This window comes from Nonlabens sp. SY33080 (assembly GCF_011784885.1).
Taxonomy (GTDB): domain Bacteria; phylum Bacteroidota; class Bacteroidia; order Flavobacteriales; family Flavobacteriaceae; genus Nonlabens; species Nonlabens tegetincola.
Genome location: NZ_CP050461.1, coordinates 1,672,472 through 1,787,814, shown reverse-complemented (window position 1 = coordinate 1,787,814; position 115,343 = coordinate 1,672,472). Strand labels below are relative to the sequence as shown.

Annotated in this window: 88 protein-coding genes and 1 tRNA gene (2 of these 89 running past the window's edge); 60 read left to right on the top strand and 29 right to left on the bottom strand. The window is 35.8% G+C overall.

Annotated elements, in window-relative coordinates; genetic code table 11:
• From HCN53_RS08005 to HCN53_RS07985, 5 genes are all read left to right on the top strand, one after another.
• On the top strand, nt 1-184 hold the 3' end of the coding sequence (locus HCN53_RS08005; protein ID WP_105018014.1) for a quinol:cytochrome C oxidoreductase. It extends 1,178 nt beyond the left edge of the window; the window shows 184 of its 1,362 coding nt (coding positions 1,179-1,362); the start codon falls outside the window, past its left edge; its stop codon occupies nt 182-184.
• Between the two features lie 27 nt (nt 185-211).
• Complete coding sequence (locus tag HCN53_RS08000; RefSeq protein ID WP_042279518.1) at nt 212-1,291, top strand: cytochrome c oxidase subunit II; 1,080 nt, start codon at nt 212-214, stop codon at nt 1,289-1,291.
• A 4-nt stretch (nt 1,292-1,295) separates the two neighbouring features.
• The gene (locus HCN53_RS07995) at nt 1,296-3,119 is read left to right on the top strand and encodes a cbb3-type cytochrome c oxidase subunit I (RefSeq protein WP_060523684.1); all 1,824 of its coding nucleotides are present in this window, start codon (nt 1,296-1,298) and stop codon (nt 3,117-3,119) included.
• A gap of 168 nt (nt 3,120-3,287) precedes the next feature.
• On the top strand, nt 3,288-4,316 hold the full coding sequence (gene ruvB / locus HCN53_RS07990) for a Holliday junction branch migration DNA helicase RuvB (RefSeq protein ID WP_167342634.1): 1,029 nt from the start codon (nt 3,288-3,290) through the stop codon (nt 4,314-4,316).
• 3 nt (nt 4,317-4,319) lie between these two features.
• The gene (locus HCN53_RS07985) at nt 4,320-5,654 is read left to right on the top strand and encodes a cytochrome P450 (protein ID WP_167342633.1); all 1,335 of its coding nucleotides are present in this window, start codon (nt 4,320-4,322) and stop codon (nt 5,652-5,654) included.
• 306 nt (nt 5,655-5,960) lie between these two features.
• On the opposite strand, the gene HCN53_RS07980 is transcribed toward HCN53_RS07985, so the two are convergent.
• Nucleotides 5,961-6,989, bottom strand: a complete 1,029-nt coding sequence (locus HCN53_RS07980) for a LacI family DNA-binding transcriptional regulator (RefSeq protein ID WP_042279529.1) — start codon at nt 6,987-6,989, stop codon at nt 5,961-5,963.
• A 172-nt stretch (nt 6,990-7,161) separates the two neighbouring features.
• Between HCN53_RS07980 and HCN53_RS07975 the strand changes: the two genes are divergently transcribed.
• The 14 genes from HCN53_RS07975 to HCN53_RS07910 all read left to right on the top strand — a co-directional run bounded on the left by HCN53_RS07975 (nt 7,162) and on the right by HCN53_RS07910 (nt 31,529).
• Nucleotides 7,162-9,777: a TonB-dependent receptor gene (locus tag HCN53_RS07975; RefSeq protein WP_167342632.1), complete on the top strand. Its 2,616-nt coding sequence runs from the start codon at nt 7,162-7,164 to the stop codon at nt 9,775-9,777.
• Between the two features lie 221 nt (nt 9,778-9,998).
• Entirely contained in the window at nt 9,999-11,303 is a 1,305-nt protein-coding gene (locus tag HCN53_RS07970; protein ID WP_167342631.1) for an MFS transporter, read from the top strand.
• On the top strand, nt 11,296-12,474 hold the full coding sequence (locus HCN53_RS07965) for a glycoside hydrolase 100 family protein (RefSeq protein WP_167342630.1): 1,179 nt from the start codon (nt 11,296-11,298) through the stop codon (nt 12,472-12,474). Before HCN53_RS07970 ends, HCN53_RS07965 begins: the two co-directional genes overlap by 8 nt.
• Entirely contained in the window at nt 12,474-13,409 is a 936-nt protein-coding gene (locus HCN53_RS07960) for a carbohydrate kinase family protein (protein ID WP_105018021.1), read from the top strand. The genes HCN53_RS07965 and HCN53_RS07960 overlap by 1 nt, the downstream gene beginning before the upstream one ends.
• A 243-nt stretch (nt 13,410-13,652) precedes the next feature.
• Nucleotides 13,653-15,965 (top strand): NADP-dependent malic enzyme, encoded by a 2,313-nt coding sequence (locus HCN53_RS07955; protein WP_167342629.1) that lies wholly within the window; start codon nt 13,653-13,655, stop codon nt 15,963-15,965.
• Nucleotides 15,966-16,001: 36 nt separating this feature from the next.
• On the top strand, nt 16,002-16,583 hold the full coding sequence (gene ruvA / locus HCN53_RS07950) for a Holliday junction branch migration protein RuvA (RefSeq protein ID WP_042279540.1): 582 nt from the start codon (nt 16,002-16,004) through the stop codon (nt 16,581-16,583).
• A gap of 24 nt (nt 16,584-16,607) precedes the next feature.
• Complete coding sequence (gene sprA, locus HCN53_RS07945) at nt 16,608-23,819, top strand: cell surface protein SprA (protein WP_105018023.1); 7,212 nt, start codon at nt 16,608-16,610, stop codon at nt 23,817-23,819.
• Nucleotides 23,820-23,902: 83 nt separating this feature from the next.
• Complete coding sequence (gene gcvH / locus HCN53_RS07940; RefSeq protein ID WP_167342628.1) at nt 23,903-24,280, top strand: glycine cleavage system protein GcvH; 378 nt, start codon at nt 23,903-23,905, stop codon at nt 24,278-24,280.
• Nucleotides 24,280-24,702 (top strand): VanZ family protein, encoded by a 423-nt coding sequence (locus HCN53_RS07935; protein ID WP_157539256.1) that lies wholly within the window; start codon nt 24,280-24,282, stop codon nt 24,700-24,702. Before gcvH ends, HCN53_RS07935 begins: the two co-directional genes overlap by 1 nt.
• Nucleotides 24,703-24,762: 60 nt before the next feature.
• Complete coding sequence (locus tag HCN53_RS07930) at nt 24,763-25,491, top strand: energy transducer TonB (RefSeq protein ID WP_060523704.1); 729 nt, start codon at nt 24,763-24,765, stop codon at nt 25,489-25,491.
• A 164-nt stretch (nt 25,492-25,655) separates the two neighbouring features.
• On the top strand, nt 25,656-26,480 hold the full coding sequence (locus tag HCN53_RS07925) for an energy transducer TonB (protein ID WP_167342627.1): 825 nt from the start codon (nt 25,656-25,658) through the stop codon (nt 26,478-26,480).
• Between the two features lie 103 nt (nt 26,481-26,583).
• A complete protein-coding gene (locus tag HCN53_RS07920; protein WP_206063920.1) occupies nt 26,584-28,686 on the top strand; it encodes a hypothetical protein in 2,103 nt (700 codons plus the stop codon).
• 137 nt (nt 28,687-28,823) lie between these two features.
• Nucleotides 28,824-29,093 (top strand): 30S ribosomal protein S15, encoded by a 270-nt coding sequence (rpsO, locus tag HCN53_RS07915; protein ID WP_042279545.1) that lies wholly within the window; start codon nt 28,824-28,826, stop codon nt 29,091-29,093.
• Nucleotides 29,094-29,261: 168 nt separating this feature from the next.
• Nucleotides 29,262-31,529 carry a polyribonucleotide nucleotidyltransferase gene (locus HCN53_RS07910; RefSeq protein WP_105018027.1) on the top strand — a complete coding sequence of 756 codons (2,268 nt, stop codon included), beginning with the start codon at nt 29,262-29,264 and terminating at the stop codon, nt 31,527-31,529.
• Between the two features lie 183 nt (nt 31,530-31,712).
• On the opposite strand, the gene HCN53_RS07905 is transcribed toward HCN53_RS07910, so the two are convergent.
• On the bottom strand, nt 31,713-32,282 hold the full coding sequence (locus HCN53_RS07905) for a hypothetical protein (RefSeq protein ID WP_167342626.1): 570 nt from the start codon (nt 32,280-32,282) through the stop codon (nt 31,713-31,715).
• Nucleotides 32,283-32,622: 340 nt separating this feature from the next.
• Here HCN53_RS07905 and rpe point away from each other — a divergent pair, with 340 nt between their 5' ends.
• From rpe to HCN53_RS07885, 4 genes are all read left to right on the top strand, one after another.
• On the top strand, nt 32,623-33,282 hold the full coding sequence (rpe, locus tag HCN53_RS07900; protein ID WP_167342625.1) for a ribulose-phosphate 3-epimerase: 660 nt from the start codon (nt 32,623-32,625) through the stop codon (nt 33,280-33,282).
• Nucleotides 33,283-33,337: 55 nt separating this feature from the next.
• Entirely contained in the window at nt 33,338-34,303 is a 966-nt protein-coding gene (locus HCN53_RS07895; RefSeq protein ID WP_167342624.1) for a YpdA family putative bacillithiol disulfide reductase, read from the top strand.
• A 132-nt stretch (nt 34,304-34,435) separates the two neighbouring features.
• Entirely contained in the window at nt 34,436-35,023 is a 588-nt protein-coding gene (locus HCN53_RS07890) for a MarC family protein (RefSeq protein WP_042279549.1), read from the top strand.
• Between the two features lie 6 nt (nt 35,024-35,029).
• Nucleotides 35,030-35,227 carry a hypothetical protein gene (locus HCN53_RS07885; protein WP_060523720.1) on the top strand — a complete coding sequence of 66 codons (198 nt, stop codon included), beginning with the start codon at nt 35,030-35,032 and terminating at the stop codon, nt 35,225-35,227.
• On the opposite strand, the gene HCN53_RS07880 is transcribed toward HCN53_RS07885, so the two are convergent.
• From HCN53_RS07880 to HCN53_RS07870, 3 genes are all read right to left on the bottom strand, one after another.
• Nucleotides 35,224-36,804: a S41 family peptidase gene (locus HCN53_RS07880; RefSeq protein WP_167342623.1), complete on the bottom strand. Its 1,581-nt coding sequence runs from the start codon at nt 36,802-36,804 to the stop codon at nt 35,224-35,226. The two genes, HCN53_RS07885 and HCN53_RS07880, sit on opposite strands and share 4 nt — an antisense overlap.
• Nucleotides 36,804-37,235 carry a deoxycytidylate deaminase gene (locus HCN53_RS07875; RefSeq protein WP_042279552.1) on the bottom strand — a complete coding sequence of 144 codons (432 nt, stop codon included), beginning with the start codon at nt 37,233-37,235 and terminating at the stop codon, nt 36,804-36,806. Before HCN53_RS07875 ends, HCN53_RS07880 begins: the two co-directional genes overlap by 1 nt.
• 90 nt (nt 37,236-37,325) lie before the next feature.
• Nucleotides 37,326-37,910: a HupE/UreJ family protein gene (locus HCN53_RS07870; protein WP_167342622.1), complete on the bottom strand. Its 585-nt coding sequence runs from the start codon at nt 37,908-37,910 to the stop codon at nt 37,326-37,328.
• Nucleotides 37,911-38,024: 114 nt separating this feature from the next.
• Here HCN53_RS07870 and HCN53_RS07865 point away from each other — a divergent pair, with 114 nt between their 5' ends.
• The 8 genes from HCN53_RS07865 to HCN53_RS07830 all read left to right on the top strand — a co-directional run bounded on the left by HCN53_RS07865 (nt 38,025) and on the right by HCN53_RS07830 (nt 46,146).
• Entirely contained in the window at nt 38,025-40,292 is a 2,268-nt protein-coding gene (locus HCN53_RS07865; protein WP_167342621.1) for a response regulator, read from the top strand.
• A gap of 41 nt (nt 40,293-40,333) precedes the next feature.
• Entirely contained in the window at nt 40,334-41,182 is an 849-nt protein-coding gene (rsmA, locus tag HCN53_RS07860; RefSeq protein ID WP_105018033.1) for a 16S rRNA (adenine(1518)-N(6)/adenine(1519)-N(6))-dimethyltransferase RsmA, read from the top strand.
• A gap of 58 nt (nt 41,183-41,240) precedes the next feature.
• On the top strand, nt 41,241-42,590 hold the full coding sequence (gene mgtE / locus HCN53_RS07855; protein WP_060523728.1) for a magnesium transporter: 1,350 nt from the start codon (nt 41,241-41,243) through the stop codon (nt 42,588-42,590).
• On the top strand, nt 42,565-43,125 hold the full coding sequence (locus HCN53_RS07850; RefSeq protein ID WP_317043036.1) for a hypothetical protein: 561 nt from the start codon (nt 42,565-42,567) through the stop codon (nt 43,123-43,125). Before mgtE ends, HCN53_RS07850 begins: the two co-directional genes overlap by 26 nt.
• Before the next feature lie 52 nt (nt 43,126-43,177).
• Entirely contained in the window at nt 43,178-43,801 is a 624-nt protein-coding gene (locus HCN53_RS07845; protein ID WP_167342620.1) for a TIGR04282 family arsenosugar biosynthesis glycosyltransferase, read from the top strand.
• A complete protein-coding gene (locus HCN53_RS07840) occupies nt 43,791-44,609 on the top strand; it encodes a purine-nucleoside phosphorylase (RefSeq protein ID WP_167342619.1) in 819 nt (272 codons plus the stop codon). The genes HCN53_RS07845 and HCN53_RS07840 overlap by 11 nt, the downstream gene beginning before the upstream one ends.
• 67 nt (nt 44,610-44,676) lie before the next feature.
• Nucleotides 44,677-45,432, top strand: a complete 756-nt coding sequence (locus HCN53_RS07835; RefSeq protein ID WP_167342618.1) for a DUF547 domain-containing protein — start codon at nt 44,677-44,679, stop codon at nt 45,430-45,432.
• Nucleotides 45,433-45,438: 6 nt separating this feature from the next.
• Nucleotides 45,439-46,146 (top strand): TIGR04283 family arsenosugar biosynthesis glycosyltransferase, encoded by a 708-nt coding sequence (locus tag HCN53_RS07830; protein ID WP_167342617.1) that lies wholly within the window; start codon nt 45,439-45,441, stop codon nt 46,144-46,146.
• Here HCN53_RS07830 and gldA read toward each other — a convergent pair.
• The gene (gene gldA / locus HCN53_RS07825; protein WP_167342616.1) at nt 46,143-47,045 is read right to left on the bottom strand and encodes a gliding motility-associated ABC transporter ATP-binding subunit GldA; all 903 of its coding nucleotides are present in this window, start codon (nt 47,043-47,045) and stop codon (nt 46,143-46,145) included. The two genes, HCN53_RS07830 and gldA, sit on opposite strands and share 4 nt — an antisense overlap.
• Nucleotides 47,046-47,378: 333 nt before the next feature.
• Here gldA and HCN53_RS07820 point away from each other — a divergent pair, with 333 nt between their 5' ends.
• From HCN53_RS07820 to rlmN, 10 genes are all read left to right on the top strand, one after another.
• On the top strand, nt 47,379-48,536 hold the full coding sequence (locus HCN53_RS07820) for a pyridoxal phosphate-dependent aminotransferase (RefSeq protein ID WP_167342615.1): 1,158 nt from the start codon (nt 47,379-47,381) through the stop codon (nt 48,534-48,536).
• Nucleotides 48,533-49,396, top strand: coding sequence for a prephenate dehydrogenase (locus tag HCN53_RS07815; protein ID WP_206063919.1), 864 nt, complete (start codon nt 48,533-48,535; stop codon nt 49,394-49,396). Before HCN53_RS07820 ends, HCN53_RS07815 begins: the two co-directional genes overlap by 4 nt.
• Nucleotides 49,386-50,471 carry a bifunctional 3-deoxy-7-phosphoheptulonate synthase/chorismate mutase type II gene (locus tag HCN53_RS07810; RefSeq protein ID WP_085775297.1) on the top strand — a complete coding sequence of 362 codons (1,086 nt, stop codon included), beginning with the start codon at nt 49,386-49,388 and terminating at the stop codon, nt 50,469-50,471. The genes HCN53_RS07815 and HCN53_RS07810 overlap by 11 nt, the downstream gene beginning before the upstream one ends.
• A gap of 66 nt (nt 50,472-50,537) precedes the next feature.
• Complete coding sequence (gene rsgA, locus HCN53_RS07805) at nt 50,538-51,545, top strand: ribosome small subunit-dependent GTPase A (RefSeq protein WP_167342614.1); 1,008 nt, start codon at nt 50,538-50,540, stop codon at nt 51,543-51,545.
• Between the two features lie 14 nt (nt 51,546-51,559).
• On the top strand, nt 51,560-52,054 hold the full coding sequence (dtd, locus tag HCN53_RS07800; RefSeq protein WP_167342613.1) for a D-aminoacyl-tRNA deacylase: 495 nt from the start codon (nt 51,560-51,562) through the stop codon (nt 52,052-52,054).
• Between the two features lie 2 nt (nt 52,055-52,056).
• On the top strand, nt 52,057-52,383 hold the full coding sequence (locus HCN53_RS07795) for a nucleotide pyrophosphohydrolase (protein ID WP_167342612.1): 327 nt from the start codon (nt 52,057-52,059) through the stop codon (nt 52,381-52,383).
• On the top strand, nt 52,380-53,639 hold the full coding sequence (locus HCN53_RS07790; RefSeq protein ID WP_167342611.1) for a 3-phosphoshikimate 1-carboxyvinyltransferase: 1,260 nt from the start codon (nt 52,380-52,382) through the stop codon (nt 53,637-53,639). Before HCN53_RS07795 ends, HCN53_RS07790 begins: the two co-directional genes overlap by 4 nt.
• Nucleotides 53,640-53,705: 66 nt before the next feature.
• Nucleotides 53,706-54,758: a tRNA preQ1(34) S-adenosylmethionine ribosyltransferase-isomerase QueA gene (queA, locus tag HCN53_RS07785; RefSeq protein WP_042279579.1), complete on the top strand. Its 1,053-nt coding sequence runs from the start codon at nt 53,706-53,708 to the stop codon at nt 54,756-54,758.
• A 114-nt stretch (nt 54,759-54,872) separates the two neighbouring features.
• Nucleotides 54,873-57,185, top strand: coding sequence for a T9SS type A sorting domain-containing protein (locus HCN53_RS07780; RefSeq protein WP_167342610.1), 2,313 nt, complete (start codon nt 54,873-54,875; stop codon nt 57,183-57,185).
• A 65-nt stretch (nt 57,186-57,250) separates the two neighbouring features.
• Entirely contained in the window at nt 57,251-58,288 is a 1,038-nt protein-coding gene (gene rlmN / locus HCN53_RS07775) for a 23S rRNA (adenine(2503)-C(2))-methyltransferase RlmN (RefSeq protein WP_167342609.1), read from the top strand.
• Between the two features lie 85 nt (nt 58,289-58,373).
• On the opposite strand, the gene HCN53_RS07770 is transcribed toward rlmN, so the two are convergent.
• Nucleotides 58,374-59,819, bottom strand: coding sequence for a T9SS-dependent choice-of-anchor J family protein (locus HCN53_RS07770; RefSeq protein ID WP_167342608.1), 1,446 nt, complete (start codon nt 59,817-59,819; stop codon nt 58,374-58,376).
• Nucleotides 59,820-60,022: 203 nt separating this feature from the next.
• On the opposite strand from HCN53_RS07770, the gene HCN53_RS07765 reads away from it, so the two are divergent.
• The 7 genes from HCN53_RS07765 to HCN53_RS07735 all read left to right on the top strand — a co-directional run bounded on the left by HCN53_RS07765 (nt 60,023) and on the right by HCN53_RS07735 (nt 69,663).
• Nucleotides 60,023-61,000: a polyprenyl synthetase family protein gene (locus HCN53_RS07765; RefSeq protein WP_042279586.1), complete on the top strand. Its 978-nt coding sequence runs from the start codon at nt 60,023-60,025 to the stop codon at nt 60,998-61,000.
• 150 nt (nt 61,001-61,150) lie between these two features.
• Nucleotides 61,151-62,452 carry a ribosome biogenesis GTPase Der gene (der, locus tag HCN53_RS07760; RefSeq protein WP_105018048.1) on the top strand — a complete coding sequence of 434 codons (1,302 nt, stop codon included), beginning with the start codon at nt 61,151-61,153 and terminating at the stop codon, nt 62,450-62,452.
• Nucleotides 62,453-62,514: 62 nt separating this feature from the next.
• Nucleotides 62,515-65,277 (top strand): outer membrane beta-barrel protein, encoded by a 2,763-nt coding sequence (locus HCN53_RS07755; RefSeq protein ID WP_167342607.1) that lies wholly within the window; start codon nt 62,515-62,517, stop codon nt 65,275-65,277.
• A gap of 89 nt (nt 65,278-65,366) precedes the next feature.
• A complete protein-coding gene (locus tag HCN53_RS07750) occupies nt 65,367-66,068 on the top strand; it encodes a glycosyltransferase family 2 protein (protein WP_105018050.1) in 702 nt (233 codons plus the stop codon).
• Complete coding sequence (locus HCN53_RS07745) at nt 66,065-67,558, top strand: cellulose synthase family protein (protein WP_105018051.1); 1,494 nt, start codon at nt 66,065-66,067, stop codon at nt 67,556-67,558. Before HCN53_RS07750 ends, HCN53_RS07745 begins: the two co-directional genes overlap by 4 nt.
• Nucleotides 67,558-68,976 (top strand): glycosyltransferase 87 family protein, encoded by a 1,419-nt coding sequence (locus HCN53_RS07740; RefSeq protein ID WP_167342606.1) that lies wholly within the window; start codon nt 67,558-67,560, stop codon nt 68,974-68,976. The genes HCN53_RS07745 and HCN53_RS07740 overlap by 1 nt, the downstream gene beginning before the upstream one ends.
• A gap of 12 nt (nt 68,977-68,988) precedes the next feature.
• Entirely contained in the window at nt 68,989-69,663 is a 675-nt protein-coding gene (locus HCN53_RS07735; protein ID WP_167342605.1) for a peptidoglycan-binding domain-containing protein, read from the top strand.
• Here HCN53_RS07735 and HCN53_RS07730 read toward each other — a convergent pair.
• The 10 genes from HCN53_RS07730 to HCN53_RS07685 all read right to left on the bottom strand — a co-directional run bounded on the left by HCN53_RS07730 (nt 69,641) and on the right by HCN53_RS07685 (nt 81,925).
• On the bottom strand, nt 69,641-70,534 hold the full coding sequence (locus tag HCN53_RS07730; protein WP_042279603.1) for a pseudouridine synthase: 894 nt from the start codon (nt 70,532-70,534) through the stop codon (nt 69,641-69,643). The two genes, HCN53_RS07735 and HCN53_RS07730, sit on opposite strands and share 23 nt — an antisense overlap.
• Nucleotides 70,535-70,593: 59 nt before the next feature.
• Nucleotides 70,594-71,544, bottom strand: coding sequence for a carbon-nitrogen hydrolase family protein (locus HCN53_RS07725; protein WP_167342604.1), 951 nt, complete (start codon nt 71,542-71,544; stop codon nt 70,594-70,596).
• Nucleotides 71,544-72,485, bottom strand: a complete 942-nt coding sequence (locus HCN53_RS07720; protein WP_105018055.1) for a geranylgeranylglycerol-phosphate geranylgeranyltransferase — start codon at nt 72,483-72,485, stop codon at nt 71,544-71,546. Before HCN53_RS07720 ends, HCN53_RS07725 begins: the two co-directional genes overlap by 1 nt.
• A 55-nt stretch (nt 72,486-72,540) precedes the next feature.
• On the bottom strand, nt 72,541-73,818 hold the full coding sequence (rodA, locus tag HCN53_RS07715; protein ID WP_105018056.1) for a rod shape-determining protein RodA: 1,278 nt from the start codon (nt 73,816-73,818) through the stop codon (nt 72,541-72,543).
• Complete coding sequence (mrdA, locus tag HCN53_RS07710) at nt 73,818-75,746, bottom strand: penicillin-binding protein 2 (protein ID WP_167342603.1); 1,929 nt, start codon at nt 75,744-75,746, stop codon at nt 73,818-73,820. The genes rodA and mrdA overlap by 1 nt, the downstream gene beginning before the upstream one ends.
• A 498-nt stretch (nt 75,747-76,244) precedes the next feature.
• On the bottom strand, nt 76,245-77,069 hold the full coding sequence (gene mreC, locus HCN53_RS07705) for a rod shape-determining protein MreC (RefSeq protein ID WP_167342602.1): 825 nt from the start codon (nt 77,067-77,069) through the stop codon (nt 76,245-76,247).
• A 14-nt stretch (nt 77,070-77,083) separates the two neighbouring features.
• Nucleotides 77,084-78,112 (bottom strand): rod shape-determining protein, encoded by a 1,029-nt coding sequence (locus HCN53_RS07700; RefSeq protein ID WP_042279614.1) that lies wholly within the window; start codon nt 78,110-78,112, stop codon nt 77,084-77,086.
• A gap of 54 nt (nt 78,113-78,166) precedes the next feature.
• The gene (gene purH / locus HCN53_RS07695; RefSeq protein ID WP_167342601.1) at nt 78,167-79,714 is read right to left on the bottom strand and encodes a bifunctional phosphoribosylaminoimidazolecarboxamide formyltransferase/IMP cyclohydrolase; all 1,548 of its coding nucleotides are present in this window, start codon (nt 79,712-79,714) and stop codon (nt 78,167-78,169) included.
• Between the two features lie 108 nt (nt 79,715-79,822).
• Nucleotides 79,823-81,178, bottom strand: coding sequence for a UDP-N-acetylmuramate--L-alanine ligase (locus HCN53_RS07690; protein WP_167342600.1), 1,356 nt, complete (start codon nt 81,176-81,178; stop codon nt 79,823-79,825).
• Nucleotides 81,179-81,181: 3 nt separating this feature from the next.
• Entirely contained in the window at nt 81,182-81,925 is a 744-nt protein-coding gene (locus tag HCN53_RS07685) for a tetratricopeptide repeat protein (protein WP_105018061.1), read from the bottom strand.
• Between the two features lie 118 nt (nt 81,926-82,043).
• Here HCN53_RS07685 and HCN53_RS07680 point away from each other — a divergent pair, with 118 nt between their 5' ends.
• The 5 genes from HCN53_RS07680 to HCN53_RS07660 all read left to right on the top strand — a co-directional run bounded on the left by HCN53_RS07680 (nt 82,044) and on the right by HCN53_RS07660 (nt 91,381).
• Nucleotides 82,044-88,679 (top strand): MG2 domain-containing protein, encoded by a 6,636-nt coding sequence (locus tag HCN53_RS07680; protein WP_167342599.1) that lies wholly within the window; start codon nt 82,044-82,046, stop codon nt 88,677-88,679.
• Between the two features lie 140 nt (nt 88,680-88,819).
• Nucleotides 88,820-89,278, top strand: coding sequence for a GNAT family N-acetyltransferase (locus tag HCN53_RS07675; protein ID WP_167342598.1), 459 nt, complete (start codon nt 88,820-88,822; stop codon nt 89,276-89,278).
• A 3-nt stretch (nt 89,279-89,281) separates the two neighbouring features.
• Nucleotides 89,282-89,959, top strand: coding sequence for a M15 family metallopeptidase (locus HCN53_RS07670; RefSeq protein WP_167342597.1), 678 nt, complete (start codon nt 89,282-89,284; stop codon nt 89,957-89,959).
• 25 nt (nt 89,960-89,984) lie between these two features.
• Nucleotides 89,985-90,752 (top strand): M48 family metalloprotease, encoded by a 768-nt coding sequence (locus HCN53_RS07665; RefSeq protein WP_042279630.1) that lies wholly within the window; start codon nt 89,985-89,987, stop codon nt 90,750-90,752.
• A complete protein-coding gene (locus tag HCN53_RS07660) occupies nt 90,752-91,381 on the top strand; it encodes a hypothetical protein (protein ID WP_167342596.1) in 630 nt (209 codons plus the stop codon). The genes HCN53_RS07665 and HCN53_RS07660 overlap by 1 nt, the downstream gene beginning before the upstream one ends.
• 69 nt (nt 91,382-91,450) lie before the next feature.
• Here HCN53_RS07660 and HCN53_RS07655 read toward each other — a convergent pair whose 3' ends face one another.
• Together HCN53_RS07655 and HCN53_RS07650 are read right to left on the bottom strand one after the other, a co-directional pair.
• Nucleotides 91,451-92,386: a mevalonate kinase gene (locus tag HCN53_RS07655; RefSeq protein ID WP_085775276.1), complete on the bottom strand. Its 936-nt coding sequence runs from the start codon at nt 92,384-92,386 to the stop codon at nt 91,451-91,453.
• 5 nt (nt 92,387-92,391) lie between these two features.
• Nucleotides 92,392-93,459 carry a diphosphomevalonate/mevalonate 3,5-bisphosphate decarboxylase family protein gene (locus tag HCN53_RS07650; RefSeq protein WP_373420729.1) on the bottom strand — a complete coding sequence of 356 codons (1,068 nt, stop codon included), beginning with the start codon at nt 93,457-93,459 and terminating at the stop codon, nt 92,392-92,394.
• Nucleotides 93,460-93,690: 231 nt separating this feature from the next.
• On the opposite strand from HCN53_RS07650, the gene HCN53_RS07645 reads away from it, so the two are divergent.
• Both HCN53_RS07645 and HCN53_RS07640 read left to right on the top strand, forming a co-directional pair.
• Nucleotides 93,691-94,944, top strand: coding sequence for an ABC transporter permease (locus tag HCN53_RS07645; protein ID WP_042279638.1), 1,254 nt, complete (start codon nt 93,691-93,693; stop codon nt 94,942-94,944).
• 32 nt (nt 94,945-94,976) lie between these two features.
• Nucleotides 94,977-95,894, top strand: a complete 918-nt coding sequence (locus HCN53_RS07640; protein ID WP_167342595.1) for a GYDIA family GHMP kinase — start codon at nt 94,977-94,979, stop codon at nt 95,892-95,894.
• Between the two features lie 70 nt (nt 95,895-95,964).
• Here HCN53_RS07640 and HCN53_RS07635 read toward each other — a convergent pair whose 3' ends face one another.
• From HCN53_RS07635 to gldJ, 10 genes are all read right to left on the bottom strand, one after another.
• The gene (locus HCN53_RS07635; protein ID WP_167342594.1) at nt 95,965-98,076 is read right to left on the bottom strand and encodes a peptidylprolyl isomerase; all 2,112 of its coding nucleotides are present in this window, start codon (nt 98,074-98,076) and stop codon (nt 95,965-95,967) included.
• Between the two features lie 207 nt (nt 98,077-98,283).
• The gene (locus HCN53_RS07630; protein ID WP_042279643.1) at nt 98,284-99,555 is read right to left on the bottom strand and encodes a hemolysin family protein; all 1,272 of its coding nucleotides are present in this window, start codon (nt 99,553-99,555) and stop codon (nt 98,284-98,286) included.
• Nucleotides 99,556-99,557: 2 nt separating this feature from the next.
• The gene (locus HCN53_RS07625) at nt 99,558-99,749 is read right to left on the bottom strand and encodes a hypothetical protein (protein WP_082586934.1); all 192 of its coding nucleotides are present in this window, start codon (nt 99,747-99,749) and stop codon (nt 99,558-99,560) included.
• A 2-nt stretch (nt 99,750-99,751) separates the two neighbouring features.
• Nucleotides 99,752-100,336: an LPS export ABC transporter periplasmic protein LptC gene (lptC, locus tag HCN53_RS07620; protein WP_167342593.1), complete on the bottom strand. Its 585-nt coding sequence runs from the start codon at nt 100,334-100,336 to the stop codon at nt 99,752-99,754.
• Complete coding sequence (locus tag HCN53_RS07615; protein WP_042279647.1) at nt 100,336-101,691, bottom strand: hypothetical protein; 1,356 nt, start codon at nt 101,689-101,691, stop codon at nt 100,336-100,338. The genes lptC and HCN53_RS07615 overlap by 1 nt, the downstream gene beginning before the upstream one ends.
• Nucleotides 101,692-101,710: 19 nt before the next feature.
• A complete protein-coding gene (locus tag HCN53_RS07610; RefSeq protein ID WP_240919332.1) occupies nt 101,711-102,967 on the bottom strand; it encodes a hypothetical protein in 1,257 nt (418 codons plus the stop codon).
• Nucleotides 102,960-103,691 carry a type III pantothenate kinase gene (locus tag HCN53_RS07605; protein WP_167342592.1) on the bottom strand — a complete coding sequence of 244 codons (732 nt, stop codon included), beginning with the start codon at nt 103,689-103,691 and terminating at the stop codon, nt 102,960-102,962. The genes HCN53_RS07610 and HCN53_RS07605 overlap by 8 nt, the downstream gene beginning before the upstream one ends.
• A 182-nt stretch (nt 103,692-103,873) precedes the next feature.
• A tRNA-Phe gene (locus HCN53_RS07600) sits at nt 103,874-103,946 on the bottom strand.
• Nucleotides 103,947-104,000: 54 nt separating this feature from the next.
• Entirely contained in the window at nt 104,001-105,263 is a 1,263-nt protein-coding gene (locus tag HCN53_RS07595; RefSeq protein WP_317168752.1) for a UDP-N-acetylmuramoyl-tripeptide--D-alanyl-D-alanine ligase, read from the bottom strand.
• Nucleotides 105,264-105,331: 68 nt separating this feature from the next.
• A complete protein-coding gene (gene gldJ / locus HCN53_RS07590; protein ID WP_167342591.1) occupies nt 105,332-107,026 on the bottom strand; it encodes a gliding motility lipoprotein GldJ in 1,695 nt (564 codons plus the stop codon).
• 240 nt (nt 107,027-107,266) lie between these two features.
• Here gldJ and porU point away from each other — a divergent pair, with 240 nt between their 5' ends.
• The 5 genes from porU to HCN53_RS07565 form a co-directional block, all read left to right on the top strand.
• A complete protein-coding gene (gene porU, locus HCN53_RS07585; RefSeq protein ID WP_206063918.1) occupies nt 107,267-111,073 on the top strand; it encodes a type IX secretion system sortase PorU in 3,807 nt (1,268 codons plus the stop codon).
• 43 nt (nt 111,074-111,116) lie between these two features.
• Entirely contained in the window at nt 111,117-112,292 is a 1,176-nt protein-coding gene (porV, locus tag HCN53_RS07580; RefSeq protein ID WP_060523806.1) for a type IX secretion system outer membrane channel protein PorV, read from the top strand.
• The gene (cdd, locus tag HCN53_RS07575) at nt 112,293-112,778 is read left to right on the top strand and encodes a cytidine deaminase (protein WP_060523808.1); all 486 of its coding nucleotides are present in this window, start codon (nt 112,293-112,295) and stop codon (nt 112,776-112,778) included.
• A 149-nt stretch (nt 112,779-112,927) separates the two neighbouring features.
• Nucleotides 112,928-113,926, top strand: coding sequence for a pyruvate dehydrogenase (acetyl-transferring) E1 component subunit alpha (gene pdhA / locus HCN53_RS07570; RefSeq protein WP_105018075.1), 999 nt, complete (start codon nt 112,928-112,930; stop codon nt 113,924-113,926).
• A gap of 2 nt (nt 113,927-113,928) precedes the next feature.
• Nucleotides 113,929-115,343 carry the 5' portion of a pyruvate dehydrogenase complex dihydrolipoamide acetyltransferase gene (locus HCN53_RS07565; RefSeq protein WP_167342589.1) on the top strand. It continues 244 nt past the right edge of the window, so the window shows 1,415 of its 1,659 coding nt (coding positions 1-1,415); its start codon is at nt 113,929-113,931; its stop codon lies off the right edge, out of view.

Below are 115,343 nucleotides of genomic sequence, written 5' to 3'. Positions count from 1 at the left end.
TATTTACGTTATGGTTATGCCTGCTACAGTAGGTGCATCATGGTTCATAGGTTTACCAGAAATAGGATCATTCCTAATGTTTGGTGGAATCTTCTTATTCTATGTGTTTAACACCATTTCTAAAGCACCATTATTGGCCAAAGGAGATCCTTATTTAAAAGAGAGTAAGCATTTCCATTATTAATCTACTTAACAAAAGAAAACTATTGAAATGACAGCATTTCTTATCATATTAATCGCAGCTTTAATTGCCGTTTCAGCATGGCAAATTTCAAAGATTGTTAGTTTAGGTAAAGCTTCATCTGGTTCCAATGGTGCCGAGGCTCAAATAGCTAACGATGAAGATAACAAACGTAATGGCCAGTTCATGCTATACTTTGGTATCGGTATTTACATCATGATGATCGCATGTTTTATTGCGTATGATGATTTTTTCTTACCTGATGCAGCATCTGAACATGGTACTGAGTATGACAGCCTTTTATTTACTTCTACAATTATTATCATGATTGTACAGGTGCTTACCCAAGGTTTATTACACTATTTTTCTTATAAATACCACGGTAAAAAAGGTCAAAAAGCCTTGTTTTATGCCGATAACGATCGTTTAGAGTTTATTTGGACAGCAATTCCGGTAGTAGTTCTTGCTGGACTAATTTTATGGGGTTTATTCTCATGGAATGACATTATGGACGCTAACATGGATGATGATCCAATCGTTGTAGAGGTTTATGCTTACCAGTTTGGTTGGAAAGCTAGATACAGCGGTGCTGACAATACGTTAGGTGATGCAAATGTTAGATTTATTGAAGGTGCTAATCAATTAGGAGTTGATCCTACCGATGCCGACGGTCAAGATGACGTAGTAACTACAGAATTACACTTACCTGTTGATCGTCCAGTGCTTTTCAAGTTTAGAAGTCAGGATGTTCTACACTCAGCATACTTTCCACATTTTAGAGCACAGATGAATGTGGTTCCTGGAATGGTTACTCAATTTAAGTTTACTCCTACTGTAACTTCTGAAGAATATAAGAGTACAGAGTTTATGACGGAAAAAGTTAGTAAGATTAATGAAATTCGTCGACAAAGAAGTAAGGAATTAGAAGCTAACGGCGACGTAGCTTTAGATCCATACGAGTTTGAGTATTATTTACTTTGTAACAAGATTTGTGGTGCCTCACACTACAACATGCAAATGAAAATAGTAGTTGAAGAGAAGGAAGACTTCGATGCATGGATTGCAGAACAAAAAACAATAGGAACAACTTTAGCAAACGCTGAAAATTAAAATTATGGGACAGGCTATTTCAGTTTCAACAGAAAATGCACATGATGATGGACACCACCATCATAAAGAAACATTTGTAACTAAATATATCTTCTCTCAAGACCATAAGATGATTGCAAAGCAATATCTTATTACGGGTTTGATTATGGGAGCAATAGGTATAGCAATGTCTATACTATTCAGAATACAATTGGCATATCCAGAGCAGCCTAATGCTTTGTTTTCACTTTTCTTAGGTGAAAGATGGGCAGAAGGTGGTGTAATGAATCCTAATATGTATCTAGCACTTGTAACGCTGCATGGTACAATTATGGTATTCTTTGTACTTACAGCAGGTTTGAGTGGTACTTTCTCGAATTTCTTAATACCGCTACAGATTGGTGCTCGTGACATGGCATCTGGATTCCTAAACATGGTTTCTTATTGGTTGTTCTTCTTGTCTTCAGTAATAATGATTGCTTCATTATTTGTTGAAACAGGACCAGCTGCTGCTGGATGGACTATATATCCACCTCTTAGTGCATTAGAAGAAGCTATGCCAGGTTCAGGTGCTGGTATGACACTTTGGTTAGTTTCCATGGCAATTTTCATTGCTTCATCACTTTTAGGGTCTTTGAATTATGTTGTTACTGTAATTAACATGAGAACTAAAGGTATGTCGATGACTAGATTACCTCTTACTATATGGGCGTTCTTCGTGACAGCAATTATTGGTGTAGTATCATTCCCAGTTCTTTTATCAGCTGCTTTGTTATTAATCATGGATAGAAGTTTTGGTACTTCATTTTTCTTATCAGACATTTATATCAAAGGAGAGGTTTTAGCACATCAAGGTGGTTCACCAGTGCTTTTCGAACACTTATTTTGGTTCTTAGGTCACCCAGAAGTATATATCGTATTATTGCCTGCATTAGGTATCACCTCTGAGGTGATTGCAACTAATTCACGTAAACCAATTTTTGGATATCGTGCCATGGTTGCGTCTATACTTGCAATTGCTTTCCTATCAACTATTGTATGGGGTCACCACATGTTCGTATCAGGTATGAATCCATTCTTAGGTTCGGTATTTACCTTTACTACCTTATTAATCGCGATTCCATCAGCTGTAAAAGCCTTTAATTACATCACTACGTTATGGAAAGGTAACTTACAGATGAATCCAGCGATGCTGTTCTCCATCGGTCTTGTTTCTACATTCATTACAGGTGGATTAACAGGTATTATTTTAGGTGATAGTACGTTGGACATTAATGTACATGATACTTATTTTGTTGTTGCTCACTTCCACTTGGTAATGGGTATATCAGCGTTGTACGGTCTTTTTGCTGGGGTTTACCACTGGTTCCCTAAAATGTTCAACCGCATGATGGATAAAAATCTTGGATATGCACATTTTTGGTTAACTGCAATTGGTGCTTATGGCGTATTCTTCCCAATGCACTTTATTGGAATGGCTGGTTTACCAAGACGTTATTATACAAATACAAACTTTCCATATTTCGATGATTTAGCCGATACTAATAAGTTAATAACATGGTTCGCTATTTTCACAGCATTAGCACAGTTATTCTTCGTGTACAATTTTGTTAAGTCTATTTTTTACGGAAAGAAAGCTCCTGCAAACCCATGGAAGTCTAACACTTTAGAGTGGACAACAGGTGATAAGCACATTCATGGTAATTGGGATGGTCCTATACCGCATGTTTATAGATGGGCTTACGATTACAGTAAAGTGAATGAAAACGGTGAGTATGTAATTCCTGGACAAGATTATGCTCCTCAACACATACCTCTTCAAGATGGTGAAGAGGAAATGAATCACTAGGATTTATTTTAAAAATATTAAGCGCCTCTTATAGGCGCTTTTTTTATGTCCTATATTTTACTTCCGTTTTCTTAGAGTGAATAATTATGTTCGCTTTCGCGAAAGCGTATTTATCACAAACATTTCTTTTGTTATTATTTCTATTATCGTAGGACTTATCTTTGAGATATGAATGAATATTTGGACGCGTCTAGTGAAAATTTAAGCAATGAGGAACACGATATTGAACGTGCGTTAAGACCGTTATCCTTTGATGATTTTGCTGGTCAGGATCAAGTGCTCGAGAATTTGAAGGTATTTGTTCAAGCCGCAAATCTTCGAGGTGAGGCATTAGATCATACCTTATTTCATGGTCCGCCTGGATTAGGAAAAACAACCTTGGCACATATTCTAGCCAATGAATTAGGCGTAGGTATCAAGGTTACTAGTGGTCCTGTATTAGATAAGCCAGGTGATCTAGCTGGTTTACTAACTAATCTGGATGAGCGTGACGTGTTATTTATTGATGAAATTCATAGATTAAGTCCGATTGTAGAGGAGTACTTATACAGTGCAATGGAGGATTATAAAATCGATATAATGATTGAAACAGGTCCTAATGCTCGTACTGTTCAAATCAATCTTGCTCCCTTTACATTAATTGGTGCTACTACTAGATCAGGATTACTTACAGCTCCTATGAGAGCTCGCTTTGGTATTCAATCTAGGTTACAGTATTATACTACAGAGTTACTGTCTACGATTGTAACGCGTAGCGCTCATATTTTAAATGTACCTATTGAGATAGATGCCGCTATTGAAATCGCTGGTCGCAGTCGTGGGACACCTAGAATTGCTAATGCATTGTTACGTAGAGTAAGGGATTTTGCACAAATAAAAGGCAATGGTTCTATTGATTTGAATATTTCACAATTCTCCTTGAAGGCACTGAATGTTGATGCGCATGGACTGGATGAAATGGACAATAAGATTTTAACAACATTAATTGAAAAATTTAAAGGTGGTCCTGTAGGAATAACTACCTTAGCTACAGCGGTATCTGAAAATGCCGAAACGATTGAGGAAGTATACGAGCCTTTTCTCATTCAACAAGGTTTCATAATAAGAACACCAAGAGGTCGAGAGGTTACCGAATTAGCCTATAAGCATTTGGGTAAAACCCGACATAATAATCTAGGAGGCTTATTTGATACCTAAAACATGGAAATACCACAAGTACCTTTTATAGAGTTTTTTAGCAAATCCAGACAAATTTATAAGGATCCGTTGCCGTTTCACCGTTATAACTTTAAAAAGTACGGTAAAACGTTTAAGATAAAACCGAAGTCCGGATTGGTCATCCATTTTACTTGCGACGAGGACCTTGCGCAGTACATGCTTCAAAAAAACCAAAAAAATTTTCGTAAGTCTACTTTACAAACAAAAGATCTAGGGAAGTATATAGGTCACGGATTGCTAACGGCAAACGGTGAGCAATGGAAAGCCAATCGTAAATTAATTCAACCAGCTTTCTACAAAAAATCAATCGCTACTCTTATGAACAAGATGGAAGAAGTGGTTGATAAAGAGTTGGGTAATATCAAACCAAATGAGACCCAAGACGTTTTTGAAATTTTCAATAATCTTGCGTTTAAAGTAGTTGCCAAAACTCTTTTTTATATTGAAGATATTGATGATAAGATCAATAGGCTTCAGGAAATTACTGAAAAGGCTCAAAAAATGTTGATTAAGGAATTAAGATTGCCTTTTTTACTTTGGTACTATAAACGAGAATGGTTGTCTGGATCTGGAAGTATTCCCTATCATCTTGAGCTTATTAATGAAGCTAGACAATTGCTTTCAGATATAATTGATGATCGTAAAACTAGTCAAAAGCATTTCGGTGATCTATTAGACATGCTGTTACACAGCACGTATGAGGATGGTTCCTATATGAGTAAGGAGCAACTCATAGACGAAATACTAGTTTTGTTTATTGCTGGTCACGAGACAACGGCAAATGCATTAAGCTTTGCTACTGAACTATTAGCCCAACATCAAAATGCACAAGATTTAGTTTTACAGTCGTTGCAAGATGTTGATAAAGAATCAGACTTGATGACGCAGATAATGCGATCTCAATTTACCAAACAATGTGTTGAAGAAACATTAAGATTGTATCCACCTGCTTATGTAACTGATCGCGTAGCTCTTAAAGATGATGAGTGCGGTTCTATAAAAATTGATAAAAATACCAATTGGTTGATTTCGTTTTATGAGTTACACCGTAGAGAAGACTTATGGGAATCTCCTGATGATTTTAAACCAGAACGCTTCAATCCAGATAGAGTAAAAGAATACAGGAATTTCTATTTTCCATTTGGAGCAGGACCACGTATGTGTGTAGGAAACAACTTTGCGATGTTTGAAATGATAATGGTTTTGAACAAACTAGTAAGTAAGTATCATTTAGTCCCTACCAGAGAAAGGATAGAATACAATCCACTAATTACCCTAAAACCTAAAAAGGCGATGGTTATGTTTAAAGAGCGATAGTCATACGCTAAGTCTGATTTTAATTCTAAGTCTTGCTTCTACCTTCCATCATATCCTAGTCCAGGTCAAAACCAACAGTGACTAGACTAATTCAATTAGTAATAGGTTTCAATAAAAGCCCTAGGTAGAATCAGGAATACTACTTGATTACGCTATGAAGTTTAAAGAACTTACAGTTTTTCTTGCATTCGACGAGCGATAGCGAGAGAAACGCAGGCTGTCTGATAGTGTGCACAACGACACAAACGTTTTGGGAGACATTTACAAAATTTTCAATTATGCTTTCGCGAAAGCATGACGTCAAATCTAAAGTTTTGTAGAATCCCGCTGAATCAATTTAGTTTTTAATACGATTTGTTGATACTCCACAGGTTTATTTCTTTTTTTCAATTTTATTTCTTTGTAAAGTTGTTTAAAAGCGGCTTTTCCCATTTTTACACCAGGTTGATCGATTGTGCTTAAAGTTGGAGAAATAATCGATGACATGAACCAATTACTGAATCCTACAATCGCAATATCTTCAGGAATTTTAATTCCTGCATCGTTGAATTCAGATATAGCTCCTATGGCTACTAAATCCGTGTTTATAAATATACCATCCACATCGTTGTGCTCCTGCATGAGAAGTCTTGCATTTTCTTTACCTTCTTCAAAACTATTATCATCACATTCACATATATAAACTAATGAGGGATCATATTTGATTCCATTGTCGTCTAGAGCTTTTCGGTATCCTAGAAATCTATCTATAGAATTTTGAGGAAGTAATGATCCTCGAAAATGTGCAATTCGCCTACAGCCTATATCTATAAGATGTTGAGTTGCATCATACGCTGCTTTTCTATCATCAATAATTACTTTTGAGCAATTGACTATTTTAGCAATTTTATCAAACATTACTAGCGGTGTATTTGCCTTTATGACATCAGTCAAATGCTTGTATTCAATAGTACCATTTGCAAGAGAAATGATAATACCATCTACTCTTTGATTCATTAAAAGGTCAATTTGTTTTTTCTCTAATTCATAAGATTCATTGGATTGCAGTATAATTACCAAATAACCTTTTTTTTCAGCTTGAGCAACTATTCCTTTAATTACATTAGAGAAAAAGTGATGTACAATTACGGGTATAATAAGACCTATAGTTTTTGATTCCCTAGTTCTTAAATTAACAGCAAACGCATTTGGTTTGTAATTCAGAGTGCTTGCAAGTTCTTTTACTAAAGATTTGGTTTTAGGACTTACATCTGGATAGTCTTTAAGAGCTTTTGAAACAGTGGTAATGGAGATGTTTAATTTATTAGCGATTTCTCTTAATGTGACTTGTTTCATGATGGATTTATCAAAAATATAGCAGCTAAAATACAATAAAAGTAAATATCGAAAACGTTTTCGAAAAAACCGAAAACGTTTTCGGTTAAAATTTTTATTAATAATTCTGTTCTTGTTCTAATTTCGAAAAAGTATTAACTCAACTTTTACTGATAATTAAATTTTACTCAAAATGAATATTAAGAAAACTACATGGGGTATTATAGTGACATTGTTGTTTGCAGCTGTTACTGTTACCGCACAATCGACAATTTCTGGAACTGCAAAGGATATCCAAGGCGAAACACTTCTTGGTGTGAATCTAGTGCTTCAAGGGACTAATAAAGGTGCTGTGACTGATTTTGATGGTAAATACAGCATTGCAAACGTCCCAAATGGAGATTACACTATTGTAGCTACGAGTTTAGGATATGATAAAGTTATTAAAACTGTAAGTGTTAGCGGATCCAATGTTGTTGTTGATTTTGTAATGAAGGAAAATGCGGAGTCTCTAGAGGCAGTAGTAGTTACTGGTGTGACAAATCCTAAAGCAAAAATTGAGTCAAGTGTTTCTGTTACAACATTGAAAACGGAAACAGTTGCTCAAAGCGCGCCTAGAACTACTGCAGAGATTTTTAGAACAATACCAGGAATAAGATCAGAGTCTTCAGGTGGTGAAGGAAACTCAAATATATCTGTAAGAGGTGTTCCTATTTCTTCAGGTGGTTCCAAATACGTTCAACTTCAGGAAGACGGTCTTCCAGTATTATTATATGGAGACATGTCTTTCGCTACTGCAGATATTTTTACAAGATTTGATGCTAACGTTGCTCGTATTGAAGCTATTCGTGGTGGATCTGCATCTACACAAACTTCAAATGCTCCTGGTGGAATTATAAATATTATAAGTAAAACAGGAAAATCAGAAGGTGGTATCATAGGAACTACATTCGGAGCTAATTATGATTCTTTTAGAACTGATTTTTCATACGGAACTGAGGTTGCGGATAATTTATATATTCATGCTGGTGGGTTTTATAGAGTAGGAGAAGGAATAAGAGATGCTGGGTTTACTGCAAATAATGGAGGTCAATTTAAATTGAGCTTGATGAAAGAATTTGAAAATGGATCTGTAAGGGTTTATGGTAAGTATTTAAATGATAGAGCGATAGCTTATTTACCAGCTCCTATTCAAGTTTCAGGAACCAATGCAAACCCTACTTGGGAAGATGCTCCTAATTTTGATGCTACTACCGGATCACTACATACACCTAATTTAACGCAAACCCTACGATTAGGGCCTGATGGTGAGCCTTCACGAGGTGATGTTACAGATGGTATGCATCCCGTGTCTACATCCTTAGGAATTGCAGCGAAGTTTGATCTAGGAAATGGCTATAAAGTTTCTAATAACGGTAGATTCTCTGCAAACAGTGGAGCTTTCGTATCTCCTTTCCCATCGCAAGTAGGTACAAGTGCGTTAATTGCTGACTCTTTTGGTGCTGGATCTACGTTACAATTCACGGATGGTTCGCCAGTAGGAGCAAATAGTCTTGTGGCGCGTATTCATATGTTTGATGTTGAGTTAGAAAACTTTAATAACTTCATGAATGATATTAAATTATCAAAATCATACAACAACCTAGACATAACATTAGGTTACTTTAAATCCATTCAAAATGTTTCAATGAACTGGAGTTGGAATTCTTACCTACAAGAAGTAAAAGGGGAGAATGCTAGATTGATCAACGTTTTTGATCCTGCAGGCGCTCCTTTAAGTGAAAATGGATTATATGCTTATGGAACACCTTTTTGGGGTAACCTTGCAAGAAATTATGATACACAATACAACGTCTCTGCTCCATATTTAAATATTGCATTAGAGGCAAGTGAAAGTTTAAATTTTGATGCTAGTGTCAGATTCGATTATGGTAAAGTAGATGGAGCATTTTCAGGAGGTGTAGAATCTACTATAGATATAAATAATGATGGTGTTATTTCAGCACCAGAACAAGTGGTTTTTAGTGTAGATAACGCGGCTCCTACAAATGTAAATTACAATTATGATTACTTCTCTTATTCATTAGGTGTCAATTATAAACTACAAGAAAGACAAGCTGTTTTTGCACGTTATAGTAGAGGAGCATCTGCAAAGGCAGATCGTATTTTGTTCTCGGGATTAGACTACCAAAATTCTGATAGAATCAACGCTCTAGATTTCCTTAATCAGGCAGAAGTGGGGTACAAGCAAGGATTTGATAATGGTGCTATTTATGTTACGGGATTTTATTCTTCAACTACAGAACAAGCAGGGTTCGAGGCTACAAATCCGGATCTAATTATTGATAATGATTACAAATCCTTCGGTGTAGAGGTAGAAGGTTCATATAGGTTGAAGGATTTAACTGTTAGAGGTGCGATTACATATACAAATGCAACTCTTGAGTCAGGAGATAACGAGGGAAATAAACCTAGGAGACAACCAGATTTCATTTATAATTTGATACCTTCTTATAACTTTGGCGTTGAAAAGCAAAATTCCATAGGATTAAGCTTTATAGGACAAACAAAAGCATATGCGCAAGACACTAATGAATTAATTATGCCTGGATTTGTAATAGTAAACGGATTTGTAAACATGGGTATAACTAAAAACTTAAATGTAAATATGTCTGCAAATAATATTTTTGACACATTAGGTATCACTGAGTCTGAAGAAGGCTCCATCGTAGAAGGGCAAACTAATTATTTAAGAGCGAGAGCTCTTCCTGGAAGGTCTGTTTCGTTAGGATTGCAATATAGATTTTAATATATTATTTGGTAGTGGTTGTTTTGTTATGGCATAAGAAGGATATTCCACTGTGCTTAATGAAATAAAGATCCACAAACAATTTTGGATTAGGTCATAGAGAAATCTGTAGTAGAATTGGCATTATTTATTTAATGCCAATTTTATTTCCAAAATCCATTTGTCATTGAATTAATATAAACCCTTAAGCACAGAATATTGATCTTGATAAAATTTAAAAAATGATAGGGAAGGTAAAGCTGAATTTTTGGCAAATTTTGCATATGAACGTCGGTTTTTTCGGTATTCAATATAGTTTTGGACTGCAACAAAGTGCGGTGACGCCTATCTATGATTTTCTTGGTGCAACACCAGATCAAATACCTATTTTGCATCTAGCAGGTCCTGTGACGGGATTACTTGTACAGCCTATTATAGGCGCTATGAGTGATAAAACATGGTCACCTAAATTTGGACGTCGAAAACCTTATTTTCTAATAGGTGCATTGTTATGTAGTGTCAGCTTATTACTTTTTCCTTTTAGCAGTTCTTTATGGATGGCAGCTGGGTTGTTATGGATTCTTGATGCTGGAAATAATACAGCCATGGAACCCTATAGAGCTTTAATCGCTGATAAATTGATACCAGAACAGCAGCCTACAGGTTTTCAAATGCAAAGTTTCTTTACAGGTCTAGGACAGGTGCTTGCAAACCTATCGATCGTTGTTTTTCCTATATTTATAATTGGTAAAACAGGTTCATTACCTACATGGGTTTATGCTTCGTTTTTTTTGGGTGCAGCGTTTTCAATAGGATCTGTTTTATGGAGTAATAGCAAAACTGAAGAAATACCTCCTACGGACAAAGAACTTGCTTTAATGCGCGCAGAAAGACGCTCATTTCTAGGGCCGCTTATTGAAATTGTATCTGCTATTAAGGATATGCCTAAGGTGATGTGGCAACTTGCACTAGTATACTTTTTTCAATGGTATGCGCTGTTTTGTTACTGGCAAAACGCTTCAAAGAGCGTCGCGCTTTCTGTATGGAATGTAACACCAGCCAATGAGGAAGTTTATAATGAGGCAGTAAGTTGGACAGGTTTAGTAAATGGTTGGTATAATGTAGTAACGTTTTTAGTAGCATTTGCATTGGTAGGTTTTGCAAAAAAATACAGCCCTAAATTAGTTCATGCGGTTTGTTTATTGCTTGCTGCTGCTGGATTTCTAGCATTTCCTCATATATCTGATAAAAGTTTCTTACTCTTTGCTATAACCGGTTTCGGTATAGGATGGGCGAGTATGATGGGAATTCCTTATTTAATGGTAATTTCTAATATTCCTAAAGAACGTTATGGAGTTTATATGGGTATTATAAATATGATGATAGTAATACCTATGATATTTCAAACGTTGACATTTGGATTTGTACTTAAGAATTTTTTAGGTAACGATCCACGTAATGCTATCACTTTTGCAGGGGCATTATTAATTCTTGCTACTATAGTGACACTGTTTATTCAATCAAGAAAACCTTCTCTACATGAATAGTGTTAAATATAATAAATCAATTGAGTTGCTTCATAAAGCCTCATCTGTGCATGGTTTTGTTGCAAGCGCCTTAGATATATCGAATTATAAAAGGGTGTGGTCTAGAGATGGAGTCATATGTGGTCTAGCAGCACTTGCCTCTGAAGATGAAGAACTAGTCAAGACTTTTGAGAAAACCATCCATACGCTTGCAGCGTACCAACATGATATAGGAACCATTCCGTCTAATGTTGCTTTTAAGGGTAAAAAAGTAGAAGTTAGTTATGGTGGTCTAGCAGGTAGAGTCGATGCGGTAACTTGGTTTATAATAGGAGTTTGCCAGCTAGCACATTATAAGCAAGATCCTCAAATAGTAGAATTATATAAACCTAACATCAATAAATGTCTAAAACTCTTAAATGCTTGGGAATTTAACAACAAGCATTTGCTGTACATACCTTTATCTGGTAACTGGGCAGATGAGTACATTACTGATGGTTATGTATTATATGATCAATTATTGAGATTATGGGCCTTAAAGTGTTACAATCATTTTGAAAATAAGGTACAAATCGATCATAAAATTGATTCTATTATAGAGCAGCTGCAAATTAACTTCTTAGGAGATTCTAAAGCAGAGAAATTTCATCCTAGAGCTTACGAAGCTATGGCTCAAAAGAGTTATTTGCCAGCGTCATTTTCACCATCTGGATATAAAACGCAATTTGATGCATTTGCAAACAGTTTATTCTTGATACTGAACCTAGGTACTTCAGATCTTAAAGAAAGTATAATTGAATACAGTCAAAATTTATTATCTCAAAGCAAACTCCAAGTATTACCGGCATTTTGGCCACCAGTGATGCAAGAAGATGAGCATTGGAACTTATTAAAAGATAATTGTAAGTATGAATTCAGGAACTATCCTTATGAATTTCATAATGGTGGTAGCTGGCCTATGGTAAACGGATTTTATGGATTAGCCTTATGCAGTATGGGATATGAACAAGCAGCTCAAGATTTATTGAGGAATATAAATCAATTAAATGCACTTGAGGAATTTGCCTTTTATGAAAATTTCCATTCTATCACGGGTGAGCCTTTAGGTGTGCCTAAATGTGCTTGGAGTGCGGCAGGAGCAGTAATCCTGCATAAATCATTAAATAATAATTTTAAAATATTAATTGACTAGTGAAGACCATTGATATATTGTGTGTAGGGGAAATATTGATTGATTTTATAGGTCATGAAAAAAATGTAAGTATTTCAGAAACTAAAAATTACCATCGTTTTTTAGGTGGTTCTCCTACTAATGTGGCGGTTAACGCCGTAAGATTAGGGTTGAAATCTGCTATTATCGGCTCTTGCGGAAAAGATGGATTAGGGGATTTTATAGTTGATAAATTAAAAAGTGAACAGGTAAATACCTCACACATAAATAGAGCATCTGGATTACCTACTTCTATTATTTTAATTTCTAGATCTGTAGACACACCAGATTTTACTGCCTATAGAGAGGCAGACTCTGTTATAACAGAAGATTTAATTACAGATGAACTGTTGGATTTGTCTAAGATTTATCACACCACATGTTTTGCTTTGAGTAAAAACCCAGCAAGAGCTACAATTTTAAAAGGAGCACAACGAGCTAGAGAACTTGGTCTGCAACTAAGTATAGACCTAAATTACTCCGAGAAAATTTGGTCTGATCGTAAAGAAGCAAAAAAAGTGATTGCGCAGTATCTGGCTAATAATCCATTACTAAAATTAAGTGTAGACGATTGTTATAGGTACTTTGATAATCACAAATCTGATGAAGAAATTTTTAGTTACTTCCATTCTAAAGGAGTTTCTACGATATGTCTTACCAAAGGTAAAGACGGTGTTGCTGTTTCAGATCTTAAAGAAGGTGTATTGAATCAGGCTGCATTACAAGTAAAAGATGTTAAGGACGTCACAGGTGCAGGTGATGCTTTCTGGGCGGGATTTTTATTTTCCAGGCTCAGTAACAAGTCTCTACTAGACTCTACTACGATTGCTCAAAAACTAGCGACTATCAAACTACAGAATGTTGGGCGATTGCCTGATATAAAAGTTCTTAAAAACGTAATCAACGAATTGGTTTAGTGGATTTGTAAATTTGTAGTAATTGTTCCTGTAGTTATATTGGTTTGTTTTATATGGTATAGATTGGATTATTTTTTACTTTTATCATCCTTATATACTAATTGTTGTTGAAACAATAAAAGATAAAATTTATTTCGCTTTCGCGAAAGCGAGTTCCATATTTACCTTAACCTTAGTACCTATCTTAACAATATCTAGTACATTTGTTTTTCATTTTTTTTTGAGCAATTAAACTCAAACCCCATGAGTGAAGAAAGTAAACGTAGAGAAGCATTAGTATATCACGCAAAACCACAACCTGGTAAAATAAAAATTGTACCTACTAAAAAGTACAGTAGTCAACGAGATTTATCTCTTGCCTACAGTCCAGGTGTTGCACAGCCTTGTCTTGAAATAGCTAAGGATAAGGCAAATGTTTATAAATATACTACCAAGGGTAACCTTATGGCTGTAATTTCTAATGGAACAGCTGTTTTAGGTCTTGGTGATATTGGCCCAGAAGCATCTAAACCTGTAATGGAAGGAAAAGGGCTGCTTTTCAAAATATTTGCTGACCTAGACTGTTTTGATATTGAGGTTGATACCACAAATGTTGAAGAGTTCATTCAAACTGTGAAAAATATTGCCCCAACTTTTGGTGGGATAAATTTAGAAGATATCAAGGCTCCAGAGGCTTTTGAAATAGAACGCCGTTTAAAAGAGGAGTTAGATATCCCAGTAATGCATGACGATCAACATGGTACAGCCATAATTTCAAGTGCTGCGTTACTCAACGCGCTTGAACTTGCTGATAAAAAAATAGAAGACGTAAAAATAGTTGTGTCAGGAGCTGGTAGCGCTGCCATTTCTTGTACCAGCCTTTATGTAAAACTAGGAGCAAAGAAGGAAAACATCATGATGTATGATGTGGACGGTTTAATTACAACATCTAGGACAGATCTTGGTGATATGCAAATGCAATTTGCAAGAGAGATGGATACCGTATCCATGCGCGAGGCATTTAAGAATGCCGATGTGTTTTTAGGTCTTTCAGTAGGGAACATTGTTGATGAGGACATGCTATTGAGCATGAATGAAAACCCGATTGTATTTGCCATGGCAAATCCAGTGCCCGAGGTTGATTACAACCTAGCTATAGCAACCCGTGATGATATCATTATGGCAACAGGGCGAAGCGATCACCCTAATCAAGTAAATAACGTATTAGGTTTTCCTTTTATTTTTCGTGGAGCGCTAGATGTAAGAGCAACTACAATTAATGAAGAAATGAAACTAGCAGCTACTCATGCTATTGCTAGTCTTGCTAAAGAACCAGTTCCTGAACAAGTTAATATCGCCTATGGCGAGCTCAAACTTACCTTTGGTAGGGATTATATAATTCCAAAACCCTTTGATCCTAGATTAATTTCAACCATTCCGCCAGCTGTTGCAAAAGCAGCCATGGAAACAGGAGTTGCCAAAGAACCAATTCAAGATTGGGAGAAATACGAGGAGCAATTGCTCACACGTATGGGCTCAGATAATAAGCTTGTCAGGCTTATTTTAAATAGAGCAAGGACAAATCCTAAAAGAATTGTTTTTGCCGAGGCCGATCAACTAGATGTACTAAAAGCAGCGCAAATTGTTTTAGAAGAAGGAATAGGAACACCTATACTTTTGGGACGCAGGGAAACAATTGAAGAACTTAAAGAGGAACTTGAGTTTGATCAACCTTGTTTAATTATTGATCCCAAAAGCGATGAAGAAAAAGCTCGCAGAGATAGATATGCTGAAGAGTTTTGGAAAATAAGAAAGCGTAAAGGGGTTACTTTATTTGATGCCGGTAAATTTTTAAGACAGCGCAATTATTTTGCGGCGATGATGGTAGAAATGGGTGATGCCGATGGTTTAATCACTGGATTTGCTCAGTCCTATCCTCGTGCCATCACACCTATGTTAGAGATTATAGGTCGCGCACCAGGAGTTGACAAAGTAGCCAGTACCAATTTAATGATCACACAACGAGGTCCTATGTTTATTTCAGACACCTCTATAAACATAGATCCAGATGCTATTGAACTTGCAAAAATCGCACAAATGACAGGCCGTACAGCCCAGTTGTTTGGTATCACGCCTAATATCGCAATGATAAGCTACGGGAACTTTGGGTCTTCAGAACATCCTAATGCTGTTAAAGTACGCAATGCGGTAAAATATTTACATCAATATTATCCCGATCTAGTAGTAGATGGAGAACTACAAGCCGATTTTGCTTTAAATTCTGAATTACTTCAGGACAAGTTTCCTTTTTCAAAACTTGCAGGTAAAAAAGTGAATACATTAGTGTTTCCTAACCTTGAAAGTGCAAATAGTACTTATAAAATGATGAAGGAACTTAACGGTATTGATAGTATAGGTCCAATCCTTTTAGGTTTGCAAAAACCCGTACACGTAGTTCAATTAGGAGCTAGTGTGGACGAGATAGTGAACATGGCTGCCGTGGCAGTTATAGATGCACAACAAAAGGAGTCCTATAACCGTTCATTGCAGTTAAAAAGGTCGCAACAACCGCAATAGATTATTTTATTACATTTGAAACACAATTAACCAATTATGATTGCACAACTTCAGGGCAGGCTAGTAGAAAAAAACCTGACCGATGTAGTAATTGATTGCCATGGAGTAGGATATCTAGTAGAAATATCACTGCATACATATTCACAACTGCCAGACAACGAGCAGTGCAAGTTGTATACTTATATGCAAGTACGTGAGGATGCACACAGGTTGTTCGGTTTTGCCGAAAAAAGTGAACGAGAAATCTTCAAACTATTACTGTCCGTATCTGGAGTTGGTGCAAATACAGCTCGTACCATGTTATCCAGTGTTGCGCCCACACAAATTGCACAAGCCATTGCTAGTGAAGATGTGCGCACGATACAAAGTGTAAAAGGTATAGGTGCAAAAACAGCGCAACGTGTTATACTCGATCTTAAGGATAAAATATTACAAGTATTAGATAATCCAGAAATTTCTATTGTTGCAAGCAATACTGGCCGTGATGAAGCGTTATCTGCACTAGAAACTTTAGGCTATGCTCGCAAGCAGGCTCAAAAAGTCGTGGATAAAATTTTGAGCAATCAACCAGATGCCACAGTAGAAGATTTGATTAAACAAGCATTAAAACAATTATAGGATTTGGGATATAGGTATTTTAAAATGAAGCTTTTACCTGTTTTAATAGCTCTTTTTTGTTTCGCTTTCGCGAAAGCGCAACAACCCACAACACAAGAGAACGATTCTATACCTAATGGAGTCGAATTAGGTAAATTAGAATTACCAGATCCACCTTCCATAACCAAAATGTATGAATATGATCCAGTAATGGATAGGTATATTTTGAGGACTACATTTGCTGGCTATCAATTGGATTATCCCTTTGTACTTACCAGAGAGCAGTATTTACAGCGTGCTATGAAAGAACAAATGAAAAGTTATTTCATTGAAAAAGCACAGGCAATTGCAGGAAAAACGGATGAGGATAAGGAGAAGCAAAAGAATCTTTTACCCAATTTCTATGTAAACTCGGCTTTGTTTGAAAGTATCTTTGGTGGTACAGAGATATCGGTGGTTCCACAAGGATCTGTAGAGGTAGATCTAGGGCTGCTTTTTAACCGTAGTGATAACCCTAGTTTTTCCCCAAGAAATAGACAGAATACCACTTTTGATTTTAACCAGCGTATTAATTTATCACTTGTAGGTAAGGTAGGTACTAGGCTACAGGTTAATGCTAACTACGATACTCAAAGTACCTTTAATTTTCAAAATCAAATTAAACTTGATTACACACCTACTGAAGATGATATTTTACAAAGTATTGAAGTAGGTAACGTGAATATGCCACTTAATTCTCAACTTATTCGTGGTGCGCAAAGTCTTTTTGGTATTAAAACAGAATTGCAATTTGGAAAAACGAGAATTACTGCTGTTTTTTCAGAACAACAAAGTGAGGCTCGTACAGTACAGGCTCAAGGTGGAGCATCAATTAATGAATTTGATTTCTTCTCGCTGGATTATGATGAGAACAGGCACTTTTTCCTAGCTCATTATTTTAGGGATAATTACGATCGAACCCTAGAAAATTATCCATTTATAAATACAAATGTACAAATCACAAGAGCCGAGGTTTGGATTACCAATCGTGGTAATCGTACTCAAGATGTACGTAATTTAGTAGCTATTCAAGATTTAGGTGAGTCAGATGGTGAAAATATTGGTCTAGACGTTGTTCCTCCTGGTTTTGTTAACGTTACAGAAGGTGCTTATCCTGACAATTCAAATAACCAATTCAACCCTAGAGGAATAAATGGTTCTACTAGTTCATTACTCAATGAGCAAATTAGAGACATAGGAACAGTCCAGCAAGGTTTTGGTGGTGCACAAGTAAATGAGGGTTTTGATTATGTTTCCTTAGAAAATGCAAGGAAATTAGCACCAAATGAATATACCTTAAACACGCAATTAGGTTATATATCTTTAAGACAAAGATTGAATAACGATGAAGTACTTGCAGTTGCTTTCCAGTTTACTGCTGGTGGTAAGGTATATCAAGTAGGAGAATTTGCTAATGATGGTGTAGTTGCAACCAATGTAGACGCAAACACGAATCCTGGGCAAGTAGCTGTTAACAACCAAAATCTAGTAGTAAAGCTACTTAAGAGCAACTTGGTAACCGTTACGGAGCCATCTTGGGACCTTATGATGAAAAATATTTATAATCTAGGTGGATTTCAATTATCACCAGAGGATTTTAGATTAAATATCTTTTACCAGTATCCACCAGAGTTAAATTATATAACAGCTGCTCCTGGAACACTAACTAATCCACCAGTTGCTTTACCTAGTGACGTTGAAGAAACCACATTAATTAGAGTATTTGATTTAGATAGATTAAATCAACAAGGAGATCCGCAACCTGATGGTGATGGTTTCTTTGATTACGTACCTGGTTTGACAATCGATCCAGAAAATGGGCGTATTATTTTCACGAGTGTAGAACCTTTTGGTGAATTTTTATTCAATAAGTTAGATCTTACTCCTGGCGCTGGTCCAGAAGATTATAACAACCCATCTACTTATAATGCAAATCAAGAGCAGTATGTATACCGCAATATGTATCGCACGACCAAGGCTCAAGCTCTAGAAAACGCTGATAAGAATAAGTATTTAATTAAAGGTCAATACAAATCAACCGGTCAAGAAGGTATTCCTATAGGTGCTTTCAATGTTCCTAGAGGTTCGGTTACTGTTACCGCTGGTGGACGAACCCTACAAGAAGGTATAGATTATACGGTAGACTATCTAGCTGGTCGAGTTATTATTCTGGATCAAGCGTTACTTAATTCAAACACGCCAATTCAAGTTTCTACAGAGAATAATTCGGTATTCAGACAGCAAACAAAGAGATTTACAGGAATAAATGTAGAACATAAATTTAGTGAGGATCTTATAGTAGGTGGTACTTTTTTGAATCTAAAAGAACGTCCCATTACACAAAAATCTACCTACGGTTTTGAGCCTATTAACAATACTATTTTAGGTGCAAACTTTCTGTACAATACAGAAGTGCCTGTGTTAACCCGACTGGTTAATAAATTACCAAATATTGATACTGATGTTGCTTCAAATCTATCATTAAGAGGTGAAATTGCGTATTTATTTCCTGGCTCGCCAGCTGGTGATAATTTCGGTAATAGAGCAGCTGCTTATGTAGATGATTTTGAGGGTTCTCAAACTACTATTGACATATTAAGTCCGTTTGCCTGGTCGTTAGCGAGTACACCAGTTGATTTTGAAGGTAATGGAAGTTCTTCAAATCCATTAGAGTATAATTATAGCAGGGCCAAAATGTCCTGGTATTCCATTGATCCAATATTCTATGGAACGCAAAGACCAGCAGGTATTACAGATGATGATGTTTCAGATTGGAGAACCCGTAGAGTGTTTATAGACGAGTTGTTTCCTAATGTGGATTTACAACAAGGTCAACAACAAGTAGTAAATACACTAGACCTTGCCTATTATCCAAGCGAGCGTGGTCCTTATAATTACAATCCATCTGCAGCTGGTTCAAACATTCTTCCTAATCCACAGGATAATTGGGCAGGTATCATGAGACAGTTCTCAAGTACCAATTTTGAGCAAAATAATGTGGAGTACATTCAATTTTGGATGATGGACACATTTGCATTTGACCCTACTAATACAGGAGGAACAATTTCTATCAACTTAGGAAGTATATCTGAAGATGTGCTAAAGGACAACCGTAAGCAATTTGAAAATGGATTACCGGATGATGGAGGTACGATATTAACTACATCAACGGCTTATGGAAAAGTCCCTAATAGTCAATCTCTTGTTTACGCATTTGACACACAAGGACAAGAGAGAGCAAATCAAGATATAGGTTTAGATGGTTTTAGTGATGCCGAAGAGATTAATTCCTTTCCTGCTTTTGGTCCAGTAGATCCAGCTAATGATAATTATGAGTTTTATCTTGCTGCTAACGGTGATATAGTTAATCGTTATAGAAATTATAATGGGACAGAAGGAAACTCACCTTCTGAAGTATCTCAAACAAATAGAGGATCAACCACTTTGCCAGATGTTGAGGATATTAATAGAGATAACACCATGAATACCATCGATAGTTATTTCGAATATAATATTCCAGTATTTCCAGGAATGGACGTTAATAACAACGATTACATCTACGATACTAAAACAGTACAAACCGAATTGCCTAACGGAACTCGTATAGATACAAGATGGGTGCAGTTTAGAGTGCCGCTTAATGATCCTAATCGTGAAGTGATTAATGAAATAGCAGATTTTAGAGCTATTCGATTCATGAGAATGTACCTGACAGATTTTAACGTAGATACGCACTTAAGATTTGGTTCTTTGGATCTAGTGCGCGGTGATTATCGTCGTTACACTGCTTCATTAGATGAAACAGATCCTAATGCCGCAGACGACCCTACTGTTTTTGAAGTTGAAGGTGTTAATATTGAAAATAACGAATCTAGAACTCCAATTAGGTATGTATTACCACCAGGAGTTGAAAGAGAAGAATTAAGAACTCAAAATCAAAACATCAGACAGAATGAACAATCGCTAGCTTTAAGAGTTTGTGATTTAGAATCGGGTGATTCGAGAGCTGTGTTTAAGAATATTCGAATTGACATGCGTCAATATGAAGATTTAGAAATGTTTGTCCATGCTGAATCTCTAGTAAATGAACTCGCACTTGCTGATGGTGAGATTGAAGTCTTTGTGAGAATGGGTGTAGATTTCACCCAAAATTATTATGAGGTAAGGTTGCCACTTTCTATTACAGCATTTGGAGCTACTGATCGCAATGAAGTTTGGCCTAATAGTAACAATTTTAAGATTAACCTCGAGTTACTGCAGGAATTGAAAGCTAGAGTACTAGGAAATCCAGCATTAAATGTAAACGAAGCTAATTTCTTTGATCAAGTTAACCTTGGCGGAGATCCTAACGAGGCAGCACAGCACAGTTATGGTATCCGTGGAAATCCAAATTTTGGAGATATACGAGCACTTATGATAGGTGTACGCAATCCAACATCGAACCAAATATGTGGTGAAGTTTGGGTAAATGAAATGAGACTTGCTGGTCTTAAAAACGAAGGTGGTTATGCGGCAACTATGAATCTTGATGCAAATGTTGCCGATTTTGCATCGGTTACTGCGACAGGTAGACGCAGTACAATAGGTTTTGGAGCTATTGAGCAAGGGCCTAACGAGCGAGATCGTGAAAATGTCACACAATATGATATCACAACAAATGTAAGTCTAGGTCAATTGTTACCTAAAAAATGGGGTGTACAATTACCGTTTACTTATAGTATAGGTGAAGAAACAATAACACCGCAATTTGATCCACAGTTTGAGGATATTGAACTGGATACTAGATTAGATAATGCAGACAATGACGCCGAAAGAGACGCTATAAGAGAACAAGCCGAAAATTATACGCGCAGGCAAAGCGTCAATCTTATAGGAGTGCGCAAGGAGCGAACTGGTGATTCAAAACCTATGCCGTATGATATTGAAAACTTTACTTTCTCTGGTAGTTACAATCAAGTAGATCAACGCAACTTTGAAATTGAGCAATATAAAGAACAGTCGGTTAATGCAGGAGCAACTTATAATTATGCGTTTCCTAAAGCCGAGGTTGAGCCTTTCAAAAACATCAGCTTTTTAGAAGGTAAGTACGGTAAATTCTTAAGTGATTTTAATCTTAATTTATTACCTAATAATTTTTCTGCGAGTGGGAATATTGTTAGACAATACAACTTTCAAAAATTTAGAGATCTTCAATTAGATACTAATCCAGTTGATATTGATGGTGATGGTATTCCAGATGCACAAAACATCAGTATCGCTCCATTAACAAATCGCAATTTTACACTCAATCATCAATATGCTATTAATTGGGATTTGACAAAATCGTTACAGTTCAACTTAAGTGCCAATCAGAATAGACTGGTGCGTAGTTACATTGATTCAGAGTCCAATGAAGTAGATCAAGACTATACTTTATGGACCGACTTTTTTGATGAAGGTATTCCTAATCAACACAATCAACAATTACAACTTACTTATAAATTGCCGTTTGATAAGTTTCCTTTTCTCGCTTTCGCGAAAGCGAACTACACTTACACAGCAGATTTTAACTGGCAGAGATCATCGCAACAATTTTCACAATTAGATGATATACCGGATATAGGTAACACTGTTTCAAATGCCAATACGCATCGTATCAACGGTACATTGGATCTAGATAATCTTTATAAATACGTAGGTCTAGAGAAGATTAAATTTGGAAACGAAGCACGTAATGCCCGTAAGAGATCACGCAGCCGCAGTAGAACGCGCACACCAGCTGGAACACCAAATCCCGATCAGGCTAAGGAAGAAAAGGAAAAGAAGATCCCTAAGAAGAACTTTGCAAATCAAGCTCTGAATACTTTAATAGGTGTGGTAACTTCAGTAAAAAGAGCACAAATTAATTATGAGGAAACCAATGGTATGTTCCTTCCAGGTTACACAAATGATATTGGGTTTATAGGAACTTTAAAACCAACTACAGGTTTTGTGTTTGGGTCACAGGCAGAAGTTAGAGAACTAGCCGCAAGAAAAGGTTGGTTAACCTTGTTCCAGGATTTTAATCAACAGTATAGTGAGGTAGCTTCACGCAAGTTTGATTATAACATTAAAGTAGATCTAGTAAAGGACCTAACTCTGGACCTTGTAGGGAACCGTAATTATCAAGAAACCTATCAAGAAAATTATCGAGTAAATCCAACATCCCTACAATATCAATCGTTGACGCCTAATGAATTTGGGAACTTTGATATTTCTACCATTATGATTGGAACTGCTTTTCAAAAAAGCGATATCAATGGCTCAAAAACTTTTGAGACATTTAGAAATAATAGACTAGCTGTAGCCAATAAACTGGCAACGGAATTTTATGGAACCACAACATTTAACCGTGATTCAGATGGGTTTCCTGTAGGTTTTTCACGTAATAGTCAGGAAGTTTTATTGCCTTCCTTTATTGCTGCTTATGAAGGGCGCGATGTTGAAGATCAAGATCGCAGTGCTTTTAGAGATATTCCATTACCTAATTGGACTTTAAAGTACACAGGATTAATGAATCTTAAATGGTTCAAAAAACGTTTTAGAAGATTTTCATTGAATCATGGGTATAGGTCTAGTTATACGATTAATCAATTTCAACGTAATCTAGATTTTGTTGCTGGTAATAGAAATTTTGATTATGATGAAAATGCCACGCTTAATCCAGGATCACTAAATCAAAATGGAGATTTCAAGTCACCACAACTATATTTCAACATCAATTTAACTGAGAGTTTTTCACCATTATTCAAGATTGATTTTGAGATGAAAAATTCAATGTCTATTGCCGTAGAACACCGTAGGGATAGAGCTGTGTCCCTAAGTTTTGATAATAACCTACTTACTGAAATAAACAGTAAAGAATGGATCGTAGGAGTTGGTTATAGATTAAAGGATCTCAAATTTAGGACGAATTGGGGTGGACGCAGTCGTGTGATAAAAAGCGACTTGAACATGAGATTAGATGGTTCAATCAGAGATAATATTACTATAGTAAGATATTTAGATTTTGATAATAGTCAAGCTACTGCTGGACAAACAATTTATGGTTTAAAATTCAGCGCAGAATATGCCTTTAGCCAGGCCTTTACTGGAATTTTCTATTACGACCATACTTTCAGCGAGTTTGCGATTTCGACGGCGTTTCCGCAAACTACTATTCGTAGTGGAATTACATTAAGATATACGTTTGGAAATTAGTAAGTGATTTTACGTAATTATAATGGTAAACTTGTGGCTTAAAAAGCTTAATGTTTTAACTTTACCCCTTTAAAAATTAAATAATGAATATTCCAGCAGAACTTAAGTACACCAAAGACCACGAATGGGTAAAAATAGAAGGTGATGTTGCAACAGTAGGTATCACTGATTTTGCTCAAAGCGAATTAGGTGATATTGTATACGTTGAGGTTGAAACCGTAGATGAAACACTTGATCAAGAGGAAGTTTTCGGTACGGTAGAAGCGGTAAAAACCGTTTCTGACTTGTTTTTACCATTGTCAGGTGAAATTGTTGAATTTAATGATCAATTAGAAGATGAGCCAGAGTTAGTAAACTCTGACCCTTATGGTGATGGATGGATGATCAAAATAAAAATAAGCGACGCTTCACAAGTAGATGGTCTTATGACTGCTGATGCTTATAAAGATCTTGTAGGATAGTGAAGCATTTGCTTAAAGGGGTTGCGCCGGTTTACACTCTAGTGATTGCTTATCTTTCACTAACAAGTTTACCCTTTCCGATTCCTTTTGAGCTCAGTTTTCAAGATAAAGTGTATCATGCAATTGCCTATTCTATTATGGCGATAGTATGGTACTTCTTTTTTTATGTCGGTTATGTTTCAAAGTTTCCTGACTATTCATGGAATATAAAAAACATATTAGAAGATTTTTCTAGAACAGTTGTTATAGGAGCTACGGTATTATCTTTTATAATAGGTGTTCTTATAGAATTAGGTCAAGGATATTTTTCACAAAATAGATCTATGGATATCTTTGACGTTTTTGCAAATGTATTTGGCATCATTATTGGTGCTTTATTACTTTATGTTATCAGTAAAATGTTACAGATAAAAAAATCTTAGCATTAAAAGCTTTTAAGAAAAAATTGAATTATTTATTTTTAGCCACTAAACACCACCGCAATGGAAGTTAAAAAATCAGAAAAGGCAGATTTACGTAAGAATATTACGTTGTATGCTCTTGCAGGACTGGCATTTATGCTTTTGCTAGCATGGCAAGGTTTGGAGTATGAGACAAAAACAGTCGAAATCGAGGAGCCGCCAGTTGAAATCGAAGAATTCGTAATTGAAGAAGAAATTCCAATTACACAAATGCTTGATACGCCACCACCGCCACCACCACCGCCACCAGCTCCAGAAATTCTGGAAGTTGTTGAGGATGATGTAGAAATTGAAGAGGTGGAAATTCAGGATACTGAAACCGATGAAGAAGAAGAAATTGTTGAGGTAGAAGAGGTTTCTGAAGAAGTAGGTGTAGAAGAAGTGATTGCCGATGTACCTTTTGCAATTATTGAAAACGTGCCTATTTATCCTGGTTGTGAGGATAAGAAAAATAATGCCGACCGTAAGAAATGTATGAGTGAGAAAATCACCAAGTTCGTTAACCGTAACTTTAATACAGGTCTTGCAAACGACTTAGGTCTTGAAGGTCGTCAAAAAATATCGGTACAGTTTAAAATCGATAGTAAAGGAAATATTGTAGGAGTTCAATCTCGTGCTAAGCATCCAGATTTACAGAAAGAAGCTGCTCGCGTAATTAATAAATTACCTAAAATGACTCCAGGTATGCAGCGTGGTAGAGCGGTAGGTGTTATTTATGCATTACCAATTATCTTCCAAGTTCAAGACTAGATAATTAAATAAATTTTTAAAAAAGCCCGACTTTCTACAAGTCGGGCTTTTTTATTATCAATAAAACAATGTTTTCATTAAAAGCTTATGGGTTTTATTTTGAATTAACGGTTTTTGGTACGACTCTTGATTTCTGTTCCTAATAACATTTTAAACCATTAATTATGAGTCTCTTTAAAAAAGATACCGATGCTGCAACATCGGTACTTTCTCGTATCGAGAGAAAGAAATCTATTAACACAAAAGTCAATCCCATTATTAATTTTCAAATAGGGCTGGTAGCAGCGCTATTGCTAGTTTGGATGGTTATTGAAACCACTACCGAAGAAACTAAGCCTGTTCCTGCAATCGTTGGTACTACGATCATAGATGTGTGGGAAGAAGATCATGATGTTTATCGAGTAATTCCAGATAATCCTGTCATTAAACAGCCTATTGCAAAACCTGTAAGAATCGAAACTCCTAACATTATAGAACCGAATAAATTAAAGGTGGTTGATAATAACGAACTTGTTCCTGAAAATGATGACAAAAAAAGGGAAGAAACGCCTGTTACAGAGCCTGCGGTTACGCCAGTTACATCTAGTAAGACAGAAGTAAAAAGCAAACCGACCACATCTACTACCAGCAGTCCTATAATAGCTGTTCAAGAAATGCCGCTTTTTCCTGGTTGTGATGAAGATATGTCAAGAGAGGAAAAGTATAACTGCATGAATGAAAAGATGAAACGATTCATTCAAAGAAATTTTGATACTAGTCTAGCCGAAGATTTATCAGGTCAAGGAGATAAATTTAAGATAGCAACTATGTTCACAATTGATGAAAACGGTAATCCAATTGATATCAAAGTACGTGCTCCTAATGATCGATTAGTAAAGGAAGCTAATAGAGTGATGGCCAAATTACCGCAAATGCAGCCTGGCAAAATCAATAATAAACCAGTTAGGGTGATTTATTCAATACCAATAACATTTTCAATTCAGCAATAAACATCAACCATTTATTGTGATCCCAGACCTGTTTTTTAATATGAGTCTGGGATTTTTTATTCGGTATTATTAAAGTGTATCTTTGAGCCTATAACTTGAATTTATGAGATCAATTCTCTCTTTAATTTTTATACTGTCTTCTATAACAGGTGTAGCTCAAACAAGTATAGAGAAATTCCCTATTTTTAGTAATTGTGAATCAGTTTTATCCAGTGAACTGTCAGGCTGTTTTTATGAGGAATTATACGTGCAGCTTCAAAATAATTATGATCACCCAAAAGATGTTAGCTCTAGTAGTGCGACTATTAGGTTTGAAGTAAATAAAGACGGTGAGTTTATTGTTATCACCTTAGACTCAAAAGAGCAAGATGTAAAAAATGAATTGAGAAAAGCTTTTAATTCATTGCCCAAAATTACGCCACCTAGCTACAACGGAAATTCCACGTTTATGCAATTTGTTATAAACACACCGGTTCCATTGGTGTCAGGTGGTTCCTTTGTTACGTTTGATGAAAAGCAAAATACTGCATCGCCAGCAAAGAATGATGTGGTCAATGACTTAGACAGTATCGCTTTCGCGAAAGCGAACAATGATTACCAAGTTATCAAATCAAATAAATACACCAATCAAGAATTACTCTCAAACGCAATAATTCCTTTTTCGTATCAGCGTTATGCACCATATGAGGCTGCTATGAACAAAATTGGTACTAATGCTCATAGTAGTATTAAACCTTATACTTTTAATCAAGTAGGAGCTTATTTTGATTTAGAAGCACAGCGCTCTAGTTTAACAGAAGAACGCACAACATGGTTAGGTCGCAAATGGTGGAATGAGCACTTTTTTAGAGTTGCAGGAGATGATTACTGGTTTGTAATAGATCCAGGAGTAGACCTACAGTTGGGTAAAGATTTTGACGCCGATATTAATACTTTTAATAATACAAGGCTTGCGATGGTAAACGGTGGTATCGGTAAGCAAATAACATTTGGAGCTACGATTCAAGAATCTCAAGGTCGATTTGCAGATTATTTCAATCGAGAAATCACGCTGCGAGCACCCGATGGCGGTAATCCAGGTATTGTGCCTGGTCGTGGTATTGCTGAAGATGGCGGTGAGAATATTTACGATTACCCAGTAGCAACAGGTTATATTAATTACAAACCTAGCAAGTATTTTGATTTACAATTAGGTCATGGGCAGCATTTTATAGGAGATGGATACAGATCTTTAATTTTAAGTGATAATTCAATGCCATTCCCTTACTTTAAAGTAAATGCAAATTTTTGGAAGCTCAACTACACTGTTCTTTACACCTCGCTAAGAGATGTGCGCAGTGAAGTAACTGCCGATGATAGTTTTCGTACTAAGTTTATGACTTTTCACTATTTAAGTTGGAATGCTACAAAGAGACTTAATATCGGATTGTTTGAAAGTGTGCTTTGGCAGGATGATAACCAAAGAGGATTTGATTTTAATTATATTAATCCTATCATTTTTTATCAAGCCATTGAATTACAAACAGGTTCACGAGGTGGAAATGCTCTAATAGGCGCAACTGCAAAATATAAATTCACCAATAGGGTTACGGGATATGGACAGCTTGTTTTTGATGAGTTTTCTAGTGATGCCGTGGCTGGTGGTGGTAGTTTTAAGAATAAAAGTGCCTTTCAATTAGGTGTAAAATGGCAAAATGCTTTTATTAACGGTTTAATGCTTCAAGCCGAGTATAATCGGGTAAGGCCTTTTACTTATAGTCATAATTCTATCGTTCTTAATTATGGTAATAGTAACCAAGCGCTTGCTCATCCATGGGGTGCAAACTTCTATGAGATGATTTTTATAGGCCGATATGACTATCAACGATGGTATGGGATCGGTAAAGCTATTTTAGGGGAACGTGGTTATGATATATTATCAAATAGCGACAATCTTGCTTATGGAGGAAATATATACACCAGTGAAGATAATCGCGCATTTGAAAACGGGAATGAAGTAGCTCAGGGTAATACCGCAAGCTATTTTTATGGGCAACTTGAAGCTGGATATTTAATCAATCCAGCCTCAAACTTAAAAGTATATGCACAGCTTATTTATCGTGATATTTCTCCTCAAGTAGATAACGTAATAGTGGTTGATCAATCCACAACCTGGTTTAACATAGGATTGCGCACAGATATAATGAACTGGTCTTACGATAGGTAAATAATAAAAAGCATCAGATTAACTTTTTTGATTTAAAAGCTTGTAAACCATAATAAAACATTATTTTTGCACTCGCTTTAAGCGATACGTCAGATAGTCTGACATACATAATATTCATTATTTCAAATAATTTTGGCATGTATTTAACTGCAGAAAAAAAAGCTGAAATCTTTTCAAAGTATGGAAAGTCAGTAAACGATACTGGTAACACTGATGCGCAAATCGCGTTATTCACTTACCGTATCAATCACTTAACAGAACACCTTAAGAAAAACCGTCACGATTTTAATACAGAGCGTAGCTTGGTTAAATTGGTAGGTAAGCGTCGTTCATTACTTGATTACCTTATGAAGAAGGATATCTTAAGATATCGTGAGCTTATTAAGGAATTAGGAATAAGAAAGTAAAAAATTGGGGACCTTGTGTCCCCTTTTTTTATTAGTATATTGCAGGTACGCTTTCGCGAAAGCGTCATAAATAAATAATCGCGAGACATAAAAGCTGGTTTCTCATAAAGAAAAATGACAAACACTTTCTCACCACACACAACTTGAGAAAACGTTAAATAAAATTTTATGAAACCACAAGTTTTTAAACAAGTGATAAAAATGGCCAATGGGCCAGATATCACCATTGAGACCGGTGCTCTTGCAAAACAGGCACACGGATCGGTTGTAGTGCGCTGCGGCGACGCTATGTTATTAGGTACTGTAGTATCTGGTTACTCTTCAACGGGAATGGATTTCCTACCTCTTACTGTAGATTTTAGAGAAAAATTTGCTGCGGCAGGTAAATACCCAGGCGGATTCTTTAAACGTGAAGCACGTCCTAATGACGGTGAGGTACTTACTATGAGATTAGTAGACCGTGTATTACGTCCACTATTTCCTAAGGACTACCACAATGAAGTGCAAGTGATGATTCAATTAATGTCACACGATAAAAACGTAATGCCTGATGCACTAGCAGGATTAGCTGCGAGTACTGCATTACAATTATCTGACATTCCTTTTGAATGCCCGATTTCTGAAGTGCGTGTAGGACGTATTGACGGCGAGTTTATCATAAACCCAAGTTTTGAACAACTAGAGGAAAGTGATCTTGACATGATGATAGGTGCGAGTGCCGATAGTGTGATGATGGTTGAAGGAGAAATGGATGAAATCTCTGAAGAAGAAATGATCGCAGCTATTAAAGCAGCACATGAAGCTATTAAGGAACAATGCGAGGCTCAAAAAGCATTAGTAGAACAAGTAGGTGGTAAGAAGGAAACTCGTGAGTATGAAGGCGAGGATGAAGATGCTGAAATCGAGGCTAAAGTAGCTGAGTTTACTTATGACAAGGTTTATGATATTGCCAAACAAGGTAGCGGTAAGCGAGAGCGTTCAACTGCCTTTGGTGAAATTAAAGAAGCCTTATTTGAAACTTTTGATGAAGAAACGGTAGAAGAAAAAGGAAAATTAATTTCTAAATATTTCAATAAAACCCACAAAAAAGCAGTACGCGATGTGTTGCTTAAGGAAGGTGTGCGTCTTGACGGTCGTAAAACTACTGATATTCGTGATATTTGGTGTGAGATAGACTACTTACCTTCTACACATGGTAGTGCGATTTTTACACGTGGTGAAACTCAAGCATTAGCAACTGTTACTTTAGGTACTTCTCGTGACGCAAATGTGATAGACATGGCATCTCAAGAAGGTGAAGAGCGTTTCTATTTACACTACAATTTCCCGCCATTCTCAACTGGTGAGGCTCGTCCACTACGTGGGACATCTCGTCGTGAGATAGGACACGGTAACCTTGCTCAACGTGCACTTAAAGGAATGATTCCAGAGGATTGTCCATATACTGTGCGTGTTGTAAGTGAAGTATTAGAATCTAATGGTTCTTCTTCCATGGCAACTGTTTGTGCTGGTACTATGGCAATTATGGATGCTGGTATTGAAATGAAAAAGCCGGTTTCTGGTATTGCGATGGGATTGATAAGTGATGGTGATGATTATGCAGTTTTATCTGATATTCTAGGTGATGAAGATCACTTAGGGGATATGGACTTTAAAGTAACAGGTACAGAAGATGGTATCACTGCTTGCCAGATGGATATTAAGATTAAAGGTCTTTCTTACGAGATCCTTACCAATGCTTTAATGCAAGCACGTGATGGTCGTATGCATATTTTAGGTAAACTTACCGATACGATTGCTACTCCAGCTGATGATGTGAAGCCACACGCTCCTAAGATGGAATCTATGGAGATAGAAGGAAAGTACATAGGTGCTGTTATCGGACCTGGTGGAAAGATTATCCAGGAAATGCAAAAGGAAACAGATACGGTTATCAATATTGAAGAGGTTGATGATAAGGGTGTTATCGAAATTGCCGGTACAGACCGCGATAAAATCAATGCTGCTATTGAGCGTATCAAAAACATCATCTTTGAACCTGAAGTAGGCTCGGTTTACGAGGTGAAAGTGGTTAAGATGCTTGAATTTGGTGCGGTAGTAGAATTTGCTCCTGGAAAGGAAACCTTATTACACGTAAGTGAATTTGATTACAAACGTATTGAAGATCCATCAACTGTTTTAAGTGTAGGAGATGTTCTAGATGTTAAGTATTTAGGAATAGACCCTAGAACTAAAAAACAAAAGGTATCTCGTAAAGCATTAATGCCTAAGCCAGAAGGTTGGGAAGAGCGTCCACGTCGCAGTAACAATAACGATAGGCGTAACAACGACCGCCGTAGCGGTGGTAGACGAGATGACCGTCGTGGTAACGACAGACGTCGCGATGACCGACCACGTCGTGATAATGACAACAACGAGAATAAATCTGAAGATTAATTCACAAGTTTATAATTTAAAAATGCCTCTTGAGAAATCGAGAGGCATTTTTTATAAAAATGAATATTAATTATAAGTTATTATTCTTTCTATTCTTTCTTACTGCTCTATAAACAAGGACAGCTACAATAACGATTACAGCGATTAGAAATAGCTGCCATGAAAAAAGTTTTAAATCCATAATTAACAATTTAAACTAATTGAATAACATACACTCTCTTTCCATACTGTACCGATACCTTGAAAAAACAGCAAATAGTCAACTGTTCCACAAACCGTAGCTGAACTACAATTCATATTCGATTCACCTTGTGTATATCCTAAACCAAATGTAAAGCCAGACCAATATCCACTAATACCTGAAATACAACCGTCACTAACAGAAACATCAAAATTCAAAGAAGCTAACCCAGATGATGCCGCCTGACCAGTGTATATTCCATTAGCACATCCTTCTGTTTGAACAGGACTGGGATTTTGAATTTGATTTAATTGTTCTTCAATAAAACTTCTCATTTCTTCTTCTGTTTCAAAATGAATTGTATTTTCTGGATCTATAGTTTCATCAACAATTAACTCAATTCCAAAATCTTCTTCAATACTTTCAATAGTTTCTATAGCACTTGAAGATTTTTCTAAGAAATTTTGCTCTTCTGAATTTGTTTCTAATACTTGCTCGTCATCACTACAAGAATTAAAGGTTAAACAAAAACTCACAAGGAGTAGTGGTAATAATTTAAAATGTTTTTTCATTATATATTAATAATTAATTATGCTTACTCATATCGCTTTTCGGCTTCCTCGTTTAAAGGGAATTTTGATTTGCAAATCTTCTCAAAGCAAAAAAAAAAAAATAGTTACAGGCAAGTGTTTAGCAGCATCTTAATAATATGTTTGCAACATTTTAACTTGCTGTATATCTTTTGTTAAAATGGTTTAAAATTTTATCTTTTTAAATTTAAACAGATTGTTTCTACATGAAAACAGCTATGTTAAAATTTTAGAGTGGTCATTACAAAATGATTTTATAGTGCTGTGCTTTCGCGAAAGCGAAATCAATACCCTAACTTTGCATAACCTTTAAAACTTAGTAATGTCCAAACGTATCGCCCCATCTATTCTAGCAGCAGATTTTGCAAACCTTCAACGTGATGTTGAAATGATTAATTCTAGTGACGCAGACTGGTTTCACATAGACATCATGGATGGTGTTTTTGTTCCTAATATTTCTTTTGGAATGCCCGTGCTACGTGATATCGTAAAGCACGCCACAAAAACTATAGATACACATTTGATGATCGTTGATCCAGACCGTTATGTGAAAACCTTTGCCGATTTAGGTTGTGATTACCTTACCGTTCATTATGAGGCGTGTACACACTTACACAGAACACTTCAACTTATAAAATCTCACGGTATGAAAGCTGGTGTAGCACTTAATCCACATACTAGTGTTCATTTACTTACAGATACCATTCAGGATATTGATATGGTTTGTTTGATGAGTGTGAATCCAGGTTTTGGAGGGCAAAGCTTTATTGAAAATACTTATGATAAAGTAACCCAGCTCAAAAAAATTATTGATGCTAAAGGTGCTAAAACCTTGATTGAAATCGATGGTGGCGTGACGGATAAAAACGCAAAGCAATTAATCGATGCTGGTGCCGATGTGTTAGTAGCTGGTAGCTATGTATTCAAAAGCGAAAATCCTACCCAAACTATCGCAGGTCTTAAGAAAATTATAGAGAAGTAATTTTTTTAAGATTACTCTGTAAATAGTCCTTGAAAGTAGCCATTATCTTTGTGCTATGGAAGAGGTATTGTATGATATAATTATTATTGGGGCAGGACCCATAGGTATTGCTTGTGCCTTAAAAGCAAAGAAAGCAGGATTATCTTATTTAGTTCTAGAAAAAGGACCGCTCGTAAACTCTTTGTATAATTATCCTGCTAACATGCAGTTTTTTTCAACTAGTGAAAAGCTTGAGATTGAAGAGATCCCGTTTATTTCAAAAGAAGCAAAACCTAGTAAGCAAGAAGCATTAGAATATTATAGAAGAATTGCTACCTCAAACCAACTGGACATTCATTTATTTGAAGAGGTCGTCGATGTTAAAAAGAAAGTTGATTTTGAAGTAATTACTTCAAGGAAAACCTATTTGTCAAGACAATTGATAATTGCAACTGGCTTTTTTGATATTCCTAATTTATTAAAAGTTCCAGGAGAAGAGCTTCCTAAGGTAACCCATTATTACAATGATCCTCACTTGTACGCTTTTCAAAATGTGGTGGTTATTGGTGCTAGTAATAGTGCGGTTGATGCAGCTCTTGAAATTTATAGAAAAGGAGGTAAGGTAACCATGCTAGTCCGAGGAGACTCCATAGGAGAACGAGTAAAGTATTGGGTTAAACCTGATATAGAAAATAGGATCAAAGAAGGAGCTATAACTGTTTTTTACAATTCTGAAGTTGAAAAAATCACACCGAATTTGGTGTTTTTCAAACATAACGGAGTTATAAAAAGTATAGAAAATGATTTTGTTGTTGCTCTAACGGGTTATCTGCCCAATTTTAGTTTCTTAAAAAGCCTGGGTGTTGAACTTACAGGAAAATATTTAATACCTAGCTACGATCCTAAAACAATGGAAACTAATGTAGCTGGTATATACCTCGCTGGTGTTATTTGCGGCGGAAAGGAAACACATAAGTGGTTCATAGAGAATAGTAGGGTTCATGCAGAAATGATTATTTCTGATATAATGGAAAAAGGTTAAAACCTAATAAAGAATTTCTAAACTGGAATATGTCAAAATTCTTTACTGTTTATTAAGAATTATTTAAACAGGAATTGTGGTTGCCCAACTTTTAAATAACAGTACTTTTGCAAAAAATTTGAATAAATCGAGATGGAATTTTTAACAGCTTTTGATTTTAAAGAGACGTTTACTGCAGCAATGATTTTATTTGCTGTAATAGATATAATTGGTAGTATTCCGATTATTGTTGATTTGCGTCGCAAGGTGGGACATGTTCAAAGTGAAAAGGCGAGTATAGTAGCTGGTATCTTAATGATCGTTTTTATGTTTGTAGGAGAGAGCATGCTTAATCTTATTGGAATTGATGTAAATTCATTTGCTGTTGCAGGTGCTTTCATTATTTTCTTTATTGCATTAGAGATGATATTAGGAATACAGCTGTATAAAGATGATGCTCCTGAAACAGCAGCAATTATTCCTATAGCCTTTCCTCTCATTGCCGGTGCTGGTACTTTAACATCTGTTCTGTCTTTGAGATCGGAATACAGTGGGATTAATATTATCGTAGCAATTGTATTGAATATTGCTTTTGTTTATCTAGTGCTGAAGAATTCTGGAAGAATTGAAAAGGTTATAGGAAAACAAGGTATCAACGTAGTACGTAAAATTTTTGGAGTTATATTATTAGCGATAGCTGTGAAGCTTTTTGCGACCAATATAAAAGAACTATTTATTTAAAATATCATGAAGCTATTCTGTAAAATAATGATGATCATCGCTGGTGCAAGCGCTTTATTTAATGTGTTTAAATTAGATTTTAACCAGCCATTTAATGGAGATAGTCAAATTGCCGTAATAAGTATTATCGCAGCTTTATGTGTAGTAGTACTTATGTGGATAATGCTTACTTCTCTTAAAATTAAAGAAAAAAGTAAGGCCTAATTTGACTTTGCGTGTAATTGTAAAACCTTTTTAATCATATTATCTTCCTGATTAATCAGTTTTACCTTAAGCTGAGTTCCAAAAAGCTGTTCGGCAATAGAGCTTTTTATGATCAAATAAATTTCATTCCTATATCCAGGTAATTTTATACTGGTATTATAAAGTTGAGCAAACTGTATGAAATTCTCCATGACAGGTTCAGGAACTTCATACTCTTCCAAAAACTCTTGTTTGGATAGGTTGAACAAATAGGCGCCGTCTTCTTGTAAGTACATATTTGTAAAACGATCGGCAAAACCAGTTCTAGCAAAATAATCTAAGGTCTGAAGAATGTATCCATCTGGACTAGGAACAAAAACGTCTGGAACAATACCGCCGCCACCATAAACGACTTTGCCTCCTGGAGTAATTCTTTTCAATGAATCGTTCACTTCAATATTTGATTCATCGATTAACTCACCATTTTGGTATCTATTAATGTATTCATTAAAATAGGCTTCTTTACCCATATCATAAGGTCGTTGAATACTACGTCCAGTAGGAGTATAATAACGAGCCACTGTTAACCGTACAGAGCTGCCGTCACCTAACTTCATTTCCTGTTGAACTAGACCTTTACCAAAACTTCTACGACCTACAATAATACCAATATCATTATCTTGTAAGGCACCTGCAACAATTTCACTTGCGCTAGCACTATTTTCATTGATAAGGATGTAGACCTCTCTATCTTCAAAATCACCATCGTCAGTGGCATAACTGTCAATTCGTTTATTATTGCGATCTTTTTGAAACAAAATGAGTTTATCTTCTTGTAAAAACTCATCGGCTATGTGAGTCGCCGCAGTAAGTATTCCTCCAGGATTGTCTCTTAAATCTAAAACTAAGGATGTTGCACCAGCTTTTTTTACTGTTTCGATAGCTTGATCAAATTCCTCTATTGTATTTTCAGCAAAACGATTGACTTTAATATAGCCTAAATCTGAGCTTAACATATAAGCGGCATCTACACTACGTAGCGCAACTTTACCTCTAGTCACTGGAATTTGAAGTAATTCCTGATCTCCTGGTCGCAATACTCCTAGTGTTATCCTTGTACCGTCTTTTCCCTTAAGAATACTGGAATCTGTACCATTTTCTCCATATAATTTGCGTCCATCGGCGGTAAGAATTTTATCACCGCTTCGTATTCCAGCCTCATCACTAGGTCCATCTTTAAAGACTTGAGTTACAGATATCGTGTCGTTGTTCACAAAAAATTTGATTCCAATCCCTACAAAATCACCTCTCATATCGTTGTGTACAGCCTCTGCACGGTCACTAGGTATATAAACTGAATGTGGATCTAGATTTTGCATGATACCCAGTACCGTAGCATCAACAATACTATCTGTATCGATATCGTCCACATACTTATTTTCTATTAAATCAATTAATCGATTTAATTTTTGCCTGGATGAATTGTTACTTGCTAGATACCTGCCATTAGTAACATCATTAATATAATGCCCTAATAAAATTCCAGCAGCAAAAAACACTCCTAGGAAAATGGGTAAGTACAAGTACGTTTTTTTCATTAAGTTAATTCAGTGATTCGTTCTACTGTAACGCCAGCACGCTCCAAAAATTTTACTCCGCTTTGATCTTTATAAGCTTCTATAAACACTACACGTTTTATACCACTTTGATGAATTAGCTTGCTGCAATCTTTACAAGGTGACATGGTAATATAAAGTGTTGCACCTTGACAACTTTGTGTTGATGCTGCTACTTTTAGAATAGCGTTAGCCTCTGCATGTAAAACATACCATTTTGTATATCCTTCTTCATCCTCACAAAAATTCTCAAAACCACTAGGCGTTCCATTATATCCGTCGCTTATAATCATGCGATCTTTCACTATAAGAGCTCCTACTTGTCGTCTTTTGCAATAGGATAATTTGGCCCATTCCTGTGCCATTTTCAAATAAGCAACGTCGTATTTGTGCTGTTTGTTAGTGTTATTCATGCAAACTTGATTAGACAGGCTTTGTTAATAGGTTTACGCTTTCGCGAAAGCGATAAAATGTTAAGGTTTATTGCAAAAAACATGATCGGCTTACCACATCCATCTTTCAAGAAGCATCGGAATTACAATACCGAAAATAATGGCGCTTATAATTTGCACCCAATCCTTTTTACTAAACCTAAATAGACCAGTAAATATAAAGTTTAAAATCAATACGATAAGCACTATCACTAATTGAGCTAGCTCAATTCCTAGAGCAAACTCTAATAACATGAGAAAATCATTATCTGCTCCAGCTGCTAGCATTTTGTATTCACCTGCAAAACCAAAACCATGTACTAATCCAAAAAATAAAGTAATTATTATGGTAACCCAATGTGCCTGGTCTCTATGTCTTTTACCAGCGGTAAAGATGTTGTATAAAGCTGCGATAGCGATGGTAACTGGGATAAGAAATTCTATATAGGCAGATTTTACACTCACGCCACCATATGCTACTAGGAATAGAGATAGAGTATGTCCTATTGTAAATGCGGTTACCAACCAGAGTAATTTTTTCCAGCTATTGAATAAATAAGGAACTGCTAATAAGGTTATGAATAAAATATGATCATAAGCGCGTAGATCTAGAACATGTTCAAAACCTTCTGTAACATATAGTATAAAATCGTTCATAATTATTTTTGGGGATTTGGTCAAAAATAAAATCTAATTATAAAAAAGTAGACAGTTTGCTGTAAAATTCTAAGTAGGAATTATCATTCGTGTGTAATTTTATTTTCTTATCTTTTGACTACTCTAAACAGCCATGCCATTTTGCTAGAACAAGTTAAAATATCTCGTGCTATTTTAAGCCTTTTAATCGGTGTGTTATCGTGTGTTCTTTGTAATAGTCAAGAGCTTGATAGCATTTATGAGGTTAAGACGACCTATACCCCTTATCAATTAGATTCTATTTTAAGTAGGTCTACCGATTATTTCAAAACGGGTCAATATAAAAAGTCTTTTGAACTCAATCAATTTGCCTTACGACATGCGTTGCATGCAAAAGATCTAGATGCTATAAGCCGTAGCTATAATTATCTAGGGTTTGATTACTTGCAATTAAGAGATACTGTGCGTGCTACCGAAAATTTCAAAAAGTCGGCTCAATATTCTAAACAGTTAAATAACGATGGTGCTACTGCCGATTCCTATGTGGATCTAGCTAATGTTTATTCTCTACAAATGAAAACATTAGAAATGGCCGAAGATTATTATAAACAAGCTATTGAAATTTATGAACGCATAGGTGATATAAATGGCTTGGAATATGCTATGTATAACTACGCGGATTACTTGATTGATGTTGAACGATGGGATGATTTTAGCAAGATCGTATTGCAATTTGAGGATAAAGAGATTTTCCCTGAAGGTGTTTCTGATGACTATAAAGCATTAGTTAAAAATTTTATTGGTATTCATTACTGTAAAAATGGAAAGACTAGTGAAGCAGAAAAATACTTTCTGGAAGGTATTAAGATAACAGAAGGGCAAAACAATTCATCTGAAAAGGAAATGCTCCTTCAATCTTATTCTGTTTGTTTATTAGAAAATAATAAACTTCAACAGGCTGCCATTATTCAAGATCAGTATATTGAAACATTAAAAACAAATCAGACTAATTTCATAGAACAAGAAACAGCAAAGCTGGCGCAAAAATATAAGGTAGAGGAATACCAGCGTGAACTAGATAAAACTCGATTACAAAAACAACTGCAGGAAGAACAAATAAAAAATAGAACCATACTTAACTATGTTCTTTTCGGTCTTGTAGCGGTTGCTCTTTTGATAATTTTAATTCTAGCAAGTAATTTTTATAAGCGTAAAAGAATAATTAAACAGCTTAGAAAGAAAAACCACGCCTATCTAATCGAAAAGAAAAAGGCAGAAGATCTAGCTGAAGTTAAAAATAACTTTTTCTCAACTGTGAGTCATGAATTACGTACACCGCTTTACGGAGTAATAGGTTTAAGTTCGATCCTGTCTGAAAATAATAAAGATGCATCGCTCTCTAGTGATTTAGAGTCTTTAAAGTTTTCTGCTGATTATCTTCTAGCTTTGGTGAACAACGTTCTAGAAATTAATAGAATAGACCATAATAAAATTGAAAATGAAGAAACGGTCTTTTCAATCCGTGATTTGGTAGAGAAGATTATTAAAACCTTTGAATATTTAAAACGACAAAATAACAACACTCTAAATTCTATCATACCTGACAACTTACCTCATCGAGTAAAAGGTAACCCTACACGATTATCCCAAATATTAATGAACCTACTGGGAAATGCTAATAAGTTTACTGAAAATGGAAGTATTGTTGTTGAGTTAGAATCAATGAGAAATAATGGAGTAGCTCACATAACTTTTAAAGTTAAAGATAGCGGTACAGGTATATCAAAAGAAAGGCAACAAGAAATTTTTGAAGAGTTTAAACAAGGTGATGCTCATAGTAATCTTTATCAAGGTACTGGTTTAGGATTACCTATAGTGAAGCGACTGCTAGATCTTTCAGGTAGTGAAATCAAATTAAACAGTGTTGAAGGAAAAGGGTCTACATTTTACTTTTCTCTTGATTTTGAAATTGCTACTTCAAGCATTCATGAAGGAAGCACAACACCTATCGTGCTTGAAAATGTATTGAAAGGACTTAATATCCTAGTTGCCGAGGACAATAAAATCAATCAAATGGTAACTAGGAAAATTCTAGAAAAGGTTGGTGTACAATGTTCTGTAGTTGAAAATGGAGCTTTGGCAATTGATTTTTATAAAAACAATCCTGTAGACCTAATTTTAATGGATGTTAATATGCCTGTTATGGATGGTATAACAGCAACCCAAAATATTAGAAAAATTAGTGACGTGCCTATAATAGCTTTGACAGCTGTTGAAATTGAAGAAGCTCGTGAGCGTATTTATTCCTCTGGGATGAATGATATAATCATAAAGCCATATGATATAAAGGAGTTGAAAAATAAGATAGCAACTACAATAATAAGTTATCGTAGTTCAAAATAGACGACCTTTGCTTTCCTTCTAAATTATCAAGAATAAAAAAATTGGGTTACAAAAAGACAAAGAAAAACAAAGCTATCGATAAAGGGGTAACAGCCAAAAAGCATCTAGGACAACACTTTCTTAAAGATGAAACAGTGGCTATTAGAATAGCTGATGTCTTGAGCTACAATGGATATGATGAGGTGCTCGAAATTGGTCCTGGAACAGGTGTACTTACCAAACATGTTATAAGAAAGGGTATAAAGGTAACAGCCTTAGAATTGGATAGTGAGTCAGTAGTTTATCTTAAACATAGTTTTAGACTAGAACATCCCAAAGTTGTCAATGAAGATAACTTTGCTGTAATTGAGGCCGATTTCTTAAAAAAGGATTTAAATGAAATTTACGGTAATAAGCCCTTTGCTATCGTTGGTAATTTTCCTTACAACATAAGTACTCAAATTGTTTTTAAAGCTATTGAAAATAGAGATCAAGTCATAGAATTTGGTGGAATGTTTCAAAAGGAAGTAGCAGAACGTGTGTGTGCTCAACACGGCTCTAAAACATATGGTATTTTATCCGTATTATCGCAAGCCTATTATCATGCGCAGTATTTATTTACCGTAGGTAGTGAGGTATTTAATCCACCACCAAAAGTTCAAAGTGGTGTTTTAATCTTGACACGTAAAGATGATTATGATCGTTTACCATGCTCTTATAGCACCTTAAGAAGAGTGGTAAAACTCGCTTTTCAACAACGCCGTAAAACATTGCGTAATACATTAAAATCATTGCAATTACCTGATGAAATTCGTGAACAAGAAATTTTTAGTCTTAGACCAGAGCAAATTTCTGTTCAACAATTCATAGAACTGGCTACAAAGATTGAGCAATTGTCAAACAACAAGTAAAAGGGTCTTGTAATCCTCAATCTCATTAAGGTATATTTGCATTATAAGCCTCATTATTATGCAATTTACAATTAGCACCGAGTTTTTGGATAAGATACGTTCACTCATCGAACAAGACCATAAAGATGAGTTGCGTGCGCTGTTAAGTGAGTTGCACTTTGCCGATGTGGCAGAGATTATTGACGAACTCAATCTAGATGAGGCCGTATTTATCATAAAACTTCTTGACTCTGAGAAAACTTCTGAGGCTCTTATGGAACTCGATGAGGACCAACGAGAGCGCATCATCAATGCCCTTTCACCTAAAGAAATCGCCGGTGAACTTGAAGAAATGGATACCGATGACGCTGCAGATATTCTTAGCGAGCTTTCTGAAGAAGTAGCACAAGAGGTTATCAATGAGATCGAGGATGAACAACATGCTGAGGATATCGTAGAGTTACTGCGCTACGATGAAAATAGTGCAGGTGGACTTATGGCAAAGGAGCTCATTAAGGTTAATGAAAACTGGAGCGTGACAGGCTGTTTAAGTGAAATGCGTGCACAAGGTGAGAATGTTACTAGAGTTCATAGTATTTATGTTGTCGATAATGCCAATAAATTAAAGGGAAGATTATCTCTTAAAGATTTGATTACCGCACCAGATAATGCCCCTATAAAAGATGTGTATATACCAAAAGTTGATTTTGTCAATGTACACACAACAGGTGAAGAGGTCGCACGATTAATGCGTAAATATGATTTAGAAGCTATACCCGTGGTTGATGAACTTAACCGTTTAGTAGGTCGTATTACCATTGACGATATTGTAGACTTTATTACAGAAGAGGCTGAAAAGGATTACCAGTTAGCCAGTGGTATATCACAAGATGTAGAGGCAAACGATAGTATTTGGGATTTGACCAAAGCACGATTACCATGGTTAGTACTAGGATTAATGGGTGGAATAGGAGCCGCTGCAATCATGGAAGGCTTTGAGGCAGATCTGGAAAATAATGCAGTACTCTACTTTTTTACACCGCTTATAGCCGCCATGGCTGGTAATGTAGGTGTTCAATCCAGCGCGATTATCGTACAAGGTATCGCAAATGACGATTTAAAAGGAAGTATAGGTAACCGTTTGATAAAAGAAGTGCTTCTAGCAATGCTTAATGGTTTTATTTTGGCTATTTTGTTATTAGCTTATACCATAGCTACACAGCAAAGTATTTTAACCTGTATCGCAATTTCAGTATCTTTATTTTCAGTGATAATAGTCGCTGGTTTAGTAGGGACATTTGTACCGCTAGCCTTACACAAAAAAGGAATTGACCCAGCGATAGCAACAGGACCATTTATAACCACTAGTAACGATATTTTTGGAATATTAATCTATTTTATGATTGCCAAAGCTATTATCGGGATATAATAGAAGTGTAATTATTACGCTTTCGCGAAAGCGTAATCACCATCTAGCAATTAGAAATATGAAAGCAGCAAGTGCCAAAGAAATAAGGGATGAGCTCAAATCCAGGTCTGAGGATGATTTGAGACAAGTCATTCAACGCCTTGCCAGATTTAAAAAAGAAAATAAAGAGCTACTTACCTACATTCTTTTTGAAGCAGACTATGAGCAGGGATACGTTGACAGGATTAAAGCGTATATCGATGAAAAGGTACTAGAAGTAAACACGTCAAATCTTTATTACGGTAAAAAGAACATACGCAAGCTACTCAAAGAAGTAAAAAAATTCATTAGATATTCTGGAAATAAAGAAACCGAGGTTCAATTACTGATCCATTTTGTATACGCACTTAGAGAGAATGTTCCTAAAGTTTTTAATTCAAAAGTGATAAGAGATTTAGTGGCTAGGCAAATAACCTTAATTAAGGTGCGTATTTCTACACTTCATGAAGATTTACAATTCGATTATGAGCAAGAGCTTAATATGATCGAACTTTAGTTTTAGCAAAGTTTTTTATGCTTAATTGCGGTATTGCTTTATACTTGTAGTGATGAAGGAACAAAACGCAGCATTACTTATTTTTACTCGTAATCCAGAATTGGGAAAAGGTAAGCGCAGACTAGCAGCTACAATTGGAGATCAAGCTACTCTAGAAATTTATAAGTTTTTACTCAACCATACCAAAACTATTACAGAACCATTGAAAGTGGTCAAACAAGTCTGGTATTCTGAAAAAATTCATGAAAACGACATTTGGCCTGATGATGTGTTTAAAAAGCATGTACAGGTAAAGGGTGATTTGGGAATAAAGATGAGTGCAGTTTTTGAAAAGGCTCTCAAAGAGTACGATCGAGTTGTGATTATAGGCAGTGATTTGTACGATCTGTCTTCTCAAGACCTTAATCTAGCCTTTGAAACACTTAATACTCATGATGCTGTAATAGGACCAGCCACTGATGGTGGATATTACTTATTGGGTTTTAATAAAAATATCCCAAAAGGAATTTTTGAAGACAAGCAATGGGGAACTGGTACAGTTTATGAAGACACCATCAGGGATCTTAAGAAATTAAATTATGCTACCTTAGAACCGCGTAATGATGTCGATTATTACGAGGATATAAAAGATGTTCAAGCATTTCAACCATTTTTAAAAAATATAGATGTTAAGTAAGAAACAATTAGAAAATTCAGTTAAGTATCTAGAAGAACTAGGATTTGACAAGCCTGAAGTAGGAATTGTGTTAGGAACTGGTCTAGGTCAATTAGTTGATAAAATTGAACAACCCGTTGTTGCTCATTATAATAACATACCGTCATTTCCTTTAGCTACTGTTGAGTTTCATACAGGAAAACTGATATACGGTACAATGGGAGGAAAAAAAGTCGTTGTTATGCAAGGACGTTTTCATTTGTATGAAGGTTATGATTTTATGGATATCACCTATCCGATAAGAGTAATGAATGAGCTAGGAATTAAAAACTTACTGATATCAAATGCTGCCGGTGCTGTAAATCTTAATATGAAAAAGGGTGACATGATGTTAATTGATGATCATATCAATTTACAAGGTGGCAGCCCATTGGCATTTAAAAATGTAGGAGAGTTTGGTGAGCGATTTGTAGATATGAGTGCACCTTATGATAAACAGATGTGCGCTAAGATTAAAGATATCGCTAGTAGTAAGAAAATAACTTTACATACTGGTGTTTATGCCAGTGTGGTCGGACCACAATTAGAAACTAGAGCAGAATATCGTATGCTCAAAATTCTAGGTGCCGATGCCGTAGGAATGAGTACGGTCCCAGAAGTTATCGTTGCAAATCATTTAGGACTACCTGTTGTTGCAGTATCTGTTCTTACAGATGAATGCGATCCAGATAACCTACGGCCAATCAATGTTCCAGAAATTATAGAAGTGGCAGGAAAAACGGAGCCTAAAATGGTAGAGCTTTTCAAGAGCTTAATTGAATCGTTGTAAAGTTCAAAAAAGGTTTGTGACATTATTGTGAACTCATTTTCATTACTTGCGTTAAAAATTTGAAGTCATGAAATATATATTAATACACTTGTTTTTTCTTTTAGGTACTTGTAATGTGAGTAATGACCTTTTAGTACAAGAATTTGAATCTCGTCAATCGGTTTCACCTGTAGATCATTCGGTATTTGATAACTTGTTACGCACCTATGTGAATCAAGAAGGATTTGTAGATTATAAGGGTTGGAAAAAGGATAAGATTAAACTAGACGAATATTTAGTTTATCTAGGTAATCACAAGCCTAGTTCAAGTTGGGATAGGAAGAGCACCTTGGCTTACTATATCAATTTATACAATGCGGCAGCAGTGCAATTGATTTTGGAAAATAATATGCCGGAAAGTATTAAGGATATAGGAGGCACTTTTAATTCGGTGTGGAATAAGGAATATATCTCGATTAAAGGGGAAAAGTATTCACTTAATGATATTGAAAAAGGTATACTTTTAAAAATGGGCGATCCACGGGTACATTTTGCCATAAACTGCGCTAGTTATTCTTGTCCCAAATTACAAAATCGCGCTTTTACTAAAGATAATTTGGAAGAATTGATGGAAAAAGGAGCTCGTGAATTTATTAACTCATCAAAAAATGACATTTCAAGAGATAAGGTCTCTTTAAGCAAAATTTTTAAATGGTATAAAGAAGATTTTACTTCAAAAGAATTAGGTCTGATTGATTACCTCAACAAATACAGTACGGTAAAGATTAATAAAAATGCTTCCATAGATTATAAGGATTACAATTGGAAGCTTAATAAACAATAGTATATAATGATAAGTATAATTGTTCCAGTATTGAATGAAGAAAAGGGAATAATTTCACTTCTTGAATATTTGGAACAATCTTCAAGCGATTCTAGACAGCTTGAAATATTGATTGTAGACGGCGGCAGTACTGATAGAACTCCAGTATTAATTGAAGAGTACCGACTATCGACTAATTGTTTTAAAGCAGTAACCTTGTTGCATTCAAAAAAGGGTCGAAGTAAACAAATGGATCATGGAGCGCAGCATGCACAAGGTTCCATCCTTTACTTCCTTCATGCAGATTCTTATCCACCTGTAAAATTTGACCAATTAATTATTGACGCAGTAAATAGAAATCAAAAAGCGGGATGTTTTAGAATGAAGTTTGATAATCCCAATTGGTGGTTGTTCCTTATGGGTTGGTTTACAAGGTTTTCTTGGAAAGTGTCTCGCGGTGGTGACCAGTCTCAATTTATATGCAATAAGATGTACACTAAAATTGGTGGTTATGACACAAGTTTACCAATTTACGAGGACTACGATCTTATCAATAAGCTATATGCTATAAACTGTTATACGGTTTTACCACAAGTTCTTACTACTAGTTCTAGACGGTATAAGGATGTAGGTATCTTTAAATTGCAATGGTATTACTTGAATATCTATTACCGCAAGTGGCGAGGTGATAGCATCCAGCAATTGCACGAATATTATCTAAAATATTGTGACTAGTTCTTTGTAAGCTCATGGAACAAAGTCTCAAGATCTCGATTAAGCTTATTCAAGGATAGAATTTTTAATCCATTATCATGTGCAAAATCAAAAACTGCGCTGCGCATGTCTTCATGGGTGTAAAAGCTTAGCAAGTATTTGAATCCTGAAAGTTCTTTTACTTCTCGTACTTTTTTAATCTCAGAAAGTAGCTCCACTTCTACGCGGTAGTCAAATTCCACTTCAATTTCTTGATTCGAGTCACCTTTCAAGTTTTTCAGTAAATCATCGGCAACTATATTGCCTTTATTGATGATGATTACACGGTCACACATGGCTTCAACTTCTTGCATGATATGAGTAGAAAGAAGAATAGTAGTAGTCTTACCAACCTTACGTATCAATTCTCTTATTTCTACTAATTGATTGGGATCAAGACCAGTAGTAGGTTCATCTAGTATTAATACCTTAGGTTTATGTAACAAGGCATGAGCGAGTCCTACACGTTGCTTATATCCTTTAGAAAGCTCTTTTATTTTTTTACCTGCATGAGTGGTCAAACCTGTTTCCTTGATCACCTCGTCTATTCGTTCTTTTGCATTCTTCACCTTATAAACATCTGCGGTAAATTTCAAATATTCACGCACATACATATCAGGGTACAAGGGATTATGCTCAGGTAAATATCCTATAGAGCTTTGAACTTGTCTCGCTGCGGTCTTCACATCATGATCGTTAACTAATACCTCACCATCGTCCGCATTTAGATAAGTGGTGATTATACGCATCATGGTAGATTTACCAGCGCCATTAGGTCCTAGAAACCCAACTATTTCGCCTGATTTAATCGTAAAACTTACTTGGTTTAGTGCTTTTTGCGTACCGTAATGTTTAGTAACTTTTCTTACTTCTATTGACATAAGGTAAAGATAAAGAAAGAACGTTATTACGCTTTCGCGAAAGCATTATATTTTTTATTCACCTAGTTATCAAGGTTAATTTTTTCTCATTTTTAAATATTTACTTGATTTTTAATAATTCTGTATTACTTTTACCATCAATTATGAACAACAATCATTTCTGGTACGGATATTACTTTTACCCAAAAGGGTAACAGGACCGTGTGGAAATAATCTAATATATCTAAGTCCTGACCCTTTTAAGTCAGGACTTTTTTTATTGGGTCATTTTTCAATCAGATTAACTTTTTAAAACTTCACTCAAGTAAGTGAAATAAGAATATAGAAATTATCATGCTAGTTGCAGCAAATAGATTAAATAATGTCAAAGAATACTACTTCTCTCAAAAATTAAAAGAAGTTCGAGAACTTGTAGCATCTGGCAAGCCTGTTATAAATGCAGGAATTGGTAGCCCAGATTTATTGCCGCCGCAAGAGGTTGTTAACACCATCAGTCAGGCTGTTAAAGAACCTTATGCAAATAAATATCAGAGTTATTTAGGTCTTCCCGAATTAAGATCTGCTATGGCTCAATTTTATGAAAGCCACTATGGAGTGTGTGTGAATCCCGACGGTCAAATATTACCACTCATGGGTAGCAAGGAAGGAATTATGCACATCTCCTTGGCTTTCTTAAATTCTGGTGATCAGGTTCTTGTACCTGATCCTGGTTACCCAACTTACTCTGCGGTTGCGCAGTTGTGTGAGGCTCAGGCAATACCATACACTCTAAAAAAAGAGTGTGGTTATCAACCAGAATTTGACCAATTAGAAAAATTAGATCTATCAAAGGTAAAAATTATGTGGGTAAACTATCCACACATGCCTACAGGAGCTAGGGCTACTCGTGATGTTTTTGAAAAATTGATTGCTTTTGGTAAAAGACATAACATACTCATTGTAAATGATAACCCATACAGTCTTATAGGATATGAACGACCATTGAGTATAATGAAAATTGAAGGTGTTTCCAATGGTATTATCGAGCTTAATTCATTAAGCAAATCTTTCAATATGGCAGGATGGCGAGTAGGAATGATGATAGCGAGTAAGGAGTTAATAAATCAGGTTCTAAAGGTCAAAACCAATATGGATAGCGGTATGTTTTACGGTATTCAACAAGGTGCAATTACCGCGCTTAGAACTTCGAAATATTGGTTGCAAGAGCAAAATCATACTTATGCATCCAGAAGAGTTTTGATGGAAGAATTTGCTAGATCTCTAGATTGCAGGCCTATTAATAAAGAAGGTGGTATGTTTTTATGGTGTGCATTGCCACAAGGTAAAAAGGATTCATTGTCTTTTGTGGATGAGGTTCTCGCTAGATATGATGTGTTTATTGCACCTGGAGATATTTTTGGTAATGAAGGTAAAGGACATGTTCGTTTTTCACTTTGTGTTCCCGAGGATCAAATAAAAACAATGTTGAATCGCACACTAATGACCGTATGATTAATAAAATAGCAGTGATAGGCGTCGGGTTAATAGGTGGTTCGATAGTGAGGGATTGTAAGAAAAAATGGCCTAATATAGAATGTACAGGGATTGATATTAATCCAAAGAATATAAGCAAGGCTGTTGAGCTAGGTTGGGTTGATAAACAAGGATCTATCAACGACTTGCAAAACATGGATGTGGTGATAATCTCCATACCTGTAAATGCAATAGAAAATGAGCTTAAGGATATTCTAGATCGTATATCGCCAAATACCTTGGTAATGGATACGGGTTCTACAAAAAATGCCATTTGTAAATCAGTAGAAAATCATAAAAACAGACATCAATTTCTAGCAGCCCATCCTATTGCAGGAACCGAGTATTCGGGTCCAGATGCGGCTTTAGAAGGTCTCTTTATAGACAAAACAATGATTGTTTGTGAAATTGAGAAAACACAATTTAAATTACAAAATAGAGCAAAAGAAATTTTTGAAACTTTAAAGTGTAAAGTGCGTTACATGACACCACTAGCACACGATAAGCATATCGCTTATGTTTCACATCTTTCCCATATCTCCAGCTTCATGCTGGGTAAAACAGTTATGCAGGAAGAGGAAAGTGAACGAGATATTTTTGATCTAGCAGGTAGTGGTTTTGAAAGTACTGTAAGACTAGCAAAAAGTTCGCCAGCTATGTGGACAGCTATTTTTTCTCAAAACAAAGAGCACGTTATAGCTAGTTTAGATAGGTATGTAGAAAATTTATCACGCTTTCGCGAAAGCATAATCAACAACGACACTACTACCATGTATAAAGAGTTAGAGTCGACAAATAGAATAAAAAATATATTAGAAGGAATAAAAAATGGAGAATAAGAAAGAATTTAAAAGTTGGTTAGAAGGCCATAACTTACCGCATCCACTAGTGATTGCAGGACCATGTAGTGCCGAAACTGAAGAGCAAGTTTTGAAAATTGCTCATGAATTAAAAGATAGTGATGTGACCTATTACCGCGCCGGTATATGGAAGCCGCGCACAAGACCTGGGAATTTTGAAGGAGTAGGAGCAATAGGTCTTAAATGGTTACAACGAGTAAAAGAAGAAACAGGACTATTAACCGCAACCGAAGTAGCTAATCGCAATCACGTGGAACTAGCACTAGAACACGATATTGATATGCTTTGGATAGGAGCCCGATCAACAGTGAGTCCATTTATAGTGCAAGAAATTGCCGATGCTCTAGAAGGTACAGATAAAGTAGTACTTATTAAAAATCCGGTCAATCCAGATTTAGCATTATGGATAGGAGCAGTTGAGCGTATTCACAATGCAGGTATCAATAAATTGGGAGTGATTCATAGAGGATTTTCTACCTATGACAAATCTAAATATAGAAATAATCCAGAATGGCAAATCGCAGTAGATTTTCAAACTAGGTTTCCAGATATACCTTTAATTAATGACCCTTCTCATATTACAGGTAAACGAGATATGATATTTGATGTATCACAGACTGCGCTTGATTTGAATTTTGATGGTTTGATGATTGAAACGCATCACACGCCAGATAAGGCATGGAGCGATGCGGCCCAACAAGTTACTCCAGATACCCTAAAACAAATCTTTAAAGATTTGAGAATAAGAAAAACAAGCGATGACGAAGCAGTGTACAAACAAGAACTTAATCAGTTAAGAGCTCAAATCGATGTTGTCGATCAAGACTTAATTGAAACTATGGGTAGACGTATGAAAATAGCCGACTCTATAGGTGCTCTTAAAAAGGAACGTAACGTAGCAATTCTTCAATCAAAAAGGTGGAACGAGATCTTAGGAAGAATGATCTTACTAGGTGAAGAACAAGGCTTGAGTGAAGAATTCATTCTTAAGGTATTCAAAGCTGTACATCAAGAATCAATTGCACATCAAGAGAAAGTGATTAAAGCAGAATAAATAAGCTTATAAACAAGATATAACATTGTGAACTTGTAAATTTGTGAAAATCACTTAAGAAAACACATGACAGGAACGGTCTATCGATCTACAGGAAGTTGGTATGAGGTGAAATCTCATGAAAATCAACAATTTTATAACTGTAGAATCAAGGGTAAATTTAGAATTCAAGGAATAAAAAGTACCAATCCTGTTGCGGTAGGCGATATAGTTGAATTTGATATTGAACAAAAGGGTGATGAAGAAGTAGGTATCATTCACGATATACATGATAGAGAAAACTATATCATTAGAAAATCGGTGAATTTGAGTAAACAAACTCATATTATCGCTGCCAATGTTGATCAAGTTTTCTTACTCGTGACCTTAAATAATCCGCCTACTTACACCTCATTTATTGATAGGTTTCTAGCTGCGGCACAAGCTTACGATATTCCGGTAGTTTTGCTATTTAACAAAGTAGATACGTATAGTGATGATCAACAAGAAACAACTATAGATCCAGAGACAGGTGAAGAAGTGATCACAATGACCGAGCTCGATCAAGTAAGATATTTGATGTTTATGTACAAGTCTATAGGATATGAATGCCTGGCAATAAGTGCTCAAACAGGAAAAAATATTGATCAATTAAAGAAGTTGATGAAGGGTAAAACTAGCATGTTTGCCGGTCACAGTGGTGCAGGTAAAAGTTCCACTGCAAATGCTATAGAGCCACAGCTTGATCTAAAGACAAAAATTATATCTGAACAGCATAAACAAGGTCAACACACGACAACTTTTGCCCAAATGTTTGATCTAGAGTTAGATGGTCGTTTGATCGACACGCCAGGGATAAAAGGCTTTGGAATTGTTGATATGGAGCCAGAGGAAATAGGAGATTATTTTAAAGAGATTTTTGCCCTCAAACAAAATTGTAAATTCAATAACTGTTTGCATGTTGAAGAGCCTAAATGCGCGGTGAAAGAAGCAGTGGAGAACGGCGAGATTTTTGAAAGCAGATATCAAAGCTATTTAAGCATGATCACTGGTGAGGACGATCAACACTATAGAGTTGATAAATATCAAAATTAAAATCCTTTCCTATTATGAAAGCTGTACTACAACGTGTTGATCATTCTAGCGTTACTATCAATAATGAAGTTCATAATGAGATAGGTAAAGGTTTACTCATATTTTTAGGAATTACACAATTAGATACTCAAGAGGATATTGGATATTTAGTAAAGAAAATTCTTAATATGCGTATTTTCTCAGATGGCGACGGTAAGATGAATTTAAGCCTTCTTGACACAATTGGTGAAGTTTTGGTGATATCCCAGTTCACACTTTATGCATCTACAAAAAAAGGGAATCGCCCCAGTTTTATTAACGCAGCAAGACCCGATATCGCTATACCGTTATATGAAAGATTTAAAAAAGAATTGGAGAAAGCGTATTATTCTGATGTGAATAATTCCGCTTTCGCGAAAGCGAACTTTAAAACATCACCTATAAAATCTGGAGTCTTTGGCGCCGACATGAGAGTAAGCTTAATAAATGATGGCCCAGTGACGATAGTAATAGATAGTAAAAATAAATAACCATGTCAATTAAACAATCACAACAGCAAGTAGATGAGTGGATTAAAAATCACGGTGTTCGATATTTTAATGAACTTACCAATATGGCTCAACTTACTGAGGAAGTAGGTGAGGTAGCTAGAATAATCGCTAGACGATACGGTGAACAAAGTGAAAAGGAAAGTGATAAAAACAAGGATCTAGGTGAGGAACTTGCAGATGTTCTGTTTGTTGTACTATGTCTTGCAAACCAAACCGGTACTGATCTAGAAGATGCCTTCAATAAAAAACTAAAAATGAAGACTGAAAGAGATCACGATAGGCATCATAATAATGAAAAATTAAAATGATAGCATTTAAGTTACATAAATGCGACCATCCAGATACTGATAAATTATTCAAAATTACAGGATCAAAAAGCGAGAGTAATAGATGGTTGATTTTACAATCCTTGTTTAGTGATCTCGTTTTAAATAACCTATCAAATAGTGATGATACACGTTATTTAAAAAAGGCACTAGATTCTACAGATCATATTCTAGACATAGGTCATGCGGGAACGGCTATGCGTTTTGGAACTGCGTTATTCGCTTCTCAAGCAGGTAAGTCGGTAGTGATTACAGGTAGTGATCGCATGAAAGAGAGACCAATAGGAATTTTGGTTAACGCATTACAATCTATTGGAGCTCAAATTACGTACCTAAATAAGGAAGGATATCCACCTCTTGAAATTACAGGAAAAAAACTAAAAGGAGGAATAGTAACCTTACAAGCAAATGTAAGTAGTCAATATATTACTGCTTTATGCTTAATTGCACCAGTATTAGAAAAAGGTCTTGAAATCGAACTTATAGGTGAGGTTACCTCTAGACCTTATATAGAAATGACCTTGTCTATTTTAAAGAAAATAGGGTGTGATATCCAATGGGACGAGAATTTTGATGATAATGTTGAAAAAATAAGTATTCAACCTATAAAAAACATTAGTAAACTATCTCAAACAGTCGAATCAGATTGGAGTAGCACTGGATATTGGTATACTTGGGTCGCTTTTCAAAACATTGGGTATAAAATTTCCTTGGAATCCTTCTACAGCGATTCTATGCAAGGTGATAGTAAACTACAGGATATTTATAAAAAATTTGGAGTAGAGACTAGTTTTGAAGGGAATAACCTAGTTTTAACTAAGACCTCAGACACGATAGATCAACAACTTCATTTTGATTTAACGGAGCAGCCTGATCAGGCGCAAACTATTTTTGTAACCTGTTTAGGTTTAGGGATAAATGTTGAACTCACAGGATTACACACTCTCAAAATTAAAGAAACAGATAGGATAGAAGCAATGAAGGAAGTGGGATCACGCTTTCGCGAAAGCGTAATTACCACCACATCCGATTCTATTAAACTCATTCTGCCTCACAACAGTAAATTGTTAAATGAATTTGTAGTTGATACTTATCACGATCATAGAATGGCACTTTCATTTGCTCCATTGTGCAAGTTTACTGACGTTCAAATTAATGATCCAATGGTAGTCACAAAGAGTTACCCAGACTATTATGAGCATCTAAAATCAATAAATGTGTCGATTACAGAAATTTAAGAGTTATTTTGCTTGACAAGGCCTATCTCGAGATTGTATATTTGTATTAAATTCAAAATTAGTTAAATGAAGTTATCGAATTTCGGTTATAATCTACCACAGGATCGTATTGCACAATACCCTGAAGAAAATAGAGATGAGTCTAAACTCATGGTCTTGCACAGAAAATCTGGAAAGATAGAACATAAACTTTTTAAGGATGTAATCGATTATTTTGATGAAAAGGATGTCTTTGTAATGAACGATACAAAGGTGTTTCCTGCAAGATTATACGGTAACAAGGAGAAAACAGGTGCTCGTATAGAGGTTTTCTTATTGCGTGAACTTAATCCTACTACCAAACTTTGGGACGTGCTAGTAGATCCTGCTCGTAAAATTAGAATAGGTAATAAATTATACTTTACTGAGGATGATAGTCTAGTCGCTGAGGTAATTGATAATACTACTAGTCGTGGTAGAACATTGAGATTTTTGTTTGATGGTACCTATGAAGAATTCAGAAAGAAATTAAAAGACCTAGGAGAAACACCATTACCTAGAGAACTGGAGCGTGATGTAGAGGAAAACGATGAAGAACGTTACCAAACGATCTTTGCACAAAATGAAGGTGCTGTCGCAGCACCTGTAGCCGGTCTTCACTTTTCTAAGCATTTGTTGAAGCGCATGGAGATTAAAGGTATTGACGTTGCAAATGTTACCATGCATATTGGATTAGGTACATTTGCTCCTGTTGAGGTCGAGGATCTTTCAAAGCATAAAATGGATAGCGAGCAGGCGTTTATTTCACAAGCTACCTGTGATGCTGTAAATGAAGCTATCGATAATAAACGTAATGTAGTTGCTGTTGGGACAACAACGATGCGCACACTAGAAAGTTCTGTGAGTAGTGATGGTCATCTTAATACATACGACGGTTGGACAAGTAAATTTATTTTTCCACCGTATGATTTTAGTATTGCAACAGCTATGATAACCAACTTTCATCCTCCTAAATCTACTTTAATGATGCAGGCGGCTGCTTTTGCTGGTTATGACTTTTTAAAGGAAGCTTATGATATTGCATTAAAAGAAGGTTACAGATTTAGTACCTACGGTGATGCAATGTTAATCATTGATTAATCGATAAAAATTATAAGAATTTACTTAAAAACCAGCCTATGAGGCTGGTTTTTCGTTTTATCACGGAATAATTAGCTTGATTATTATATTTTTAAGACCTCTTTAAATAATAGTATGAAAAATTTTCCCCTTTCATTAATAACTGTGTTTATATTCAGTTTGTTTAGTCACGCACAAGATTCGTCAAAACCTTTTTCTTGGAGTTATGAAGGAAGTTATCAGGCTAATATCGAATCTTTTACTGGTGTTCCTTTTAAAAAACTAGCTAGAGAAGATGCCAAAAATGATTTAGATAAAAGTACACCGTGGCGATTTGGATATGATTTTGCCACTAATATAGACCCAGGTACTCATGGTGAGTATATTAATTTACCAAATGGTGATCGGGTATGGCGCGTTAGAATTCAGTCACCAGGTGCAAAAACGATAAATTTATTTTTTGATTGGTACAAGTTAGCAAAAGGTGCCAGGTTATTTGTTGCTGCCTATGACCAATCTGATAGGACAAAGGAACTTACTTATTTACAAAATAATCCTAATGACGCAATTGGGATTTGGCCAGTTAAAAGTGATGATGTTTGGGTTGAGTTGTATGAACCATCAGACGTTGTAGGTCAATCTATTTTGGAAATCGCAAACGTAGTTCACGGTTATAGAACAATAGGAGAATCACCAGACGCAAAAGCTTTAAATGACTCGGGATCCTGCAATCAAGATGTTGATTGTGATATAACACCACCAGGTGCCGATCCTTTTAACGTTAATCAGAAAAAGGAAGATGTTAAGAAAAGTGTAGCTATGATGGTAGTTGGGAATTCTGGAGTTTGTACTGGTTCCCTAGTCAACAATACAGCTCAAAATGGAGAACCATTATTCTTAACAGCAAATCACTGTGGTAATCAGGTATCAAGTTGGTCTTACAGATTTAATTGGCGTAGTGATAATCCATCTTGTGGAACTACTGCAAATAGTGGTAACGGAGGTTTTGATCAGACTGCTGTAGGAGCGACATTACTAATGAACAACTCTGGTAGTGATACTACTTTAGTTAGAATTACAGATGCTGGTTTCTTTAATTCTACCAATCCGCCAGATGTAGTTTGGAACGGTTGGAACCGATCTACAACCGCAACTCCTCAATTAAATTTTGGTGTTCATCATCCTAGTGGTGATATACAAAAGGCTTGTCGAGACGATCAAGGAGCAACGAGAACTTCAACTTCATTCAATGGTAATGGTAATGCTCAAATGTGGAGAATTGCAGACTGGGATTTAGGTGTAACCGAGCGAGGTTCTTCAGGTTCACCATTATTTGATCAAGATGGTAGAGTTATTGGTGTTCTTTCAGGTGGATCAGCCGCGTGTGTAGGAACAAATGATAACGGTGGATTTGATATATATGGAAGATTTGGTGTTGCTTGGGATCAGGGTACAACAGCATCTACACGATTACGTGATTGGTTAGACCCAAATGGGATTGGTGCAGTTACACTCGATCAATATCCTCCAATTAATCAGTTTCCAATTGATGCTGCGGTTAGTTTGCAAAACGCGCCTCAGGTGGTTTGTGGATCTACCATTACACCAGATGTTGTTATACGTAATGCCGGTACACAACCATTGACAAGTGTCGATATAGTTTATAATTTTAATAATGGAGGTAATACAACTATTAGTTGGACAGGTAACCTTAGTCAAAATGCAACGGCTGTAGTTTCTTTACCTACTTTTACATTAAATTCAGGAAGTAATAATTTATTTGTTAATTTAATTAATCCCAATAATTCAACAGATCCAAATGTGTCCAATAATTCAGTCATAGCAAATTTCACGAGAGATTCATCTCAATCATTTGTGGCAAACAACTTTGTAACGTTTAATATTACTACGGATAATTATGCCAATGAAACTTCATGGGAATGTTTAGATAGTTCTGGAGCTATAGTTGCAAGTGGAGCAAGAGGATCGCTTCCAGCAAACGCTACAACTTATAGTCGTACTATTCCTATAGTGCAAGGTGAGTGTTACACTTTTACTATAAATGATTCACAAAGTGACGGGATTTGTTGTTCATTTGGTGTAGGAAGTTATAATCTGACTACGGATACAGGTACTGTTATAACAACAGGTGGACAGTTTGGTGCTAGTGAAACAACTAAATTTAATGTGACCGATACCAGTAGTGTAGATGATTCTTTAGAAGAAGCCCTGAAAATATACCCAAATCCTTCTTCTGGACTGTTCACGATAGAATTTTCTCAGAAATCTAGTTATTCGTTATATAACCTGTCTGGTAAATTAATAAAAACAGGTCCTTTAGACGATAATAGCTCAACATTAGATTTATCAAGTCTTTCTAATGGTATGTATTTTTTAAGTATTGAAGTAAATGATACTACGCTTACGCGAAAGCTTATAAAGAAGTAACGTATCAAAAGTAATTAAGTAATATAAACGTCTTGCAAATTGTACCTTTGCAAGACGTTTTTGTTATGATAAAAAAGAGAGATATAAGGTCTTATACCAAAGAGGAGTTAAGAAAGTTCTTTGAGGAGAATGGTGAAAAAGCTTTTAGAGGTAACCAAGTGTATGAATGGTTATGGAAAAAAGGGGCTCACACTTTTGATGAAATGACAAATCTATCTAAGTCTACTAGAGTCTTTATGGATGAGCATTTTACCATCAATCACATTAAGGTTGACCACATGCAGCGCAGTAATGACGGGACTATAAAAAATGCGGTTAAATTACATGATGGTCTTGTGGTGGAATCTGTAATGATACCTACACCTACAAGAACAACAGCTTGTGTTTCTTCTCAGGTTGGTTGTAGTCTTAATTGTGAATTTTGCGCTACTGCAAGATTGAAAAGAATGCGTAACCTTAATCCTGATGAAATTTATGATCAGGTAGTAGCTATAGATAAACAAAGTAGAATTTATAATAATAGACCTTTATCCAATATCGTGTTTATGGGTATGGGAGAACCATTGATGAATTATAATAATGTTCTTAAGTCTATTGAAAAAATAACGGGAGACGAAGGTTTAGGTATGTCACCTAAACGGATTACTTTATCAACTAGTGGTATTCCAAAGATGATTAAAAAGCTGGCTGATGATCAGCCTAAATTCAATCTAGCACTCTCCTTGCACAGTGCAATCGATGAAAAAAGGACACAGATAATGCCTTTTAACGAACAGTTTCCTCTTGCAGATATTGCAGATGCTTTAAAGTACTGGTATAATAAGACGGGAACCAAGGTTACTTATGAATATGTTATGTGGAAAGGAATAAATGATCAAAAAGAAGATGTTGATGCATTGGTCAATTATTGCAAAATAATACCTTGTAAGGTGAATATAATAGAATACAATAGTATTGATGATCCAAGATTTGAGCAAGCCTCACAACAAGCTTTAAATATGTATGAAAAGACACTTGAAGCTAATGGAATAGTTGTTAACGTACGTCGTAGTCGAGGTAAGGATATTGATGCTGCTTGTGGACAATTGGCTAATAAGGAATAATAAGTATTGTTTTTAAATCTCTTAAACAAAATAGCCTTGTAAAAATTTACAAGGCTATTATTTATTATTTAAATTATTTCAGAATTTACTCTTTAATAAATTGAACTGCTTTAGATCCAAATTCAGTATTTATTTTAATAACGTAAATACCGCTTTTAAGATCTCTCACATTAATATTATTATTCGTGAATTCTATATCTTCTTTAATTAGCTGACCAAGTGCCGTGTAAATTTGTATACTTGAAATTGTATTTTCTGAAGAAATTTCAAGAATGTCTGTAGCTGGATTAGGGCTTACAGTAAACGATATAGACGGATTGTCACCTAGACTAGCAGTATTTTCTGTAGTGAATGACCAAATAGGGGCATTCGCAGCTTCACCACCTACATTTCTAGGTACTATTTGCCAATAATATGTTGTGTTCTCCATAATACCAGTGATATCAATAGCAACATTAGCAGTTGCTCCTAATGTTGTAAGGGCATTTGGGTCCGTTCCAAAATTAAAGAGATACGACTCTGCGGCACTACCAGTTGTGTCAGGTGTCCATGCAAATGCAACAGCGTTGTTGTTGCTTGTATCTATTGTTACGTTTGTAGCCCCATCAGCAGGTGTAGGAGCAGATGCTGGGTTAGGAGCTGTTATTGTTCCTGCTTCAGTAGTGAAACTCCATATTGGATTGTTGGTGGCTGCTCCAGCAGTGTTCCTAGGAACTATTTGCCAATAATAAGTAGTGTTGTAAAAGAAACCATTTACGTTAATTGGTCTAGCAGCAGCAGCTGGAATTGTACCTATAGAAGATAGTGTTGTAGGGCTGTCTCCTAAAAAGAATTCATATTCATCTGGAGCAACAGCGCCTAGACTAGTGTCTGGTTGCCAGTCAAAAGTTACACTATTATCGTTGTTGGTTAAGTCTACTGTTACTCCAGTTGCGGCATCAGCAGGTGTAGGAGTGTTAGCAGGTCCTGGAGCTGCTGAAGCTCCTTGAATCATAGCAACATTATCAAAAGTAACTGCATCACCATCGTTTTGGACATGTACAAAAGCTATATAAACACTTTGATTCATGTATGCTGCTAGATCAACTGTAAATGTAGAAAAAACAGCAGAAGCATTATTACCCAATTGGGCTTCGGTAAAACTACCTACTTCGGTGAAAGAAGTAGTATCTGTTTGCGAACTAGTTGAAACACGTATACTTAAAACGGAACCAAAATCGCCCTGATTTAAATCAGTGGCATCAAATTGTACCACGTTTTGAGTCATGTTAATTGGAATTAAAGGGGTAACGATCCAGTCTTCTGCAAGCTGACCAGGAGTAACAGCTTCCCAAATATTTTGAGCCCTAAATTCTGGGTCAGTACCAGCTTGCTCCCATACTTCAGCTGTTCCTAAACCATTGGCACCATTAAAGACTGTCCATCCTGCAGGAGGAAATGCAGCACCTGCACCGTTAAAGTCCTCGGAAAATTGTGAGAAACCGATTTGAATGACAAATAACATCAAAACGGTTAGAGTAATTTTTTTCATGAGTTAAGTTTTATTAATAATCGTTAAAAATAGGAACTTTAATTGAGAAACGAGTTCATTTTTAACTGACTTAACGTTAAAAAACATTAAACAAATTTTATTTTAGATTAAATGTCATTTCATAGGATAATCTGTAAAAACAAAAGTTCACTTTTATGAATTCTATAAATTAATTAGAGCTTTTCTTAATATTTTTGCATCCCATGAAGATTGTTGAGCAAATTAAACAACCCATAGGTCATGAAATGGAACTTTTTGAGCAAAAGTTCAGACTTTCTATGGCATCTCGTATTCCATTGCTCAATAGGATTACTCATTTTATTGTAAACCGTAAAGGGAAACAAATGAGACCCATGTTTGTTTTTCTAGTGGCCAAGATGATAGGTGGTGGACAAGTAAACGAACGCACTTATAGAGGTGCCGCGGTAATCGAACTTATTCATACCGCAACGCTAGTTCATGATGATGTGGTGGATGATAGCCTGAAAAGACGTGGTTTCTTTTCGGTAAATGCTCTGTGGAAAAATAAAATTGCAGTTCTAGTAGGTGATTATTTATTGAGCAAAGGATTGTTATTGAGTATTGATAACGAGGATTTTGATTTGCTTAAAATAATCAGTGTAGCTGTGAGAGAGATGAGTGAGGGCGAGCTCTTACAGATTGAAAAAGCAAGACGTCTTGATATTACCGAAGAGGTTTATTACGATATAATTAAAAAGAAAACCGCTACCTTAATAGCTGCATGTTGTAGTCTAGGAGCATGTGCCGTAGCCCCATCAAGCGACCATGTTGAGAAAATGCTCAAGTTTGGTGAGCTTATAGGAACTGCTTTTCAAATCAAGGACGACCTCTTTGATTATGGGAACGAGCGTATAGGGAAACCTACGGGAATCGATATTAAGGAACAAAAGATGACCTTGCCACTTATTCACACATTAAATACTTGTAGTGCAGACAAGCGCAAATGGCTTATCAATTCGGTTAAACGCCACAACCGTGATAAAAAAAGAGTAAGAGAAGTGATTCAATTTGTCAAAGATCATGGCGGTCTGGATTATGCCATTAAAGCCATGTATCAATACAAGAATGCAGCTTTGGAGATTTTAAACACTTATCCAGATTCTGAGTACAAACAATCTTTACGCATGATGGTAGATTATGTGATTGATCGTAAAAAATAAGCATGAAGCTTTTTACGCTTTCGCGAAAGCGTAATTCAAATTATCCTTTTTTTTAAAAACAAATCATACTACATTTAAGCAGGTATACCTTTTCATACTAATAGGTTACTCTATTAAAATGAGTACCTTTGCAAATGCTAAAAACAAGAGATGAGTATAGTTGCGATTGTAGGAAGACCGAATGTAGGAAAATCTACCTTTTTTAATAGATTAATACAGCGTAGAGAAGCCATTACCGATGCCGTAAGTGGTGTGACTCGCGACAGGCATTATGGTAAAACCGACTGGAATGGCCGTGAGTTTTCTGTAATTGATACAGGTGGATATGTAATAGGTAGCGACGATGTTTTTGAAGCGGAAATTGATAAGCAGGTAGAGCTTGCAATTGATGAGGCTGATGCGGTCATTTTCATGGTAGATGCGGAAGATGGAATTACCAGCATGGATGAGGATGTTGCAAAAATTCTTAGAAAAGTTACAAAACCTATATTTCTTGTAGTAAATAAAGTAGACAACGTACAGCGCATTCAAGATGCGTATGAATTTTACAATTTAGGTCTAGGTGATTATTTCAATATCTCTAGTATAAATGGAAGTGGTACAGGTGATTTACTAGATGCTGTAGTTGAAAAGTTGCCAGAAAAGGAAGAAATTGAAGAGGAAGAATTACCTCGTTTTGCCGTTGTAGGTAGACCAAATGCAGGTAAATCATCCTTTATTAACGCTCTAATAGGTGAAGATCGTTATATAGTAACTGATATCGCAGGAACAACTCGTGATTCTATCGATACAAAATATAATAGATTTGGTTTTGAGTTTAATCTAGTAGATACTGCTGGAATACGACGTAAAAAGAAGGTTAAGGAAGATCTTGAGTTTTATAGCGTTATGCGTAGTGTAAGGGCTATAGAGCATTGTGATGTTTGTTTACTCGTTTTAGACGCAACAAGAGGATTTGACGGTCAGGTTCAAAATATTTTTTGGCTTGCAGAACGTAATAGAAAAGGGATTGTTATTCTGGTGAATAAATGGGACCTTGTAGAAAAGGAAACTAATACGATGCGAGATTTTGAAGCTCAAATTCGTCGTGAGATGGAACCTTTTACTGATGTTCCTATTGTTTTTATGTCGGTTTTAAACAAACAGAGAATTTACAAAGCGATTGAAACAGCTGTAGAGGTCTATAAAAACAGGTCAAAGAAAATAAAAACAAGCAAACTTAATGAGGTTATGTTGCCTATCATTGAGAACAGACCACCGCCTTCAACCAAAGGGAAATATGTTAAAATCAAGTTTGTAACCCAATTACCAACTCCACAACCCCAATTTGCCTTCTTTTGTAATTTACCACAATATGTAAGAGAGCCTTACAAAAGATATCTGGAAAATCAGTTGAGAGAACATTTTGATTTTACAGGAGTTCCAGTAAGCGTTTACATGAGAAAAAAATAAAAGGGCAATAGTTTGAATTAGTTTTCGTTTGTAAATTACATTTGCTATGAAACTAACCAATCATGAAAAATTTGCTATTTACGCTGGTATTGATGACCAGTACAATTCTATTTGCCCAAAAAATAGAAATTAAAGGAGTTGTATTGGACTCCTTATCAAATACAGGTTTACAAAGTGCAACCGTATTTGCTGAAGCTAAAAAAGACGCTACCTTAATTGCCTACTCGATAACTGATGAAAATGGCGCATTTACTATAAGTGGTAACACAAGTGTCGATAGTCTAGTATTTTACGCCTCGTATCAAGGGTATAAAGAATTTAGAAAAGAGCTCTTTATAAAGGATAATCGGGAAATAGATTTAGGACAAATATCTTTAAGCAATCAAGTTGAAGAATTGGAAGGTGTGCTTGTAAATGCCAAAGCTGCGCCTATTCGAATTAAACAAGATACCTTAGAGTTTAATGCTGGATCATTCAAATCAAAAGAAAACGCTACACTAGAGGATTTACTAGAAAAATTACCAGGTGTAGAAATAGATAAAGATGGCACCATAAAGGTAAATGGTAAAAAGGTCAATAAATTATTAGTAAACGGAAAGGAGTTTTTTGGGAGTGATCCCAAAATTGCACTTAAGAATTTACCTAAGGAGATTATTGATAAAATTCAAGTAACTGAATCTAAGACAGAAGAACAAAAAATTCTCAAAGAGAAAAGTGATAACAATGAGGCAGAAATTAACGTTGTCATTGCTGAAGATAAGAACAAAGGTTTTTTCTCTAGATTCACTGCTGGTGCTGGAACTGATGAAAGATACTCCTTGAGTGGTATTGCTAATTATTTTAACAAGGATCTTCGTGTCAGTGTACTAGGAGCTGGTAACAATATAAATTCACCTGGTTTTAGCTTTGATGAAGTGTTTGATGCAATGGGAAGTCAGGCGTTCTCAATATCCAGAAGTTCAAACGGTTCCTTTGGTGTTAATGGATTCAACTTCGGTGGTAGTGGTGATGGTATTACTACTAGTCAAAGTGGCGGAATCAATATTTCTAATGACTGGGGTAAGAAGGTAGAATTAAGTGCAAATTATTTTTACGGAGGCAGTGAAACGATAAGCGCCACCCAATCGAGAAGAGAAACCTTTTTACCTGATCGTAGTTTTATCAATAATTCCTCAAATGATTCTAGATCAGACGGTTTTAATCACAGAATGCGTGCAGAATTAAAGGTTAGGCCAGATACTCTAACGACTATAACTTTTACACCTGAATTTAATTCGAGTCAAAATCAAAGTAATTCCAGTAGCAATTCAATTGCATCAAATCCCGACGGAAGTATAATTAATGACGTGGAAACTTTAAGCTCCAACGATTCTGAGTCAACAAATTTCAGTGGGAACTTTTATGTTTTTAGAGGAACTTTAGGCAAAAAATGGAGTTTTTCAGCTAGTGGTAATTTATCCTTGAATAATTCTGACAATCTCAATGATTTTAATAGTACAAGGAATACTTTTGGATCTTCACCTAGCACTGAAATCCAAAATCAACTAATTGATCAGGAAAATAACATTAGGTCATATAGAATAGCACCCAAGATTAATTATAAGGTTCATGACTCATTAAGCTTTTTTACTGAGTATACCTATAGGAATCAAAATCAGGAAAATATACGAAGCGTATTTGATAGAGATTCGGGTACGAATTTATTTAATCAAGCACAAAGTACTGATCAGGAAATTAATACCTTGGAACAACGGGCCGTATTAGGAGGAAGATATAAGTTGGGCAAATACAGATTGAATCTTTCTACAGGTTTTATACGACAAAGTTTAGATAATAATGATGGTCTTAGATCATTTGACTTTGAAAAAGAATTTACTAATCCTTATTTGAACGCCAGGATTACTAAAAGTTTTGGAGAAAATGGTTATCTAAGTTTGAGCTTTAGGAATGATATTAGTCTACCAGCAGCAAATCAATTACAGCCTGCTGAAGATAGAACAAACCCTCAAAACATTATAATAGGTAATCCGGATTTGAATGCTATAAAAAATAATCGTGTGAATTTCTACTATAGCGATTATAACTGGAAAGAGCAATCTGGATTATATGCCGGTGGATCTTTAAACTTTGTAAACGATAGAGTTGTAGCAAGTACCATAACAGATGAAGATCTGATTAGGACGACAACTTATACCAATGTTGATGGTGTGTTTAATTCATATGTTTATGTGAGTTACAGCAAAAGTTGGAAAAAAGACAATTCAAAAATTAAAGTAGGATCAGGTCTAGATGTAGGTTATGATGAGAACAAAGGTTTTACACAGAATATCCTATTTACTACAAAAAGTACAAGAATTAACCCTAGAGTATATGTGAGTTATGATATTGATGATTTATTGGACGTAAAATTGTCCTATGATCCTAGTTTTAATAAAACTAAATTTGATAACGCGCCATTTCAAGAGCAAGATTTTACTAATCAACAAGTATCAATCGACCTAACTACATACTGGCCTAAAAAGGTCACTTTTGGGCTAAGAGGTGAGTATAATAAGTTTGGGAATATAGAAGCTGGGTTTGATGATGATTCCTTGATTCTAATAGGTAGCTTAGGTTACTCGTTTGCAAATGATAAAGCTAATTTTAAAGTTAAAGCCTATGATATTCTCAATCAAGTAATAGGTACAAGAAGAACTGTAGCTAGTGATTATGTTCAGGATACTAATACTTTAGTATTACAACAATACTTCATGTTTAGTTTTACGTATAAACTTTCAACTTTTACTAAGAAGAAATCGGAGAATTCAATCATTTTTATGGATTGATAACTGAGTACCATAAATAATATATGGTACTCAGTTATCACAGTATATTATTGGGTTATTGATTAACTTGCGCGGTTAAATAATAAGCCCTGCAACGTTTCCCTATCATACGAGTAATTATTCCTGCCTACAATGAACAAGATTCGATAGGTCATGTGATAAAAGATATTCCAAAAATTGTGACAGAAGTTGTCGTTTGTAGTAACAACTCAAGCGATGATACCGTCCTAGTAGCTAGAAATGCTGGTGCTACTGTGGTTGAGGAGCCAAATCCTGGCTACGGAAATGCATGTTTAAAAGCAATGGACTACATAGCGCAATTAAATGAACGCACAGATATTATTGTTTTTTTAGATGGTGACTATAGTGATTATCCAGAACAGTTAATTGAGCTAGTGAATCCTATAATAAACGACGATATTGATGTCGTAATTGGAGCTAGGGTTTCACATTTACGTGAAAAGGGAAGTATGACACTACCTCAAATATTTGGAAATTGGCTGGCAACTACCCTTATGAAATGGATGTTTGCAAGTAAATTTACAGACCTTGGCCCGTTCAGAGCTATTAAATATGATAAGCTATTAGCCTTGAATATGCAGGATAAAACTTACGGTTGGACTGTAGAATTACAGCTTAAGGCTCTAAAGAATAACTATACCTATTGTGAGATTCCAATGAAGTACCGCAATAGAATAGGAGTATCAAAGGTGTCAGGTACTGTTAAAGGTGCTATCTTTGCAGGCGTTAAAATTTTAACGTGGATTTTTAAATACGGTATTAGGAAATGATTTTTGAGTGGATATGTATTGTGATTTATTCTATAGCATTAATATTAATTATGCTTTATGCTTTTGCGCAACTCAATCTGCTGGTTAACTACTTAAAGGCCCGCAAAAATCAAACAGATAACGATCCCGTTTTTGATTTGACAAACACTGCCGAGGTTCCATTTGTAACCATACAATTACCAGTTTTTAACGAAGCTTACGTTATGGAGCGATTGCTAGATAATATTGCTTTAATGGATTATCCTAGACATAAGTTAGAGATTCAAGTATTAGATGATTCTACGGATGAGACAGTTAAAACCACTGCAGCACATGTTGAAAAACTGGCTGCAACTGGATTAGATATTAAACACATCACTAGAACAAATCGTGTTGGATTTAAAGCAGGAGCTCTTAAAGAAGGTTTAGAAATCGCAAAAGGTGAATTCATAGCGATTTTCGACGCAGACTTCTTGCCGGAGTCTGATTGGCTTAAAAAAACCGTTATCTATTTTAAAAACCCTGAAATAGGAGTAGTTCAAACTCGTTGGGGTCATTTGAATAGAGATTTTTCCATTTTAACTCAAGTTCAAGCCTTTGCTCTCGATGCTCATTTTACTCTAGAGCAGGTTGGAAGGAATAGTAAAGGACATTTTATCAATTTTAATGGTACCGCAGGAATATGGCGTAAACAAACCATAATCGAGGCAGGAAATTGGGAAGGAGATACCCTAACCGAAGATCTAGATCTAAGTTATCGAGCGCAGCTCAAAGGTTGGAAATTTAAATATTTAGAGGATGTAACTACACCAGCAGAGTTACCTATTGTTTTAAGTGCTGCTCGATCACAGCAATTCAGATGGAATAAAGGCGGTGCCGAAAACTTTAGGAAAATGGCAAAACGAGTGGTTTCCAACAAGTCACTATCTTTTAAGTCAAAAGTCCACGGTATATTACATCTATTGAATAGTACTATGTTTTTAAACGTACTTATTGTAGGTGTTTTAAGCGTTCCCATGTTGTTCATTAAAAATACTTACGCTCACCTAGCGCCTTACTTTTATGCAATGAGCTTTTTTGTTCTTAGCTCAATTATCTTTTTTATATGTTATTGGTTCATGTATAAAAACACCTATGGTGGTGGTTTTAAAAACTTCATTTCCTACATTGGAATGTTTTTCACCTTTTTCTCGATTGCTATGGGATTCTCATTACATAATTCTATAGCTGTTATTGAAGGTCATATAGGTAAACGCAGTGAATTTGTGCGCACTCCAAAGTTTAATCTAGCAGCAGTAGGAAAAAATTGGAAATCCAATAAATATCTACGAAAAAACTTAAGTAAAAATCTAATTATTGAGTTTTTATTGATTCTCTATTTTGCGTTTGGAATTGTTGCAGCTTTTTATGTAGGTGATCAAGGTGGAGACTTTGGATTGCTTCCTTTCCATTTGATGTTAATGATTGGGTTTGGATTCGTTTTTATTCGCAGTTTAACAGATAAACAATAATGAAACGCCGTATTAAAAACGGTCTAGGTCTTACTACCATTATATGTTGCGTACTATACGCTTTTTTCTTTACGCTTTCGCGAAAGCAATTCTATCAACTAACAGTTACATATATATTACTATTTATTGGTTTAGCCTGTTTTTGGTGGTTGTTTAAGGAATTTAATAGATCTTACTCTCAACTAGTTGATCAAGATAAAACACTCTTTCAAAAGCATAGAACAACTATCCTGATAGGAAGTGTAGGAGTTCTATTAAGATTAATGATTTGGGAAGTGACTCCCAATCTCTCTCAAGATTTTTTTAGATTTATATGGGATGGTCATATGTTGCTTAATGGATATAATCCCTATTTATATATTCCAGATGAGATCATAGGAGAAGCATCGTCCTTTATCCCTAATGCCCAGGTATTAAGAGCTTACATGGGAGATTTAAGCGCTAGTCATTATACCAACTATCCGCCGCTTAATCAGTTTTTCTTTGCAGTAGCGGCTGCACTAGGTGGTAAAAGTATAACCGCTACGGTTATTTTTATGAGATTGTTTATTATTCTAGCCGATGTAGGAACACTTGTAATCATGGTTAAATTATTAAAACAACTGGGTAAACCTGATTACTATAGTCTGTTGTATTTCTTAAACCCTTTTGTCCTCGTGGAATTGACGGGTAATTTACACTGGGAAGGTGTGATGGGCTTTTTTATGCTACTAGCGTTTTACTTATTATTGAAACTCAAAAAATGGTGGAGCGCCTTATTCATGGGATATGGAGTATTATTAAAACTCATGCCTTTGTTGATATTACCTATATTACTTAATCGAACTAAGTTCAGTAAAATAATCCCTTATTATTTATTCATTTTAATTGTAGTCGGAATGGGATTTTTACCATTCTTGTCCATTGAGCTTTTTGATAAATACAGTAATAGTGTAGGCTTGTGGTTTGGTAAATTTGAATTTAATGCCTCTGTTTATTATCTAGTTCGTGAAATAGGTTTTGGTCTTGTAGGTTACAATACTATAGGAACGATAGGGAAGATTCTACCTTTTTGTACTCTAATAAGTGTGTTACTTATTACATACTTTAGAAATAACCGCACACCAGTTGGTTTATTCACTAGTGTAATGTTCGCCTTTTGTTTGCATTTGCTCTTTGCAACCACCGTACATCCTTGGTATCTAGTAATACCCTTATTATTTAGTGTTTTTACCAAATATAGGTTTATGGTAGTCTGGTCTGCTTTCATATTTCTAAGCTATTATGCCTATTCAAATTCCAATTATCAAGAAAATTTGTGGTTGATTGCTTTTGAATATGTAGTTGTAATAGGTTATTTCATTTACGAGTTATTTTATTTCTCCCGATATGGGGAAAACACAACAAATGTGAATAAAAATGTATCTTTATACCGTTAAACCATCCATCAAATGAAAAAAATCATTATTGTTCTTTTGATTATAATAGTCGGTTTTCTAGCCTATGATTATTATAAAGATTGGCGCCGATTGCATCCTGATAATGCAAATTACGAGGCAAGTGAAAGGATTGATATTACTTATCATGATGATAGCGTTTTATTTTCCTATTATGAAGCTATTGAAGATTTAAACTCCTATGTTCAATATGAATGGAGTGTGAATGATGTGGATGTAATTAACCCATCAGATGACGATATAGAAACGCAACGTGCAATTAAAAAATATGCATCAAAACGAGCTTTAGTAAAATACCTGGAAAATAAGCTTGAAAATAGTGCTCATTTAAAATCTGAGGGATGGACCAACGATCAAATCCAACAGAAGGAATTAGGAATTACACAGCAACCTCAACCATCAAAAGTATTGCCGTTATATAAGGATATGCTAGTTGCTTTTCCCAAAAATGAATTAAAAACTGGTAGTCGAGGAGTACTTGTTTATGAAGTTCAAAAACTTCTCAACAAGGCACTGAAGGATAGTATTGATATTGACGGTGTTTATAGCACTATCACTACACAAGCTGTAAGTAAATTCGAGTCAGCACATAGCTTATTTCCTGACGGACAGCTCGATGCGCTGACTCTCGAAAAACTTGTTGAGGTTACGACAACATCTGTAAATTAATCACTTCTTGTTGAGTAAGCTTTCTATAGTGGCCTCTAGGTAGGTCTTTTTTGGTTAAACCGTGAATCATAACAACATCCATAGAGGATACTGAGTAATCTAAACTCTCAAAGATCTCTTTTACGATACTTTCCTTATTTATGGAAAGCTCTATACCAATTTCGTTACTGCGACCGTTTTCAATGTAATTGATATCATTAACATGAATTTCTTGTCCATCGATAATAAGTCCTTCACGAATTTTTAGAAGGTCAGCATGTTTCAAACTGCGTTCTAACGTGACTTGATATAATCTCTTTAGTTTTAGGTTAGGATTATTAAGTTTATTGGCCATTTTAATATCTGTGGTAAATATCATCAGTCCTAATCCAGTTCTATTAAGTTTACCTACATGATGTAGGTGGTATCCACTTGCATTGCGCATTAAATCATCAACTGTTTTAGAAGCCTTGTCTCCTTTATTAGCCGTAATAAATCCTTTTGGTTTATTTAGTAGGTAATACTCATTTCTTCTAGGAGTGATAGATTGGCCATCAAATTTCACGTGATCGTCTGGCTGCACTCGATAACCCATTTCTGTAACAGGTTTGTCATTAACAAAAACACTACCAGCTGCAATAAACACATCGGCTTCTCTACGACTACAAATTCCAGAATTGGCTATGTATTTGTTTAAACGAATACCTTTTGTATCGTCGCTAGTTGACGAACTTTCGTTTTTCTTGCGTTTTATGTATTGTTTTTTAGTAACAGGTTTCCCTGTTCTAGATGTGCCTATAATTTGATTTTTACCACCGCGAGTGTTGCGTGTAGATTTGCTTTTAGAATTACTATTAGCTGGTCCCTTACGTCCTCCTTTTCCCTTATTCATCTCTGCTATTTTTTTGCAAAGATAATATTTTGAAAGACCTGTGCTTGAGAGAGATGAATTTATTTAAATTTTATTGTCGACTGCCTATCTCTGTTCACATGTAATTGAGTGACGTCTGGTCTAGAGTAATGTCCAACTGCATCAAAATTTTGACGTTCTTCATAAACACGATGAAGGTCTAGAGTAGCCGTTATTAACTCTTCATTCCCTACTTGGGGTTCAATAATCCATTCCCCATCTGGTCCTGCGATGCAACTACCACCGTTGGCTAGTACTTCAGGAGCATTTGTTAGAATTTCATCTAGATGAGGAGTGTTTTCTGGAAAATCAGATTTAAACATTGTACTCGCAACACTTAAAACAAAGGTGCGTCCTTCTCTTGCGATGAATCTGGTAATGTCTTTAGTATTGTGGTCACTACCAGGCCAGCAAGCTACATGTAAATTGGTGCCTTGTGCGTACATCGCAGCTCTAGGAAGTGGCATCCAATTTTCCCAACAGTTTAAACCACTTACCGTAAAATCTTTCAATTGGTGAGTTACTAACCCATTGCCGTCACCTGGTGCCCATGTCAACCTCTCGTCATAGGTAGGTTGCAATTTACGGTGCACGCTTTGTATTAAACCTTCTTGATTGATGTAAACAAAGCTTGCATATAAACTATGACCGCCACGATCTTCTGGTCTTTCGATTATTCCTAAATAAATTGCCATTTTATTCGCTTTCGCGAAAGCGCATACCTCATCTAGCTCTCCTTTTTCTATACAAATTGCGTTTAAACTGTAGTGTCTATGAAGTTCTTTGACAATCTTTTTATTCCAAGCAGCCCCATCGGTAAGTGCTAGCCAAAATGGATATCCTGGTAATAAGCCTTCTCCAAAAGCTACTAGTTCTACTTGCTGATTTTTTGCTTGCTCCAGCGTAGTCAATATTTTTTTTAACGTAGCTTTTTTATCAAGCCATACAGGGCTTATTTGAGCTAGTCCTACTTTTATTTTAGAATTATTCATTATATGAAATCCTTTAATCTATTTATTATGGCTGGTAAGTCAATTAATAATATTGAAAATACGCCTACGCCAATTATAACTTTGAGAATAAAATGGATTAATAAATATTCCCGCTTTCTTTTTGAAGACCATAATAAGGGTAAACATACCAGTAGAGCTCCAGCAACCATCGCAAAATAATACTTCATGTCACCTACATTGTAGGTGGTTATAAGAATGGATGCTGGGATAATTGCTATGAATGTAAGAAAGGTATAAAAGGTTTTACTCGCTTTAATTCCTAAAACAACAGGAATAGTGTGATAGTTTTGAGCTAGGTCACCACGTAAATTTTCTAGGTCCTTAATAAGTTCACGCATTCCCAAAATCAAAAACAAAAAGGACCCATGAATAAGAATCACTGGTAAGAAATTACGATAATACATGAATAGAACAAAAAACGGACTTATGGATAGCAATGCCGCCATCAAATTACCTAGAAATAAAATTCTTTTGAGTTTATGTGAGTACAACCACATGGCAAAAATGTAAAATGCAAAAAATGCTCCAGCACGCCACGAGACGATCGAGCCTAACAAAAAGGCAATGGCATTAAGGGTAAAATACACAGACCATAACGTTGATCGACTTACCTGATTTTCTAATAAGGTTTTTTGAGGTCTATTGATTAAATCCTTTTCCCGGTCGTAAAAGTTATTTATAATATAGCCACTGGCAATGGCGCTAGCACTAGCTAAAATAAGGAGCCACAATTTATAGTCTAGCAAAAGACTTTTTACTGGCAATTCTGGAGCGATGATAAAAATACTAGCCAGTAATTGTGCCACCGCTATTAGCCCCACGTTGTACAACCTCACCGTACTGAAAAGGCTTAACGATTTAACCAATAACGTGCGCAAACTTTGTTTGTTCCTAGATTGATATGATTGTTCCAGATTCACAGTTCGAATTTACAGACAAATTATCACAACTGTGTTAATACTTATTCAATTAGGGTTAATGGTCGTAGCTCATCCTGTGTGCATCTAGTTTTACAAATACAAAGAGTAATACGGTAAAGCCCCATAGACCACTTCCTCCATAGCTTACAAAGGGTAGTGGTATTCCTACAGTAGGCAATAGCCCTAGCACCATGCCTATATTCACAAAAAAATGAATAGTAAAAATACCGGCGACACCATAACCGTAAACTCGAGCAAATTGATTACGCTGTCTTTCGGCCATTATGACTAGTCTGTAAATAAGTGCCATGAATAATAACACTACGGCACTAGCACCTACAAACCCTAATTCCTCGGCTATAGCGGTGAATACAAAATCTGTATGCTGCTCTGGGACGTAACCACCTTGTGTTTGAGATCCTTTAAGTAAACCGGTTCCTGTCCATCCACCATGTCCTATGGTAATAAGACTTTGGTTTAAGTTATAACCTATTCCTTTATTGTCTTCCACACGTCCTAGAATAATATCGATACGATTACGATGTCTATCGCTTAGTACGTTTTCAAATACAAACTGTGTGGAAAACGTATAACCAATTGCTAGAAATGCAGTAATTATATACAACCATTTACGTGGTGGAGCGAGTCGTTTTTTATGTTTACGCTTTCGCGAAAGCAAGTACATAACTACAACAACAACTAGTACACTTATCGAAACTAGTATAGGTCCTATTGCAAGTGCACCTACAAAAAGTCCTACCGCTAGTAAGCCCAATGTGAGAAACCATAAAGACAATCCCTCACGATATAAAGTAAAGAAAAACGCGGAATATACTAAAGCACTTCCAGGATCAGGTTGCGGGATTATAAGTAGTGGTGGCAATAGGATAATTCCTCCTACAATTAATAAATGCTTTTTGTTTTTTAGAGTTACATTGAGCTGGCTTAGATACTTGGCTACTGCTAGTGCCGTAGCAAATTTTGCAAATTCACTAGGTTGTAAACCAACACTTCCAAAGGAATACCAAGATCTGGCGCCGCTTATTTCTTTTCCAAATACAAAAAGACCTAACAAGGAAAGCATCGAGACGACATAAATAACACCTGCAAAGCGTTCATAAAACTTAGGCTCTATAGCTAAAATAATTACGATAAGAAGCAGGGCTAGGGCAATCCAAATGAATTGTTTACCGTACTCAACATTCATATCCCAGATACTGGAATACGTTTCAACATTAACACTAGAGTAAATCGCTAGCCATCCTATAGTAATTAAACCTAGAAAAATGAAAATAGTGTAAAAATCGTATTTAGGTTTGTCTCCTATTCTCATTATTTAAGTAAGCCATTGTCTGGAGCATATATGTGTTTATTCTCCTCTGTAATTAAACCTCTATCTACCGCTTCATTAATAAGAAATTCTTCACCGCTGTAGGGTTTTGCATACTCATATTCCAAACTATGAGTAAGCAAATATTGTTCTAAATCTGTTCTGGTAATTTCGCCTTTGATGTGTTTTTCAATCATTAAACTGGCAATTTTAGCAGCATATCTTGAACCCCAATATCCATTCTCTACAAAAACTGCAATCGCTATTTGTGGATCGTCTTTTGGAGCAAATGCAATAAAAACAGAATGATCTGTAAGTTGTTTCGTTTTTCCATCAATTCGCATTTTGTTCTCAACCGTTCCAGTTTTTCCACAAATTTCTATACCTGGAATTTGTGAGTATTTTGCAGTCCCATTTTTATAAACCTCACTCATTCCTTCAATCACGGGTTCAAAATGTTCGGGACTTATAGTGGTATATCTTTTAGTTGTGTAGTTTTCCTCTGTGATAGGGTTTCCATTAATTTTTTTAATGATATGTGGTGTGTAAAAGTATCCTCTATTAGCAATTGCAGCTGTCATATTTGCGAGCTGAATAGGAGTAGCTTCAACTTCTCCTTGTCCGATTGCATTTGATATTGTGGTAGGAGCATACCACTTAAACTTATAGTTATTATTATAGAACTCACCGTCTGGAATTCTGCCGGCGCGACCTACTGGTAGGTCATAACCTAAATAATCTCCCAACCCAAAACTAGAAATATGCTTGTTCCACTTATTCATTCCAGCCGTTGGAGAACTTTCTTTTTCTATGATTCTTCTATATACTTGAGCAAAATAGGAGTTACAACTTTCTGCTATTCCTAACTCCATGCCTAGTGGACTGCGATGATAATGGCAACCTAAAGGTTTGCGGCCACCGTAATCATACCCGTGATTACATCTTAATTTTTCGTTAGGTCTAATTACTCCTTCTTCTAGACCTACAAGTGCGTTTAAGACTTTGAAAGGTGATCCAGGTGCATATTGTGCCTGTAGAGCACGATTAAAATCGGGAAGTCTTATGGTGTCTCGTAAGATCGCATTTATATTTTTTGATCGATCTCTACCCATCAGAATACTTGGGTCGTAATTAGGGGCAGTTATTAAGCTAAGAATTTCACCTGTCTTTGGTTGTATAGCTACAATTCCACCTCGCTTATTCTTCATTAAAAGTTCACCATAAGCTTGAAGATCATTGTCTAGAGTAACAGTAAGATCACTACCTGCTACTGTTTCTATATCATATTTCCCATTTTCATACGATTCTAACTCTCGACCGTAAACATCACGGCGGTATATTTTTTTACCTTTAATTCCTCTCAATGTATCCTCATATTGAAGTTCGATCCCACTTTTACCTGCAAGGTCTCCTAGGTCGTAGTATGGGTCTTTTTTGATCTTTGAAGTGTTTACCTCTCTTATATAACCTAAAACGCTTGCGCTATGATCTACAAGGTATTTTCTTAACGATCTACGTCGTACGAAAAATCCCTTATACTTTCTTAATTGTTCTTGAACTGGAGCATATTCCTCTTGAGTAAGTTGTGGTATGATAACACTGGGCTTACGAATAGACCAGCTTTTGGCCTTGTTTAATTGATTGAGAAGTCTAGTGGTGTCAATCTTAAGTAACTTACATAGAGCTATAGTGTCAAACTCTTTGACTTCTCTAGGTGTTACCATAACATCATAAGCTACCTGATTACCTACCATTAATTCTCCATCGCGATCATAAATAAAACCACGCTCTGGGTAATCATAAATTACCTTTTGAGCATTTTCAATTGCTTTTTGCTTATAGCTGTCAGTAGAGATTTGTAAATAAAAAAGCCTAGCGATAAACACTATTCCAATTACGGTTACTAGAAATAAAAGAAGGAGTTTTTTCATCTTACAACCTTAGGTTTTACTAAATATATTACTAGCAATGATATAAGTAAACTTAAGCCACCTATGGCAAACGTATCTTTAACGGCCATGAGTATATGACTCATGTTAAAATATATAAGATTGAAAAATATAAAATGATGTATCAGTATTCCAAGAATCAGTAGTAGTAATAATCGATCAAAATTGGATTGAATTATTTTTAAATTTTTCATTTTATAACTTTCTCCATATATAATACGTAAAAGAAACGGTCTCGAAAAAGCTAAAACCAGGCAGGATGTGGCGTGTGCGCCACCGGTATCTTGAAAAGTATCTATCAATAATCCCAAAAGAAAAGCAGCAATTAAATAAAGTGCTCTATTATGTTCTACAGGGTATAGTAACAGGATGATGACATAGATGATTGGATTAATAAACCCTAAGAAGTACACATGATCCAATACAAAAACTTGTAAGAACAGTATAAGCAGTATTGAAAAAGCGGTATATATACTTTTTTTAGTCATTTAGTCCGAGTGTGTCAATTTCCTTTAATTGAGGTAAAATTTTGTTTTTAACCACATATACGTAACCTAAATCAGTTAGGTCATTAAAAAGTTGTACATCGATTTTATACTTGGCTCCATTATCGATAAGCTCCGCCTTTTTAATAGTGCCTATTTCTATATTAGGTGGGAATAAAGTGGATTGCTTACCTGTGATAATGGTATCACCTTTTTTAACTTGTGCAAGTCTGGGAACATCTTCTAAGCTTAGGTAATAGGGATCCTGTCCATCCCATTTTAAAGACCCTATAATATTACTTCCCTTGATTTGTGCATTGATTGAAAGATCAGAGCTCAAAACAGATATTACTCTAGAATAATTGGAATTGGACCTATCAATTATACCGATGATACCTTTGTCTGTAATGACACCCATATCTGGTTCAATTCCATTCTTCTCACCAATGTCTAGAGTTAAATAATTATCCTTTTTGAGAAAACTATTTTTAATAACTTTTGCAGGTATTACTTTATAAGTAGATTGTGCAATAACTGTAGTTGTATCTATTCTTAAAGTATCTGCCTTCAGACCGTCAAGTAACATTCTAAGTTTTGCATTTTCATTTGCAAGTTCTTGATTTACTTGTTTCAGATTAAAATAGTCTGCAACAGACTGTTTTGAACTTAAAGCTCCGCCAGTAAAGTTGCCGCTAGAATGAATAAATTGATACCTAGTAAAGTCGTGTGACTGTACAGTTAAACTGATTGATATAACAAGTAAAAACAGGAACAGCAATAAATTTCTGTACTTGATCAGAAAGTTAATAATTTGCTGCATAGGTTAAAATATGTCTATCCTGCTAGAACGGTTTTATATTTATCTAGATTTTTTAATGTAAGTCCTGTACCGCGTACCACTGCTCTTAGAGGATCTTCTGCAATATATACAGGAAGATCGGTTTTTTGAGATAGACGTTTATCCAGTCCTCTAAGCATCGATCCACCACCAGCAAGATAAATACCAGTATTATAGATGTCGGCTGCTAGTTCTGGAGGAGTTTGAGATAAAGTTTCCATTACAGCATCTTCAACACGTAGGATTGATTTATCAAGCGCTTTGGCAATTTCACGATAAGAGATCTTAACTTCTTTTGGTCTACCCTTAATTAAGTCACGACCTTGCACACTCATTTCCTCTGGTGGAACTTCTAAATCCTCGGTAGCTGCACCTATTTGAATTTTTATCTTTTCTGCAGTGCGTTCACCTACATAAAGATTATGCTGTGTGCGCATGTAATAAACGATATCGTTGGTGAAAACATCACCTGCGATTTTTACCGATCGATCACAAACTATTCCTCCTAGAGCAATAACCGCAATTTCAGTTGTTCCTCCACCTATATCAACGATCATGTTTCCTTTAGGTTGCATGATATCAACACCTATACCTATTGCTGCTGCCATAGGTTCGTGAATAAGGTAGACTTCCTTACCATTTACACGCTCAGCACTGTCTTTAACCGCACGCATTTCAACTTCGGTTATCCCAGATGGAATACAAATCACCATTCGTAACGATGGGGTAAAAAGTCGTTTCTTAAGTGCAGGGATTTCTTTGATAAACATCGAAATCATCTTTTCAGAGGCATCAAAGTCTGCAATTACACCATCTTTAAGCGGCCTAATGGTTTTGATATTTTCATGAGTTTTACCTTGCATCATGGCTGCTTCCTTACCCACGGCAATTATTTTACCCGTAGTTCTATTTCTAGCAACAATAGATGGACTGTCCACAACAACTTTACCATTGTGTACAATTAAAGTATTTGCCGTACCTAAATCAATGGCAATATCTTCAGAGAGAAAGTCAAAAAATCCCATATAAACCTCAGAGGAATAAGTTAATAAGCGTCACCTACAAATCTAATCAAATAATTAGTGTTTAAAGTGTCTAGTACCTGTAAATACCATTGCAATACTATTTTCATTGCAATAATCGATTGAAAGTTGGTCTTTTATGGATCCGCCTGGTTGTATAACAGCCTTAATGCCAGCATTATCTGCGATTTCTACACAATCCGGAAATGGGAAAAATGCATCACTAGCCATAACAGCACCATCAAGATCAAAATTGAAGCTACCGGCTTTATGAATAGCTTGATTAAGAGCGTCTACTCGCGATGTTTGACCAGTACCACTTGCACATAACTGCTTTCCTTTTGCAAGAACAATTGTGTTTGATTTTGTGTGTTTACAAATCTTTGAAGCAAATAATAAATCTTCAATTTGCTCTTCGCTTGGGCTTATTGTAGTTGCAGTTTTTAGATCTGCTTTTTGATCTGTCTTAATATTTGGATCCTGTACTAGATAACCGTTTAATGAAGCTCGTACCTCAAGTGTGTTGTGATCACGCTTTCGCGAAAGCGCACCATCTATAAGCTCTAGTAATATTCTATTTTTCTTGCCTTTAAGTATCTCCATAGCGTCCTCATCAAAAGAAGGAGCTATAATTACCTCACAAAAAAGCTGGTGTATTTCTTCGGCTGTTGCTTTGTCAATATTCGTATTTGCGATTAAAATACCACCAAATGCGCTCACAGGATCACCAGCAAGTGCATCAACATAAGCTTGATGGATAGTGTCGCGTTGTGCAACTCCACAAGCATTGTTATGCTTAAAAATCGCAAATGTAGGGGCATCATGCTCAAATTCACTCATAAGATTCACAGCGGCATCCACGTCTAGTAAGTTGTTGTAGGATAGCTCTTTACCGTGGTGTTTGGTAAACATCTCGTTAAAGTTGCCATAGAACCAACCTCTTTGATGCGGGTTTTCTCCATATCTCAAAGGCATGACAGTAGGTTCACTTATCTTAAGTGCTTTATCTATTGAGTGGCCAGAAAAATAATTGTAAATAGCACTGTCGTAGTGTGAAGAGACATTGAAGCAATTTGTTGCAAAACGCTTGCGTTGTTTTAAGGTAGTAACCCCATTACCTTCTTCTAATACCTCTAATAGAGCTGTATAATCCTGTACGGTTCCTACGCATAAAGTGTCTTTATAATTTTTGGCACCTGCTCTAATTAAAGAAATTCCGCCTATATCAATTTTTTCTATAATATCTTGTTCATTTGCGCCACTTGCTACCGTTTTTTCAAAAGGGTATAGATCTACCACTACAATGTCAATTTGTGGTATGTCAAATTCTTTAATTTGAGCAACGTCGTTTTCATTGTCACGGCGATTTAAAATCCCTCCAAAAACTTTAGGGTGTAAAGTTTTTACACGACCTCCTAAAATAGATGGGTATGAGGTAACATCTTCAACAGGAACTACAGGAATTCCAAGGTCTGTAATAAATTTTTCAGTACCACCGGTTGAATAAATAGTGATGCCTAATTCATTCATTTTTTGAACAATAGGTTCTAGTCCTTCCTTGCTGAATACGGAAATTAATGCGCTTTTTGCAGTGATATTACTCATGTTGTGTTGGGGTTATTTAAACAAGTTGCAAAAGTAATTCAACTCATTCATTTTGAACTCCATTATAAATAAAATATTGCGATACTTTTAAATTTTATTTGGACAGATTCAATCAACCATTTGTTTTACTTTTTCTAGATCTAATCCGCCGTAATTTCCACTACTCATTAGAAGTAAAACGGACTGATCTAGATTTTTTTCAAGAAGCCATGTGCTGAAGGTCACAGGCTCGGTCATGATGATTAAATCATCTCGATCAAAAGCCTCGAAAATTTGCTCCTTTGTAATAGGTGCTAATTGCTTTATGGCAACAGCCTCTGGACTGAAGAATACTACTGCCTCATCAGCAGCATCAAGAGCTCCTGCGTATTCTTTCAGGAATTCTGGATTTAAGCTGGAGTAGGTGTGTAGTTCAAGACAAGCGATGAGCTTGCGCTCGATATACTGGTCATGTACAGCTTCAGTGGTGGCTTTAACTTTACTTGGAGAGTGAGCAAAATCTTTAAAAATTACTTTACCATTAGATTCTGCGATTTTTTCTAAACGTTTAGAAGCTCCTTTAAAACTTGCTATTGCTTCATAAAAGTCATCTTCATCGATACCCATATGTTGACAAACCCATTTTGCCCCAGCAAGGTTATTTAAGTTATGCTTACCAAATATCTCTATAGGCATAGCACCTTCAGGTGTTTCTAGATAGGTAATGCCGTCTATTATTTGATGTTCTGGGATGTGGTACGAGTGCTTGCGTGTAGGTTTTGTTGCAGCCTCACTAATTCTCTTTACCTCATCATCCTCTTCATTATAAACAAGTATACTTCCATCTTTCATTAAATCAAGAAACATCTCAAATTGACTTACATAATTTTCATAAGTAGGGAAAACATTAATGTGATCCCAAGCAATACCTGACAATAAAGCAATGTTAGGTTGGTATAAGTGAAATTTAGGACGTCGATCGATAGGACTTGATAAATACTCATCACCTTCAAGAATCATAAATTCATTATCATCCGTAAGGTGCACCATAGTATCAAATCCTTCTAATTGAGCTCCTACCATGTAATCTACTTCTTTGTCGTGATAATGCATCACATGAAGAACCATTGAGGTTATCGTCGTTTTACCATGAGAGCCTGCAATTACAACTCGTGTTTTATTTTTAGATTGTTCATATAGATATTCTGGATAGCTATAAATGGTAAGACCTAATTCTTGAGCTCTTTTTAATTCAGGATTATCTTCTTTAGCATGCATGCCAACAATTACTGCATCTAGTTCTGTGGTAATTGCTTGTGAATTCCAGCCGTATTCCTGTGGTAAAAGTCCATATTTTTCTAATCTGGATTTACTAGGTTCAAATATCACATCGTCGCTACCTGTAACTTGATAACCCTTATGATGTAATGCTAGTGCTAGGTTGTGCATGGCGCTACCGCCTATTGCTATAAAGTGTACTTTCATAAATTAGTTGAGCTTTTGGTTCAATTGACTTAGGGCGGTTTGTAGTTGTGCCGATTTTGTTTTGTCTAGACCAGTCTTGTATATTTTTAATGCTTTCAATGGTAATTCTTGTTTCTCATACAATTGCCCTAGCAGCAAGTATGTAGTAGGAGAACCTCCAACCTCAATGGCTTTCTTGTAAGATTCTTCTGCCTTTGAGTAATCTTCCTCATAGGTGTAAATAAAACCAAATGCTAAATGCCCATCAACCGGTGATATTTTAAGTAATTCATCAGCATAAAACTTTGCTTTTTTAATACTTCCACCTACTATACCTGGTAGTTCACAGTACATTTGAGATAAAGCGTGCCTAGACTCAATATGCTTTTTATCTAAAATAGCAGCTTGATGCAAATGAAACTTTACATCGTCCAAATATTTAATCGCTTTAAATTTTGAAATTCCCTTGATGTAAAAAGCCATCGCTCCACCATATTTAAAATGGTAGTTAGCATTTTTAGGATCACGTTCAACCAGTATCTCAAAATAAGACATTGCTTTCTTATATTTTTTTTGATGTCCAGCGATGTCGCCCAAACGCTCGATAGCTATAAGTTGAGTACTGTCCTTATCATAGATATTCTGGTACTTTACTAACGCTTCTTGGTAATTTTTGTTCTTATACAAGGCTTCGGCATCTAGTAAATCAGTTTGTGCCTGAATAGTATAAGCTACTAAGAAAAGAATTAATAATAATACTCGTTGCATAACATCAAAAGTATCAAAAAGCAGTCCAATAATCGGTTTTCACTCATTAAAAATAGGGTTTTACTCATTTCGCTTTCGCGAAAGCGTACCTATCTCATATCTTTAATAAAAAATTGATATGAAAAGCACGCCAGCCATTTTATTCGTCCTTATCCTATTAGGTCAAATTATCGTTGCTCAATCTCCATTTCAAAATCAATGGGAAGAAATTGAAAAATTAGAGCTTTCAAATAAAATCAATGAAGCCCACAAGATACTTAACGGTATTTATGAAAAAGCTCAGAAAGATCAGCTTAATGATGAGATGATTAAAGTTACGGTATTTAAATCGAAATACACACTGATTAATCAAGAAGACGCGCAACGTAAAGTCCTCAAAATGTTGGACAGCTTAATAACTATCAAACAGTTTCCTGCGCGTAACATATATCAATCCTACAAAGCTCAATTGCTATTTAATTATTATAATACCAATAGGTATCTTATCGATCGAAGAAATAAACAAAATGGAGCTATTGATGACTTTAAACAATGGACTAAGATTCAATTTGTAGATGAAATCAATGCTTTATTCACTAGCTCTTTAGAAGAGCCATTAGAACTGGCCAAGATAAAAACCGTTGAATATGATGCATTATTCTTTCAACGTGTAAACGGACGATTTTTACAACCTACCTTACTGGACGTTTTGTTTAGAGAAGCATTTCCTTTTTTTAATGATCCAATTAAAAAATCATATTATTCGCCTATAAAACCTACAGAAAAGGAGATGTTCTTGCCGACGCAAGAAATCAGTGCAAATGCTACTTTGCTAAAAGTTTATCCAGTTTTAAAAATGTATAACTTATTGGAAAAGTTACATAGTCGACTGGGTAACGATCAGGCCTACCTTTACACGGTTATAGAAAGAATGAAATATGAACGTAGTTTAAGTAATGATGAATTTACCTTATTATATATAGATGCATTAGAAAAGTTCTATCGTGCAAATAAGGGAAATAAGGAAGCAAGTTTGGTTTTGAATCTGCTTGCAAGAGAGTATTATCAATTGAGCTTGGATTATTCTTTGCCAGACTTTAAATCCTACCGAAATAAAAGCATACAACTGGCTCAACTTGCTATTGATGATTATAAAGATTCCTACGGTAGTCTGCTGGCTCAAGTAATTTTATCGAGCATTTTTGAAACTACTGCAAGGATTGATATCGATAACTACGTAACACCGAATGATTCTATCTTAGGAAACCTTACATATCGTAATATTGATAATGCTACTTTATATGTGATTCCTGGTAAAAGTTACTATTTGTATAAAAACGATAGTTTGGCTAGGGATACTTTTAATAAAGCACTAGCCAATAATGAATTAATTCATGCAGAACATTTTCCTTTACACGATGTGGAAGATACTTACTCTCATGATTATCAATTTGTTGTACCTGGATTAAATGCTGGTCATTATAATGCAGTTCTTGAAGTTTGTGAAAATGACGTTTCAAAAATCAAATTTCTTTCATTCAATGTAAGCAATATCGCTGCAATAGAGCGAAAGACTCCAACCTATATTGAATTGAGTTTGTACAATCGAAAAACTGGAGCTCCTTTAAGAAGTGCTCGTGTACAAAGATTTAATAATTATACATTTAATCCTATAGGCAATTTTAAAGTAGATCAAGATGGTAGGGTGAAATTACCTTTAAAAAAGAATGAAGACGCCAATGATTTTGATCTATTAATTATTAATGGTAAGGATACTCTAGAAACTGATTTATACGGATATCGTGAAGTAAAAACTAAATATAAACATGAGCGTATAGCTAAATCATTTCTCTATTTGGACCGTGGTATTTATCGACCTAATCAAGAAGTGTTTTTTAAAGGTATTGTTTTAGAAAACTATAAAAAGCAATCAAAAACGCTCGATAACTTTACTGTAAAACTCGAGGTAAAGGATGCTAACTATCAAGTGATTCATGAGGATACGTTGACCACTAATGATTATGGAAGTGTAAGTGGATCTTTTAAGTTACCTCAAGACGTTTTAACGGGTAGGTTTACATTGAGTTTAAATAAAATTAATGATAGAATAAGAAATGTTGACAGATGGATTAATAATCAATATAGCTTTCAAGTAGAAGAATATAAACTACCTAAGTTTAAAACTAGTTTTGAACCAATAAAAGAACTCTATAAAATCAATGATAGTGTAAAAGTTGTGGGGAAAGCAATGGCTTTATTAGGAAGCCCGATTACTAATGCACAGGTTAAATATACAGTAAAACGAAAAGCGCAATACCATTGGTATTACAGGTATAAAAACAAAGAAGAGAGTTTTCAAACGGGAACTGTTAAAACAAAAAAGGATGGTAGTTACGAGATTGTTTTTAAAGCTTTACCAGATGAAAATTATAAGAAAGGGGAAAAGGTATCTTATATCTATGAAGTAAATGCTGCTGTCACCGATTTAAATGGTGAAACTAGAGAGGCAAATACTCAGGTTAAAGTAAGTACAGAACCCTTTTCTTTATCCATTTCTAAAAACGATTTAACCATAGACAATGATACAATAACTATAGCCGCAAGGAATGCTAATGGTCAATTTGCATCTACAAAGGTGGTATTAGAAATCCGAAAAAAGGAAGATGAGAATCGACCAATATTTCAAAAAAGAACAGAATCTAACTACTATTCACATAGATCTTACATTGTAAACGAGAAATCTGAAAATACAGAAGCCTTTCCTAAATTCTACGAATACAGTCGCGAAGATCATATAAATGCTTTTCCATACAGAGCAGCGTACAATCGGGAATTCGTATCAAGTTCTAATCGATATGAAAGCCGTCCTGCAAATGATTGGAAGGACATGCCAATCCTTTATAAAAAAGAAGTGGTGATAGATAGTATTACCTCAGTAAAAGTTCCAATTAATGAAGAATGGCAAAATGGGGCTTATTACTTCTTCGTAAAATCTATTGAGGAAGATGTTTCTAACAGACAAGAGGTTAACATTCATGCCGATAAAAGTCAACCATTGTTTCCAACAATTCTTGAGGTTGATGTCTCGCAAAATAACGACCTAACAAGTGTTACTGCAAAAACTAGTATGAATGGTATTTATACACGTGTGCTCATATGGGATAAAAAAAGTATTTTAAAAGATGAAGTACTTTACTTTAATAAGGGAACAAATAGTGTTTCATATACATTTAAAGATGTAAAGGGAGATAATTTGAATTTTCAATTTATCACCTACATAGAAAATCATTTACATACCATTTCCAAGACATTAAGTCTACAGAAAATTACACCAATCAATTATAAAATTGAGACAAGTACATTTAGGGATAAATTAGTCCCAGGCGAAGAAGAGATATGGTCATTTAAAATTAAAAATCAAAAAGACCAGCCTATGGTGGCAGAGGTACTAGCGAGTATGTATGATTTGGGTCTAGATCAGTTTAAGCCTAGCTATTGGGGATTGCCTTACTTCAACAATTATAATTACGGTATACATGTAGGTTATTTTGAAAACATAGAACCGTTAAATGATGATTCTGATAGTATCTTCTTTAATAGTACTTATGATAATACAGTGACCACTTTGGAGTATGATAGACTTCGGTTTTTTGGACTCAATTTTAATAATCCAGGAATTGTAAACAGTAGTTATCTTAAAAACATAAGTCGTAAACATAAGGAGTTAAAACCAAAACAAGGTTTTGTAGTAGGAGTCGTGAGCGATTATGATGGTCCTTTAGTAGGCGCAACAGTGAATGTAAAGGGAACGAATATAGCTACCACTACAGATTTTGATGGTCGTTATGAAATTGTTGCTCAAAAGGAGGATGTTTTGGTAGTTTCCTATGTAGGTTATGAGAGTAAAGAAATAATGGTAGGAGAGGATACGGTAATCAATGCATCTTTAAACTCTTCTTTGGATGAGGTTGTAGTTGTAGGCTATAGAACAACTAAAAAGCCGAAATTAACTTCTTCAGTATCTATAGTTACTTCTGATTCTATTGAGATGCTTCCAAGTTCATCAGTCATTCAAAGATTACAAGGTCAAGTGCCTGGTTTGCAAGTGCAATACTCAAGTGGTCAACCTGGTGCAAATAGCCTAATTCAATTGAGAGGTGTAGGTAACGTTTCAGGTAATACAAATCCATTGATCATCTTAGATGGAGTCCCAATAAGCGAAGCTGATTTTAAAAGATTGAATCAAGGTGATATTAAAGAAATCGCAACTCTTAAAGATGCGGCAGCAACATCCATTTATGGTAATCGTGGAGCAAATGGAGTAATTGTGATATCAACCAAACAAGGTGTTTCAACTGCCGACATTGTTAATCAGGAAATTGAATTAAACAAAGTCAAGGCTAGAAAAAACCTAAAAGAAACTGCCTTTTTCCTGCCACACTTAAAAACAGATAAACAGGGGAATCTTAAAGTAAGTTTTACGAGTCCAGAAATGCTTACCGAATGGAAATTTCGATTACTAGCCCATAACAAACAAGGTCAGTTTGCACAACTCACTAAAACAGTGCGGACTCAAAAAGATTTGAGCATTGTTCCCAACGCACCGCGATTCTTAAGAGAAAAAGATACCATTAAATTATCTACTAAAATAGCCAACCTTTCTGAGGAGGATTATAACGGTATAGCTCGATTACAATTATCAAGTGCAATTGATGGTTCAAGTATTGACGATAAATTTAATAATACTAGCGCTACTCAGAATTTTCAGGTAGATGCCGGTGGTAATACATCAGTAGCATGGACTTTTGTGGTCCCAGTAGGAGCGCCGCCAGTCACTTATAGAATTACTGCAAGTACAGGCAAGTTCTCAGATGGAGAAGAAAATGTATTACCTGTTCTTACTAATCGCGACTTGGTTACTGAGACTCAGTCTATGTGGGTAAGATCAGGCGTTAATAAAAGTTTCACCCTTAACAATCTTAAAGAGAATAATTCCAGCACTTTAGAACATCATAAACTTACATTAGAATACACTTCAAACCCTGCATGGTACGCTATTAAAGCCTTACCTTATCTTAAGGAATATGAACACGAGTGTGCCGAACAGACTTTCTCTAGATATTTTGCCAATGCTACATCGGCACATATTTTAAACAGTCATCCAGAAGTGAAAAAGGTTTTTGACAAATGGGCAGCACTAGACGTTCCTTTATCAAAGTTGGAAAAGAATGATCAACTCAAATCCATTTTACTTACCCATACTCCATGGGTGCTAGATACGCAGGATGAAAAAGAACAGCTTAAAAGACTAGCAACTTTGTTTGATCTGGATCGAACAGCTAGAGAGCAGAAACGTACTTTCAAAAAACTTAAGAAACTTCAAAATAATTCGGGATGGTTCCCATGGTTTAATGGCGGTGCAGACAATGAATACATTTCTAGACATATAGTCTCGGGAATAGGTCGAATGGAACAACTGCAAATTAGACATGAAAATCAGGAAGAAATGAGGGCTATGTACGATAAAGGTGTTCATGCTCTTGATAAAAAATGGGAAAAGCAGTTCAAGAATCATCGTACCAATTATGGTCGTATTACAGATACAACTAAATTTAAAAGTCCTGAGGACTATAATTTCTATTACGGTTATTGGCATTACCAATATGCGCGCAGCTTTGGGATGTCTCAAAAAAGGCTGAAGCCTGTAACTGGAATTTTAAAGGAGTATGAGGATTACGCTTTCGCGAAAGCAAAAACAGAATTTGCAACCCATACCAGGTACCAACAATTATTAATAGCACTTGTTTTACATCGCAATGGCTTTACCAATGATGCTCAAAGGATTCTAGAAGGTTTAAAACAAATTGCTATTAATAGCGAGGCAAGAGGAATGTATTGGGAGAATACTAAATACGGCTGGAGATGGTACAACAATGATGTGAACACTGTTGCACTAGCTATTGAAGCTTTTGCTGAGATTACAGACGATCAAGAAACAGTAGAGTCTTTGAAGGTCTCTTTGATTAGAAGGGGACGAGCAAATAGATGGGATTCAACAAAGTCTACCGCTATGGCTTGTTACGCCTTATTGTTAAAAGGAGATAACTTCACTAGTATCAGCGCTGAACCGCGTATTTATTGGGCAGGCAAAGATGTGATAAATCAAATGCTAAATGAAGACCAGGTTGAAGAGGGAACGGGATATTTTAAAACTAGTATAGACAAGGAAAAAATATCTAAAGATTATGCAACCGTTACGGTAGATAACAAATCGAGTACTACAGGTTATGGAGCCTTGTACTGGCAATATTTTGAAGACTTAGATAAGATTAAGGCGCATTCAGGTGATGGTCCACTTAAGGTTAAAAAACAATTATTTAAAAATATTACAAAAGATGATGGTACTAGTTTGCAAGAAATCACTCAAGAAAACCCGGTTAAAATAGGTGATCTTATTACAGTGCGTATTATCATCACGGCGGTAGAGGATATGGAATACATTCACTTAAAGGACATGCGTAGCAGTGGATTTGAACCAGTAGATGTTATTTCAAAGTATAAATGGCAAGATGGTCTAGGATATTATCAAAGTACCAAGGATGTAGCTTCTCATTTCTTTTTTGATAAAATTGGTAAAGGGACCTATGTATTTGATTATAACGTACGAGCAAACAATGCTGGTCAATTTTCTAATGGAATAACTCGAATAGAATCAATGTATGCTCCAGAATATGGAAGCCATAGTTCAGGTACTAGAGTAAATATTGTGGAATAATATAGGAATTCGCATTTTACATAAGTATTTGTGGTTAATGTCTAACGAACTTTTTATCCTTTAAACGATGAGTTTCTAAAGCACTGTATTAATTATCACATTTGTTTAGGTTTCTCTATTTTAGTCATGGAAAAACATTCATGGACATAAAAATTAAAAAGATTACCGCTAGAGAAACCTATATAGTGCGCCATCCAGTATTGCGCCAGGGTAGACCTATAGATTCATGTTACTGTGAAGGTGATGATGACTTAAGTACCATTCACCTAGGCGCAGTAATAAGTGATGAGGTTTACGGTGTAGCATCTTTTATGAAAATCATGGCTCCGGTTGCTTTTCCAGTACATTCAAAAACTCAGTACCAATTGCGTTGCATGGGTGTTATAGAAAAAGCACAGGGAATGGGAATAGGAGCGCTTATCATGAAAAAAGGATTTCAAGTACTACAAGAAAATCAAATTGATATTTTATGGTGTAATGCAAGAATTAATGCTGTTCCTTTCTATGAGAAATTAGGCTTTAGTGTCCAGGGTGAGATGTTTGACATACTACTGGTAGGACCTCATTATAGAATGTGGAAAGAATTAAAAAGTATTTAAGACATGAAGCACCTATTTTTTGTTCTTCTTTTTTGTGTACTGGGCTCTCAAGATAAGGGTAAGCTCACAGGGCAGTCACCTAATCCAAACAACTTGTTAGAGATTGAGGCGCAACAGGCATTTGATAGGATGAAAGCTGCTGCATTTAAAGATGGTATTGAACTACAAGTTGTCTCTGGCTATCGCAGTTTTGAAAGGCAACAGTCTATATGGAACCGTAAATACAAACGGTATGAAAAGCAAGGTATGTTACCCGATGCAATTTTTGATAAAATTGTAGAATACAGTACCGTGCCAGGAACATCACGCCATCATTGGGGTACCGATTTAGATATTATAGACGCTGCTGCTACTTATAAAGGCGATGTTCTTGTTCCAAATAAATTTCATGGTAATGGCCCTTTTTGTAAAATGAAAGAATGGATGGAACTTCATGCCAGTAAATATGGATTTGAATTAGTTTATACCTTGAATGAAAATCGAACTGGATTCAACTATGAACCGTGGCATTATAGTTATGTTCCGCTTTCGCGAAAGCGGTATAAAAAATATCTTGAAGAAATTGATCTAATACCTTTTTTACGCAGTCACAAAATATTAGGAATGAATAAAATAAGTGATGGGCGTTTAACTAGGTATCTCGAGGAGCATATCAAAGGAATTAATCCAAAATTAAAATAGTAATTTTAAACCTAAATACTTAATTATGAGAGGTGGATCCGGTAAAATAAGATTGTTTATAGGTATGGCTATTGTAGCATTTGCCGTGCTTAAATATTGCGGTAGTGCCGAAACAAATGAGTTTACAGGAGAAACTCAATACATTGATCTTTCAGTAGAAGAAGAAATAGCACTTGGATTGCAAGCAGCTCCTAGTATGATTGAGCAGCACGGTGGTTTACATCCCGATAATCGTGCTCAAACGCTAGTGGATCAAGTAGGTTTCAATCTGGTACAAAGTAGCATTGCCAAAGAATCCAATTATCAATGGGATTTTCATTTACTAGCCGATGATAGGACGATAAATGCATTTGCGCTTCCTGGCGGACAGTGTTTTATAACAGCAGCCTTATTTAATCAACTTCAAAATGAAGATCAGTTGGCCGGAGTTATGGGTCATGAAATAGGTCATGTGATTGCCAAACACAGCGCTGCTAGAATGAGCCAGCAAGGGCTAGCCCAAGGAGTTATTACAGGTGTAAGTGTAGGAACCGAAGGTGGTGGACAAACTGCTGCTGCCGTTGCACAAATGTTGACCATGAAATATGGTAGGGACGATGAATTGCAAAGTGATGATCTAGGTGTAAAAATGATGATTGACGCAGGTTATGAACCTCAAGAAATGATAGGTGTGATGCAAATTTTAAAGCAAGCAGCTGGTCCTAATCGAGTTCCAGAATTTCAAAGTACTCATCCAGATCCAGACAATAGAATAGAGCGTATCAGGGAATCAATTAGAAAATATCGCGGCTAATGAGCAGTATCAAAATTCTATGGAATAAAGAAGGTAAATGGCTGTTCGAGCCTTATCGTTATGAGAATAATCGATCTATTCCAACTGATGCGAATAAATTTTTAAAAAACGTTTTCCTTACTTTAGATCATATTTGGGAAAAGCAAGCCTTATTACTAGAGTTTCCCGATGGTCGCTCCATAAATATCCTTGATGAATTTATGTCCCGTAATGACAAAAATTTAATCATACGCGATGGTGAGAAAAATCAATACGAGGGAACTCGTGATATTATTACTTTTTATGATGAGGTTGGAAGTGTGTTTAGAAAAGACTTGCGTAAACCTTGGATAAAATCAAATATGGGTCGCAATACCGCTGCCAGTATTCTGGCTCATGAATTTATTCACGCGTATCACGAGCAATTCGAGTACGAGGCTTATCGCGCTAGAAAAAACCAACGATTCCCGGCCTGGAAGGTGCGTTATCCACATTTTCCTAACCAGGAAGAAGTTCTAGTTACCACAGATTTAGGTAATCAAGCCATACGCAAATTAGGTGATGATGAACGACAGCATTACAAGCGCAATTACTATCCTACAAAAAGTCCTATTACACAAGAGCCTGCTAGTGAAGGTGAAGTAGTCTAGTATTGTAAAATTATTCTAATAAAAAAGCCGCTAGGAAACTAGCGGCTTTTGTTTATTTTCTTGTTGAGATTAAAAATTATAAACTACTTCTAGTTTATAATCTTTAAGAGATTTTTCTGCTTTTTCTAGGTCTTCTGTAAAGCCTAAAATATATCCACCGCCGCCAGAGCCACATAATTTTAAATAATAGTCGCCTGTATCCAGTCCTTTTTTCCAAAGGTCATGAAATTGGGTAGGTATCATGGGTTTAAAGTTGTCTAGAACTACTTTAGAAAGATGTTTTACATTACCAAACAGTCCTTTAACATCACCGCTTAAGAAATCTTCTACGCACATGTCTGTATATTTTACAAACTTGTCCTTTAACATCTTACGAAAACCTTCTTGTTTCATGTTTTCCATGAAAATGTTTACCATAGGAGCAGTTTCACCTACAATACCACTATCAATTAAGAAAACAGCACCGTTACCCGACTGTTTTTGTGATGGAATTCCCGCAGGTTCAATATCTTCTTTACTATTAATTAGTATTGGTAAACTTAAATAAGAATTTAATGGATCTAGACCAGAGCTTTTACCGTGAAAAAAGCTTTCCATTCTACCAAAAATACTCTTGAGTTCCAGTAATTTTTCTCTTGTAAGATTCTCGAGAACGGTAATTTTTTCCAAAGCATATTTATCGTAAATAGCTGCGACAAGAGCACCACTACTTCCTACACCATATCCTTGTGGGATGCTACTATCAAAGTACATTCCAGCCTCTATATCTTTTTTGAGACTCGTGATATCAAAATTTGGAAAATCCGATCCTTTGCTCAATTCTTCTAGATGATTGGCAAAACGGCTTAAGTTCTTATTAGATTGTTGATTTTTTTCAGAAAGGTCATCACTTATTTTAAGTGCACCTTTATAAAAGTTGTAAGGGATTGAAAGACCTTTTGAGTCTTTGATGATCCCGTACTCTCCAAAGAGTAAAATCTTAGAATAAAAAAGTGGTCCTTTCATAAAAATTAAGCTAGCAGTTTTGATGCTCCACTACCTATTTGATCACAAATATACTGAGAGTTTTGACAATACACAGCTAATTTCTCGTTAATCCATTCATATACAGCAGTTCTGTGATTGTTAGGATACAGTAAATGAACGTTAGCTCCTGCATCTAGGGTAAAACACACAGGGATTTGCGTTTCTTTTCTATATTTCCAAATTTCTTCGATAATACGCAATGTATTAGGTTTCATTAATATGAAATAAGGATGAGAAGTCATCATCATTGCGTGTAAAGTGAGCGCTTCGCTTTCAGTGATTTTAATGAAGGTCTCGATATCGCCTTCCTGTAAAGCTTTTTTAAGTAGAGTAAGATTTTGCGGTGCTTGTTCAAATCTCGCTTTCGCGAAAGCGTGATTATTCATAAGCCCATGACCAACTGTAGAGCTTACCGTTTTTTGACCTTTATCGACTAATAGAATAGTGTCGTGATAATTTTGAAACGTGGGATGCAATAATTTTGTTTGATCTACACCATACAAGTTTGAGCTACCTACTGTATCATCGTGCTCACCCCAAACGACTAATTGACCTTGTAAACTGCGACAAGCGCTACCAGAACCTAACCTGGATAGGAATGACATTTTATCGTAATCTAAATCCAAACCAGTAAGTTGAGATTCAAAATCTATAATACAGGCGCTTAATGCAGCCATACTACTTGCGCTACTTGCTATTCCAGAACTGTGTGGGAATGTGTTGCGAGTATCAATATTGAAATAGTAATTCTTTATCCATGGGCTGTAAGAAGATATACGCTCAAAGAATGCTTTTATTTTGGGTGCAAAATCTGGTTTTTCAACACCTTCATATGAAATTTTAAAACCGTGCTCGCCTTTAACAGCGTTTACTGTAGTAATGGTGCGGCAGGCGTTAAGTGTAAAGCTTATAGAGGGATTTGCGGGCAATTGCATGCCATGCTTTCCCCAGTATTTAACTAGTGCAATATTACTAGGTGCTTGCCATGTAGTAGTTAACGAGGTGATTTCCTTGATCTCTTGTTGAAGTATGAATTCTGTTTCCAAGATAATTTTGTTTAAAGCAAAGATAGTCTACAAGACCTTAGTCTTCTAAATAGAGTAGGGCATTGTATATATCTTCATTAATTAAAATTAATTTTAAAAGGGTAGTGGTGCTTTTATTCATAGGTCCTATGGATCATTAAAAATGCTATAATCTCACTATTTTTAAAAATGTTGTAACATTTGTGCTGGTAAGAGGTCAAATGAATTGTATTACTTTTAATTTGTCAAAAAACGTTTATGGTATTCTTACGCTTGATTAAAGAAAGTCTGATTTTTGCGCTTAATGCTTTGCGTACTAATCTGTTGAGGGCTTTCTTGTCTTTGCTTGGAATTACCATTGGGATTTTTGCTATTATAGGTATTCTAGCAGCAGTTGATTCACTAGAGAAAGAGATTGAAAGTGGCTTAAGCGCACTAGATATTTCTACAATCTATGTATTAAGATTTTCTTTTGGTCCAACAGAATTAGAACCATATCAATTTGAAAACTGGCCCGACGTTAGTTATGATGAATTCCAAATGCTCGAGCGCAGTCTGCCAGATCTAGACGCCATTACCTACACGATGTTTATGTCACCTGAAAACATCAAGTTTGAGGATAAAACAGCAACTGGTGTGAATATCATTCCAGGTACAGAATCCTTTTTTGACTTAGAAAAACTTAAACTTTCAGAAGGACGATTTTTTAATGGTAGTGAATCCAACAGCGGTTCTCCAGTAGTAGTAATTGGTGCTGAAGTTGCCAATAGCTTATTTGGCAAAGCTAATCCTATAGGGAGAAGAGTACGACTGTATGGAAATAAATTTACTGTTATAGGCGTACTTGAAAAGGAAGGAGCAGGAGCTAGCATAGGACCTTCCAAAGATGGTAGTGCTTATTTACCTGTGAACTTTGTAAGAAGAATTTACGGTGATAACGATAGGACCAAAACAAGTGCCTTTATCTTGAAACCTAAAAAAGGAGCAGATCAGGATGAATTTATCGCTATGCTAGAACAAAAACTAAGAAACTACCGAGGAATCAAACCCGATGAGTTAAGCACTTTTTTTATTAATCCACTTAAAGGATTTGCCGACTTTATAGGCACGGTTACAAGTACACTTACTTTTATAGGTGTGATTATATCTGGATTTTCAATGCTAGTAGGTGGTTTTGGAATTGCAAATATCATGTTTGTGAGTGTTAAAGAGCGCACCAATTTAATTGGAATACAGAAGTCATTAGGAGCAAAAAGCTTTTTTATTTTGTTTCAATTTTTATTTGAATCTATTATTCTAGCCTTATTAGGCGGAGCTTTTGGTTTGTTATTCGTGTGGTTAGGAACTTTGATTGCAAGTAGTTTGACTGACGAATTTACCTTTATTCTAAGCTTGAACAACATTTTGATAGGATGTAGTGTGAGTGCGTTTGTAGGTTTAATAGCAGGCATTATACCGGCCTTTTCTGCTGCACGTTTAGATCCTGTGGAGGCAATTAGATCTGGGATGTAATTCCCTTTATACTTTATCTTACTTTTGTTCTAATGAAAGTTTCTCAAATTGAACATAGTTTGCAGTTCTATGCAAATGGTAAATTTCTCATTACTGGGGAATATGTGGTGTTAGACGGAGTGCGTGGACTAGCAGTGCCCTTAAATTTAGGGCAACGTATTCAAATTACACCACGTACAGATCAAGCTATAATTTGGAAAAGTTTCAATGCCGATGGTGGTATTTGGTTTCACTGGCAAACTACGGTCAATTCATGGAGTGAATCTTCAAGTGACTCAGTAACTCAAAAGCTTATAGATATACTTAAGCATGCCCAAGAGTTAGCTGGCAGCTTTATTTTGGATAAAGGTTGTGAAATAACAATGCATCTAGATTTTGATAGACAGTTTGGAATGGGTTCTAGCAGTACTTTGATTTCATTAATTGCTCAATGGTTTCAAGTTGATCCATACACATTACAATTTCAGTCTTTTGGAGGCAGTGGTTATGATATTGCGTGCGCTACCTCAAACGGTCCCATTGTATATAGATATCATCCTGAGCAACCTTGTTATAAATCAATAGATTTTGATCCTAATTTTAAAGATGACTTATTTTTTGTCTACCTGAATCAAAAACAGGATAGCAGACAAAGTATCGCGAGATTTGATAAAGATTTGCTTTCAGAAAACGTTAGAATACGTTTAAATCAAATACCAGACTTGTTAGTTTCATGCAAGGATTTAATTGAGTTTGAAAATATACTTCATGAGCATGAACAGCTTATCTCAAGACTTATTGGTCTAGAACCGGTTCAAAAGGTATTGTTTAATGATTATACCGGTGTTGTAAAATCATTAGGTGGTTGGGGTGGAGACTTTGTTCTTGCAACCGGTGATGAAGTAAAACAAGAATATTTTAATAAGAAAGGATACGACGTTATTTACAAGTGGAAGGATATTGTATTATAAGAACTAGTATCAAGTAACAAAAAAAACGCCTCGATAAAATCGAGGCGTTTTTTGAATAAGGGTAAAAAGTCTAATAGAAATTCTTTCTATTGTCAACTATGTTTACATTTTTCTTAAGTGCTTCAACTAATTTTGAGCTAGCTTGATTAGCATTTGTATCAGCTAATAATTTGGCCTGTGATGTGAAGTTTTCTAATTCTGGAGCTTCTGAAATACCAGTAAGGTTAATTACATATACTCCTTTTTCACCTGCTATAGGTGATGAAGTAGTACCTTTTGAAAGACCAAACGCTGTACCTACAACAACTGGTTCCTGACCAGCTCCTGGGATAGTAGGATTTTTACGATTGATTGAGGCTGCACTACGTACTGATTGACCTTGAGCCTTAGCAATAGCATTAATATCGTTGTTTGATATTTTAGCCATTATCATTTCTGCTTTCTTCTTATTACGTAGTATAGGAGTAACCGTAGCGCTTGCTTCTTCACTAGACATGTTTCCTGCTTCACTTGCACGCGTTACTTTAACAATTACAACTCCTTGTGGAGTGTCAAATTTCTCCATATCTCCAACCTCTGTTTCTTGATTGAATGCCCAACGAACAACTTCACGATTCTTTTGAATCAATGGTAACGTTTCATCCATAGGCTTGATACTGGTTACTGGAGTAGTAGTCTTTTTAAATTCTTTTGCAGTTTCAGTAAAGTCACCAGATACTGCTGCTTGTTGAAACTTAATAGCTTCTTTTCTCATTGCTTTTGTAGTAGCTTTAGAAGGCTTAACAGCTTTTGAGATACTAGCAATTTTATAAAGATCTACAGGTGCTGCTGTATCGTCAATACGGATGATGTGGTATCCAAAACTAGACTCTGCTATTCCAATAGTTCCTTTGTCATTGTCATAAAGGAAATTTCTGAAACCTTCTGCAAAGTTTCTTGCGTTACCTGAGTAGGTTACCCATCCTATATCCTCAGCTTTAGCGATATTTGTATTTTCTTCAAAATATTCAAATTTTGAATCAAAACGTCCTTTGTTTTGACCTATTAAGTTAAAGATACTGTCAGCAACAGCTTTTGCTTCTTCTTTGGATCTTGTGATATTTGCAGCAGCTCTTTGAGCACCTTGATAAGCAACTAGTATGTGACGGTTTTGCACGCTATCCATTACAGATTTTTTGTCTTCTAATAGAGAAACCTTCATCATATCACGATCTTCATAAGGACCAAAAGTAGTGCCTAATTCTTGTGATATAATTGGTTTTACAGCAGTAGGTAAACGGCTTTCTAGCAGGTAGTCGCTAGAATAACTTTGTTCACTATACTGATTAACGTATTGTTGTACATCCTTTGCATTGTTGAATGCAGGGATTTTAGTAAAACTGTCGTTAGAACTATTGTAAACTGAGTCTGCTCTTAAACGTTTAGCTAAATCATTTTTTATAGCTTCCTTATCGCTATCGCTTGCTACATCAGCAAACAAGACCATTTGAAGATCTCTTTGTGCTTCTGTTTGAAACTCTTTAGAGTGAGATGCTATGTATGATTCAATCTCAGATTTTGAAACTTCTACTGTGCTATCTGCGATAGTTGTGTATGGAATTTGGACATAGTTAAAACTACGCTGTTCATTTTCCATTAAATAATCCATTCTAGCCTCTGCATTTGTACCTACAAATCCTGACTTAAGTAATTCAAAGAATTTCTCTTGCCTTAAATTTGATCGTACATCGTTTAAGTAGTTTTTCCAAGTTTGTGGATCATTTTGTAAAAAGCTTTCTTCATAAGTTTTGAAAGCTCCTTCGTTGAATGTTCCATCAGCGTTTTGAAACTGTGGATTGCTTTCATAGAAAGAACGCACTTGATCTCTTACTTGTGCATCGGTTACCTGAATACCAGCTGCTTCCATTTGTTCTGATAGTACGGCATTGCGCACTTCAGAATTCCACACGCTATTGACAGCTTGTACAGTAGATCCACTAGGTCCCATATTACGAGATATGTTTTCTACTTTTTGTGCAAAATCTGTTTGATTGATTTCAACATCGCCCACATATCCGATTGATGTTTCTTGTTTTTGATCACTTGAAGTAAGTGCTCCTTGCACGATAAAGGCAAATAATGCCAGTGCTATTACTAATATTAAGATCACGCCACGGCTTCTGATCTGTTGTAATATCGCCATTGTTCTTTAACTTTTTGTAATGAGGGCGAAAATAAGGTTTTCCCTGAAATTATGAAATAGAAAACGTATGCTATCTCAGTCGTTTTTAATACAAACTATTAAAGTATTGTTTTATGGTGAGGTTGTTAGGTGCGCTTTCGCGAAAGCGTAATTACTAAAATAAAGTTTTTTAACTAAAATGTTAGCAGTAGTTGACTAGTTTTTCTGCTATTCTGAATCGCCTACTTCTAGATGAACCAAATCAATTTTATTATCTGATTTTTCCAAAATGGTAAAAGTGAAATGATCTATGGTTACATGATCTCCTTCTTCCGGTATTCCTTCTGTGGTGTTAACTATAAGTCCACCAATAGTCTCGTACTGCTCACTTTCTGGTAAATCTAATTTGTAGTTTTCATTAACTTGATCTACCTCTAATCTAGCACTTAGTTTAAAGGAGTTTTCGGTAAGTTGTGTGTCTATTAATGAATCGGTATCGTGCTCGTCTTCAATTTCACCAAATAGTTCTTCTACAATATCTTCTACTGTTATCAATCCACTTGTTCCACCATACTCATCTATAACGATCGCAATACTTTTATGTCTTTTAATCAACGTGTTGAGTACGTCCTTTGCCAGCATAGTTTCTGGGACGTTGACAACTTTACGTAACACTTGGTCAATGGAATCTGGTGATTTAAAGAGGTCAAAGCTGTGAACGTATCCTGTGATATTATCAATAGTGTCCTCGTGGATTAATACTTTAGAAAGTCCGGTAGAAACAAATTTTTTGTTGAGTTCTTTGATACTGGTGTCCTTGTGGACGGCAATCATTTCGGTACGAGGTACCATAACTTCACGGGCCTTTAGATCTCCAAAATCTAATGCGTTTTGAAATATCTGTATTTCAGAATCTACTTCTTCTTGTTCTTGAGCGCTTTCCATTTGCTCAGTAATGTAATTCCCTAGCTCAATTTTTGAGAAGGAAAGTTGTAATTGATCGCCATTTGACTTAAAAAAGGTTTTTAAAAAAAAGTCTGAAATTTGTATGCAAAACCATGAAATAGGCCAGAAAATCAAATAAAACAAATAGGCTGGTACACAAAAGAATTTGAGTAGCTCGTTGCTGTAAATTTGAAAAAATACTTTGGGTAAAAATTCAGCTGTTAATAGGATTACTATAGTCGATATCACAGTTTGTAGCAACAAACCTTGAAACCCTGTTGATAGAGCAGGATACCATTGAGCAATTTGATCAAGAATTAAATCACCAGTTAGCATACTATATACTACTAGGGCAATGCTATTGCCTATAAGCATAGTGATTATAAACTTAGAAGGCTGTGCGGTTAGATTGCGTAATACTCGTCCTAAAAAATCCTCTTGACGTTTTTCAAGTTCAATATGGATTTTGTTGGACGATACATAAGCGATCTCCATTCCAGAGAAAAAAGCACTGAGAAGGAGCATGCTTACTATGAGCACTATAGAGCTGATCATATTTACTTATTGCGATCGTCAAATCTACGAATAAATCGCCTGCGGAAGAAAAACATAAATAGGGCTACCGCTGCCATAAAAAGCATGAGGTAGGCACGGCTGCGTTCTACATTCCATTCTGTAATTGCTGTTATTAAACAAACGATAGCAAAGATTAAATAGATGTAAACGGAATATTTAAGTAGTTTTTTCATAATTATTGATTTGATATGAACGTGTCGTTAGGATTACGTGCATTTACTTTTTTAAGATCTTCACTAGCATCTAGCATGGTCGCCGATGTGTTCCCTAAATTAGACGCATCACTGTTTTTTACTAGTCTTGTTTCCCAAGGCTCGTGAGTAAAAACCCATTTATTTTTTTGATCCCAGTATAACTGGTCACCATTAAAGGTATTACCGTCATGAGTGATTATCGTGACATCGCCTTGCATATCAATCATATCAGTTATGTCGTAAAGATAGGCCTTGTTTGCGGTTATGGTAGTAACCTGTTGCTGGTTGTTAGTATACTCATACACTTTAACCTCTACACCATTTGGGAATTCTGTAAAGGGAAAGGCGTCATTTGAATAATCATAGGCAACGGGACCAGCAATGCTCAATTTTAATCGAGTACTGTCTGTATGTTTAATGACCATGTTTGTTACCTCACCTATAGGCGAGTTGGTGCTAGTTTCCATTTTACGCACCTGTTTGAGATTATCCTCACAAGAAACCAAAAAAGCAATCACGACAATTGTCGTGATTGCTTTAAAATATATGTTTCGTTTTATACTCATTAAGGAGTAGGTACGGTTACTGATTCACCTACCCAACAGCTGAAGGTGATTCTCTTACCTGCCATACCAGCTAAGAATATATCTTGATTGCTAGGAGCAACACCGTTGTAACTAGCTGCTGCTTTGGCAGCAGTAGATCTTAAAGTAGGGTCTACACTAGCTGCTTTGTTTGCATATCTTGCTGCAATCCAGTTAACAGCTCTTTTTTCAAAAGGAGTGTTACCACAGCTGTTTGTACTTTGCGCTACCATACCTGCGATTCTTAAGAATGGTAATCCAAATGATGGTTTTGCTTGATTAGCAAGAATATATTCTCTTTTTGCTTTACCAAAAGAACCTTGCTTTCTTAAAAGTTCAGCTTTTTTGTAGTGAATATTTGCTACATATTTCTGGTCGATCCCTAGTGAAAGAGCTTCATCCCAGTACTTCAGTTTTTCAGCATTAGTTTTTGCGATGTTACCTAAACCATATGCAGTCATTGCACTAGGTTGTAACTCGTGTAAAGCTTTTACAGAATTTACATATAAATCACTTTCTGTACAATCTTTCTTTTGTAACCTTCCAAGTACATTCTTTAACCAAGACATGTTTGATTTGTTTGCATCAAAATCTTTTGAGTAAAGTGGGATTAAGTTATCACAGTCTGCAAGACTTCCAATAGTACCATTTACACTTTTCATTACGATACCATAGTTTTTCAAGTTTTTTTCTTGATTTTCTATGTTTTTCTTTTCGTCCTCTGTAATTGTTCCTTCTGCTTCCTTGTCTAATAGTTCAGATACTATCTTACTTCTCTCATTAGAAACATTGTCTAAATGTTCTGTTAGTGCATCGTAAACATTAAAAAGGTCTTCAAGGTTAAGAGCGTTTGCCTTATATTCCTTTTCAGCAAGTTTGAAATAGGTTATCAATCCATTAGGATCTGTAAAGTCTTCCTTTCCACTTGTAAAGGTTTCATTTAAATAGTTAAATTGATCAGACTGAGTACCTTGTTTGTACTTGTACATTACTCGACCTAGTTCAACTTTTTTCTTAGTAACGTTAATTTTATCGGCATACTTGTTAATTTGAGTTTCAAGCATGTTCATTAAACCTTTAACGTTCTCGTTTTGATCACCTATTTTTTTCTTCAATCTGTGCTCGTATATTCTTTCACCGTATTGATAAATAGCAGGGCTGGCATCTGGACAGTTCTGTACTAGCTGACCTAATTGCTTGTATGCTTCATCATAATTTTTTGCTTTAGCGTTTTCGGCATAGATGCTAAGCATCGTGTTGCAGTCTCCTGATTGCGCTTTCGCGAAAGCGAATCCCAAAACAACTAAGCTGAATAAAATGGTGTTTTTAAGTTTCATAATTTTTATTGTTCTAATCTTAATTGTACTTTCTTTTAATAAACCAACGATCGTTTAACGATAAACTAATTGATAAGCTGGCAAATGTTTCTTTTATAAGACCGGCATTTTCTGTTCCTCTCTGTCCTAATTCAAGTCCAATATTTGCATTTGAAAAAGAGCGATTGCCTCCTATAGGTAAACCCATTCCAAAAGATATGCCAAACTCGTTGATGTCCTCATTATTAAGAACAAGACCTGTTTCTTCAAAACGAGCTCCAAATCTATAAGTAACACGTTGCCAGTAACTTGTTAAACTATTGAAGTTTGGTATGTAATAACCACCTGCTCTTAAGGAGATGGCATCTTTGAATGAACTGTTATTTGGGCTGAAGCTGCGATTAGATAAGCTGCTCTCACCTCGCATAGAAAACTCTCCACCAATCATCCAACTGCGTAATTTCCCATAATTCAATCCTACAGTTAATTCAGAAGGAAGTGTAAGGTCTTCCTCATTTTCCTGTGGATCACGAGCGTTAAATAAACTTTCTCCTGTTCCTGGGGTAAATGAAAAATTAGCAAGCACCGACGTGCTTTTTGCTACTAATTTGCTCTCTGGACTGTAAACAATGCTTGCCTGTAGGCTGTGTTCATCGCCAATGTTTTTTTCATAGTGTATGGCTAGATTGTAGCTTAATCCACTAAAGTCAGTTTCGTTTGTCTCATTAGAGCCAAACTGGACTTGATTTGTAAGTACACTTGAGCTGTTTGTTTCTTGACCAAAATTATACCTTAACTCTGCACCAATACTTAAATTCTTTGTAAGCTCATGTCCAACTCCAAAGTAAGCTCTGGTAATACTTCCTTCACCTGTGAAGTTGTAATACTCCGTATCAGTTAGGTCTCCGATGGTATATCCAACGGATTTAAAAGGAACTAATCCAAATCCTATTCCTGTTTTTGCATTGTTGCCTAGAGGTATACTTACATTTAAGTATTCTAAAGAAGTAGAATCATAAGTGTCATTTTCACTTTCTGTTGATGCCCACGTCTCGGTGTGTAATAAACCTACGCCATAGTTAATTAGTTTTATTTTACCATAGGTGGCTGGGTTGTTCAAGGTAGTATGAATACTGTCCAAGTGAGTGCGTAGTCCACCCATGCTTCGGTTTTCAATTGTTCCTTTAAAGGTTTGTTGGCCTAATCCAAAAAATGAATATGGCGATGAAGTACGAGATTGACCTAGCGCACAATTGATGCTTAATACTGTAATCACGAAGATGATACTTCTAATCATAAGTGTTGTTATAGATGTATAATTGATAAATGCCTTTGAGCATTAAATCAGGCTGGGCAAAGAAACGGCTTTTTAGTTGTTTCTCCAACAACCTAGCATCGCCACCTGTTAGGAAAACTTGTAAATTTTCATCCATTTCTTGGTATTGATTTATAACTCCATCTAACTCTCTTGAAACTCCATTTACTACACCGCTATGAATGCTGTTTTCTGTTGAATTTCCCACGAAGTGTTCTGGCACCTTTTGCAGTAATAACGGGAGTTTTGCAGTATAATTATGTAGTGATTGGTATCTTAGTCTAACACCTGGACTTATGGCGCCTCCTAAGTATTGTCTTTTGATATTGACATAGTCATATGTGATACAGGTTCCTAGGTCAATTATTAGTGCTGTTTGATCTTTGTTAATTAAGGTTAAAGCTCCAGTTACTAGTGCGATTCTGTCATTACCAAGTGTAGAACTTTGGTAATTATTTTCAAAGGGTAGCTTAATCTTATTGTTAATTTCAAAAACTTTAAAGGCTTGTTTTAGTTTATTAACGATGATGTTGTCTTTAAAACCGACGTTACAAAATGCAATTTCTTTTAAATCACTGTATAATTCAGATAGTTGCATGAAATCATGAAGGAATTCTTCATGACTTGATCTATGGATATGGATAAAGCTGCCATCTTTTATTACAGCTGTTTTAATAGAGGTGTTACCTGCATCTACTATAAACATAGAAGAGATTATGGTTTAAAAACTGACGCAAATATAAGAGAAGCAGGAGCTTAGTAATTGTTATATAACTGTTATTAATTAAGTAAATAAACGAGTTATAAGAAATGTAAGAAAACGATTATTATTTAAATCAATCCAAAGATTATTAAAACAAAAAATCCCGAGTAAACTCGGGATTTAAGTGGTACCTCCAGGAATCGAACCAGGGACACAAGGATTTTCAGTCCTTTGCTCTACCAACTGAGCTAAGGTACCATGCTGTATAGCGGGTGCAAATTTAATTAATTAATTCAATGTGCAAAGTGTTTTTTAATTTTTTTTGAATAAATCTTCAATTAATCTTTCGAGAGCCATTCCTCTCGATCCTTTAATTAAAATAGTCGATTGATTGGTTTCAATTAAATGAGCACTTTGTATGAATCCATCATAATCTGTAAAGGTGTGAATATTTTCAATGTTTACTTTAGAGAAATTAGACCCTATTAAAATAACCTCGTCGATAGCACTGTCCGCTGCGTATTGAGCAATTTTATTGTGTTCTACTTCTGAGTATTTTCCTAATTCAAACATGTCTCCCAAAATGGCAATTCGTCTATCAGCCTTTTGATTAATTAAGTTGTCTATGGCTACCATCATGCTAGAGGGATTTGCGTTGTAGGCATCAAGTATAATTTTGGTATTGTCAATCTTAATTACTTGAGACCGGTTATTGGATGGTTGGTATGATTCTATTCCTCTAACAATCTTTTCTGGTGAAACTCCTAACTCTTTTCCTATCGTGTAGGCAAATACCGCGTTCTTATAATTGTAAGTTCCTGTGAGTTGGCTTTTTATAAGTTGATTATCTATGGTAAATTGAATGAAAGGTTCTGTTTTATACAAGCTTGTGTTTTCTGGTGTTAATATCGAGTTTATACCTGTGCTTCGGCTTATTTGTTCTGGATCCCATCGACCAATTATTGCTGTTTTACTTTCACTTCTTAAGTAATCGTATAGTTCTGATTTACCCTTTTTAACACCTTCGATGCCGCCAAATCCTTCTAAATGTGCTTTGCCGTAATTAGTGATTAACCCATAATCTGGTTGTGCAATATCACATAAAAACGAAATTTCCTTTTGATGATTTGCACCCATTTCTACCACTCCTGCTTGTAGGTTGTTAGAAAAGCTCAACAAAGTAAGTGGTACTCCTATGTGATTGTTTAGATTTTCTTCTGTTCCTTTTACTTTGAATTCTTGCTTTAAAACTGATAAAATAAGTTCCTTAGTGGTTGTTTTACCATTACTTCCTGTTAAGCCGATAATAGGAAATTTAAGCTGCTGTCGATGATGTCTTGCTAAATCTTGCAGCGTTTTTAGAACGTCATCAACTACTGTAAAAGAGGAACCATCGATGGCTTTATCGCTTACTATGGCGTGTTTGGCTCCTAATTCTATTGCTTTAGTTGCATAGGTGTTTCCATCAAAATTTTCTCCAGACAATGCAAAGAACAAATTTCCTTCTTCAATTGTTCTAGTGTCTGTACTTATTCCTGTGCTTTCTAGGAATATTTTATAGAGTTCTTCAATCATAATGTAAATATAGAAACAAAAAAAGACCGCTTAAAAAGCGGTCTTTAAAGATTTATGTAAAGTGCTATTTAGTTTCTAGCTCTCTTAGTCTTTTTAGCTTTAGAACCAACACGTGACATAGCACAACGGAATCCGATGTCGTCACTAGCCATATCTTGTGGATAGAATCTTCTTGTTGCTGGATCTAGCCAGTAAGCTCTATCTCTCCAAGATCCACCTTTGTAAACTCGTACTTGATTGTTAATCAAGGTAGTTCTACTGTTTGAAGAATCATATTGGCGATCTAGTTTTCCAATTGAATCAGCCTCTACAGAGTGCTGTGGTGAGTTGTACATTCGCTTATTCGCATCTCTCAAGGCATCTTTACTATCAAAGTATTTAGTAGATTGAGCGTCTCCATCACGGAAATCACGATTGTCACTACGATCAAAATTAGTTCTTAAATAAGTTTCATTTTCATCAACTGGTTGTTGCTGTATTTGACCAGGAAGTGCTCTTGCAATCGTCTTTCCATTGCTCAATGTGTCATAAGGAATAGAGTCAGTTGATACAACAGCAATCATTCCGTCTGGTCCAATTTTGTTTTTCGTGTATTGGTTACCTCTGTAGTAGTTGAAATCGTTAAATTCATCATCAACTATAGGACGATAAACGTCTGCAACCCATTCCGACACATTACCTGCCATTTCATACACTCCAAAGTCATTAGGGCTGTAAAATTTAACCGGTGCTGTAATGTCTGCTCCGTCATCACTCCATCCAGCAACTCCACCGTAATCTCCGTCGCCTTGTTTAAAGTTAGCTAAATGATCACCACGCGTTGTGCGTTTTCCACTACGTGTATATTGACCATCCCAAGGATATTTTTTTCTACCACGAATAGCATTGTATTCTCTGTTTCCTACGTTAGCTAGAGCGGCGTATTCCCATTCTGCTTCTGTAGGTAGACGATATGCTGGTAAAATGATTCCATCTTTTCTTGTTACATATAAACCACTAGCTTCTCCAGTTCCATCACCAGCTTTAGCAGCCTTTGCTGTTTTCTTTTTTTCTAATGATTGAGAGCGCTTACCACCTCTTAATTTTTCATCATCTCCTCCATAAGTTAGAGTAGGTGCGTTTAAGTAGGTTTCAGTATTGAAAGTAGACCCAGCTTCTTGATTAGCCAAGGCATCTTTTGCGGTGTGGCCTTCTTGATTTAATATTAATTCATTAACACGATCGGTTCTCCAGTCAGCATATTCTACTGCTTGTACCCATGATACTCCAACTACAGGATAGTTTTGGTATGCTGGATGGCGCAGGTAGTTTTTAGTCATTTCTTCGTTGTACCCTAAACGATTTCTCCATACTAATGTGTCTGGCACAACACCGTCATATATTTTACGGTATTCCTCATCCTCTGGTGGGAATACAGTTTTAACCCAATCAAGCATCTCAAGATACATACCATTGGTAACTTCAGTCTCATCAATGTAGAAGGATTGAACATGTTGTTGATTTGGTGTGTTGTTCCAGTCGTGCATTGGATCATCTTTCACACGTCCCATGGTAAAGGTTCCTCCTTCAATAAAGACTAAACCAGGTCCAGTTGCCTGCTCCTTGTATTTAGTATTAAGTTCAAAACCACCGTTTTTACCTGTAACGTCCCAGCCTGTTCCTCTGGATGTTGTAGTGTATTCATTACCGCCACCACCACAGCTTACTAATAGGGCTGCTATTACTGCTGTGAACAACGCTTTAACCGCAAAATACTTTCTCATTTTTTAAGAATACTTTTTGAAAATAGTCCCGCAATATAACAACTTCATATTAATTCAAAAGGAATTATTGAAATAAATCGCGTTACTTTTGTCGTTAAAGCCTAAATAACGTCGTCCAGTTGTTTTTATTTTATGGATATCTTAAAAATTGTTGGTCAAAGTAAATAATATGTAACTCGCATTATCGTTAAAATTCGGATGAAGCACTTTTCTTTAATTTTACTAATTCTAAGTTTTTTTGTGCCCAAAGCTCAAAATATCGATGAACAACTAACTTGGATTGATAATTATACTTATTCTATTAATGGCGAGGATATTGTCATGCCATATTGTGGAGATAACTGCTCTTTAATTGAAACCGGGTTAGTGTTTCACAAAAATTATATAGATATCCCGCTTGCTCAACCAGGATCAGCACAGGTGGTTTCTGTACAAAAAACGGTCATTCCCGATTCTAATGTTGGTTTTTTAAGGACGTTGACGCTTCCTTCTCAATTTGAAGTTTTTTTAGAAACTTCGCTTTCGCGAAAGCGTAATTATACCACACTAAAAGTTCCAGTAATTTTAAAGGAAGGTTCAAATTATTACAAAGTAACAGGTTTTCAAATTTCCTATAGAGAAAGAACGGCTGCTTTATTGCCTAAAAATACTACCTATGGTAATTCCTTATTAGCATCTGGGGAATGGTTTAAGTTTCAGGTTAATAATACAGGTGTTCACAGAATTACTAGAGGTTTTTTATCTAGTTTGGGTATGGATGTTAATAGTATAGATCCATCTAGATTAAAAATTTACGGTCAGGGCGGAAGGTCATTGCCACTAGCTAACAATGAAAATTTATATTACGATCCTGCGGAGATTCCTATAAGAGTAATTGGTGAATCTGATGGAAGTTTTGATTCGGGTGATGAAATTTTATTTTATGCTACAGCGAGTGATACCGAATATGTTGAGGAAAATGATAGTTTTATCAATCCATACTCCGACGAGTCTATTTATTACATCACAGCTCAAGGTAATCCTGGAAAAAGGATTTTAAGTGCTATACAGCCTACCGGGAATGTTACTGTAACTTATACAGATTATGATAAGATTTATCACCATGAAGTGGATGAACGCAATATCGCAGCTTTAGGTAGGACATGGTATGGTGAGAGATTTTCATTTGAACCAGATCAAAGCTTCGAATTTGACCTGGATAATGTAAATACGGCTAGAGATGCCAGGGTTGTTGTCAAAACAGCATCTATATCTGATACTCCTGTTTCGTTTGAGATTTCTTATAACAATTCTGTAATTGGGACGAGTAATTTAACGGGCTTAGTTATTGGTGGTCAGCGGTCAAATATTTTTGCTGGAAGAACCGCTACTTTTAATTCAAATTTTAATCCGACGAGTGGAACAGCTACTATAGATTTATCTTTTGATAATGGTGGCAATCCAGGAGCTCGTGGGTTTTTAAATTATATAAGGTTAAATGTACCTACTTTATTGCAAGGTACTGGTGAACAGTTCGTTTTTCAAAACACTGACGCTTCAACCAACACCGGTATTGGAGAATATCAGATATCCAATGCGGCTAGTATAAACGAAATCTGGGATATTACAGATCCATTTAACACCACTAGAATTGTCAATTCAAATAATCAATCAACTTTTTCTTTTAAATCTTCATTAGGATCACCACGTCAATTTGTTGCTGTTGAGGATGGGGATTATTTCCCGGTTATTAGAATGAATGAGTCTAGAGTACAAAATAGTAACCTTAAAGGAACAGTTTTTTTAGACAATGCAGGTACTTTTAAAGATATAGATTACTTAATTATTACTCCGCAGTTTTTAAAATCTCAGGCAGATAGATTAGCTAACTTCCATATCCTAGAGAATAATTTAAATACCAAGGTAGTTACTCTTCAGGCGATTTATGATGAGTTTTCTAATGGAATGCAGGATATTTCTGCTATAAGAAATTTCATCAAGTATGTTTATGATAATGCATCGTCACCAGCAAATAGATTACAATTTGTAAATCTTTTTGGTGATGCGAGTTATGATTATAAGGATAGAATAAGTGTTAGAGATAATATTGTTCCCATTTATTTGAGTGAGTCCAGTGTGTCGTTAATCACCAGCTATGCGCTAGATGATTTTTTTGTTTTAATGGACGATAATGAAGGTAATGTTGGTGTAAATGGAGGATTGCCTGATATTGCTGTAGGAAGAATGATTGTAAGTGATCTTACAGAAGCACGTGAAATGGTAGATAAAGTAATTTCCTATCAACAAGAACCTGCATTTGATCCTTGGAGAAACAGGGTGACGTTAATTGCAGATGATGTTGATGAATTAGGTGATAGAGTTCTACAAGAAAGCGTTAATCAATTAGCGACTGAAATTGCCACAAATAGGCCAGACTTAAACGTTGATAAAATTTTACTCGATAGTTATATTCAGGTTAACAATGCTGGTGGTCCTAGGTATCCTGCAGCTGTATCTAATATAGAAGATGCTTTTGAAAGAGGTTCTTTGGTAGTTAATTATTTTGGGCATGGAAATGAAGATGGACTTGCTCGTGAGTTTGTTATTACTCAAAATTCTGCTAGGGATTATAGGAATCCTAATAATTTACCTTTATTCATAAGTGTGACTTGTGAGTTTACTAGATTTGATAATCCACTGCGAGAAAGTGGTGGGGAGGTGATATACCTTAACCCTAATGGTGGCGTAATCGCCTCGGTTGCGACAAATAGACTTATTTTAATTAGTGCAGGTACAAGGTTGAACGAGGTACTCGATCAATATTTGTATGATTACAATAATACGGTGCAGGTAAGCATGGCAGAGGCGTTGAGAAGAGCCAAGGTAGATCCTGCCTTTGGTAGTTTAACTGGAGCAAGAGTTGTTGCCTTTGTAGGAGATCCAGCGTTAAAACTAGCCTCTCCAAAACCTCAAGTGATTCTTACCGCAGTTAACGGTGTGCCGGTTTCTGGTCCTACTTCAACCTTACGAGCTTTAGATAGGGTTACACTAAGTGGCGAGGTTCAGGACATTGCAGGAGCTCGAATCAATAACTATAATGGTACTGTTTCTGTAACGGTATTTGATAAATTGATTGATAGGGTTACAAATGCTAATGATAATATAGAATCTTCCCCTGGAAATTTAATTATTCTCCCTTTTACGGAACAAGGAGAAGTCTTGTTTAGAGGTCAAGCGACGGTGGAAAATGGTGTTTTTGATATTGAGTTTATTTTGCCTAGAGATACTCAAATACCAGTTGGTTCTGGTAGAGTTTCCTTTTATTCAAAAAGGTCAACTATTCTAGAAGATCAAAATGGTTACTCTCTCGATGTTCAAATTGGTGGTATAAATCCAAATGCCGCAAATGACGACATGCCACCACAAATGCAATTGTATATGAATGACACAAACTTTGTCAATGGTGGTGTTACGGATTCTAATCCATTTCTCCTCGCTCTTTTAAGTGATGATAGTGGAATTAATACCAGCAGTGGGATAGGTCATGATATCACCGCAGTGTTAGATGGAGATGATGCTAATCCCTTTATCTTAAATGATTACTACGAGGCCGATGTTGATAGTTTTACAAGCGGTCAAGTGTATTTTCCTTTACGAGATATAGAGCCAGGATTGCATACACTCGAAGTTTGTGCTTGGGATGTTTATAATAATTCTGTATGTGAAGAAATTCAATTCTTAGTGTCAGAAAATGAAGGGATTGAGCTTACTAGAGTGTTAAATTACCCTAATCCCTTTACTAATTATACAGAATTTTGGTTCAATCATAATAGACCGTTTGAACCTCTGGATGTTCAAGTTCAAGTTTTAACCGTTACAGGAAAAGTAGTTTGGACCAAAAATCAAACCATTACAACATCTGGATTTACCTCACGAGAAATAACATGGGATGGACGAGATGATTTTGGTCAACGTTTAGGAAAAGGGGTGTATATTTATAAGATTACGGTAAATTCCACGTTAACTAATCAGTCTGCCAGTAAAATAGAGAAACTGGTCTTAATTTAAATAGAAGGAATAGGCTATATTTGCCTTTCACAAAAAGTATTTGATGAAAAAAATTTTTCTAGTTTTTGTTGCGTTTTATTTTGCATTACCTAGCACAACAAGCGCACAAGAGAACGATACTCGAGTAATCACAACAGCTTTACCATTTTTAAGAATTGCCGGTGATCCACGCGCAGCTGGATTAGGCGATATGGGAGTGGCAACTAGTCCAGATGCTTGGTCACAGCAATGGAATCCAGCTAAATATGCTTTCATAGAAAGAGAGCATAAACTAGGTGTTGCTTATACACCTTATTTAGGTAATTTAGTTGATGATATAGCAATAGCTCAGTTAGTATATGCTCAACGACTCAATGAATACAGCGCTTTTTCAGGAAGTCTAAGGTATTTCAGTTTAGGTTCAATTACCCTAAGACAGGATCCTAATGATCCTGGAAGAGAGGAAAATCCCAATGAATTTATTATTGATGGTACTTATGCACTTAAGCTGTCAGAACAGTTTTCTATGGCAGTAACAGGTCGCTACCTACGTTCTGATTTGAGAATACAAGGAGTAGATAATGATGCTAGTGCTGCAAATAGTTTTGGTGTTGATATTAGTGGTTATTACCAAAGTGAAGAAATAGCTTACACAGATTTTAATGGTCGCTGGCGTGGAGGATTCAATATAAGTAATATAGGTCCTAAAGTTTCCTACGATCAAGGTGGCCAAGAAAACTTCATCCCAACAAATTTAGCTTTAGGTGGTGGATTTGACTTTATCTTAAACGATGGTTTTAGTAAAGTATCCGTGATGGCCGAAGTAAATAAATTATTAGTTCCTACACCACCGATTAGAGAAGATGGTGATGCTGATGGAGATGGTATTCCTAGAGAGATTATTTCTGGACAAGATGACGATGTTTCTTTCATTACAGGTATGTTTCAGTCATTTGGTGATGCACCAGGTGGTTTTGAAGAAGAGCTTAGAGAGTTTACATGGGCAATAGGGGCAGAATATACATACAACGATGCGTTTGCATTACGTACCGGTTATTTTAACGAGGCAGATGACAAAGGAGCGCGTAAATTCTTAGCTCTAGGTGCAGGATTTAAATTCTCTGAAATAGGAATTGACCTGTCCTACTTGTTCTCGACAAGTCGCGTGCAAAGTCCACTAGAAGGAACATTAAGATTCGGTCTTACCTTCAATTTTGGAGATGAATTTGATGAGTGGTAGATGAGTAAGAAATTAAATATATCGACCTCGTTAGAGGTTTATGAAAATCTTCAGGAGCTAGCTTCTGAGGATTTTTTATTGATGGAACACGCTGTAAAAGCACGTTCTAGGGCTTATGCTCCTTATTCCGAATTTGCAGTAGGTTGTGCTATTTTATTAGAAAATAATGAAATAGTTACTGGGAACAATCAAGAAAATGCTGCTTATCCTAGTGGTTTGTGTGCAGAGCGTGTAGCCCTTTTCTATGCAGGTTCTCAATATCCCGGTGTGCCGGTTAAAAAAATGGCTTTAACAGCTGGTCCCATGTCTTCGGATTTCTTTAAACCAGTACCACCATGCGGTGCTTGTAGACAAGTAATTAGTGAATATGAGAAACGTCAAGAAAATGGAATTGAGATATATTTCATGGGTACTGGCGGTAAGGTAGTTAAGGCCAGTTCAATGGAATCGTTACTTCCTTTAAGCTTTGATAAAAATTACCTATAACGTTTGCGATGTTTTTAACGTCGTTATGGGTTTTTGGTTAGGCATTTTATCTCTATTTTTGTTTTCGCTTTTATAAAAGGTAGTAGCCTTAAATAAAGGTTGAATCTTGATTACGCTTTCGCGAAAGCGCACTAACAAAGACAACGTAAATGAAAAAAGTTACTAAAGAAGTATTACTCAACTGGTACGAGGAAATGCTTTTCTGGAGAAAGTTTGAGGACAAACTTGCACAAGTTTACATCCAACAAAAGGTACGTGGGTTTTTACACCTGTACAACGGTCAAGAAGCTATTCTTGCAGGATGTTTACACGCTATGGAATTAGGTAAGGATCGTATGATTACCGCTTACCGTAACCACGTTCAACCTATAGGATTAGGTGTAGATCCCAAAAAAGTAATGGCCGAATTGTATGGAAAGGCTACCGGAACCTCTCAAGGACTAGGTGGATCCATGCACATATTCTCACCAGAACATAATTTCTTTGGAGGTCATGGTATCGTAGGAGGACAAATCCCTCTAGGAGCTGGAATGGCTTTTGGAGATAAGTACAACAATCATGACGCAGTAACACTTACTTTTTTTGGTGATGGTGCAGCACGTCAAGGTTCTCTTCACGAGACATTTAACCTAGCGATGCTTTGGAAATTACCAGTTGTTTTTTGTGTAGAAAACAATGGTTATGCCATGGGAACCAGTGTAGAGCGCAGTGCTAATCATACTGATATCTGGAAATTAGGGTTGGGATATGAAATGCCATGTGGACCAGTGGACGCGATGAACCCAGAAAAAGTAGCTGAAGCGATGCATGAAGCTATTGAGCGAGCAAGATCTGGCGGTGGACCTACTTTCCTTGAGTTAAAAACATACCGATACCGTGGTCACTCAATGAGTGATGCTCAAAAGTACCGTACGAAAGATGAGGTAGCCGAATATCAAAAAATTGATCCTATTACGCAGGTGAAAGATCGTTTAATAGAAGAGCACGGTGTGAGTGAGGATGAAATAAAATCAATGGACAAGCGCGTGAAAGAGCGTGTTGCAGAATGTGAAAAGTTTGCCGAAGAGTCACCTTGGCCAGAAAAGAGTGTGATGTTTGATTCAGTATACGAGCAAGAAGACTATCCATTTTTACCAGCAAAATTATAATTATGGCAGAAATTGTAAACATGCCTAGATTAAGCGACACCATGGAAGAAGGTGTCGTGGCAGCGTGGCTTAAGCAAGTAGGTGATCAAGTTGAAGAAGGTGATATTCTCGCAGAAATTGAAACAGACAAGGCTACCATGGAATTTGAATCATTTCAAAGTGGTACTTTATTACACATAGGTGTTCAAGAAGGTGAAACCGCACCAGTTGATTCACTTTTATGTATAATCGGTGAAGAAGGTGAGGATATTCAAGCTTTACTAGATGGCGCTGGCGATTCATCCAATACAGAAAACGAAGATACTTCGAATTCTCAAGATTCAAATGAAGATAAAAGCGATGAAGCTTCATCTTCAACTGATGATTCGAATGATTTACCTGATGGAGTGGAAATTATTACTATGCCGCGATTGAGTGATACCATGGAAGAAGGTACAGTTGCAAGCTGGTTGAAAAAAGAAGGTGATCAAGTTGAAGAAGGTGATATCCTTGCAGAAATTGAAACAGATAAGGCTACCATGGAGTTTGAGTCATTTCATAGTGGAACTCTTCTTAAAATTGGTATACAAGAAGGAGAAACTGCTGCTGTAGACGCTTTGTTAGCTATCATTGGTCCTGAAGGGACAGATGTTTCCAATGTATCCTTAGATGGGGCTTCTAATTCTTCAAAAAAGAAGGAAGAGAAAAAAGAAGCACCGGCCAAAGAAGAACCAAAATCTCAACCAAAAAAGCAAGAGCCTAAGAAGGAAGAAACAAAGACTGTTTCTAATTCTAATTCAAGTAACTCAACTTCTAGTAGCAATACAGGCCGTGTTTTTGCATCGCCACTAGCAAAGAAGATGGCTCAGGATAAAGGAATCGACTTGTCGCAGGTTCAAGGTTCTGGAGAAAATGGTCGTATCATTAAAAAGGATATAGAAAGTTTTACTCCTGGAACTTCTACAGGTGCCTCTCAACCTGCTTTTCAAGCTGTTGGAGAAGAGACATTTGTTGAAATGGCAAATTCTCAAATGCGCAAGACCATCGCAAAACGTTTGAGCCAGTCCAAATTTACAGCACCACACTATTATCTAGGAATTGAACTAGATATGGATAATGCTATTGCAAGTAGAAAGGCAATTAATGAGTTGCCAGATACTAAGGTGAGTTTTAATGATATGGTTATTAAAGCAGCTGCAATGGCGTTGAGAAAACATCCACAGGTGAATACTCAATGGACAGATAAAAATACCATACAGGCGAAGCACATTCATGTAGGAGTCGCTGTTGCCGTTGATGATGGTTTACTGGTTCCAGTGTTACCGTTTGCAGATCAAATGAGTATGCAACAAATAGGTGCAAAAGTAAAAGAGCTAGCTGTTAAAGCCCGTAATAAAAAATTACAACCTAAGGAAATGGAAGGTAGTACTTTTACTAT

Bases quoted from the DNA above. Each gene is read 5' to 3' on its own strand.
- HCN53_RS07670 (WP_167342597.1), top strand. From the start codon at position 89,282: ATGAAGCACCTATTTTTTGTTCTTCTTTTTTGTGTACTGGGCTCTCAA.
- HCN53_RS07625 (WP_082586934.1), bottom strand. From the start codon at position 99,749: ATGAAAAAACTACTTAAATATTCCGTTTACATCTATTTAATCTTTGCT.
- HCN53_RS07810 (WP_085775297.1), top strand. From the start codon at position 49,386: ATGGAGAATAAGAAAGAATTTAAAAGTTGGTTAGAAGGCCATAACTTA.
- HCN53_RS07920 (WP_206063920.1), top strand. From the start codon at position 26,584: ATGAGATCAATTCTCTCTTTAATTTTTATACTGTCTTCTATAACAGGT.
- der (WP_105018048.1), top strand. From the start codon at position 61,151: ATGAGTATAGTTGCGATTGTAGGAAGACCGAATGTAGGAAAATCTACC.
- HCN53_RS07680 (WP_167342599.1), top strand. From the start codon at position 82,044: ATGAAAAGCACGCCAGCCATTTTATTCGTCCTTATCCTATTAGGTCAA.
- HCN53_RS07725 (WP_167342604.1), bottom strand. From the start codon at position 71,544: ATGAATAATTCTAAAATAAAAGTAGGACTAGCTCAAATAAGCCCTGTA.
- porV (WP_060523806.1), top strand. From the start codon at position 111,117: ATGAAAAAAATTTTTCTAGTTTTTGTTGCGTTTTATTTTGCATTACCT.
- gldJ (WP_167342591.1), bottom strand. From the start codon at position 107,026: ATGAGAAAGTATTTTGCGGTTAAAGCGTTGTTCACAGCAGTAATAGCA.
- HCN53_RS08000 (WP_042279518.1), top strand. From the start codon at position 212: ATGACAGCATTTCTTATCATATTAATCGCAGCTTTAATTGCCGTTTCA.
- HCN53_RS07790 (WP_167342611.1), top strand. From the start codon at position 52,380: ATGATAGCATTTAAGTTACATAAATGCGACCATCCAGATACTGATAAA.
- HCN53_RS07635 (WP_167342594.1), bottom strand. From the start codon at position 98,076: ATGGCGATATTACAACAGATCAGAAGCCGTGGCGTGATCTTAATATTA.
- HCN53_RS07845 (WP_167342620.1), top strand. From the start codon at position 43,178: ATGAAGGAACAAAACGCAGCATTACTTATTTTTACTCGTAATCCAGAA.
- HCN53_RS07595 (WP_317168752.1), bottom strand. From the start codon at position 105,263: ATGATTGAAGAACTCTATAAAATATTCCTAGAAAGCACAGGAATAAGT.
- HCN53_RS07605 (WP_167342592.1), bottom strand. From the start codon at position 103,691: ATGTTTATAGTAGATGCAGGTAACACCTCTATTAAAACAGCTGTAATA.
- HCN53_RS07615 (WP_042279647.1), bottom strand. From the start codon at position 101,691: ATGAAACTTAAAAACACCATTTTATTCAGCTTAGTTGTTTTGGGATTC.
- HCN53_RS07890 (WP_042279549.1), top strand. From the start codon at position 34,436: ATGGAATTTTTAACAGCTTTTGATTTTAAAGAGACGTTTACTGCAGCA.
- HCN53_RS07645 (WP_042279638.1), top strand. From the start codon at position 93,691: ATGGTATTCTTACGCTTGATTAAAGAAAGTCTGATTTTTGCGCTTAAT.
- rpsO (WP_042279545.1), top strand. From the start codon at position 28,824: ATGTATTTAACTGCAGAAAAAAAAGCTGAAATCTTTTCAAAGTATGGA.
- mgtE (WP_060523728.1), top strand. From the start codon at position 41,241: ATGCAATTTACAATTAGCACCGAGTTTTTGGATAAGATACGTTCACTC.
- HCN53_RS07640 (WP_167342595.1), top strand. From the start codon at position 94,977: ATGAAAGTTTCTCAAATTGAACATAGTTTGCAGTTCTATGCAAATGGT.
- HCN53_RS07995 (WP_060523684.1), top strand. From the start codon at position 1,296: ATGGGACAGGCTATTTCAGTTTCAACAGAAAATGCACATGATGATGGA.
- HCN53_RS07820 (WP_167342615.1), top strand. From the start codon at position 47,379: ATGCTAGTTGCAGCAAATAGATTAAATAATGTCAAAGAATACTACTTC.
- rsgA (WP_167342614.1), top strand. From the start codon at position 50,538: ATGACAGGAACGGTCTATCGATCTACAGGAAGTTGGTATGAGGTGAAA.
- HCN53_RS07630 (WP_042279643.1), bottom strand. From the start codon at position 99,555: ATGATCAGCTCTATAGTGCTCATAGTAAGCATGCTCCTTCTCAGTGCT.
- HCN53_RS07975 (WP_167342632.1), top strand. From the start codon at position 7,162: ATGAATATTAAGAAAACTACATGGGGTATTATAGTGACATTGTTGTTT.
- HCN53_RS07925 (WP_167342627.1), top strand. From the start codon at position 25,656: ATGAGTCTCTTTAAAAAAGATACCGATGCTGCAACATCGGTACTTTCT.
- HCN53_RS07700 (WP_042279614.1), bottom strand. From the start codon at position 78,112: ATGGGATTTTTTGACTTTCTCTCTGAAGATATTGCCATTGATTTAGGT.
- HCN53_RS07655 (WP_085775276.1), bottom strand. From the start codon at position 92,386: ATGAAAGGACCACTTTTTTATTCTAAGATTTTACTCTTTGGAGAGTAC.
- cdd (WP_060523808.1), top strand. From the start codon at position 112,293: ATGAGTAAGAAATTAAATATATCGACCTCGTTAGAGGTTTATGAAAAT.
- purH (WP_167342601.1), bottom strand. From the start codon at position 79,714: ATGAGTAATATCACTGCAAAAAGCGCATTAATTTCCGTATTCAGCAAG.
- ruvB (WP_167342634.1), top strand. From the start codon at position 3,288: ATGAATGAATATTTGGACGCGTCTAGTGAAAATTTAAGCAATGAGGAA.
- HCN53_RS07970 (WP_167342631.1), top strand. From the start codon at position 9,999: ATGATAGGGAAGGTAAAGCTGAATTTTTGGCAAATTTTGCATATGAAC.
- lptC (WP_167342593.1), bottom strand. From the start codon at position 100,336: ATGAGTATAAAACGAAACATATATTTTAAAGCAATCACGACAATTGTC.
- gldA (WP_167342616.1), bottom strand. From the start codon at position 47,045: ATGTCAATAGAAGTAAGAAAAGTTACTAAACATTACGGTACGCAAAAA.
- HCN53_RS07610 (WP_240919332.1), bottom strand. From the start codon at position 102,967: ATGATTAGAAGTATCATCTTCGTGATTACAGTATTAAGCATCAATTGT.
- gcvH (WP_167342628.1), top strand. From the start codon at position 23,903: ATGAATATTCCAGCAGAACTTAAGTACACCAAAGACCACGAATGGGTA.
- HCN53_RS07815 (WP_206063919.1), top strand. From the start codon at position 48,533: ATGATTAATAAAATAGCAGTGATAGGCGTCGGGTTAATAGGTGGTTCG.
- HCN53_RS07930 (WP_060523704.1), top strand. From the start codon at position 24,763: ATGGAAGTTAAAAAATCAGAAAAGGCAGATTTACGTAAGAATATTACG.
- HCN53_RS07895 (WP_167342624.1), top strand. From the start codon at position 33,338: ATGGAAGAGGTATTGTATGATATAATTATTATTGGGGCAGGACCCATA.
- mrdA (WP_167342603.1), bottom strand. From the start codon at position 75,746: ATGAAAAAACTCCTTCTTTTATTTCTAGTAACCGTAATTGGAATAGTG.
- HCN53_RS07765 (WP_042279586.1), top strand. From the start codon at position 60,023: ATGAAGATTGTTGAGCAAATTAAACAACCCATAGGTCATGAAATGGAA.
- HCN53_RS07885 (WP_060523720.1), top strand. From the start codon at position 35,030: ATGAAGCTATTCTGTAAAATAATGATGATCATCGCTGGTGCAAGCGCT.
- HCN53_RS07755 (WP_167342607.1), top strand. From the start codon at position 62,515: ATGAAAAATTTGCTATTTACGCTGGTATTGATGACCAGTACAATTCTA.
- ruvA (WP_042279540.1), top strand. From the start codon at position 16,002: ATGATTGCACAACTTCAGGGCAGGCTAGTAGAAAAAAACCTGACCGAT.
- HCN53_RS07980 (WP_042279529.1), bottom strand. From the start codon at position 6,989: ATGAAACAAGTCACATTAAGAGAAATCGCTAATAAATTAAACATCTCC.
- HCN53_RS07880 (WP_167342623.1), bottom strand. From the start codon at position 36,804: ATGAAAAAAACGTACTTGTACTTACCCATTTTCCTAGGAGTGTTTTTT.
- HCN53_RS07770 (WP_167342608.1), bottom strand. From the start codon at position 59,819: ATGAAAAAAATTACTCTAACCGTTTTGATGTTATTTGTCATTCAAATC.
- HCN53_RS07675 (WP_167342598.1), top strand. From the start codon at position 88,820: ATGGACATAAAAATTAAAAAGATTACCGCTAGAGAAACCTATATAGTG.
- HCN53_RS07780 (WP_167342610.1), top strand. From the start codon at position 54,873: ATGAAAAATTTTCCCCTTTCATTAATAACTGTGTTTATATTCAGTTTG.
- HCN53_RS07955 (WP_167342629.1), top strand. From the start codon at position 13,653: ATGAGTGAAGAAAGTAAACGTAGAGAAGCATTAGTATATCACGCAAAA.
- HCN53_RS07660 (WP_167342596.1), top strand. From the start codon at position 90,752: ATGAGCAGTATCAAAATTCTATGGAATAAAGAAGGTAAATGGCTGTTC.
- queA (WP_042279579.1), top strand. From the start codon at position 53,706: ATGAAGTTATCGAATTTCGGTTATAATCTACCACAGGATCGTATTGCA.
- rlmN (WP_167342609.1), top strand. From the start codon at position 57,251: ATGATAAAAAAGAGAGATATAAGGTCTTATACCAAAGAGGAGTTAAGA.
- HCN53_RS07965 (WP_167342630.1), top strand. From the start codon at position 11,296: ATGAATAGTGTTAAATATAATAAATCAATTGAGTTGCTTCATAAAGCC.
- HCN53_RS07730 (WP_042279603.1), bottom strand. From the start codon at position 70,534: ATGAATAAGGGAAAAGGAGGACGTAAGGGACCAGCTAATAGTAATTCT.
- HCN53_RS07840 (WP_167342619.1), top strand. From the start codon at position 43,791: ATGTTAAGTAAGAAACAATTAGAAAATTCAGTTAAGTATCTAGAAGAA.
- pdhA (WP_105018075.1), top strand. From the start codon at position 112,928: ATGAAAAAAGTTACTAAAGAAGTATTACTCAACTGGTACGAGGAAATG.
- HCN53_RS07735 (WP_167342605.1), top strand. From the start codon at position 68,989: ATGAAAAAAATCATTATTGTTCTTTTGATTATAATAGTCGGTTTTCTA.
- HCN53_RS07905 (WP_167342626.1), bottom strand. From the start codon at position 32,282: ATGAAAAAACATTTTAAATTATTACCACTACTCCTTGTGAGTTTTTGT.
- rodA (WP_105018056.1), bottom strand. From the start codon at position 73,818: ATGAGAATAGGAGACAAACCTAAATACGATTTTTACACTATTTTCATT.
- HCN53_RS07870 (WP_167342622.1), bottom strand. From the start codon at position 37,910: ATGAACGATTTTATACTATATGTTACAGAAGGTTTTGAACATGTTCTA.
- dtd (WP_167342613.1), top strand. From the start codon at position 51,560: ATGAAAGCTGTACTACAACGTGTTGATCATTCTAGCGTTACTATCAAT.
- HCN53_RS07740 (WP_167342606.1), top strand. From the start codon at position 67,558: ATGAAACGCCGTATTAAAAACGGTCTAGGTCTTACTACCATTATATGT.
- HCN53_RS07875 (WP_042279552.1), bottom strand. From the start codon at position 37,235: ATGAATAACACTAACAAACAGCACAAATACGACGTTGCTTATTTGAAA.
- HCN53_RS07665 (WP_042279630.1), top strand. From the start codon at position 89,985: ATGAGAGGTGGATCCGGTAAAATAAGATTGTTTATAGGTATGGCTATT.
- HCN53_RS07830 (WP_167342617.1), top strand. From the start codon at position 45,439: ATGATAAGTATAATTGTTCCAGTATTGAATGAAGAAAAGGGAATAATT.
- rpe (WP_167342625.1), top strand. From the start codon at position 32,623: ATGTCCAAACGTATCGCCCCATCTATTCTAGCAGCAGATTTTGCAAAC.
- sprA (WP_105018023.1), top strand. From the start codon at position 16,608: ATGAAGCTTTTACCTGTTTTAATAGCTCTTTTTTGTTTCGCTTTCGCG.
- HCN53_RS07835 (WP_167342618.1), top strand. From the start codon at position 44,677: ATGAAATATATATTAATACACTTGTTTTTTCTTTTAGGTACTTGTAAT.
- HCN53_RS07985 (WP_167342633.1), top strand. From the start codon at position 4,320: ATGGAAATACCACAAGTACCTTTTATAGAGTTTTTTAGCAAATCCAGA.
- HCN53_RS07745 (WP_105018051.1), top strand. From the start codon at position 66,065: ATGATTTTTGAGTGGATATGTATTGTGATTTATTCTATAGCATTAATA.
- HCN53_RS07685 (WP_105018061.1), bottom strand. From the start codon at position 81,925: ATGCAACGAGTATTATTATTAATTCTTTTCTTAGTAGCTTATACTATT.
- HCN53_RS07690 (WP_167342600.1), bottom strand. From the start codon at position 81,178: ATGAAAGTACACTTTATAGCAATAGGCGGTAGCGCCATGCACAACCTA.
- mreC (WP_167342602.1), bottom strand. From the start codon at position 77,069: ATGCAGCAAATTATTAACTTTCTGATCAAGTACAGAAATTTATTGCTG.
- HCN53_RS07795 (WP_167342612.1), top strand. From the start codon at position 52,057: ATGTCAATTAAACAATCACAACAGCAAGTAGATGAGTGGATTAAAAAT.
- HCN53_RS07910 (WP_105018027.1), top strand. From the start codon at position 29,262: ATGAAACCACAAGTTTTTAAACAAGTGATAAAAATGGCCAATGGGCCA.